The 114123-nt window shown below is 59.3% G+C and carries 111 protein-coding genes and 4 pseudogenes (2 of these 115 running past the window's edge); 69 read left to right on the top strand and 46 right to left on the bottom strand.

The genetic code is table 11. The features are described from left to right. The 3 genes and pseudogenes from carB to BSK43_RS17930 all read left to right on the top strand — a co-directional run. Positions 1 to 141 carry the end of a carbamoyl-phosphate synthase large subunit gene (carB, locus tag BSK43_RS17940; RefSeq protein ID WP_068388194.1) on the top strand. Its footprint begins 3345 nt before the window's first position, so only the last 141 of its 3486 coding nucleotides appear in the window; the start codon falls outside the window, past its left edge; the stop codon is at positions 139 to 141. A gap of 296 nt (positions 142 to 437) precedes the next feature. Further along, the gene (greA, locus tag BSK43_RS17935) at positions 438 to 914 is read left to right on the top strand and encodes a transcription elongation factor GreA (protein WP_034476737.1); all 477 of its coding nucleotides are present in this window, start codon (positions 438 to 440) and stop codon (positions 912 to 914) included. 6 nt (positions 915 to 920) lie between these two features. Then, positions 921 to 1999: pseudogene (locus BSK43_RS17930) on the top strand (glycosyltransferase family 4 protein). A gap of 9 nt (positions 2000 to 2008) precedes the next feature. On the opposite strand, the gene BSK43_RS17925 reads toward BSK43_RS17930, so the two are convergent. Genes BSK43_RS17925 through BSK43_RS17915 form a run of 3 tightly spaced genes read right to left on the bottom strand, consistent with a single transcriptional unit; the run spans position 2009 to position 4303 of the window. Then, positions 2009 to 2923: a glycosyltransferase family 92 protein gene (locus BSK43_RS17925; protein ID WP_077469290.1), complete on the bottom strand. Its 915-nt coding sequence runs from the start codon at positions 2921 to 2923 to the stop codon at positions 2009 to 2011. A 5-nt stretch (positions 2924 to 2928) separates the two neighbouring features. Then, a complete protein-coding gene (locus BSK43_RS17920) occupies positions 2929 to 3831 on the bottom strand; it encodes a glycosyl transferase (RefSeq protein ID WP_077469292.1) in 903 nt (300 codons plus the stop codon). A 4-nt stretch (positions 3832 to 3835) separates the two neighbouring features. Beyond that, positions 3836 to 4303 carry an Lrp/AsnC family transcriptional regulator gene (locus BSK43_RS17915; protein WP_034476732.1) on the bottom strand — a complete coding sequence of 156 codons (468 nt, stop codon included), beginning with the start codon at positions 4301 to 4303 and terminating at the stop codon, positions 3836 to 3838. A gap of 238 nt (positions 4304 to 4541) precedes the next feature. Between BSK43_RS17915 and trxB the strand changes: the two genes are divergently transcribed. The 6 genes from trxB to BSK43_RS17885 all read left to right on the top strand — a co-directional run bounded on the left by trxB (position 4542) and on the right by BSK43_RS17885 (position 10622). After that, positions 4542 to 5516 carry a thioredoxin-disulfide reductase gene (gene trxB / locus BSK43_RS17910; protein WP_077469294.1) on the top strand — a complete coding sequence of 325 codons (975 nt, stop codon included), beginning with the start codon at positions 4542 to 4544 and terminating at the stop codon, positions 5514 to 5516. 23 nt (positions 5517 to 5539) lie between these two features. Continuing rightward, positions 5540 to 6436, top strand: coding sequence for a LysR family transcriptional regulator VtlR (locus BSK43_RS17905; protein ID WP_034504110.1), 897 nt, complete (start codon positions 5540 to 5542; stop codon positions 6434 to 6436). Positions 6437 to 7001: 565 nt separating this feature from the next. After that, complete coding sequence (locus BSK43_RS17900; RefSeq protein WP_068388206.1) at positions 7002 to 7295, top strand: metalloregulator ArsR/SmtB family transcription factor; 294 nt, start codon at positions 7002 to 7004, stop codon at positions 7293 to 7295. 2 nt (positions 7296 to 7297) lie between these two features. Continuing rightward, entirely contained in the window at positions 7298 to 8464 is a 1167-nt protein-coding gene (locus BSK43_RS17895) for an MFS transporter (RefSeq protein ID WP_077469296.1), read from the top strand. Positions 8465 to 8507: 43 nt separating this feature from the next. Continuing rightward, positions 8508 to 9620 (top strand): alkene reductase, encoded by a 1113-nt coding sequence (locus BSK43_RS17890; RefSeq protein WP_077469298.1) that lies wholly within the window; start codon positions 8508 to 8510, stop codon positions 9618 to 9620. Positions 9621 to 9818: 198 nt separating this feature from the next. After that, positions 9819 to 10622: an aminoglycoside phosphotransferase family protein gene (locus tag BSK43_RS17885; protein WP_136687084.1), complete on the top strand. Its 804-nt coding sequence runs from the start codon at positions 9819 to 9821 to the stop codon at positions 10620 to 10622. An 8-nt stretch (positions 10623 to 10630) separates the two neighbouring features. Here BSK43_RS17885 and BSK43_RS17880 read toward each other — a convergent pair whose 3' ends face one another. After that, a complete protein-coding gene (locus BSK43_RS17880) occupies positions 10631 to 11608 on the bottom strand; it encodes an NAD-dependent epimerase/dehydratase family protein (RefSeq protein ID WP_169055428.1) in 978 nt (325 codons plus the stop codon). Between the two features lie 92 nt (positions 11609 to 11700). Between BSK43_RS17880 and BSK43_RS17875 the strand changes: the two genes are divergently transcribed. Together BSK43_RS17875 and BSK43_RS17870 are read left to right on the top strand one after the other, a co-directional pair. Further along, entirely contained in the window at positions 11701 to 12612 is a 912-nt protein-coding gene (locus tag BSK43_RS17875; RefSeq protein ID WP_077469302.1) for a LysR family transcriptional regulator, read from the top strand. Further along, a complete protein-coding gene (locus BSK43_RS17870) occupies positions 12609 to 13130 on the top strand; it encodes a GrpB family protein (RefSeq protein WP_077469304.1) in 522 nt (173 codons plus the stop codon). Before BSK43_RS17875 ends, BSK43_RS17870 begins: the two co-directional genes overlap by 4 nt. Here the strand turns inward: BSK43_RS17870 and BSK43_RS17865 are convergent. Further along, entirely contained in the window at positions 13127 to 13408 is a 282-nt protein-coding gene (locus BSK43_RS17865; RefSeq protein ID WP_068388229.1) for a DUF2188 domain-containing protein, read from the bottom strand. The two genes, BSK43_RS17870 and BSK43_RS17865, sit on opposite strands and share 4 nt — an antisense overlap. Before the next feature lie 227 nt (positions 13409 to 13635). Between BSK43_RS17865 and BSK43_RS17860 the strand changes: the two genes are divergently transcribed. Continuing rightward, a complete protein-coding gene (locus BSK43_RS17860) occupies positions 13636 to 14733 on the top strand; it encodes a calcium:proton antiporter (RefSeq protein ID WP_077469388.1) in 1098 nt (365 codons plus the stop codon). A gap of 141 nt (positions 14734 to 14874) precedes the next feature. On the opposite strand, the gene BSK43_RS17855 is transcribed toward BSK43_RS17860, so the two are convergent. Further along, complete coding sequence (locus BSK43_RS17855) at positions 14875 to 16077, bottom strand: pyridoxal phosphate-dependent aminotransferase (RefSeq protein WP_077469305.1); 1203 nt, start codon at positions 16075 to 16077, stop codon at positions 14875 to 14877. Between the two features lie 507 nt (positions 16078 to 16584). Between BSK43_RS17855 and BSK43_RS17850 the strand changes: the two genes are divergently transcribed. The 4 genes from BSK43_RS17850 (at position 16585) to BSK43_RS17835 (ending at position 20019) form a co-directional block, all read left to right on the top strand. Then, positions 16585 to 17730, top strand: coding sequence for a PQQ-dependent sugar dehydrogenase (locus tag BSK43_RS17850; RefSeq protein WP_077469307.1), 1146 nt, complete (start codon positions 16585 to 16587; stop codon positions 17728 to 17730). Positions 17731 to 17829: 99 nt separating this feature from the next. Continuing rightward, complete coding sequence (locus tag BSK43_RS17845; RefSeq protein WP_077469308.1) at positions 17830 to 18720, top strand: DMT family transporter; 891 nt, start codon at positions 17830 to 17832, stop codon at positions 18718 to 18720. A gap of 498 nt (positions 18721 to 19218) precedes the next feature. Continuing rightward, on the top strand, positions 19219 to 19434 hold the full coding sequence (locus BSK43_RS17840; protein WP_004116423.1) for a cold-shock protein: 216 nt from the start codon (positions 19219 to 19221) through the stop codon (positions 19432 to 19434). Between the two features lie 147 nt (positions 19435 to 19581). Beyond that, complete coding sequence (locus BSK43_RS17835; RefSeq protein WP_068388245.1) at positions 19582 to 20019, top strand: BA14K family protein; 438 nt, start codon at positions 19582 to 19584, stop codon at positions 20017 to 20019. 56 nt (positions 20020 to 20075) lie between these two features. Here BSK43_RS17835 and BSK43_RS17830 read toward each other — a convergent pair whose 3' ends face one another. Next, entirely contained in the window at positions 20076 to 20720 is a 645-nt protein-coding gene (locus BSK43_RS17830; RefSeq protein ID WP_077469309.1) for an MBL fold metallo-hydrolase, read from the bottom strand. Positions 20721 to 20967: 247 nt separating this feature from the next. Here BSK43_RS17830 and BSK43_RS17825 point away from each other — a divergent pair, with 247 nt between their 5' ends. The 6 genes from BSK43_RS17825 to BSK43_RS17800 all read left to right on the top strand — a co-directional run bounded on the left by BSK43_RS17825 (position 20968) and on the right by BSK43_RS17800 (position 25858). Next, entirely contained in the window at positions 20968 to 21606 is a 639-nt protein-coding gene (locus tag BSK43_RS17825; RefSeq protein WP_077469310.1) for a DUF1236 domain-containing protein, read from the top strand. Between the two features lie 246 nt (positions 21607 to 21852). Beyond that, positions 21853 to 22116: a hypothetical protein gene (locus tag BSK43_RS17820; protein WP_068388252.1), complete on the top strand. Its 264-nt coding sequence runs from the start codon at positions 21853 to 21855 to the stop codon at positions 22114 to 22116. A 482-nt stretch (positions 22117 to 22598) separates the two neighbouring features. Further along, entirely contained in the window at positions 22599 to 23081 is a 483-nt protein-coding gene (locus tag BSK43_RS17815) for a MarR family transcriptional regulator (RefSeq protein ID WP_077469311.1), read from the top strand. A 73-nt stretch (positions 23082 to 23154) separates the two neighbouring features. After that, on the top strand, positions 23155 to 23856 hold the full coding sequence (locus BSK43_RS17810) for a response regulator (protein WP_077469312.1): 702 nt from the start codon (positions 23155 to 23157) through the stop codon (positions 23854 to 23856). 24 nt (positions 23857 to 23880) lie between these two features. Next, positions 23881 to 25263, top strand: coding sequence for an ATP-binding protein (locus BSK43_RS17805; protein ID WP_077469313.1), 1383 nt, complete (start codon positions 23881 to 23883; stop codon positions 25261 to 25263). 13 nt (positions 25264 to 25276) lie between these two features. After that, positions 25277 to 25858 carry a DUF1349 domain-containing protein gene (locus BSK43_RS17800; RefSeq protein ID WP_077469314.1) on the top strand — a complete coding sequence of 194 codons (582 nt, stop codon included), beginning with the start codon at positions 25277 to 25279 and terminating at the stop codon, positions 25856 to 25858. Between the two features lie 28 nt (positions 25859 to 25886). On the opposite strand, the gene BSK43_RS17795 is transcribed toward BSK43_RS17800, so the two are convergent. The 4 genes from BSK43_RS17795 to BSK43_RS17780 form a co-directional block, all read right to left on the bottom strand. Continuing rightward, positions 25887 to 26228, bottom strand: a complete 342-nt coding sequence (locus BSK43_RS17795; protein WP_068388632.1) for a tRNA-binding protein — start codon at positions 26226 to 26228, stop codon at positions 25887 to 25889. A 22-nt stretch (positions 26229 to 26250) separates the two neighbouring features. Then, positions 26251 to 27090: a pyrroline-5-carboxylate reductase gene (gene proC, locus BSK43_RS17790; protein ID WP_077469315.1), complete on the bottom strand. Its 840-nt coding sequence runs from the start codon at positions 27088 to 27090 to the stop codon at positions 26251 to 26253. Between the two features lies 1 nt (position 27091). After that, positions 27092 to 27592 (bottom strand): YbjN domain-containing protein, encoded by a 501-nt coding sequence (locus BSK43_RS17785; protein ID WP_077469316.1) that lies wholly within the window; start codon positions 27590 to 27592, stop codon positions 27092 to 27094. A 390-nt stretch (positions 27593 to 27982) separates the two neighbouring features. Then, positions 27983 to 28243 carry an accessory factor UbiK family protein gene (locus BSK43_RS17780; protein ID WP_068388635.1) on the bottom strand — a complete coding sequence of 87 codons (261 nt, stop codon included), beginning with the start codon at positions 28241 to 28243 and terminating at the stop codon, positions 27983 to 27985. A gap of 266 nt (positions 28244 to 28509) precedes the next feature. Here BSK43_RS17780 and lgt point away from each other — a divergent pair, with 266 nt between their 5' ends. The 7 genes from lgt to BSK43_RS17750 all read left to right on the top strand — a co-directional run bounded on the left by lgt (position 28510) and on the right by BSK43_RS17750 (position 34605). Then, positions 28510 to 29400, top strand: a complete 891-nt coding sequence (gene lgt / locus BSK43_RS17775) for a prolipoprotein diacylglyceryl transferase (protein ID WP_077469317.1) — start codon at positions 28510 to 28512, stop codon at positions 29398 to 29400. Positions 29401 to 29474: 74 nt separating this feature from the next. Continuing rightward, positions 29475 to 30572, top strand: coding sequence for a class I SAM-dependent methyltransferase (locus BSK43_RS17770; RefSeq protein ID WP_077469318.1), 1098 nt, complete (start codon positions 29475 to 29477; stop codon positions 30570 to 30572). A gap of 131 nt (positions 30573 to 30703) precedes the next feature. Beyond that, positions 30704 to 31486 (top strand): peptidoglycan editing factor PgeF, encoded by a 783-nt coding sequence (gene pgeF / locus BSK43_RS17765; RefSeq protein ID WP_077469319.1) that lies wholly within the window; start codon positions 30704 to 30706, stop codon positions 31484 to 31486. A gap of 1 nt (position 31487) precedes the next feature. Next, entirely contained in the window at positions 31488 to 32639 is a 1152-nt protein-coding gene (locus BSK43_RS17760; protein WP_077469320.1) for a Xaa-Pro peptidase family protein, read from the top strand. A gap of 55 nt (positions 32640 to 32694) precedes the next feature. Further along, complete coding sequence (locus BSK43_RS17755; protein ID WP_348641759.1) at positions 32695 to 33300, top strand: hypothetical protein; 606 nt, start codon at positions 32695 to 32697, stop codon at positions 33298 to 33300. Positions 33301 to 33383: 83 nt separating this feature from the next. Continuing rightward, the gene (locus tag BSK43_RS36140; RefSeq protein ID WP_348641758.1) at positions 33384 to 33566 is read left to right on the top strand and encodes a hypothetical protein; all 183 of its coding nucleotides are present in this window, start codon (positions 33384 to 33386) and stop codon (positions 33564 to 33566) included. A gap of 106 nt (positions 33567 to 33672) precedes the next feature. Then, the gene (locus BSK43_RS17750) at positions 33673 to 34605 is read left to right on the top strand and encodes a ribose-phosphate pyrophosphokinase (RefSeq protein WP_068388287.1); all 933 of its coding nucleotides are present in this window, start codon (positions 33673 to 33675) and stop codon (positions 34603 to 34605) included. Between the two features lie 16 nt (positions 34606 to 34621). Here the strand turns inward: BSK43_RS17750 and BSK43_RS17745 are convergent, their stop codons facing one another. The 3 genes from BSK43_RS17745 to BSK43_RS17735 form a co-directional block, all read right to left on the bottom strand. After that, entirely contained in the window at positions 34622 to 35857 is a 1236-nt protein-coding gene (locus BSK43_RS17745) for an MFS transporter (protein ID WP_077469321.1), read from the bottom strand. Positions 35858 to 35882: 25 nt separating this feature from the next. Continuing rightward, entirely contained in the window at positions 35883 to 37343 is a 1461-nt protein-coding gene (locus BSK43_RS17740) for a hypothetical protein (protein WP_136687082.1), read from the bottom strand. Between the two features lie 111 nt (positions 37344 to 37454). Further along, positions 37455 to 38897, bottom strand: a complete 1443-nt coding sequence (locus BSK43_RS17735) for a hypothetical protein (protein ID WP_077469322.1) — start codon at positions 38895 to 38897, stop codon at positions 37455 to 37457. Between the two features lie 303 nt (positions 38898 to 39200). On the opposite strand from BSK43_RS17735, the gene BSK43_RS17730 reads away from it, so the two are divergent. The 5 genes from BSK43_RS17730 (at position 39201) to BSK43_RS17710 (ending at position 44440) form a co-directional block, all read left to right on the top strand. Next, a complete protein-coding gene (locus BSK43_RS17730) occupies positions 39201 to 39812 on the top strand; it encodes a 50S ribosomal protein L25/general stress protein Ctc (RefSeq protein WP_077469323.1) in 612 nt (203 codons plus the stop codon). 243 nt (positions 39813 to 40055) lie between these two features. Beyond that, positions 40056 to 42422: an EAL domain-containing protein gene (locus BSK43_RS17725; protein WP_077469324.1), complete on the top strand. Its 2367-nt coding sequence runs from the start codon at positions 40056 to 40058 to the stop codon at positions 42420 to 42422. Between the two features lie 2 nt (positions 42423 to 42424). Then, positions 42425 to 43168 (top strand): transporter substrate-binding domain-containing protein, encoded by a 744-nt coding sequence (locus BSK43_RS17720; protein ID WP_169055427.1) that lies wholly within the window; start codon positions 42425 to 42427, stop codon positions 43166 to 43168. Between the two features lie 74 nt (positions 43169 to 43242). After that, complete coding sequence (pth, locus tag BSK43_RS17715) at positions 43243 to 43959, top strand: aminoacyl-tRNA hydrolase (RefSeq protein WP_068388641.1); 717 nt, start codon at positions 43243 to 43245, stop codon at positions 43957 to 43959. Between the two features lies 1 nt (position 43960). Next, positions 43961 to 44440: a GNAT family N-acetyltransferase gene (locus BSK43_RS17710; RefSeq protein ID WP_077469326.1), complete on the top strand. Its 480-nt coding sequence runs from the start codon at positions 43961 to 43963 to the stop codon at positions 44438 to 44440. A 14-nt stretch (positions 44441 to 44454) separates the two neighbouring features. On the opposite strand, the gene clpS is transcribed toward BSK43_RS17710, so the two are convergent. Then, positions 44455 to 44766 (bottom strand): ATP-dependent Clp protease adapter ClpS, encoded by a 312-nt coding sequence (gene clpS, locus BSK43_RS17705; protein ID WP_077469327.1) that lies wholly within the window; start codon positions 44764 to 44766, stop codon positions 44455 to 44457. A 338-nt stretch (positions 44767 to 45104) separates the two neighbouring features. Between clpS and BSK43_RS17700 the strand changes: the two genes are divergently transcribed. From BSK43_RS17700 to ychF, 3 genes are all read left to right on the top strand, one after another. Continuing rightward, complete coding sequence (locus tag BSK43_RS17700; protein WP_077469328.1) at positions 45105 to 46322, top strand: RNA ligase RtcB family protein; 1218 nt, start codon at positions 45105 to 45107, stop codon at positions 46320 to 46322. Beyond that, a complete protein-coding gene (prfH, locus tag BSK43_RS17695; RefSeq protein WP_077469329.1) occupies positions 46315 to 46932 on the top strand; it encodes a peptide chain release factor H in 618 nt (205 codons plus the stop codon). The genes BSK43_RS17700 and prfH overlap by 8 nt, the downstream gene beginning before the upstream one ends. A 154-nt stretch (positions 46933 to 47086) precedes the next feature. After that, positions 47087 to 48190: a redox-regulated ATPase YchF gene (gene ychF, locus BSK43_RS17690; RefSeq protein WP_077469330.1), complete on the top strand. Its 1104-nt coding sequence runs from the start codon at positions 47087 to 47089 to the stop codon at positions 48188 to 48190. Between the two features lie 30 nt (positions 48191 to 48220). Here the strand turns inward: ychF and BSK43_RS17685 are convergent, their stop codons facing one another. Continuing rightward, entirely contained in the window at positions 48221 to 48805 is a 585-nt protein-coding gene (locus tag BSK43_RS17685; protein WP_205910636.1) for a LysE family translocator, read from the bottom strand. Positions 48806 to 48943: 138 nt separating this feature from the next. Here BSK43_RS17685 and gcvA point away from each other — a divergent pair, with 138 nt between their 5' ends. Further along, on the top strand, positions 48944 to 49831 hold the full coding sequence (gene gcvA, locus BSK43_RS17680; RefSeq protein ID WP_077469332.1) for a transcriptional regulator GcvA: 888 nt from the start codon (positions 48944 to 48946) through the stop codon (positions 49829 to 49831). 3 nt (positions 49832 to 49834) lie between these two features. On the opposite strand, the gene BSK43_RS17675 is transcribed toward gcvA, so the two are convergent. After that, complete coding sequence (locus BSK43_RS17675) at positions 49835 to 50959, bottom strand: hypothetical protein (RefSeq protein WP_077469333.1); 1125 nt, start codon at positions 50957 to 50959, stop codon at positions 49835 to 49837. Between the two features lie 172 nt (positions 50960 to 51131). Between BSK43_RS17675 and BSK43_RS17670 the strand changes: the two genes are divergently transcribed. Together BSK43_RS17670 and BSK43_RS17665 are read left to right on the top strand one after the other, a co-directional pair. Then, positions 51132 to 51608, top strand: a complete 477-nt coding sequence (locus tag BSK43_RS17670; RefSeq protein ID WP_205910635.1) for a MaoC family dehydratase — start codon at positions 51132 to 51134, stop codon at positions 51606 to 51608. Then, on the top strand, positions 51605 to 52072 hold the full coding sequence (locus BSK43_RS17665) for a MaoC family dehydratase (RefSeq protein WP_077469335.1): 468 nt from the start codon (positions 51605 to 51607) through the stop codon (positions 52070 to 52072). Before BSK43_RS17670 ends, BSK43_RS17665 begins: the two co-directional genes overlap by 4 nt. 51 nt (positions 52073 to 52123) lie before the next feature. On the opposite strand, the gene BSK43_RS17660 is transcribed toward BSK43_RS17665, so the two are convergent. The 4 genes from BSK43_RS17660 to petA form a co-directional block, all read right to left on the bottom strand. After that, the gene (locus tag BSK43_RS17660; protein ID WP_068388331.1) at positions 52124 to 52666 is read right to left on the bottom strand and encodes an adenine phosphoribosyltransferase; all 543 of its coding nucleotides are present in this window, start codon (positions 52664 to 52666) and stop codon (positions 52124 to 52126) included. A 116-nt stretch (positions 52667 to 52782) separates the two neighbouring features. Next, on the bottom strand, positions 52783 to 53649 hold the full coding sequence (locus BSK43_RS17655) for a cytochrome c1 (RefSeq protein WP_068388334.1): 867 nt from the start codon (positions 53647 to 53649) through the stop codon (positions 52783 to 52785). A gap of 22 nt (positions 53650 to 53671) precedes the next feature. Then, positions 53672 to 54946: a cytochrome b N-terminal domain-containing protein gene (locus BSK43_RS17650; RefSeq protein WP_077469336.1), complete on the bottom strand. Its 1275-nt coding sequence runs from the start codon at positions 54944 to 54946 to the stop codon at positions 53672 to 53674. 14 nt (positions 54947 to 54960) lie between these two features. Further along, a complete protein-coding gene (gene petA, locus BSK43_RS17645; RefSeq protein WP_068388340.1) occupies positions 54961 to 55539 on the bottom strand; it encodes a ubiquinol-cytochrome c reductase iron-sulfur subunit in 579 nt (192 codons plus the stop codon). 466 nt (positions 55540 to 56005) lie between these two features. Between petA and BSK43_RS17640 the strand changes: the two genes are divergently transcribed. Then, positions 56006 to 56947, top strand: coding sequence for an endonuclease/exonuclease/phosphatase family protein (locus BSK43_RS17640; protein ID WP_077469337.1), 942 nt, complete (start codon positions 56006 to 56008; stop codon positions 56945 to 56947). A gap of 45 nt (positions 56948 to 56992) precedes the next feature. On the opposite strand, the gene BSK43_RS17635 is transcribed toward BSK43_RS17640, so the two are convergent. After that, a complete protein-coding gene (locus BSK43_RS17635; RefSeq protein ID WP_077469338.1) occupies positions 56993 to 58855 on the bottom strand; it encodes an ABC transporter ATP-binding protein in 1863 nt (620 codons plus the stop codon). Between the two features lie 271 nt (positions 58856 to 59126). Here BSK43_RS17635 and BSK43_RS17630 point away from each other — a divergent pair, with 271 nt between their 5' ends. Next, a complete protein-coding gene (locus BSK43_RS17630; RefSeq protein WP_077469339.1) occupies positions 59127 to 59738 on the top strand; it encodes a LysE family translocator in 612 nt (203 codons plus the stop codon). Between the two features lie 105 nt (positions 59739 to 59843). Here BSK43_RS17630 and BSK43_RS17625 read toward each other — a convergent pair whose 3' ends face one another. Beyond that, entirely contained in the window at positions 59844 to 61697 is a 1854-nt protein-coding gene (locus BSK43_RS17625; RefSeq protein ID WP_077469340.1) for an ABC transporter ATP-binding protein, read from the bottom strand. Between the two features lie 395 nt (positions 61698 to 62092). On the opposite strand from BSK43_RS17625, the gene BSK43_RS17620 reads away from it, so the two are divergent. The 3 genes and pseudogenes from BSK43_RS17620 (at position 62093) to BSK43_RS17610 (ending at position 65665) form a co-directional block, all read left to right on the top strand. Then, positions 62093 to 62590: a tRNA (cytidine(34)-2'-O)-methyltransferase gene (locus BSK43_RS17620; RefSeq protein WP_077469341.1), complete on the top strand. Its 498-nt coding sequence runs from the start codon at positions 62093 to 62095 to the stop codon at positions 62588 to 62590. Between the two features lie 77 nt (positions 62591 to 62667). Beyond that, positions 62668 to 63819: a hypothetical protein gene (locus BSK43_RS17615; RefSeq protein WP_077469342.1), complete on the top strand. Its 1152-nt coding sequence runs from the start codon at positions 62668 to 62670 to the stop codon at positions 63817 to 63819. A 205-nt stretch (positions 63820 to 64024) separates the two neighbouring features. Beyond that, positions 64025 to 65665: pseudogene (locus tag BSK43_RS17610) on the top strand (Na/Pi cotransporter family protein). A gap of 51 nt (positions 65666 to 65716) precedes the next feature. Here the strand turns inward: BSK43_RS17610 and BSK43_RS17605 are convergent. After that, positions 65717 to 65977 (bottom strand): hypothetical protein, encoded by a 261-nt coding sequence (locus BSK43_RS17605; RefSeq protein ID WP_068388647.1) that lies wholly within the window; start codon positions 65975 to 65977, stop codon positions 65717 to 65719. A 169-nt stretch (positions 65978 to 66146) separates the two neighbouring features. Between BSK43_RS17605 and hemF the strand changes: the two genes are divergently transcribed. The 3 genes from hemF to BSK43_RS17590 all read left to right on the top strand — a co-directional run bounded on the left by hemF (position 66147) and on the right by BSK43_RS17590 (position 67853). Then, positions 66147 to 67058: an oxygen-dependent coproporphyrinogen oxidase gene (gene hemF, locus BSK43_RS17600; RefSeq protein ID WP_077469344.1), complete on the top strand. Its 912-nt coding sequence runs from the start codon at positions 66147 to 66149 to the stop codon at positions 67056 to 67058. A gap of 193 nt (positions 67059 to 67251) precedes the next feature. Beyond that, positions 67252 to 67530, top strand: a complete 279-nt coding sequence (locus BSK43_RS17595) for a hypothetical protein (RefSeq protein WP_077469345.1) — start codon at positions 67252 to 67254, stop codon at positions 67528 to 67530. Positions 67531 to 67667: 137 nt separating this feature from the next. After that, a complete protein-coding gene (locus BSK43_RS17590; protein ID WP_077469346.1) occupies positions 67668 to 67853 on the top strand; it encodes a DUF1059 domain-containing protein in 186 nt (61 codons plus the stop codon). Between the two features lie 14 nt (positions 67854 to 67867). Here BSK43_RS17590 and BSK43_RS17585 read toward each other — a convergent pair whose 3' ends face one another. Genes BSK43_RS17585 through BSK43_RS17575 form a run of 3 tightly spaced genes read right to left on the bottom strand, consistent with a single transcriptional unit; the run spans position 67868 to position 70376 of the window. Then, on the bottom strand, positions 67868 to 69124 hold the full coding sequence (locus BSK43_RS17585; RefSeq protein ID WP_077469347.1) for a CCA tRNA nucleotidyltransferase: 1257 nt from the start codon (positions 69122 to 69124) through the stop codon (positions 67868 to 67870). Continuing rightward, complete coding sequence (locus BSK43_RS17580) at positions 69121 to 69756, bottom strand: CoA pyrophosphatase (RefSeq protein ID WP_068388377.1); 636 nt, start codon at positions 69754 to 69756, stop codon at positions 69121 to 69123. The genes BSK43_RS17585 and BSK43_RS17580 overlap by 4 nt, the downstream gene beginning before the upstream one ends. Next, positions 69753 to 70376, bottom strand: a complete 624-nt coding sequence (locus BSK43_RS17575) for a DUF1285 domain-containing protein (protein ID WP_077469348.1) — start codon at positions 70374 to 70376, stop codon at positions 69753 to 69755. The genes BSK43_RS17580 and BSK43_RS17575 overlap by 4 nt, the downstream gene beginning before the upstream one ends. Before the next feature lie 168 nt (positions 70377 to 70544). On the opposite strand from BSK43_RS17575, the gene BSK43_RS17570 reads away from it, so the two are divergent. Genes BSK43_RS17570 through BSK43_RS17550 form a run of 5 tightly spaced genes read left to right on the top strand, consistent with a single transcriptional unit; the run spans position 70545 to position 77829 of the window. Next, positions 70545 to 71558, top strand: a complete 1014-nt coding sequence (locus BSK43_RS17570; RefSeq protein ID WP_077469349.1) for a MoxR family ATPase — start codon at positions 70545 to 70547, stop codon at positions 71556 to 71558. Positions 71559 to 71585: 27 nt separating this feature from the next. Next, positions 71586 to 72506, top strand: a complete 921-nt coding sequence (locus BSK43_RS17565) for a DUF58 domain-containing protein (RefSeq protein ID WP_068388385.1) — start codon at positions 71586 to 71588, stop codon at positions 72504 to 72506. Beyond that, on the top strand, positions 72503 to 75325 hold the full coding sequence (locus tag BSK43_RS17560) for a DUF4159 domain-containing protein (RefSeq protein ID WP_077469350.1): 2823 nt from the start codon (positions 72503 to 72505) through the stop codon (positions 75323 to 75325). The genes BSK43_RS17565 and BSK43_RS17560 overlap by 4 nt, the downstream gene beginning before the upstream one ends. A 1-nt stretch (position 75326) precedes the next feature. Further along, entirely contained in the window at positions 75327 to 77399 is a 2073-nt protein-coding gene (locus tag BSK43_RS17555) for a hypothetical protein (protein ID WP_077469351.1), read from the top strand. Positions 77400 to 77403: 4 nt separating this feature from the next. Further along, positions 77404 to 77829, top strand: coding sequence for a GNAT family N-acetyltransferase (locus tag BSK43_RS17550; RefSeq protein ID WP_077469389.1), 426 nt, complete (start codon positions 77404 to 77406; stop codon positions 77827 to 77829). A gap of 38 nt (positions 77830 to 77867) precedes the next feature. Here BSK43_RS17550 and BSK43_RS17545 read toward each other — a convergent pair whose 3' ends face one another. Continuing rightward, on the bottom strand, positions 77868 to 78440 hold the full coding sequence (locus BSK43_RS17545) for an N-acetyltransferase (protein ID WP_077469352.1): 573 nt from the start codon (positions 78438 to 78440) through the stop codon (positions 77868 to 77870). Between the two features lie 347 nt (positions 78441 to 78787). Here BSK43_RS17545 and BSK43_RS17540 point away from each other — a divergent pair, with 347 nt between their 5' ends. Beyond that, complete coding sequence (locus tag BSK43_RS17540; RefSeq protein WP_077469390.1) at positions 78788 to 79777, top strand: glutathione S-transferase family protein; 990 nt, start codon at positions 78788 to 78790, stop codon at positions 79775 to 79777. A 45-nt stretch (positions 79778 to 79822) separates the two neighbouring features. Here the strand turns inward: BSK43_RS17540 and BSK43_RS17535 are convergent, their stop codons facing one another. Further along, entirely contained in the window at positions 79823 to 80314 is a 492-nt protein-coding gene (locus BSK43_RS17535) for an NUDIX domain-containing protein (RefSeq protein WP_077469353.1), read from the bottom strand. Between the two features lie 47 nt (positions 80315 to 80361). Between BSK43_RS17535 and BSK43_RS17530 the strand changes: the two genes are divergently transcribed. The 5 genes from BSK43_RS17530 (at position 80362) to BSK43_RS17510 (ending at position 83822) form a co-directional block, all read left to right on the top strand. After that, complete coding sequence (locus BSK43_RS17530) at positions 80362 to 81300, top strand: metallophosphoesterase (RefSeq protein ID WP_077469391.1); 939 nt, start codon at positions 80362 to 80364, stop codon at positions 81298 to 81300. Between the two features lie 91 nt (positions 81301 to 81391). Next, complete coding sequence (locus BSK43_RS17525) at positions 81392 to 81958, top strand: tetratricopeptide repeat protein (RefSeq protein ID WP_077469354.1); 567 nt, start codon at positions 81392 to 81394, stop codon at positions 81956 to 81958. A gap of 201 nt (positions 81959 to 82159) precedes the next feature. Then, a complete protein-coding gene (locus tag BSK43_RS17520; RefSeq protein ID WP_077469355.1) occupies positions 82160 to 82672 on the top strand; it encodes an RNA polymerase sigma factor in 513 nt (170 codons plus the stop codon). Positions 82673 to 82675: 3 nt separating this feature from the next. Next, positions 82676 to 83518 carry an anti-sigma factor gene (locus BSK43_RS17515; protein WP_205910634.1) on the top strand — a complete coding sequence of 281 codons (843 nt, stop codon included), beginning with the start codon at positions 82676 to 82678 and terminating at the stop codon, positions 83516 to 83518. A gap of 100 nt (positions 83519 to 83618) precedes the next feature. Then, the gene (locus tag BSK43_RS17510) at positions 83619 to 83822 is read left to right on the top strand and encodes a hypothetical protein (protein ID WP_077469356.1); all 204 of its coding nucleotides are present in this window, start codon (positions 83619 to 83621) and stop codon (positions 83820 to 83822) included. Positions 83823 to 83952: 130 nt separating this feature from the next. Here the strand turns inward: BSK43_RS17510 and leuA are convergent, their stop codons facing one another. After that, the gene (gene leuA / locus BSK43_RS17505; protein ID WP_077469357.1) at positions 83953 to 85659 is read right to left on the bottom strand and encodes a 2-isopropylmalate synthase; all 1707 of its coding nucleotides are present in this window, start codon (positions 85657 to 85659) and stop codon (positions 83953 to 83955) included. Positions 85660 to 85986: 327 nt separating this feature from the next. Beyond that, entirely contained in the window at positions 85987 to 87171 is a 1185-nt protein-coding gene (locus BSK43_RS17500; protein WP_136687080.1) for a benzoate/H(+) symporter BenE family transporter, read from the bottom strand. A 227-nt stretch (positions 87172 to 87398) separates the two neighbouring features. Here BSK43_RS17500 and BSK43_RS17495 point away from each other — a divergent pair, with 227 nt between their 5' ends. The 3 genes and pseudogenes from BSK43_RS17495 to BSK43_RS17485 all read left to right on the top strand — a co-directional run bounded on the left by BSK43_RS17495 (position 87399) and on the right by BSK43_RS17485 (position 89739). Next, on the top strand, positions 87399 to 88184 hold the full coding sequence (locus tag BSK43_RS17495) for a DeoR/GlpR family DNA-binding transcription regulator (protein WP_077469358.1): 786 nt from the start codon (positions 87399 to 87401) through the stop codon (positions 88182 to 88184). A 22-nt stretch (positions 88185 to 88206) separates the two neighbouring features. Then, positions 88207 to 89390 (top strand): annotated as a pseudogene (locus BSK43_RS17490) (MFS transporter). After that, the gene (locus BSK43_RS17485) at positions 89356 to 89739 is read left to right on the top strand and encodes a VOC family protein (RefSeq protein WP_077469359.1); all 384 of its coding nucleotides are present in this window, start codon (positions 89356 to 89358) and stop codon (positions 89737 to 89739) included. The pseudogene BSK43_RS17490 and the gene BSK43_RS17485 overlap by 35 nt, the downstream one beginning before the upstream one ends. A gap of 157 nt (positions 89740 to 89896) precedes the next feature. Here the strand turns inward: BSK43_RS17485 and BSK43_RS17480 are convergent, their stop codons facing one another. Continuing rightward, the gene (locus BSK43_RS17480) at positions 89897 to 90472 is read right to left on the bottom strand and encodes a TetR/AcrR family transcriptional regulator (protein ID WP_077469360.1); all 576 of its coding nucleotides are present in this window, start codon (positions 90470 to 90472) and stop codon (positions 89897 to 89899) included. 63 nt (positions 90473 to 90535) lie between these two features. Between BSK43_RS17480 and BSK43_RS17475 the strand changes: the two genes are divergently transcribed. Beyond that, a complete protein-coding gene (locus BSK43_RS17475) occupies positions 90536 to 91240 on the top strand; it encodes a DUF4336 domain-containing protein (RefSeq protein WP_136687078.1) in 705 nt (234 codons plus the stop codon). Positions 91241 to 91359: 119 nt separating this feature from the next. On the opposite strand, the pseudogene BSK43_RS17470 reads toward BSK43_RS17475, so the two are convergent. Next, positions 91360 to 91946 (bottom strand): annotated as a pseudogene (locus BSK43_RS17470) (ATP-dependent Clp protease proteolytic subunit). A 233-nt stretch (positions 91947 to 92179) separates the two neighbouring features. Here BSK43_RS17470 and BSK43_RS17465 point away from each other — a divergent pair. Beyond that, positions 92180 to 92986, top strand: a complete 807-nt coding sequence (locus BSK43_RS17465) for a DUF2076 domain-containing protein (protein WP_136687076.1) — start codon at positions 92180 to 92182, stop codon at positions 92984 to 92986. Between the two features lie 59 nt (positions 92987 to 93045). Here BSK43_RS17465 and queF read toward each other — a convergent pair whose 3' ends face one another. Continuing rightward, positions 93046 to 93510, bottom strand: a complete 465-nt coding sequence (queF, locus tag BSK43_RS17460) for a preQ(1) synthase (RefSeq protein ID WP_077471818.1) — start codon at positions 93508 to 93510, stop codon at positions 93046 to 93048. Between the two features lie 377 nt (positions 93511 to 93887). Between queF and bluB the strand changes: the two genes are divergently transcribed. After that, a complete protein-coding gene (bluB, locus tag BSK43_RS17450) occupies positions 93888 to 94625 on the top strand; it encodes a 5,6-dimethylbenzimidazole synthase (protein WP_077471917.1) in 738 nt (245 codons plus the stop codon). Positions 94626 to 94664: 39 nt separating this feature from the next. On the opposite strand, the gene BSK43_RS17445 is transcribed toward bluB, so the two are convergent. The 5 genes from BSK43_RS17445 to BSK43_RS17425 form a co-directional block, all read right to left on the bottom strand. Then, positions 94665 to 95300, bottom strand: a complete 636-nt coding sequence (locus BSK43_RS17445; protein WP_077471820.1) for a glyoxalase superfamily protein — start codon at positions 95298 to 95300, stop codon at positions 94665 to 94667. 120 nt (positions 95301 to 95420) lie between these two features. Next, the gene (locus BSK43_RS17440) at positions 95421 to 96134 is read right to left on the bottom strand and encodes a TIGR02117 family protein (protein WP_246662676.1); all 714 of its coding nucleotides are present in this window, start codon (positions 96132 to 96134) and stop codon (positions 95421 to 95423) included. A 136-nt stretch (positions 96135 to 96270) separates the two neighbouring features. After that, the gene (locus BSK43_RS17435) at positions 96271 to 98460 is read right to left on the bottom strand and encodes an anthranilate synthase (RefSeq protein ID WP_077471821.1); all 2190 of its coding nucleotides are present in this window, start codon (positions 98458 to 98460) and stop codon (positions 96271 to 96273) included. Between the two features lie 254 nt (positions 98461 to 98714). After that, positions 98715 to 100238, bottom strand: coding sequence for an ABC-F family ATP-binding cassette domain-containing protein (locus BSK43_RS17430; RefSeq protein ID WP_077471822.1), 1524 nt, complete (start codon positions 100236 to 100238; stop codon positions 98715 to 98717). Between the two features lie 428 nt (positions 100239 to 100666). Further along, complete coding sequence (locus BSK43_RS17425; RefSeq protein WP_077471823.1) at positions 100667 to 102892, bottom strand: TonB-dependent hemoglobin/transferrin/lactoferrin family receptor; 2226 nt, start codon at positions 102890 to 102892, stop codon at positions 100667 to 100669. A 288-nt stretch (positions 102893 to 103180) separates the two neighbouring features. On the opposite strand from BSK43_RS17425, the gene BSK43_RS17420 reads away from it, so the two are divergent. Then, entirely contained in the window at positions 103181 to 103987 is an 807-nt protein-coding gene (locus tag BSK43_RS17420; protein ID WP_246662625.1) for an extensin family protein, read from the top strand. 127 nt (positions 103988 to 104114) lie between these two features. Here the strand turns inward: BSK43_RS17420 and BSK43_RS17415 are convergent, their stop codons facing one another. Continuing rightward, positions 104115 to 105794, bottom strand: coding sequence for a formate--tetrahydrofolate ligase (locus tag BSK43_RS17415; protein WP_077471825.1), 1680 nt, complete (start codon positions 105792 to 105794; stop codon positions 104115 to 104117). 164 nt (positions 105795 to 105958) lie between these two features. Between BSK43_RS17415 and BSK43_RS17410 the strand changes: the two genes are divergently transcribed. Further along, on the top strand, positions 105959 to 106468 hold the full coding sequence (locus tag BSK43_RS17410; RefSeq protein ID WP_077471826.1) for a TIGR00645 family protein: 510 nt from the start codon (positions 105959 to 105961) through the stop codon (positions 106466 to 106468). A gap of 6 nt (positions 106469 to 106474) precedes the next feature. On the opposite strand, the gene BSK43_RS17405 is transcribed toward BSK43_RS17410, so the two are convergent. Both BSK43_RS17405 and BSK43_RS17400 read right to left on the bottom strand, forming a co-directional pair. Further along, positions 106475 to 107326, bottom strand: coding sequence for a hypothetical protein (locus BSK43_RS17405; protein WP_077471827.1), 852 nt, complete (start codon positions 107324 to 107326; stop codon positions 106475 to 106477). 47 nt (positions 107327 to 107373) lie between these two features. Then, on the bottom strand, positions 107374 to 108357 hold the full coding sequence (locus BSK43_RS17400) for a hypothetical protein (protein ID WP_077471828.1): 984 nt from the start codon (positions 108355 to 108357) through the stop codon (positions 107374 to 107376). Between the two features lie 587 nt (positions 108358 to 108944). On the opposite strand from BSK43_RS17400, the gene BSK43_RS17395 reads away from it, so the two are divergent. Further along, positions 108945 to 109676 (top strand): LuxR family transcriptional regulator, encoded by a 732-nt coding sequence (locus tag BSK43_RS17395; RefSeq protein WP_077471829.1) that lies wholly within the window; start codon positions 108945 to 108947, stop codon positions 109674 to 109676. Positions 109677 to 109765: 89 nt separating this feature from the next. Here the strand turns inward: BSK43_RS17395 and BSK43_RS17390 are convergent, their stop codons facing one another. The 4 genes from BSK43_RS17390 to BSK43_RS17375 form a co-directional block, all read right to left on the bottom strand. Beyond that, positions 109766 to 110869 carry a DUF2333 family protein gene (locus BSK43_RS17390; protein ID WP_246662675.1) on the bottom strand — a complete coding sequence of 368 codons (1104 nt, stop codon included), beginning with the start codon at positions 110867 to 110869 and terminating at the stop codon, positions 109766 to 109768. A 231-nt stretch (positions 110870 to 111100) separates the two neighbouring features. After that, a complete protein-coding gene (locus BSK43_RS17385) occupies positions 111101 to 112075 on the bottom strand; it encodes a hypothetical protein (protein WP_246662624.1) in 975 nt (324 codons plus the stop codon). A 117-nt stretch (positions 112076 to 112192) separates the two neighbouring features. Beyond that, positions 112193 to 112579, bottom strand: coding sequence for a cytochrome c family protein (locus BSK43_RS17380; RefSeq protein ID WP_077471832.1), 387 nt, complete (start codon positions 112577 to 112579; stop codon positions 112193 to 112195). 89 nt (positions 112580 to 112668) lie between these two features. Further along, on the bottom strand, positions 112669 to 113250 hold the full coding sequence (locus BSK43_RS17375) for a thymidine kinase (RefSeq protein ID WP_077471833.1): 582 nt from the start codon (positions 113248 to 113250) through the stop codon (positions 112669 to 112671). Positions 113251 to 113484: 234 nt separating this feature from the next. On the opposite strand from BSK43_RS17375, the gene BSK43_RS17370 reads away from it, so the two are divergent. Then, on the top strand, positions 113485 to 114123 hold the 5' portion of the coding sequence (locus BSK43_RS17370; protein ID WP_077471834.1) for a choline ABC transporter substrate-binding protein. Its footprint extends 318 nt past the window's final position; 639 of the gene's 957 nt are visible here — the first part of the coding sequence; the start codon lies at positions 113485 to 113487; the stop codon falls past the right edge of the window.

Here is a 114123-nt window from a genome sequence, read left to right as displayed (position 1 = left end):
TCGAAATCATTGCGCCGGGCAACGCTGATGCAGAAGGTGCCGTACTACACGACCATGGCCGGCGCTGAAGCGGCTGCCATGGCCATCAAGGCGCTGAAGGCCGGCAGCCTCGAAGTCCGGCCGCTGCAGAGCTATTTCTAAGCGCTAATTTAGGCCGCGACGAATGTCGGCATAATAGTCGGCTCATATTCGTCGCGGCTTCATTCGGTTGGCGTAGCGGTTGTGAATGACAGCTTGCTGAAAACCGCCAGCGATCGGCTTTCAGTCAGCGCGAGCCTTGGGCAGCGTTCCTTAAAGCATCGAATTTTCTGGAAATCGGCGGACGCAATCTGCTATAGATGACAAAATAATGGCTCGACTGGTTCCGAAGTACCGCTTCGGAACCTGTTTTCTTTTGTGTGTGCGGAAGAGCTGCGCAGAGACTAAGGACAAGGAAAATGGTTGAAAAGGTACCGATGACGCAGAACGGGTTCGTCAAGCTGCAGGAAGAACTGCGCTGGCGTCAGCAGGAAGAGCGCCCGAGAATCATCGAGGCAATTGCGGAAGCGCGCGCCCACGGCGACCTGTCCGAAAATGCCGAGTACCATGCTGCCAAGGAAGCACAGAGCCACAATGAAGGCCGCATCGGCGAGCTTGAAGACCTGACGGCGCGCGCTGAAGTCATCGACCTCACCAAGATGTCGGGCTCGAAGATCAAGTTCGGCGCCAAGGTGAAGCTCATCGACGAGGATTCCGAGGAAGAGAAGATCTATCAGATCGTTGGCGACCAGGAAGCCGATGTGAAGGCAGGCCGCATTTCCATCTCTTCGCCGATCGCGCGTGCCCTGATCGGCAAGGAAGTCGGCGACTCGATCGAGGTCAACGCGCCCGGCGGCGCCAAGGGCTACGAAATCCTCTCCATTACCTGGGGCTGATCGCCCGTGCGCGATCGTAATTCAGCGCAGACGAGCGATCTCCGCGAGATCGAGATCATAGCAACGAATTTCAAACGCCGGCTCTCCGGCGTTACCTCAACGATCGTGCAGTTGATCCCGAAGCAGATCGAGCTTGGCTATCATATTGCCACGCTCGTCCCGGCCTGCCGGAAGACCTTCCCAAGCTGGGCTGGCTCAGGCTTCCCGGTCTTTGGACGAGGCCACGTCGGCATCGCGTGCGCGTCTGGCATGCTCGCCGTAACAACGAGATGCTGATCGGCCTCCTTCTTCGCTCCGTGCTGCGCATGCGTCTGAAGCTTGTGTTCACGTCGGCCGCCCAGCGCCGTCACACCGGCTATACGCGCTGGCTCATCCGCCGCATGGATGCGGTCATCGCCACCAGCACGCGCTCGGGCAGCTTTCTGCAGGTGCCGCATACTGTGATCCAGCACGGCGTCGATCTCAATCGCTTTCATCCTCCGGAAACTCGCGACGACCGCATGGCCGCCACGGGCCTGCCCGGCAACTATCTGATCGGCTGCTTCGGCCGCGTGCGGCATCAGAAGGGCACCGATCTCTTCGTCAAGGCGATGATCGAGCTCCTGCCGCACTATCCCGATTGGACCGCCGTTGTCTGCGGCCGCGTGACGGCGGAACATCGCGGTTTCGGCGATGGACTGGTGAAGCTGGTCGCCGATGCCGGTCTTGCCGACCGCATCCGCTTTCTCGGCGAGGTCGACGATATCAAGCCCTGGTACCGCCGCGCGACCCTTTATGTCGCCCCTTCCCGCAACGAAGGTTTCGGCTTGACCCCGCTCGAAGCCATGGCATCCCGCACCGCCGTCGTCGCCTCCGACGCCGGCGCCTATGCGGAAATGATCATTCCGGGCGAGACCGGCACCGTCGTGCCCGCCGGCGATGGCGATGCTTTGACCAAGGCTATCGCCTTCTATCTCGCTGATCCGGAGGAAACGCTCCGCCAGGGCGAGAATGCGGTGCGCCATGTACGCAGCGAATTCGCGCTGGAGAAAGAAGCGATGGCTATCGGTGACATCTATCGCCAGATGCTCGCCACCAACGGCTGAGCGGAGACGTCAGCGGCCGAGATCGATGGCATAGCGTTTGATGAAATCGATCATCGAACGATCCTCCGTCACATCTTCCTCAATGCTTTTGACGACGGACAGAACTTTGTCCCGATACTTGCTCGCGCTGCTGTCGTAGACCCATCCACGCTCGAGCTTCTCCATCAGCTCCTGTCGGGATTTCGTATAGTAGTGATTGAGTTGCAGGAACTGGTTCGAGTAGAACTCCGGCGCCTTTCGCCCGCGCCGTGTAAAGCGCTTGCCGGCATCATTGGCCGTCAGGTCCCCGAAAACGCGTGTCTGGAACTGGTGAACGCTGACCTCGGTCACTTCACATGGGTCGACGATGCACTTGAAATTGCTGACGTTTTCCTTTGAAGTCATCGGATCGGTGCCACGCAGAGTATAGTTCAGCGTCAACGGCCCATCAGGCGGCGTGTGGTGGCCGCTGGTGGCGAACATGTGCCAAGGCAGCGAAACATTCGGAAAATCGCCGACCGCCTTCAATGCCTCCTCTATCGTCCGCCCCTGTTTCGGCAGCAGGAATTCATCGACGTCGATGAAGGCCATCCAGCGATAGTCGCCGCCAAAATTGAGGATCGCATGCGCGAAGATGATGACCTGTCCGTTTAGCAGCGTCGCGGTCGCGGCATCGCGCATTCGCCCGGCCCAGGGGATGATCGTCAGCGTTTCCGCATTCAGAAGGCCACGGAGGATTGTGCAGGTGTCGTCGGTCGAGCCGTTGTCATAGATATAGAAGTGACGAATGCCGACGTTTTGGTGGAAACGCACCCATTCCTCGATGTAGCGAGCCTCGTTCTTGACGCAGGCGGCAATGGCTATGCCGTGGCGCCCTGCCCCCGCCTCAGGCGGCTCAATAGTCAGCTTCTTGGCATCGGAGCCTTTGAGTTTCAGCCAGCGCATGAGCCTCAATCCTGCAATTTAAACCTGTCATCGTAACCGAAATCATATTTCAGCAGCGCCGAAACAGGCGAATAATTGACGAAGGAAACGCCGCGTTCAGCGGCGATTTGCCGAGCGAAGACGAGATGCTCGACAATACGACCCTCGGCCCGCGCAATGCCGGAAAATGCCATGTCTTCATGGGTCTCGTAAAAGCGTGGTTCGCGATCGTTGGAAATATCGATACCGACAAAGCCGATCGTCTGTCGCGCGCAATAGAGAGCAAATTGCAGCGCCGATACCGCCACAGACCCACCGAGGAAAACGCCGCGATCCGGCGAGAGCGAGAAACCTGCCGAACCCTCTGCATCCAGGCGCACATATTGCAGCTTCTTGAGATCATCCAGTGAGCGGCGGCGTGCGCCATAGGGCTTGCGGATGTCGTCGATCAGAATGATCGTCTTGTCCGCCAGCCATCCCTTGTCGATCTCGCAAAGCGCGCGCAACACGGCAACGGAAAACAGACAGAGTGAACCCGGCATGATCTTCTTGCGCATCATCTCGATGTGCCGCCAGACGAAGCGTTCGTCCTCGACCGCAATCGCCAATGGCTCGCTGATCTGTTCACCGATCAGCCCTATGGCGCCGTTCAAAAGAATGGCGCTGTTGGCTTCCATGCCACTAATGTCGCTGTCACGAATCGATGGGCCTGAGCCGACGATATAAATTGTCTCACCGGCTCGCTCACGCAACCGATCCATCCCGGCAAGATTGGCAACTTTGATGCCGCGATAAACCACTTCGCTGATATTCTGGCTGCGAACAATGCTGAGCCCTGGAAACCAGTCCTGCACATGCGCCCGCGAACCGCCTAGCAACAGACGCACCCCGGGCTTGATCAGCGCTCTATGCCAGGGCCGATCCGCCATCCGTCTACAGCTCCACCAGACCGAGCTTCTTGACCTGGCGGATGGTCAGCATCGTGCGCACCGTATCGACATGTTCGTTCGCCGTCAGAACCTCGATAACGAAATCCTGGAATCGGGTGAGATTCTCGGCCACGCAATGCAGCAGGAAGTCACTGTCGCCGGACACCATCCATGCCTGCCGGACGAGCGGCCAGGCCGCCGTTGCGCTGGCGAAAGCCTTGAGATTGGCTTCCGACTGATGCTTGAGGCCGACCATGCAAAAAGCCACGAGATCGAAACCCAACTTCGGACTGTTCAGCATGGCGTGATAGCCTTCGATAACACCAGCCTCTTCCAGCTTGCGTACCCGGCGCAAGCAAGGCGGCGCGGAAATGCCAACGCGATCGGCCAATTCGACATTGGTCATACGTCCGTCTCGCTGCAGTTCCCGCAGAATCTTGATATCGATGGCATCGAGTTCAGCGCGAAGCACTTTTATTGCCTTTCTTTAATTCCCCCTCGCCAGCTTCTATATAAGGCAGGAAAATTCGCAAGAAAGTTTCTCTTGGGTAACCGATTCTTACACAAAGCAGATTTGCCCTGTTAGTAATGCAAGGCTGCCCTTGAATAAATGCATAAGGCAATCATAAATGAAGCGGCGGATCGTGAAATCGCCTGCTTTACGCGTTTAAGCCGCGGTTTTCCCGATCGCTGAATTGAAAGGACTGACTATGCCTGCCCGCCACACGAAGGTGCTCATCATCGGCTCCGGCCCAGCCGGCTATACGGCCGCTGTTTATGCGGCCCGCGCAATGCTGAAGCCGGTTCTGATTGCCGGCCTGGAGCAAGGCGGCCAGCTGATGATCACGACGGATGTCGAAAACTATCCGGGCTTTGCCGATCCGATCCAGGGCCCTTGGCTCATGGAGCAGATGCTGCAGCAGGCCCAGCATGTCGGCGCCGAGATCGTCAACGACCTCGTGACCGAAGTCGACACCAGCAAGCGCCCCTTCGTCGCCCACACCGACAGCGGGGACGTCTGGACCGCCGACGCCCTCATCATTGCGACCGGTGCCAAGGCGAAATGGCTCGGCATCGAGAGCGAGCAGCATTTCCAGGGCTTCGGCGTTTCCGCCTGCGCCACTTGCGACGGCTTTTTCTATCGCAACAAGGATGTGATCGTGGTTGGCGGCGGCAACAGCGCCGTCGAGGAAGCGCTCTATCTTTCCAACATCACCAAGTCTGTGACCGTCGTCCACCGCCGCGATTTCTTCCGCGCCGAAAAGATCCTGCAGGAACGCCTGTTTGCCAAGGCAAATGTCAAAGTTCTTTGGAACACCGAAGTCGCCGAGATCACCGGCACGCCGGCCAAGCCGCCAATGCCGCCGTCTGTCACTGGCGCGCGCCTGCGCGACACGCGCACCGGCGCCATCACCGAAATGGTGATTGACGGCGTCTTCGTCGCCATCGGCCATGCGCCGGCGACCGAACTCTTCAAGGGCAAGCTGAAACTCAAGGACAATGGTTACCTCTGGACCGCGCCGGATTCGACCGCGACCAATGTCGAGGGCATCTATGCCGCCGGCGACGTGACCGACGATACGTTCCGACAGGCGATCACGGCAGCGGGGATGGGCTGCATGGCGGCGCTTGAGGCGGAACGCTACCTGACCGGGCACATGCCCGTCGCCGTGGCTGCGGAGTGAAGCAGCCGATGAGGGGAAACGGCATGCCATTGGATTGGGACAAGCTGCGTATTTTTCACGCGGCTGCCGAAGCGGGTTCGTTCACGCATGCGGCTGATAAATTGCATCTCTCCCAATCCGCCATCAGTCGTCAGGTCAGCGCGCTGGAGCAGGATGTGGGCATCAAGCTCTTCCATCGCCATGCGCGCGGCTTGATCCTGACCGAACAGGGCGAATTGCTCTATCGCACCGCACACGACGTTCTGCTGAAGCTCGAAACGGTCAAGATGCAACTGACCGAAACGACCGACAAGCCGAGCGGCAAGCTGCGCGTGACGACGACGGTCGGCCTCGGCCAGGGTTGGCTGACCGACAAGATTCAGGAGTTCCTACAGCTTTATCCCGATATGCAGATCCAGCTCATCCTCGACAACGAGGAGCTGGATGTGAACATGCGCCATGCGGATTGCGCCATCCGCCTGCGCCAGCCGCAGCAGTCGGATCTGATCCAGCGCAAGCTCTTCACCGTGCACATGCATGTCTATGCAGCCCCCTCCTACATCAACCGTTACGGCGAGCCGCAATCGGTAGAGGATCTGGACGAGCATCGCATCATCAGCTTCGGCGAACCGGCACCGAATTACCTGCTTGATGTGAACTGGCTGGAGATCGCCGGTCGCTCCTCCGACAACAAGCGCATGCCGCATTTGCAGATCAACAGCCAGACGTCGATCAAACGCGCCTGCCTGCTCGGCATCGGCATCGCTGTGCTGCCCGACTATATCGTCGGTCGGGACCCAGGCCTCATCCAGCTCGCCATCAATGCGGACGTACCATCCTTCGATACCTATTTCTGCTATCCTGACGAGATGAAAAACGCGGCTAAGCTTAAGGTTTTCCGCGATTTTGTCGTCGCCAAGGCCCGCAACTGGAATTTCTAGCCTAAGGTAAGCCACTGATAACGAACTCTTTTTATGTCTAATATATCAGCCACGCGTATTACGCATATCTGATATGCACAAATGAGAGTTGAAGCCTGCCCATTTAACTACCATATCGCACATAGCTGATGCACACGGTGGCTTTTCCTCCCAGTTCCACCGCATTGGCTGTTCCCCTCTGGAGGTTTTTGACCTTCATACCTATAGGGCCCTGGTTTACTCCGGCGGCCCTTTTTTTTGCCCTTTTGGCGCTGAGCCCGCAAACGCATAACTGCCATGCACAAAAAAGCATTGCGCACTGCACAAATTAGCATCATAACGCACACAGCTGATGCACATGGTGGCTTTTCCTCCCAGTTCCACCGCATTGGCTGTTCCCCTCTGGAGGTTTTGACCTTCACACCTATAAGGGCCCTGGTTTATACCGGTGGCCCTCTTTTTTTGCCCATTTTCTAAGCAGCCATTCTTGTTGCACTGCAGGAAATAATATCCTGCGCCGGCCTTGATATATCGAAAACCATCGATACATATATCGTCATTATTCGATATTCACGCGGTAAACACCATGGACAAGAGCGAGATACTGAAGGCTTTGGCCCACCCGGCCAGGCTCGAAATCCTCAACCACCTCAAGGATCCGCAGACCCACTTCCCGACACAGGAGCACCCGCTGGAACTCGGCGTTTGCGCCAGCCAGTTCGAGCGCTGTGGCCTGTCGCAATCCACCGTGTCGGCGCATCTCAGCACATTGCACCGCGCCGATCTGGTGACGACACGGCGTCTGGGCCAGTGGATTTTCTACAAGCGCAACGAAGAGACCATCGCGGCCTTCCTCGAAGCCATGCAAAAGGAACTCTGAACATGCCTCTTGCTCTCCTCATTCTGGCGCTCAGCTCTTTCGCCATCGGCACGACCGAGTTCGTCATCATGGGCCTGCTTCCGGAAGTGGCCTCGGATCTCTCAGTCACCATTCCTCAAGCCGGCTGGCTGGTGACCGGCTATGCATTGGCTGTGGCCATCGGCGCGCCGATCATGGCGGTATCCACCGCCCACCTGCGTCGGCGCTCGGCACTCATCATGCTGATGGGCTTCTTCATCCTCGGCAACCTCCTCTGCGCCATCGCCCCAGGCTACTGGGTGCTGATGTTCGCCCGGATCGTCACCGCCCTTTGCCATGGCGCCTTCTTCGGCATCGGCTCGGTGGTTGCGGCAAGCCTGGTCGCGGAAGATCGCAAGGCTCGCGCCGTCGCCCTGATGTTCACGGGCCTGACGCTCGCCAATGTCCTCGGCGTTCCCCTCGGCACGGCGTTCGGCCAGACATTCGGCTGGCGCGCACCGTTCTGGATTGTCTCCCTCCTCGGCGTCGCTTCGATCGTCGGCCTCATCATCGTCCTGCCGAAGGGTGAGGAAGTGCGGGAAGGCAATCTCGGCCGCGAAATCTCCGCGCTGCGCGGCACCGGTCTCTGGCTGTCGCTCTTGACGACCGTGTTCTTCTCCGCCGCCATGTTTGCGCTCTTCACCTATATTGCCCCGATGCTGCGCGACGTCACCGGCGTCTCGCCGAGAACCGTCACCTGGACGCTGCTGTCGATCGGCGTCGGCCTGACGATCGGCAACCTGATCGGCGGCAAGCTTGCGGATTGGCGCCTCGGCACCACGCTTGCCGGTGTCTTCATCGCAATCGCGGTAACATCGGCAATCTTCAGCGTCACCATGCACTCGTTCATCGGCGCCGAGATCACGCTGTTCTTATGGGCAGCAGCGGCCTTTGCAGCCGTCCCGGCTCTCCAGATCAGCGTCGTCACCTTTGGAAAGGATGCTCCAAACCTGGTCTCAACCATCAATATCGGCGCCTTCAATACCGGCAACGCACTCGGTGCCTGGATCGGCGGCGTTGTGATCGATCAAGGCTTTTCGCTCTCGCAAGTACCGCTTGCCGGTTCCGCCATGGCGATCCTCGGCCTCATCACCGTGCTGCTGACTTTCGCAGCCACACGCCCCAAGGGCGAGGCACTCGCCTCCTCCTGACCCCTCTTCTTCTCCCGCCCCCATGATTAAGAAAGGATAACCCATGACAAAATTGTTCGAACCGACGAAGCTTGGCGATATCTCCCTGGCCAACCGCATCGTCATGGCGCCTCTGACGCGCAATCGTTCCCCGAATGCCGTGCCGAACGAACTCAACGTCAAGTACTATGCTCAGCGCGCATCCGCCGGCCTGATCATCACCGAAGCGACGGCCATCACCCATCAGGGTCAGGGCTATGCCAATGTCCCGGGCCTCTACACCAAGGAAGCCCTCGACGGCTGGAAGAAAGTGACCGACGCAGTGCACGCCAATGGCGGCAAGATCGTCGTGCAGATGTGGCATGTCGGCCGCATCTCCCACACCACGCTGCAGCCGAACGACGGCAAGCCGGTCTCCTCCACCTCCAGGCGCGCTGAAACCTCGAAGACCTACCTGGTCAACAGCGATGGCACCGGTGGCTTTGCCGATGTCTCCGAGCCTCGCGCGCTGGAAGCTTCGGAAATCCCCGGCATCCTCAAGGATTATCGCAAGGCCGCCCGGGCTGCGATCGATGCCGGCTTCGATGGTGTCGAAGTCCACGCTGCCAATGGCTACCTGATAGACCAGTTCCTGCGTGGCGATATCAACGACCGTACCGACCAATATGGCGGCTCGATCGAGAATCGCGCCCGCTTCCTTTTCGAGGTGCTTGATGTGGTCACGAAGGAAATCGGCGTCGGCCGCACGGCGATCCGCATTTCCCCGGTAACGCCATCCAACGATGCCAGCGATCCGGCTCCGCAGCCGCTGTTCACCTATGTGGTCGAGGGCCTGGCGAAGTACGGCCTCGCCTATATCCATGTCGTCGAAGGCCAGACCGGCGGCAAGCGCGACTTCCTGCCTTTCGATTACGATGCTCTGCATGCAGCCTATAAGGCCGCAGGTGGCAAGGCCGGCTGGATGGTCAACAATGCCTATACGCGCGAAATGGCGATCGAGGCTGTCGACAGCGGCAAGGCCGATGTCGTCGCCTTCGGCAAGCCGTTCATCTCCAATCCGGACCTGGTCCATCGCCTGAAGGAAAATGCTCCGCTGGCGGCATGGGACCAGGCAACGCTTTATGGCGGCGGCGCCAAGGGCTATGCCGATTATCCGGCGCTGGACGAGGCAGCCTGAGTTCCGATCCATCGCTTCAGGCAGCGCCTTCGCGCATAGCCGAACCTGCCGAACGATACCGGACGCAACACAATACCCTCGCGACGATGCCTCGCGAGGGTTTTTCTATTTTAGCGCTTGAAAACAGGTGGGGCACAACCGAATTAAGCAGGCATACCGCCTCGAAGTCCTAGCACCCACACATAGCAAAGCCGATATATGTTTGATCCTTATATCCATCGTTGGTCGCTGATACCGGACGGCGATCCCATCGTCACCCATTCGAGCCATCTTCTTCCCGTCATCTGGCGGAATAAGCCCGTCATGCTGAAAGTCGCGCAAAATGTCGACGAGAAGTTCGGCAACCGTGTGCTGCGCTGGTGGGACGGCGATGGCGCAGCCTTCGTTTACGAACATGACGACGATGCAGCCCTTATGGAGCGGGCGACCGGGGCAGGCTCCCTGCTTACCATGGCGATGCAGGGAGAAGACGACGAGGCAAGCCGGATCATGTGTCGTACGGCTGCGCGGCTGCATGCACGCAAGGCCAAGCCGCTGCCGTCGGATCTGGTCCCACTGGATCTCTGGTTTAGGGAGCTTGAACCAGCGGCGCGCATCCATGGCGGCATGCTCGCCGCCTGCGCTGAGGTGGCCGCGCGCCTTCTGGCGGATCAACGCGACCAGACCATATTGCACGGCGACATTCACCACGAGAACATTCTCGATGTCGGCCCCCGCGGCTGGCTCGCCATCGATCCCAAGCGGGTCTATGGCGAGCGCGGGTTCGATTTCGCCAATATCTTCTGCAATCCCGAGCTGCCCACCGTCGCCAAGCCGGGCCGCCTGCAACGGCAATTGCCGATCATCTGTGCCGAGGCCGGCCTCGAGCCGAAGCGCCTTCTACAATGGATCATTGCCTATGCGGGGCTTTCGGCAACGTGGTTCCTGAGCGATGGCGACACGAGGAATGCGGATTCGGATTTCACCGTCGCCGGCATCGCCTTCGCCGAGCTCAATGCCTGACGGCCGGCTCATGCCGCCGGCAGGCAGCCGATTGCTGCAAGCGTCGATCTGACGGCCTCGTCGATAGGCGTATGCGGCTCCTCGCCGAGAACAGCGACCAGCTTGTCGTTTCGCATCTGCAGCGGCACCTTCCAGAGATAGCTCATTTCGCGCAGCTCCCGCATGAACGGAACGAAGGGGGCAGCCAGCGGCACGATGATCCAGGGAAACGCCTTGACCTTCACGGCATGCCCGAGCACGCGCCGAACTGCATCGATCATCTGCCTGCCATCGCCATCCCAGTGACCGCGCATGTGATAGACGGCGAAAGCAGGCAGCTCGTCGCCCTTTTCGATCAGCCGGATCATCGTTTCGGCGACGTCAGGCAGGTAGGCCCATTGATGCCCAAGACCGGCCTTGCCGGGATAGGTGATGGAGTTGACCGGCTTGCCCGGCGTGACCATGGCCTGCGAGAACCAGCTGTTGGCACGCGACCCGCCGAAGAAATCGCCGGCGCGAACAATGATGACCGGCGTGTCGCCCTGCTCTGCCGCCGCCCTCAGGCGCCGTTCCATCTGCACGCGGATGGCGCCCTTGCGGGTCTTCGGACGCTGCGCACTGTCCTCACTTACATTCGGAAAGGTATCGGGGCCGAAATTATAGACCGTACCCGGCAGCACGATCCGCGCGCCGACACTCTTTGCCGCCGCAATGGTATTATCGAGCATCGGCAGCACCAGTTGACCCCAGTTGCGATAGCCCGGAGGGTTGACGGCATGCACGATGACTTCGGCTCCAGCCGCGGCCTTCAAGACATCCCCGACCAGCATGGCGTCGCCCTGAATCCAGTCGAAATCCGGACGGCGGCGAGCCGCCTGCGCGACATCGCGGGTCAGCGCCCGGATGCGCCAGCCGCGGGCGGCAAGTCCCTCGGCAACGGCACCGCCGATGCCACCGGTCGCTCCGAGTATCAAAGCGGTCTTCGCATTTTCTATGTGATTGCTCATGGTCGTCTCCATCGGTTTCGATGAGCTGACTATGCCTTCCACCTGGCATAAACAAAATTGCCAAAAAATCTGCATATGATATACATAAATGTATGGCTGAGTCTGAACCGAGCTGGGATTTCTACCGCACCTTTCTTGCCGTGCTGCAGCAAGGCTCGCTGTCGGCCGCCGCCCGTGATCTGGGCCTCACCCAGCCTACGATCGGCCGCCATATCGACGCGCTGGAAGCTGCCGTCGGCGCCGAGCTTTTCACGCGTTCGCAACAGGGCCTCCTGCCAACGGATACGGCTCTCGTCCTGAAACCTTATGCCGAGACACTGGCAAGCACGACGTCCGCATTGCTGCGAGCTGCGTCAGGCTCCCGCGACAAGGTAACCGGAACAGTACGCATCAGCGCCAGCGAAGTCATCGGGACCGAGGTGCTGCCGTCGATCCTTGCCGAACTGCAAGCCCGTTATCCCGAGCTGATCATAGAACTTTCCGCATCCGACGCGGTGGAGGATCTACTGCAGCGCGAGGCGGATATCGCGGTTCGCATGGTCGAGCCGGCGCAGGAAGCTCTGCTCTCCCGTCATATCGGCATCATCCCTCTGGGTTTCTTCGCCCACCGCAAATACCTTGAAAGATATGGCACGCCCGAGAGCATCGATGACCTGCAGCGGCACAAGCTGATCGGGTTCGACCGCCAGACGGCCTATATCAGGATGATGCGCAAGCGCTATCCAATCTTCGACGGCATAACCCTCGCCTTTCGATCCGACCATACCATTGCACAGCACAATGCGCTTCGCGCAGGCCTCGGCATCAGCTTTCTCCATATACCCCTGGCAAGACGCGACCCTGACCTCGTGCGCCTTCTGCCCGAGATCGAACTTCCGCTCGACACCTGGGTCGTCATGCACGAAAACCTGAAAACGTCGCCACGCTGCCGCGTGACCTTCGATGCATTGGTCTCTGGCCTGCTGGATTACGTCAAGGGTGGTACGGATGGGAGACGATCGTGACAAAGGGAACGGCCGTCGAACTGGTGCCTTACGATCCGGGCTGGCCGGCGGCCTTTCAACGCATTCGCGGCAAGCTCGAACGATTACTAGCACCCCATGTGGTGACAATCGAGCACATCGGCAGCACATCCATCCCCGGCCTGGCGGCAAAGCCGCTTGTCGATATCGACATCATTCTTCGTCATTCCGATAATGTAACGCCGGCGACGCAACGGCTTCTGGATCAAAATTACGAACCGCGCGGCAATCGTTACGATGATGATGTCTGGGCATTTATGCTGCGAGGCGGCACGCCGCCGGAACGCATCTATCTCTGCCCGCCCGACAATCAGACGCATCAACGAAGAATGATCTTTCGCGATCATCTCAGATCGCATCCTGACGACATGGCCGCCTATTCCACGCTGAAACAGGGGCTAGCCGAACACTACCGGCACGATGGCGATCGCTATACCGCCGAGAAGCGGCACTTCGTCGATGCAATCATAGAGAAGGCATTGCGCGCATCGCAAGGCTAAGCGCCGGGAGCCGTGTCAATGGGCGGGAAATGCATTTGGCCATCGATGACTTCCGTTTCCGGCCGGTCGCCGCCATCGGCATATTCCTCATGCCATTTGCCGCTTTCGTCCTGCCAGCTGATTTCCGCAGAGTCACCCCCGACCTGCTGCTCGGCCGCAACAATCCTGGCGGCCTCCACCGCCTCCGAATGTGACGGAAACGCTTCCGAATAGACATCCCGGAACCGATACGCCCATCCGCCGTCATGCGGCACGATTTCGTAAACGACCTTGATCATCCAGATCCTCCTGCTCATCTGCCAAGGCTTTGGGGCCGGACATGGCCGGCGGGCCGCATGCATCTCAGACAGATTTCGAGGATGCCGCGACATTTTAGTTGGGCAGACCTATCCCGTTAGTATTTCATTAAACGGCTTCGACTGCAAATTTCACCCCAACATGCGCGCTTGATGTGAAAAATCATTGATTTAGATTGCAACCGGGAATCGGCGCAAAGGTTGGGAACGTGATCACATCAAACTGGTTTAGACAGGAAAAAGCACTCTTGGTGGCGCTGGCGGTCGCCGTCATTGCCTATGCCGTCGAGCACACCGTGCTGGAAATGGGGCAGACCGCGTCCATGATCGCGGCGGCGGCATTGATCGCAACGATTGTGCTGGCATCCATGCGCGTTGCCCACCACGCCGAAAACCTCGCGGCAAAAGTCGGCGACCCCTATGGCACGATGATCCTGACATTGGCAGCCGTTGCCGTCGAAGTCATCATCCTTGCCATCATGATGAGCGGAGAGAGTTCGCCGACACTGGTCCGCGACACCATCTACTCGGCCGTCATGCTCGACATTAACGGCATCCTCGGCCTTGCCGCCCTTCTCGGCGGACTGAAGCATGGCGAACAGCCCTATAATGACGATTCCAGCCGGACCTATGGCGTGATGATCCTGACGGCCATGGGCATTTCGATGATCGTGCCGGAATTCATCCCTGAAGCGAAATGGCATTTCTATTCCGCCTTCACCATCGTTGCGATGATCGCGCTCTACGCGCTGTTCCTGCGCATGCAGGTCGGCAAGCACAGCTATTTCTTCAGCTACAGCTATCCGCGCACCGAGAAGAAGCTCTCGGCGCCCGAAGAGCATCACGAGGACGAATCCACCACCACGTCGATCGTCACGATCCTGATCGGCGTGGTGCTGATCGGTGCGCTTGCAGAATTCATGTCAGGGTTCATGGATATCGGCCTCAAGGGCACCGGCGCACCACCGGCCATCGCCGCCATCGTCGTCGCAGCAATATCGGCAGCGCCGGAAATTCTGACGGCATTGCGTGCGGCCCTTAGAAACCGCATGCAGGCGACGGTCAACATCGCCCTGGGCGCCTCGCTCTCGACGGTCATCCTGACAGTGCCCGTCATGGAGGCGATCGCCCTCTATACGGGCCAGCCCTTCATCATGGCGATGTCACCGGTGCAGACCGTCATGGTCATGATCACCCTCATCGTCGCCGCTATCAACCTCAACGATGGCGAGACCAACGCCATCGAAGGCATGACCCATTTCATCCTCTTCGCCACCTTCATCATGCTGACGACGCTCGGACTTTGACCCTGATTTCAAAGGCTTGAGACGGCAGACGGATTCAAATCGCGAGGTACTTGATTCAGTTGATGAGCCGTTAGCGAAACCGGACAACAAAAAAGCCCGCCATCTCTGGCGGGCTTTTCATTTAACTAGTCTTAGAACTGCTTACTTGCAGGCGCCGCAGAAACGCTGGATACGGCGGCAAGCTTCTTCGAGCAGCTCTTCCGAGGTCGCGTAGGAGATGCGGAAGTTCGGGCCGAGGCCGAAGGCAGAACCGTGCACGACGGCGACGCCTTCCGATTCCAGCAGCTCGGACACGAAGTCTTCGTCCGTCTCGATGACCTTGCCGGTCGGAGCCGTCTTGCCGATCAGGCCGGCGCAGGACGGATAGACGTAGAAAGCGCCTTCCGGAACCGGGCACGAAAGGCCCTTCGCCTGGTTCAGCATGGACACGACAAGATCGCGACGGCCTTCGAAGATCTTCTTGTTGCGCGGAATGAAGTCCTGCGGACCGTTCAGCGCTTCGACGGCAGCCCATTGTGCGATGGAGGTCGCACCCGAAGTCTGCTGACCCTGGATCATGTCCATGGCCTTGATGAGCTGCAGCGGGCCGGCAGCGTAACCGATACGCCAACCGGTCATCGCATAGGCCTTCGAGACGCCGTTCATCGTCAGCGTGCGGTCATAGAGGCTAGACTCGACTTCGACCGGCGTGGCGAACTTGAACTCGCCATAGGTCAGGTGCTCGTACATGTCGTCGGTCAAGATCCAGACATGCGGATGCTTGACCAGCACGTCCGTCAGCGCCTTCAGCTCGTCATGCGAATAGGCAGCGCCCGACGGGTTGGACGGCGAGTTGAACATGAACCACTTGGTCTTCGGCGTGATCGCCTTTTCGAGGTCGGCCGGCTGAAGCTTGAAATTGTTGGCCTGCGTCGTCGCGACGAAAACCGGGGTGCCGCCGCAAAGCGCCACCATTTCCGGATAGGATACCCAGTAAGGCGTCGGGATCACGACTTCGTCGCCGGGGTTCAGCGTCGCCATGAAGGCGTTGAACAGGATCTGCTTGCCGCCCGTGCCGACGATGGTCTGCTCGGGGGCATAATCCAGATTGTTCTCGCGCTTGAACTTGGCGGCGATGGCCTTGCGCAGTTCCGGGATGCCGGCAACCGGCGTATACTTCGTCTCGCCGCGATTGATCGCGTCGATGGCCGCCGTCTTGATATTATCCGGCGTATCGAAATCAGGCTCGCCTGCGCCGAGGCCGATCACGTCGCGTCCTTTTGCTTTCAACTCGCGCGCTTTCTGGGAAACGGCGATGGTGGCAGAAGGCTTTACACGGGAAAGAGCGTCGGCAAGAAAGGCCATGATGATCGGTCCTATTCGGTTGAAATGGGCAGAAAGCCTGTGGACCAGATTTCTGCGCTAAGCTCTATGTCGAATATGGGCCGAGGTTTCAAGCACAAAGGCGTCACAGTGGCTTTATTTCATGGCTTTCCGGCGTTGTCTTTCGCACCATCTTCAGCCGACCTTGAGGTGCCGGCGGAGGGCCGCGCATGACCTCCGCATCGTCATGCGCCATCCCGCCGATCCCTCGACGTTGAATCAATTTGCGAAGCAGCTGATTCAGTTTCTGAAGAGCCTTGAAATTTCCGATAAAAATCAAACAGTTTCCCATATCCGGAACTTCACGCGAGCCTGTCGACACAGATCGGGTCGACGCATCGGCGCCTTGCCCTCAGTCTGGATCGACCGGAGAAACATGGAGACGCCACGTTTACGAACACAATGGCGTTATCGACCACACGCCTCTCCTTGAACGCCGGGTCGGCCGCCCCACGTTGCGAAAGCGGCTATATTGGGGGAGTTGAGAACATGCGCTTTGGTCCAGGAGGATTTGCGATTGCCTTGGTGGCATCAGCTCTGTGGTCGACAGGCGCGGCATCTGCCGAAACCTCTCAGACCATCAAGACGCAGAAAGTAGCGGTCAAAGTCGAAACGATCGCCACCGGGCTCGAACATCCTTGGGCGGTCGCAGTGCTGCCGGATGGCACCTATCTTGTGACCGAACGGCCCGGCCGAATGCGCCTGATCCGCGATGGCAAGGTGTCAGCCCCGATTGCCGGAGTGCCGGAGGTCTATGCCCGCGGACAAGGCGGCCTGCTGGACGTCGAGCTCGACCCGAAATTCAGCAGCAACCGAACTCTGTATTTCACCGCTTCGATAGCAGCCGACGGCGGTAGCGGCACGGCCGTATTCCGCGCCAAACTTTCACAGGACGAGAAGCAACTGACCGAGGTGAAGCGCATTTTCCTGATGAACAAGCTGTCGCGCGGCAATATCCAGTATGGTGCGCGCATTGCCATTGCCGGGGATGGCAGCCTTTTCGTCGGCCTCGGCGATCGCGGCGAGCAGGATCGCGCACAGGATTTCCATGACGATGCAAGCTCCATCATCCATATCGAGGCGGATGGCAGCATTCCCGCCGACAATCCCTTCAAGGATGGCAAGAGCGCTTTGCCGGAAATCTGGTCGAAGGGTCATCGCAATCCGCAGGGCATCACCTTCGATACGGCGACAGGCAAGCTCTATACGGCCGAGCATGGCGCGAAGGGCGGCGACGAGATCAACACGCCCGAAGCCGGCAAGAACTATGGCTGGCCGGTCATCTCCTACGGGGTCAACTACAACGGCACGAAGATCGGCATCGGCACGGCGAAGAAGGGCATGGAACAGCCCCTCTTCTACTGGGATCCGTCGATCGCACCCGGCGCCATTGTCGTCTATCGCGGCAAGATGTTTCCGGAATGGAATGGCGACCTGCTGGTCACGGCGCTGAAATTCCAGCTGCTGTCTCGCCTCGAGCGCGACGCCGGCGGCAAGATCACCGAGCGGGAACGCATGTTCGACGATCAATTCGGTCGCATGCGCGACATTGTTATCGCGCCCGACGGTGCGCTTTTGATTACGACGGACGAGAATGATGGCGCGCTTTTGAGAGTTTCAAGAGCGACGAACTAGGCGCATGTGGCTCACCATCGCCGGTACCTTTCGGCCTTGCTCCGGGCAAATGCAACTGCTAACGGTCATGAAGATCATTCCCCCTCCCGTAGGATGCAAATGTCTCGCATACAGGCGAATTTATTGTTGTTGCTGGCTGCCGCAATCTGGGGCGGAGGCTTCGTCGCGCAATCGACAGCAATGAAGTCGATCGGACCGTTCTGGTTCATCGGTCTGCGATTCGCCGTCGCGACCATCGTCGTCCTCCCCTTCGTGTGGATGGAAAACAGGAAGACGGCGCAGCCGCTGACGCCTCGCAACTGGCTCTCCTTCGTGCTGATCGGCGTCGCGTTGTTCGGCGGCGCCGCAACGCAGCAGCTCGGGCTCCTGACCACGACCGTCACGAACTCCAGCTTCATCACCGGCCTTTACGTCGTCTTCGTACCCTTGATCGCCGTCGTCTTCCTGCGCCGGTCTCCCCATTGGATCATCTGGCCGGCGGCTCTGATGGCGCTCGGCGGCATCTATCTCCTGTCCGGCGGATCTCTGTCGCATCTGACGATCGGCGATTTCCTCACCGTGATTTGTGCGCTGTTCTGGGCCGCGCAGATCACGCTTGCCGGCTCTGCCGTCAACGAAACCGGTCGGCCCCTCGGTATTTCCGCCACGCAATTCGCAGTCACCGCCGTCCTCGCTTTGGCAGTAGCCGCCGCCATAGAGCCGATCAGCATGGCCGCCATCCGCGCAGCACTCGGCGAAATCCTTTATGTCGGCATCTTTTCATCCGGCCTTGCCTTCGCGCTGCAGATTATCGGCCAGCGTTACACGACCGCCCCGCAGGCGGCGATCTTCCTCTCCTCGGAAGCTCTGTTCGGAGCCTCACTTGGCGCTTTGCTGCTCGGCGAGACCATGGGGCCGCTCGGCTATGCCGGCTGCGCCTTGATGTTCACCGCCATGCTCGCGGTGGAACTGGTGCCTGAAATCGTTCGCCGCCGTAGCGCAACGGCATGAAAGCGGCCTGAAATGCACGCTATGGCTGTTTGCGGCTACCCTCTTTGAAATTTTCTCGGACAATCTAAAACGGGCGCTGATCGCGGCCGATTTGGGAAAATTTCGCCAAAATTATATCGCCAACGATGCAAAACCCTTAGAAACTTGTTTCAACGTGGGAAAATTTGCGAATCGCCATAACATCATCGCGTTACAGGACTGTGCTCCTCTCGATACGTTAAAAAACTTTTGCTTGCCAATTCCCAATAAACACAGCACTCTCAACGATGTTCGGGCATTTTTAGAGCATGGGAAGTCCTAATAGAATTGCGCGCCGGAAACGCTAATATTCCGGTCAGCTTGGTCAAGACGCGGGGTGGCAAACATCGCATCGAGGTCAAGCCGAGGTATAGGGGACCTTTTCCTTCAAATTGCGAGAACTGCCTGCAAGCGCCCGCAAGGGCAATACAGTAGTGCTGCCCGTGTGGATGGCGGGCAGAGAGAAAAGGGACCTTAGGCATGGCCGAGACTGGCACTGTAAAGTTTTTCAACACCGATAAGGGCTTTGGCTTCATTAAGCCGGACAAAGGTGGAGCAGACATCTTTGTACATATTTCTGCGGTTCAGGCATCCGGCCTGGCAGGACTGTCTGAAAACCAGAAAGTAAGCTTCGACACGGAACCGGATCGCCGCGGTAAGGGACCGAAGGCCGTCAATCTCCAGATTGCGGGCTGATACGTCTTACGGCTATCATTCGAGTTGAGGCCCGGCAGCGATGCCGGGTTTTTATCATTCAGTCTGCATTCAGTTTATCGCATTTAGTCTGCCTGACGTGAAACAACGGGGATAATAGTTGTCCCGTTTTCGTTGAAGGATAGACCAATGACCATACTCGGCAAATCGCTCGTCATGTCCGCCATGGCTGCAGCATTGACGCTGACGTCCATGAGTGCCGCTTCAGCGGACGAATATTGGCGTCACCGCAACCGGGATGGTTGGGCGCTCGGCGCCGCCGGTCTCGCCACCGGTCTGATCGTCGGCTCGGCGATCGCCAGCCAGCCACGTTATGTGGAGCCGGCACCGGTCTATGTCGAACCTGATTATGACGCCCCTCCTCCGCCCTATTATTATCGCCCGGCGCCGCGCCGCGTCTATGTCGAGCGGGATGTCAGCTACTACGCTCCACCGCCGGTTTCCGGCCTCCGTCCGTGGTCCTCTGCATGGATGCGCTATTGCTACGACCGCTATAGAAGCTTTGACGGCCAAAGCGGCACCTATGTCGGCTTTGACGGCATGCGCCACTTCTGCACGGCAGATTGATCCAGACACATCGGACCAGATCGAGAGAGCGCCGCCCCTGAGCGGCGCTTTCTGATTCAAAGCCCGCGGAGGAAAGGATTGGTGCGACGCTCCTCGCCAATGCGGCTGCCCGGACCATGACCGCAGATGAAGCCGACTTCGTCGCCAAGCGGGAAGACCTTGTCGCGGATTGAATCCAACAGCTGCTGATGGTTGCCGCCGGGCAAATCCGTGCGGCCGATCGAGCCGCTGAAAAGCACGTCGCCGAGATGTGCGAAGCCCTGCTTGCGATTGACGTATATGACGTGGCCGGGCGCATGACCCGGGCAGTGAAACACCTCGAATTCATGTTCGCCGAAGGAAACCTTGTCGCCGTCCTTCAGAAAGCGATCTGGCACCACATTGCGCACGCCATCGATGTTGAACATCTTGCCCTTGGCTTCGATGTCTTCCAGCAGGAACCGGTCATCCTCATGCGGGCCGATCACCTCGATATCGAGCGCTTCGCGCACCTCGTCTGCACCGCCGGCATGATCGATATGGCCATGAGTCAACCAGATGGCCTTCAAGGTCAGACCATTTTCACGCACCGTCTGCAGGATGACGTCGACATCGCCACCGGGATCGACCACCACCCCCTCCTTGGTATCCGGGTCGAACAGGATGGTGCAATTCTGTTCGAAAGGGGTCACCGGAATGATGCCGGCCTGGAGCATGCCCATGAAGCGCCTCGTCTCTTGGATCGTCGTGCTGCCGGTATAGCCGCAAACTCCGGGCAAAACAGCCCCTGGCGCCCTCAAAGTGCCGCGCTCGCGCGAGCTCCACCTTACGGATTCCGGAAATAGGTAAATAATTCTTACGGTTACCTGACCGTCCTCTCAGCAAGCGTCAGGATCGAACCGTGCGGATCGGAACACTGAAGCGTCCGAAGCGTTGAGATACGTCTTTTAAGGCAGAAGGAGAGAACCAATGTCCTTGAAGAGAAATCTGCTGCTGACAGGCCTTGTCCTTGTCGGCAGCGCCGGTCTGGCGCAGGCGGAAATGGCTGCAACCACCGCCAGCGACATCGAAGTCCGTTCAGGCCCCGGTGCCGAGTTTCCAACCGTCGGCGTCGCAACACGTGGCTCCGAAGCGACGCTGGATGGCTGTGTCGAAGGCAGCCGCTGGTGCCGCGTAGATGTTAACGGCATGCGCGGCTGGGTCTATGCCCAGTATCTCAACGTCGAGCAAAACGGCGCCTCTGTCGTCGTTCAGGACCATCGTGACGATCTCGGCATTCCCACGGTTACCTACGAGCAGACTGACCCGGTCAAGACAGGCAGCGTGCAAGCCGCACAGCCAGGACCGAATGACGAACTGCTCGGCCCCGCTGATGAGAGTGGCGACAAGGTCGTTGCCATTACGCCGCCCGGCAATATCCGGGGCTACATCGACGACAATCCCGTCGACACAGTCCAGTTGGACGGCGACGTAGTGGTCGGTTCCACGCTGCCGCAAAGCGTCGAGGTGCACCGCATTCCGGATTATCAATACAGCTATGTCGAGGTGAACCGCCAACCGGTCCTGGTTGATCCAGGCACGCGACGGATCGTTTACGTCTATCGCTGATTCGGCTCGGAACTCGAGCAAGATGGCAAAATTCGCGTGCGGCTAGCCGGCCGCATGCCTAAGGAGCGGATTTCCCCCGCTTTTATTGCGAATTTCTCCCGTTTGAGTTGCCCTTCTATTTCCACCGTCTGGTGCATGATGTAATCCTAATATCAGTGAGGATTATCGCCGCTCCCTGGCACCGATCCAGGACGCGACGAGAGGGCATCCGGAAGCGTCTTCCGGAACTATGGGAGAAGGGCAATCATGGAAAGTCTAGGGCCTATCATCACACAGCTGATAGCCGGTGCGATCGGCGGCAACGCCGCGAGCGCCGTTTTGAAGCAGGACGGCATCAATCTCATCGCCAGAACGATTGCGGGCGCCATTGGCGGCCTTGGCGGCGGGGTCATCCTCAATCTGATCGGCAGTGAAGCCCTCACGGGCCTCGTGGCACAAGGCATATCATCACTGATCGCCGGCGGCGTGCTCTCGGCAATCGTTGGCGCGGTTCTCGGCCGCAAGTCGTAAAATCATACGCAGCAAAAGCCGAGCGACATGCACGCTCGGCTTTTGCGTATCCATATGCAGGTCCTGTTTGAAAAGCTGCGACTTCGATGCTCCCGCAGGCGCTCCTTGCATGAGGCAAGAGGAAGTCCTCCTTGGCTGACGACCGACTGCTTGTCCGGCTTATGATCCCGCATCGATGCAATGCAATTTGCGGGAGATACTGGTTTTTCCGTCACCTGGCCGGCAGGAGCCATGTATAACAGCGGGGCGACTTTACATTATGTCGACCGTTGCTGTTCTCCTTGCGCACCATCCGCGAGGCGCCAGGGAATTCAGCGATGTTGAAGTTTTTGCAAGGCCGCATCTAATTTCCCGCGAACGGCAACCCCGTTCCAGGTATGCGGCATTGTGCGGAAGCAACCGATGGCATAAAAATGTCAATAAAGCTGACATATTTTTGCATAAGTTTCCCAGACAGTCCAAGATAAAAAGGAAATGCTACGGTGGCACGACAGATGAGCCAAAACGCGACAAAGGCGGAGTTGCTGGCAACGCCGATGCAGAACGCGGGAATCATCGATTTCGAGATCATCGAGCTGCTTTTCTTCGCCTACCGTGACTTCGTATCGGATCCGGATCAGATCCTGGTCAAGAGCGGCTTTGGCCGGGCCCATCACCGTGTCGTCCATTTCGTTAACCGCGAACCCGGTATGACCGTTGCGGACCTTCTGGAAACACTGCAGATCACCAAACAGAGTTTGGCGCGGGTTCTAAAACAATTGATCGATTCAGGTTATATTCGGCAGGTCGCCGGTCCCGAGGACCGGCGTCAACGCAAGCTTTATCCCACGCAAGCGGGCCGCGATCTGGCGCTGGCGCTAGCCGAGCCGCAATCGCGCCGTATTGAACGGGCATTCGAAGGCGCATCGGAAGCAACGCGCGAAAGCGTGAAACGTTTCCTGAGGGGAATGCAAACCGAGAAGTGACGACGGTTCCAGCCGCATAAGGCTGGCGCGGAATGGATCATTTCCATCAACGGGCAGGATTGAGACGGATCGAATGACGACGAAGACAGCTATTTCGGACGATGCGGCACATCTTTTGGTTGTGGATGACGACACGCGTATCCGCGCCCTTCTCAATCGCTACCTTATGGAGAAAGGGTTTCGCGTAACGGCGGCGGCGGACGGCGCCGAAGCGCGCCGCAAGCTTGAAGGGCTCGATTTCGATCTCATCATCATGGATGTGATGATGCCCGGCGAATCCGGCATCGAGCTGACGGCAAGCCTGCGGGCCATCAAGAATATCCCGGTCATCATGCTGACGGCGCTTGCGGAAGCCGATTCCCGCATTGCCGGCCTTGAGGCCGGCGCCGACGACTATCTCCCGAAGCCTTTCGATCCGCGCGAGCTGGTGCTGCGCGTCAACAATATCCTTCGCCGCAACACCCCGGCCGATTCCCCGAAAATCGAGCTTGTCATGTTCGGCCCCTATACATTCTCGCTGACCCGCAAGGAGCTGAAAAAGTCGGCGGAACTCATCCGCCTGACCGATCGGGAGCAGGAAATCATGCTGCTCTTTGCCAAGCGCGCCGGTGAGACCATCCCGCGCCATGAGCTGATCGGCGGCGACACCGAGGTCGGCGAGCGCACCATCGATGTGCAGATAAATCGGCTGCGCCGCAAGATTGAAGACGACCCGGCAAACCCTATCTGGTTACAGACGGTACGTGGCATTGGCTACCGTCTGAGCATAGACTGAGTTCGGTTCCAAGGGTCCGCGGCAATGGTGGCATTCGATTCGATCAGACGTGAACAGGATCACACGCCGTCGAATGGGCTGCGGTGGCTTTCGCGCTGGATGCGTCGATATGTGTTGCCGACTGGCCTCTATGCCCGCTCGCTGCTCATCTTCATCCTGCCGATGATTATCCTCCAGGCCGTCGTTACCGTCGTGTTCATGGAACGTCACTGGCAAATGGTGACGCAGCGGCTGTCGATGGCAACCACACGCGATATCGCCGCGATCATCGCCATCATCCAGACCTATCCGCAGGACGCGGACTTCTCCGCCATTACCCAGATCGCGCGCCAGAAGCTCGACCTCAGCATCTCGATAGAGCCGGGCGGCGAATTGCCGCCTCCGCGCGAGAAGCCATTCTTCTCGATCCTTGACGGCATTCTGAGCGACGAGATCCGTGATCAGATCAACCTGCCCTTCTGGATCGACACGGTTGGAAACTCCAGCCTGGTCGAGATCCGGGTCAAGCTGCCCGACAAGGTGCTACGCGTCTTTGCCAAGCGCAGCCAGACCTATGCGTCCAATACGCATATCTTCATTCTCTGGATGGTCGGCACGTCGCTGGTGCTGATCGGTATCGCCGTATTGTTCCTGCGCGGCCAGATCAGGCCGATCCTGGCGCTGGCCCGCGCCGCCGAGAGCTTCGGCAAGGGGCAGCGTCTGGAGAACTACTCTCCGCGCGGCGCCGACGAGGTTCGGCGCGCCGGCCTCGCTTTCATCCTGATGCGCGAGCGCATCGAGCGACAACTCGAGCAGCGCACGGCGATGCTGTCAGGCGTCAGCCACGACCTGCGAACGGTGCTCACCCGCTTCAAGCTCCAGCTCGCTCTTGCCAGCGACAATCCCGATCTTGCCGGCCTCAACGAGGATGTCGAGGATATGCAGAGCATGCTCGAAGGCTATATGGCCTTTGCACGCGGCGAAGCGGAGGAGGATGTCGGCCAGTTCAGGCTCAGCGACATCCTGGAGAGGATTCGGCAGGACTTCACATTGCACGGCAAATCCATGGACTTCACCATCGACGGTGACGACGAGATTTCCGTCCGTGCGAATGCCTTTACCCGACTTGTCACCAATCTTGCCACGAATGCCCGCCGCTACGCAAAAAGCCTGCGTATCGAGGCTAAGCATAGTGCCAAGTGGCTGACGATTATCTTCGACGACGATGGCCCGGGCATCCCCCCCGAGGCGCGAGAGGATGTCTTCAAGCCGTTCTTCCGGCTGGATTCTGCGCGCAATCTCGACAAATCCGGCACCGGCCTCGGCTTGGCCATTGCCCGCGATATCGCCCGCAGCCATGGCGGCAACGTCACGCTTTCCGACAGCCCGCTGGGCGGCCTGCGCGCCACCATCCGCATTCCTGCCTGAAGGAGAAAGCACTATGTCGATCGACATCGATGGCATGCATTGGCTGAACGCGCCGCCGGCATGGGAAATGAACCAGGGTCGGTTATTCGTACGCTCAGGCAACAAGACCGATTTCTGGCAGGAAACCTATTACGGCTTCCATCGCGACGACGGTCATTTTCTCGGAAAGCCGCGCCGGGGTGACTTTACCGCCGAGGTGAGCTTCATCGGGCATTACCGTGAACTCTACGATCAGGCAGGCCTGATGATCCGCCACGATGCCAGGCACTGGATGAAATGCGGGATCGAATATACTGATGGCGCAAGGCATTTCAGCGTCGTCGTCACCAATGGCAATTCCGACTGGTCGGCCTTTCGGCTGGAGCATGAATTCGACGCCATGTCCGCGCGGGTGACACGCAACGGCGACGCACTCTTCATCCAGTATCGCACCGACAGGATGGACGAATGGCGCATGGCAAGGCTCGCCTGGTTCGACCCAACGCTGGAGGAGCTGTCGATCGGCCCTGCCTTTTGCTCGCCACAGCGGGAAGGCTTCGAAGCGGAATTTCTCCACTTCAGCCTGACTGATCCGCTATCAAGGGATATTCATTGAGCCATTCATTCCCGTGGAGGAATGCGTCTCACATCATCTTCTTGCCGTTCGGCACCGGATGCGTCACGGCGGCAAGAACGATCGCGCCTGCCTCATCCTCGAATCCGAGCGTCAGAACTTCTGAACGCACGGGCCCAATCTGGCGCGGCGGGAAATTGACCACGGCAAGCACCTGCCGGCCGACAAGGGTTTCCGGCGTATAATGTACGGTAATCTGCGCGGAGGAACGCTTGATGCCGATCTCCGGCCCGAAATCGATCCGCAGCTTGTATGCGGGCTTGCGGGCTTCCGGAAAGGTCTCCGCCTCGATGATCGTCCCAACGCGAATATCCACGCGTTCGAAATCGCCATAGGTGATCTCTTCCGTCATGCTTCCGCCTTCCCCGTAGAATTCAGCCGGCCAACTCTTGCGCCCGCTTGCGAGCCGCTTCCAGCGCCGCATCGAACAAGGGCTGCATGCCGTCTTCGGCCATCAAAACGCCCAGCGCCGCAGCGGTCGTGCCGCCGGGAGACGTGACGTTCTGGCGCAGACGCGCTGCGTCGTCGGGGGACTGATGGAGCAATTCACCAGCCCCCGCGACAGTCTCCCGTGCGAGCCGCATGGCGAGGTCCGCCTGCAGGCCGAGCTTCCGGCCAGCCTCCGCCATGCATTCGACGAGATAGAAAACATAGGCGGGACCGCTGCCCGAGACAGCGGTTACCGAATCGATATCGGCCTCTCCCGGCACCCACTCGACCGGGCCGGATACTTTAAGGAGATTCTGGACAAGTTGCCTCTGAAATTCGGCAACCCTGTCATTCGCAAAAGCGCCGGTAACGCCGCGCCCGACCATGGCAGGCGTATTGGGCATGGCTCGCACCATGGCTGCTTCACCGAGATGCGCTTCGAGCGCGGCGAGCGTCTTGCCTGCCGCAATCGATACGACCACGGTATTATCACCTACCGTAGCTTTCAATGGCGGCAGCACGGCATCCATCAGCTGAGGCTTGACGGCAATGAAGAGCACACCCGCCGTCACGCCGGCAGGAACGCCCGTGACATGGCTGGCGCCCGCATCCGCAATCATCTTCCGCATCGGTTCGGACGGATTGGGATCGACGACGATGACCGACGATCCCGGCACCCCGTTCTTCAGCCATCCTGTCAGCAGCGCACCGCCCATATTGCCGGCGCCGATCAGCAAGATCGGCCCGGAGGATGCGAAAGCACTGGCGGACTGTTGGCCTGTCATGTCACGCTTCGCCTACCGTTTCGAACAGCACCGCTTCCATGGCGCGATTGGCATCGAGGCCGGACCACACCACGAACTGGAAAGCCTGATAGTATGCCTCACAGGTGTCAAGCGCATTGGAAAGCAGCACTTCCACCTGTCGGTTTGTCGGCTCGGCACCGCCGGACAGCAGCAGCGACTGGCGGAAAATAACGATATTTTCCTGCCGCCAGAGATCGAAGTGACCCATCAGCACTTGCCCGTTGATGCAGGACAGCAGCTTGATCACCTCGTTGACGCGGGGCTCCGAGACCTTCACGTCGAAGGCACAGGCGATATGCAACGCCTCGAATTCTTCCATCCACGAGAAAGACACGTGGTAATCGGTCCACCGCCCTTCGACCGTCATGGCAAGCTCGTCTTCGCCTGATCGTTCAAACGACCAGTCGTTGTTGGCCGCCACGAACTCGATCATGTCCACCGGATTCGATTGTCGTTCGACTTCCATTTCCATAAGGCTCATGCAGCACCTTCTTGACCGGAACGAATGCAGTTTTCCCGTGGTTCAACACTGAAATAACGCAACCCGCTTTACCCCGGAAACATCCTCGGGATGATGTTGAACGGCTGCCAGACTAACGCGTCCACCCTGCCCGGAGCTTACCAAGTCCGTTTCGAATCATCATTTAAAATCAGTGTATAGCGGCATGCCCGGCCTGCCAGCCCCTGAACGGCGATTTTGGAAACGGCGCTGTGGACAGCGGTTGTCGCACCTATTCAGAAGGGAGTCATAACCGACTCTGGCAATTGGCTTTTTTGCCTATGTCCACAGGTGGAAAAACAAATGAAATTTTTCGCATAAAAAAAGCGCGGCAAACGGGTGCCGCGCCGATCCGCAGTGGAAGATTGCAGCTTATTTGCCCTTGGAGGCGAGCTTGGCTTCGAGCGCTTCGATTCTCGCAAGGAGCGCCTCGTTTTCGTCGCGCGCCTTGATCGCCATTTCGCGAACGGCCTCGAATTCCTCGCGCTTGACGATATCCATGCTGTTCAGCCAGCGCTCGGCATGGGCGTTGAAAGCGGTCTCAACCTCGCGGCGCACGCCCTGGGCAGCACCGGCAGCGTCGGTCATCAGCTTGGCGAATTCATCCAGGATACGGTTCGGTCCAGTGCTCATAGCAATCTCCTTGCGGCCGTCAGCCCCTAAAACCAGCAGGCATCGATACGGGGCCAGATAGTGTTGAGGTAGGATTTCCAAGGGGCCGATGCAAGCAAATTGAGATAGGACGGGGACAACCGGACCCACGATAACGGGCATATCAATAATCGACTTGACCGTTTCGACAGCGAGCGCCATGTTCCGCGCACATTTGGACTTAAAATATTCCTGTCCCGAAAAGGCGCAGTGCTTTTGGGAATCACGCTGCAACGGGCCTGACGATCTTGCTGACATCCGCCAATCTCGCCGCCATCCTGCCATTTCCGGATATCGATCCGATTGCCGTTTCACTAGGGCCGCTCTCGATCCACTGGTACGGGCTTGCCTACGTGGCGGGCATCCTGCTTGGCTGGTTCTATGCGCGTCGATTGGTCGACAACGGCAAGCTTTGGCTGAACGACAGCGCTCCGATGACCCGCCAGCATCTGGATGACTTCATCCTCTGGGTGGCGTTCGGCATCGTCCTCGGCGGTCGTATCGGCTACATCCTGTTCTATGATCTCGATCCGGTCCTTGCCAATCCGATCCGCGCTATCGAGGTCTGGAACGGCGGCATGTCCTTCCACGGCGGATTGATCGGCACGACCATCGCCATGTTCCTGTTCGCAAAGCGCAACAATATCCCCGCATGGAGCCTGTTCGATATCGTCGCCGCAGTCGCGCCGATCGGGCTCTTCTTCGGTCGCATCGCCAATTTCATCAACGGCGAGCTTTGGGGCCGGGTCTCGGATGTGCCCTGGGCGATGGTATTCTGCAGCCCGCATGTGATCGCGGCCCATAATGGCGTCTGCCCCGCAGGCCCCGATCCGCGCCATCCAAGCCAGCTTTACGAGGCCGGTATCGAAGGCATCATCCTCTTCCTCGTTCTCTTCATCGTCACGCGTTGGGCCTTCGCGCTTAAGAAGCCCGGCACGGTCAGTGGCATTTTTGTGATTGGCTATGCCTTCTCGCGTATTTTTGTCGAATTCTTCCGTCAACCTGACGAGCAGCTCGGCTATCTCCTCGGCACGAACTGGCTAACGATGGGAATGGTGCTGTCGCTGCCTATGGTCGCTATCGGCCTTTGGGCCGTGATCCGCGCCCGTCGTCAGGCAGTAACCGGACAGACGGCTTGAGACGAAGATTGATATCGCATGATGCTTCGAAAGCCCCCAAGCTTCCCAAGGCCGTGCACTAGCGAAAGCAACGAATGACGACGGCGCTCGGTGAAAAAATCAAAGCCATCATCCGCACCAACGGGCCACTGAGCATTACGGACTATTTTTCGCTATGTCTCGCCGATCCCGTGCATGGCTATTACAAAACGCGTGAGCCCTTCGGCCAGTCCGGCGACTTCGTCACCGCTCCCGAAATCAGCCAGCTCTTCGGCGAGATGATCGGCGTCTTCATGGTGCATGCATGGCAGCGCCACGGAGCGCCATCCGATGTGCGTCTGGTCGAGATCGGCCCAGGTCGCGGCACGATGATGTCGGATATGCTGCGCGTCATCGGCAAGCTGGCACCGCCACTCTATGATGCCATGAGCGTGCATCTGGTGGAAACCAGCATGCGGCTGCAGGAATTCCAGCGGGAAACCCTCGCGGCACATGGCGCGAAGGTTTCCTGGCATACGGATTTCGGCGAAGTGCCGGATGGTTTTACCCTGCTCGCCGCCAACGAACTCTTCGACGCCATCCCGATCCGCCAATTCGTGCGCACCGCCAATGGCTTTCGCGAGCGCGCGGTCGGGCTCGACATTGATGACGAACTAACCTTCACCGCCGGCGTCGCAACTCTCGATCCTGCTCTTCTGCCCGAAGGCGGCCCGCCGCCGATCGGCACCATTTTCGAAATCGCACCTGCCCGCCAGGCTGTCATGACGACGATCTGCGATAGGCTGAAAGCCCAAGGCGGTACGGCGCTCGCCATCGACTACGGTCATATGACGACGGGCTTTGGAGACACGCTGCAGGCGGTACGCATGCATGAATATGATCCGCCACTGGAGCATCCGGGCGAAGCGGACCTCACCAGCCATGTGGATTTCCAACATCTGGCGCAAACGGCGCTGGCATCCGGCACGCATATCAACGGATGTTGTCATCAGGGAGATTTCCTGGTCGGGTTAGGCTTGCTGGAACGAGCGGCAGCGCTCGGCCGTGATCAGGATGCGGCGACACAGGAGAATATCCGCGCCGCTGTGGAACGACTTGCGGGTGCGGGCGAAGGCAAGATGGGAGAGCTCTTCAAGGTGCTGGCCGTCTCAAACCCGGCGATCGACCTCCTGCCCTTTCGTCCTGTCGCCTGACTGACTCTCCATGCCGCGGATTGACAGCCCGCGCCGGGCTGGGCCAACATCGCCGCCAAATCGAACTGCTTCGCCGCGGCTGCGTTATCCATCGCACGACAGGCTAAACCAGACATCAAGGGACGCTCCAGTTGCCGAAACCCATTGCAAGCACGCTGCTGAGCGCCGCAGAAGCTACCGGCATTCGCCACGGTTATTTCACCCGTGCCGGCGGCGTCTCCGAAGGCCTTTATAGAGGCTTGAACGTCGGTCTCGGCTCGCATGACAATCGCGAGCATGTGCAGGAAAACCGCCGCCGCGTCGCCGATTGGTTCGGCTTGCCGTTGCAACGGCTCGCCACCGTCCATCAGGTCCACTCCCCCGATGTCGTCACAGTCGATGAGCACTATAACGGCAATCGCCCCGAGGCCGATGCGATGGTGACGGCCACGCCAGGGATTGCGCTCGGCGTTCTTGCCGCCGATTGCGGCCCCATCCTTTTCGCCGATCCGGAAAACCGGGTCATCGGCGCCGCCCATGCCGGCTGGAAGGGCGCACTGACCGGCGTACTAGAAAACACCATTGATGCGATGGTGGCGCTCGGCGCCAGGCGCGAGGCGATCGTTGCCTGCCTCGGCCCCTCCATCAGTCAGGCAAGCTATGAAGTCGGACCGGAATTCGTCGACCGCTTTCTGGCTCACGACCCCGACTACGCCCGATATTTTGCACCTTCGGAACGGGCTGGCCACGCAATGTTCAATCTGCCGGCACTTACCGTCGACCGGTTGCGCAAGGCTGGCGTCGCGGCAGAGAGCCTTGACCTCTGCACCTATCCGGACCCCGACCGCTTCTTCTCCTATCGCCGCACAACGCATGCGAAGGAGCCGGACTACGGCCGGCAGATCTCAGCCATCGCCATCGGGGAGGCAAGCTAATATGGCCCTGCATTTCGAACGCAGCGAATTCGACGCGCGCCTGGCTCGGCTGCTTGCCAGGATGCAGGAAGAGAAGCTCGATGCCATGCTGCTGTTCGCGCAGGAGAGCATGTACTGGCTGACCGGCTACGATACCTTCGGCTACTGCTTTTTCCAAACGCTGGTGGTCAAGGCCGATGGATCGATGACGCTTCTGACGCGCTCCGCCGACCTGCGTCAGGCTCAACTCACTTCGGTCATCACCGACATTCATATCTGGGTCGATCGCCTCAATGCCGATCCGACGCTGGACCTCAAGGAATTGCTTGCCGATCTGGATCTTCTCGGCACACGCATCGGCGTCGAATACGATACGCATGGCATGACGGGCCGTATCGCCCGCCTGCTCGACCATCAGCTCGCCAGTTTCGGCCAGATCGTCGACGCCTCTTATCTTGTCAGCCGCTTGCGCCTGACCAAGAGCACGGCGGAGATTGCCCATATCGAGCGCGCGGCCGCTCTTGCTGACGATGCGCTCGACGCCGCTCTGTCCCTGATCAAGCCGGGCGTGGATGAGGCGGATATTCTGGCCGCCATGCAGGGCGCTATCTTCTCCGGCGGTGGCGACTACCCCGCCAACGAATTCATCATTGGTTCCGGCGCGGAGGCTTTGCTCTGCCGCTACAAGTCCGGCCGGCGCAAGTTCGATGCTGACGATCAGCTGACGCTCGAATGGGCCGGCGTTGGTGCCCATTATCATGCCGCGATGATGCGAACGGTCGTCATCGGCACCCCCAGCCATCGCCACCGCGAACTCTACAGCGCCTGCCTCGAAACGCTGCAGGCGATCGAAACAATCCTGAAGCCCGGACATACGTTCGGCGATGTTTTCGATATGCATGCGAAAATCATGGATGAGCGCGGCCTTGCCCGCCACCGCCTCAACGCCTGCGGCTATTCGCTCGGCGCACGCTTTTCCCCCTCATGGATGGAGCACGAAATGTTCCACATGGGCAATCCGCAGGAGATCGAGGAGAACATGTCGCTCTTCGTCCATATGATCATCATGGACTCCGACAGCGGCACCGCCATGACCCTCGGGCAAACCTATCTGACGACGTCGCAGGGCCCCAAAGCGCTCTCCCGCCACCCGCTCGAATTTCTTAACCGTTAGTGGCGTAAAATAGCGATCCTGAACGGAGAGACCGTCAAGAGAAGGGATCGCGCAAATGGGACTGGTCAGGACAACTTTGATTGTCGCCGGCTTTTGCCTCGCGCTCTCCGCCTGCAACACGACGGACGCCTTGACGCCACCCGAGGCGATCGGCGATGTCAGCTCCAGCCCGGTCACTCAACGGGATGTCGAGCGGATGGCCACCGCGCCGCAACGCCGGCAGACTTATCCGGGAACACAGGACAGCTACGGCTATCAGCAGCAGACCTCCCAGCAGGCATATCAGTCGCAAAGCTATGGCGGCGGCGGGTCGCTGGACGATCAGGCATCTGCGCTGAAGTCGAACGGCACCAATCCCTATGCTTCGCGCCCGCTTGACGACGCCGCACCGCTTCCATCGCCCCGGCCGATCCACAGACATCGCAATCCGACGAGCAGCGCGAGGCTGACCGCCGGCTCTCGGACGATCCGCAACCACAACAGCAGCAAGCCGCCGCTGATCAGCAGCAGCAACCCGACCAACAGCAGGCATCGCTGCCGCCGGCCGCAGCGGCAACTGGTGGCAACAGCATCCGCTTTCTGCCGATCATCGGCGCCCCCGTCCAAGCCGTTACACCGCTATCGCGTCAACTTGGCGCCGATGCCCGCTCGCTTGGCCTGACAATCAAGAGTTCCAGCGATGCCAGCGCCAGTTATATCCTCAAGGGTTACCTCTCGGCCTTCGAGGACGGACCGCAGATCTCGGTGACCTATGTCTGGGATGTGCTTGATAATGCCGGCAATCGCGTGCACCGGATCCAGGGAGCAGAAAGCGCACCACTGAAGCGCGGCGATCCCTGGACGGCCGTTCCGCCCGCCGTCATGCAGAAAATCGCCACCAAAACCATGTCGGAATTCAATTCCTGGCGCAATTCCAGCGGTGGATAGCCACAAGCTTTTCACAAATATGAAAGGTATCGCACCCTTCCCCCCTTGCATTCGAGAGCAAGGCGGTTAAAAGCGCGGCTATCAGGTTGGTAACAGGCGGGCCAAGATGAAGGTTTTCGCAGGGAATTCGAACAGGCATCTTGCCGAAGCGATCTGCAATTATCTCAACGTTCCCTTAGGCAAGGCCAGTGTCAGGCGTTTTGCGGACCAGGAAATCTTCGTTGAAATCCAGGAGAACGTCCGCGGCGAAGATGTGTTCTTGGTGCAGCCGACATCGTTTCCGACCAACGATCATCTGATGGAACTGCTGATCATGATCGATGCGATGCGCCGCTCCTCGGCGCGCCGCATCACGGCGGTCATCCCCTATTTCGGTTATGCCCGCCAGGATCGCCGCGCTTCCGGGCGCACGCCGATCTCGGCCAAGCTGGTGGCCAATCTCATCACCGAGGCTGGCGCCGACCGCGTTCTCACGCTTGACCTGCATGCGGGCCAGATCCAGGGCTTCTTCGATATCCCCACGGACAATCTCTACGCACTGCCGATCCTGACCCGTGACATCAAGGCCAATTACGATATCAGCAACGTCATGGTCGTTTCGCCCGACGTAGGCGGTGTCGTACGCGCCCGCGCTCTTGCCAAACGCCTCGACTGTCTGTTGGCGATCGTGGACAAGCGCCGCGACCGCCCGGGCGAATCCGAAGTGATGAACATCATTGGTGACGTCGAAGGAAAAGACTGCCTGCTGATCGACGACATCGTGGATTCCGGCGGCACCCTCTGCAACGCGGCCGACGCCCTGCTCGCAAAGGGCGCGGCAAGCGTCACCGCCTATATCACCCACGGCGTACTCTCCGGCGGCGCCGTGACGCGTGTTGCAAATTCAAAGCTGAAGGAACTGGTGATCACCGATTCCATTCAGCCGACGACGGCGGTGCAATCGGCCCCCAATATCCGCGTCATCAGCACGGCCAGCCTCATCGGCGAAGCCATCAACCGCACCAGCCAGGAAGCTTCGGTTTCGAGCCTCTTCGACTGAGATCGCTCACCTCTCGTCAGACGACCCTTGCCCTGGACGGATGCGTCTGTCTCCAGGCCAGCAGGCCAATGCCGATGAGACCGGAGATCACGACAGCAGCCCCTGCCCCCATGATCGAAGGACCGATGCCGAACCAGGCAAACAGGGTCGGCGACATCAGGTAAGCCAGGAAAAGCCCTGTAAAGATCGCGCACATCATCAGACGATAAACCTGCCCGAGACGATGCGGTTCGCTGCGTGTCTGCATCAGATGCAGCATGGCGAGATTCTCGAAAGGTCCGTTGATCGCAGCAAAGCACGCGACGGCCATCAGCCAAATCCGGTCGTGCATCAGCGGCAGCAGGAAAACCCCAGAACCGAAAATGAGCTTGGCGGCGATAATCCAGACAACGGGCCGGCGCGGTTTGATGTTGCTGAGAATAAGATTGGTCGCAACATTGCCAACGCCGTAGGCGGTCATCATCAGGCTGTAATCCGTCAGGGGATCGGCGCTGGTTTCGCGCAGATGCAGGATCATCCCGAGCAGGATTCCCATTGCCCAGGCGATGTTTCCCATCAGGTTGGTGAACAAGCCATAGAGGATGGCCGCGTGGCCCCGCGCCACCCGCCATCCACCGAGAACGCCGTCCACAACGGCAGCCATTCCGGAGAAATCACGCCGCCGCGGCGCAGCGGGAAGCCTTGCCACCGCCAGCCAGACGGCAAGCGCCGACAGCAGGAAGGTGGCCGCCGTCACCGCAAAGAATTGCGATTTCGGCAGGAAGCCGTTGACGATTGCAATCAGGCTCGGGCCGAGGATGCGTGCCATGCGTCGCGTCGCGTCGAACAGGCCGTTGGTTGCGTGACGAACGTCCGGGTCCACGGCAATCGTCGGCAGCGTCGCCTGCAATGATGGATCGAATGTCGATGTCAGCAACGCGATGCATGCCGCAAGCACCATCAGCAGCGGCAAGCTCATCAAATGCAGAAGACCGGCAAGCGACAGCATCAGCAACAGAATGGCGCGCAGCAGATCGGCCATGATCATCGTCGTGCTGTGACGCCACCGATCCGTGACGATGCCGGCAAAGAGACTGCCGAACAAGAGCGTACCGGACTGCAGTGCCGACACATATCCGGCATCCCTGCCGATAAAGTCTGCCGCGATCCAGACGACTGCGACCATGTAGAATTCGGAACCCGTGGCCGCCAGTACCTGACCGGCCCAAAGGAGAGAGATCGAGCGCTGGCTCAACGGCCTCAGGACAAACATGATCGCATTCTGATTTCTGATTGATTTATTTCATGACCTGACCGTTGACCGTCACGCCGCCGGCATCGGAGATCTCGATGTCCCAGCGCGAACGCCCATCCGCATCCGTCTTGGCGAAGCCCTTGGCCATCATCAGGCCGAAGGAGAGCTGGGAAAGATCGGGCTTCGTCTTTGCTGACTCCTGCACGGCGGCAATCGTCTTGTCGAGATCGCGGACAAGTACCGTCATCTTCATGGAGACGCGGTCCTTCTCGTTCAGCCAGCCACGCATGCTGCCGGTAGCCTCAACATCATAAAGACCTGAGACGGCGCTGATCTTCGGAAAGTTGATCGACACAGTGCCATCCGGGAACATGGCCTGCTGCAATTTCTCGTCCAGGGCCGCATCGCTTTCCGGCTTGTTGAAGTCGGTCTGCTGCAGGATCTCCATCAGGGCGGAAAAGTTCAGGTTCGGCACCTGTATCTGGAAATCCGCGGCATCCGGAATGAAAGCAATATAGTCTTCAGGTACGAGACCGGTAGCCAGGGTGAGCTTTTCGGCATTCAAGCCGAAATCGGCGCTCATCGCATTGGCCGGCCCGGCGATCTTGAAGAAGTAACCCAGCTTCTGAAGGCCGCCATCGCCAAATGGCGACGTCACGGAAATGTCCTTTGCGGAAATAGACTCCTCGAAGGAGCCGGCAATCGGCATGGCATTCATCAGCAACGCCTTGAGCGCCAGGCTGTCCGGATCGGAAAGGGTCTTCTGGTCCTTGTGCTCGGAAACGAAGTGCAGCAAGGAATTCACTGCCTTCAACGGCAGCTTGGTCGCACCGGCATTGAAGTCGATCGCCGCGACCTTGATTTCGCCGAGCGTCGTGTCGTCGGACGAGATCTTGTCGTAGAGCGACTGCAGGCTACCGCTCATCTTGACGTCGAGCCTGCCCGGTTCACCGCTATCGGCGGATGAAAGAGTGTAACCGACGCTATCGACCGTGGCGTCGTTTTTCTGAACGCCGCTATTCTCGTCGCTGGTCTTCGTGGCGAAAGTAATACCGTTGCCCTTCATATCCATCGAACGAAGGTAATGAAGCGCCGGGTCGAAGACACCCTGGAAATTCGATGAAGCCAGGGCATAGCGAAATTCCATGTCAGCGGCGCTGCCAGGCTTCGAACGCGCCGTGATATCGAAGGCATTGTTACCTTCGATATTCCAGAGGCCGCTATCCTGCGGCGTTGCCAGCATGGTCAGCGGCTTGAGGCCGCTGATATCGAAACCGCTGACATTCAGCTTGTCGAACAATGCCCGCAGATCATAAGTGACCTCGTAATGCGAACTGACCGGCTTTACCGAAATTCCACCGCTCTTGGCGATATCGTCAGGCAGAAAATAGGTCAGATTGCCAAACAGATCCTTCGCACCCTGTTCACTGACATCCGCCGCCTGCGTGGCGCCGGCCACGCCCGCAGCAAGAACAGCTGCCACGGCAACCGCTTTGAAACGCATAATTCACCCCCAAATACCCTGGAAAAAGAATGTGAAAATTCGAAAGGGCCGATTCGCCTCTCGAATGAAACTCTATCAATGCAGCGGGACATCCCGCGCACTTATGCCGTATCAGGGCTTCTTCATCACCTGCCCGTTAACAGTCACCGTCCGATCCTCATCCATCGTTACGTCCCAGCGCAGGCGGCCATCCGGGTCGGTCTTGGCAAACCCCTTGGCCGCGAGCAGGCTGAAAGAGACGCTGTTAAGACGCGATTCCGTTTTTGCAGCAGCTTGCATGGCCGCGACGGTCTTGTCGAAATCGCGCGCAAGAATCGTTGCCTGCAGCGAATAGGTGGAGTGCGCTTTGGTCGAGCCCTTCAATGTACCGGAAACCTCTAGGTCGTAGACGCCCGAAGTAGCGCTGATCTTCGGAAATTCAAGCGTCCCGTATCCACTTGGAAACATCGTGCGCTTGACCAGTTCCCCGGAGAGTGGTGCCGCCCGCGTCGCCACCGCATCGAGGGCCGTATCGATAAGACCGGAGAAATTGATATTGGGCACGCCGAGTTGCACATCAAGCGTTTCAGGCAAGAAGGGCGCGTATGCTGCCGGAATAAGGTCCGCATCCGGAGTGAAATGTTCGGCGCGCAGCTCGAGATTGACATTGGAGGACTTGGTCAGGCCATCCATCTTGAAGCTATAGTCGACTTGCTTGACGCCGACCTTGCCCTTGTCCGTCGCCACAACGGCATTGCTCAAAGTCACCGTCTTGCTGAGGGAGCCGAAGGCCGGCAAAGCCCGATGCACGAGCTGCTCGAATTTTTCGCTGCCGCTTTCCGAAAGTTGCTTGGCCTTGACGTGCTGGACGAAGAAACGAAAGAGTTCGCGCAGCTCCTTTGCCGGCAGGCTCGTCGCCGTCACCCGCGTACTGACACTATCGGCGCTGAAGCTCACGGGCGAGCCATGTGGCCGCAAGGTAAGCTGCTCGTTCAAACGCTGCAGCGTGCCCTGCACCTGCAGATCGACCTTACCCGCTTCGCTACTGTCGGTAACCGTATGGGCGAAAGAGATGCCGTCGATGGTGGCGTCGATCTTGCGGCCACTCTTGGCACCGCTGCCGACGCTGGAAAACTTCACGCTGCCGCTCTTTATGCCCATCGAGCGCATCATCTCGATCGTCGGATCGAAAATGCCATCGAAGGAGCTGGAAGCGATCGAATAGGCAATATCCGATGACGGCGAATGTACAGCAATATCAAGGCTGTTGTTCCCCGTCAGGTGCCAGCGGCCTTGATCGACAGGCTGAGCAAACAGGGAAAGCGGCTTGAACCCGGTGACCGAGAACCCACTGGAGTTGACCTTGTCGAAGAACTTCGCAAGGTCGTAGGTGATCTCATACTGGTCACCCGCGGGCTTGACCGTAACGAAATCGCTGCGCGCAAGATCGCGCGAAAGCGAATGCGTCAGGATATCCCGGAGATCGTTGGCGCCCTGCTCGTTGATGTCGGCAGCCTGTGACGCGCCGGCGAGACCCATGGAAAAAACCGCAGCGGCGATAGACCTTGAGCGCATGCCCGACCTCTCTTTCTGACCCTGATCGATTGAATTCGACTGTTGAAGAGGCCGAGGGTATATGTCAAGGCGTTGATGGAAATGGCCAGCGGCCACGAAGGCAAGCGTGGCAATGTCATCACAAACCCTCCCATTCCGGAGGTGCTTGCGCCTGCGGCCACTTTGTATTATACGCCACGCGTCCGCGCAGACACCCTTGGAGGCAATGCGGATGAGGCAGGGCACGCCCTTCCTCCAGTTCAACCGATACGGCATATGACCGACCGGCTGAGCTCTCCAGATAACACCTCGAAAGGAATAGCTATGAGCCACGAAAGCTACGAGCTAAAGGCCGAGGCGCGCGAACGGGTTGGTAAGGGGTCCGCCCGTGAACTTCGCCGCAATGGTTTGATTCCCGCTGTCATCTATGGTGACAAGCAGGCCCCCATTTCTATCGCTCTCAACACCAATGAGGTGACGAAGCGCATTCATGCCGGCGGCTTCCTGACGACGATCGCAACGATCGATGTTGGTGGCAAGAAGATCAAGGTTCTGCCGAAGGACTACCAGCTCGATCCGGTCCGTGACTTCACGGTTCACGTCGATTTCCTGCGCGTTTCCGGCAACACCGAAGTCACCGTCGAAATCCCGGTTCACTTCGAAAACCATGAGAAGTCACCGGGCCTCAAGGCTGGCGGCGTGCTGAACATCGTTCGCCACGAAGTCGAAGTCCATTGCCCGGCCGATGCCATCCCGGAATTCTTCACCGTTGACCTCAGCGGCCTGAAGAGCGGCGACAGCATCCACATCTCCGCCGTCAAGCTGCCGAAGAACGTCACGCCGGTTATCGCCGACCGCGACTTCACGATCGCAACGATCGTTGCCCCGGCAGCCGGTCTTGCAGAAGAAGAAGGCGGCGAAGAAGCCTCTGCCTAATCGGCATCTTCATCGCAGTCATCAGAACCCGCCCTCCCCATGGGATGGCGGGTTTTTTCATGCCCAGCATCGCAATATTAGAGAAAGTAAAAGTAATAATTTCTTGAATCTATACTTTCACTAATTTCCATTAACCCCAGAGTTTCAGCAACATTTAACAGATTCATGAAAATCTACGCGAAAGAGTTGTAGGGATCGGTGCCCCAGTATCCGCTGGCCTATAACTGGGGAGCTAACGGAACGATGAACCATTCGGTCGAAAACAGGTTTTTCGCGATCGTCTGCGGTGCGCTGCTGGTCTTCGTAGCGCCGCTCTTCATCCTATTCCTTTTCCTGTCATCGGAGCGCGCCGAAAAGGAAATCAAGGACCATATAACCGTTCTGCTCGTCGCCAATGCCCAGGCTCTGGCAAAGCCGCTGTGGGACCTGGACGAAGACAGCGTCACCCAGATCAGCGCAACGACGGTCGCCGAGGGCGCAATCGTCCGGGTCAACGTCCGCGATCTCTCCGGCCAGCTCGATGTCACGCAGTCGACCATACCGAAGTCCTACAAGGGCAATCTGGAGTCCGTCTCCCGCTCCATCATCTATAATGGCGTTGATGGTGCCAAGAAACTCGGCACCATCACCGTCTACTACCCGCAGCTCGGTCTGTTTGACGGCCTGAAGAATGAAGAGATCGTCTTCATCTCCATCTTCATCTTCGCCGTACTGACGGTCTTCGGAGCGGCGCTGATCGGCAACCGCATTTTCGTCATCCAGCCATTGATGCGGCTCACGCATGCCGTCGAGGCGACGCGCCGGCTCGGCTCGCGCCATCATGTCGACTGGCAATCGAACGACGAAATGGGCCGGCTCGCCAGCAGCTTCAACGACATGCAAAGCAAGCTGCAACGTGAGGAGACCGAGCTGAAGCTTGCCCATCGCAGGGCTACCGACACCTATAATCTCACGCCCGCCATGCTTTTCTCCCTCGATAAGGACGATTGCATCGCCGCTGTCAGCGACTATTGGCTCGCCGCCACGGGTTATGATCGAAAAGAAGTGCTTGGGCGCGAGTTTGCCAGCCTCGTCCTGCCGGAATCGCGTACGCAATATTCCGAGCGCAAGCGCAGCAATCCCGACACTGCTGCCCGGCTTGCTGTCACCGTGAAATTCCTTTGCCGGAACGAGCAGGTCATGGATGTCCTGATCCTCGAGACCACCGCGATCCAGGACGGCCTCTCGCTTTCGGTCATGACCGATGTCACCGAGCTTAAGCAGTCCGAGGACCGGAACCTGCGTCAGGCGATCACCGATCATCTGACTGGCCTGCTGAACCGCCAGGGCTTCGAGACCGCGCTGGACGCCAAGATTAACGAGGCCGATCTGCGCGGGCGCGAGCTTGCCTGCCTTTTCATCGACCTCGACCGCTTCAAGTGGATCAACGACAATATGGGCCATGCCGCCGGCGATGCGGCGCTGCGTGAACTCGTATCGCGCCTGCAGAAGCGCATGAGGCCGGGCGATATTGCCGCTCGCCTGGGCGGCGACGAATTTGCGATCCTGCTGCTGGCTGAAGATGCGGAAGCAAGAGCGTTGGACATGTCTGCCCGCATTGCCGAGGTTTTCGAGGCGCCCTTCTATGGCGATGCCCGCCTTAGCGCCAGCGTCGGTATCGCCATCTACCCGCGCCACGCCGCCAATGCAGCCGAACTGCTGCTGAAATCCGATATCGCCATGTACGCCAAGAAGCGCGACGGCAAGAACGGCGCGCAGATCTTCGACAACGGCATGCTCGACGACTCCCGCCGCCGTGCGGAGCTGGAAAGCCATATCGAAAGCGGTCTCAGCGAAGACTGGTTCGAAGCCCATCTGCAGCCGGTCGTGAATATCGACGATCGCTCGATCGCCGGCTTCGAAGCCCTGATGCGGCTCCACCATCCGCAAAAGGGGATCCTGCCACCGGCCCGCATCATCGAGGTCGCGGAGGAAACCGGCTCCATCATCCGCATCGGCAACCGCATCATGGAAAAGGCTGTCGCGCACTTTGCGCGCCTGTCACAGCTCGATGGCATGCAGGATACCTACCTCGCCATCAACTTCTCGCCCCTTCAATTCGAGCCCGAGCTGCCGGTACGCATGGCCGCCCTGCTTTCACGCTACGATATCTCCCCGCGCCGCATCGTCGTCGAGATCACCGAAGCCGTGCTCATGGATGACAATCCGGAGACGCGCATGGTCATCAACGAGATCTGCCGCTATGGCTGCCGCATCGCCTTGGATGACTTTGGTACGGGATATTCGTCACTAAGCTACATCAACCGCTTCCCGGTGGACATCATCAAGATCGATCAGTCCTTCGTGCGGGCAATCAACGACACGGCGTCGGATGTCAGCGCCAAGAGCCGCATGCTGGTCGAAAGCATCACGACGCTTTCGCACAAGATGAGTTGCACGGTCATTGCCGAGGGTGTCGAAACCGAAGAGGAATGCGCGACCCTGCGCACCATGGGCATCGACTATGGCCAAGGCTATCTCTTCTATCGCCCGCAGCATCCGGATATCCTGATGACCACGCTGTCCTGCCTGGAATTGAATGGCCAATCCCGTATAGCGCAGGCGTCATAGCAATGGAGAGCCGGGTGGGGAAGCTGTTGCTCATCATCGCTGCAAACCTGTTTTCACTCTCTCTTATTGCTTCGGCCCACGCGGAAACCGTCCATTTCACCACGGAAGACTACCCGCCTTTCAACTATCGTGACGGCAAGACCCCCGTCGGCGCGACTGTCGAGCAGGTGCAGAAGGTGATGGCGGATATCGGCGTGGACTATACGATCGATGTCATGCCTTGGGCCCGAGCCTACAGCCAGGCATTGACAGAGCCGCTGACCTGCGTTTTCGCCACGGCGCATAGCGAAGAGCGTGACAAGCTCTTCACCTGGGTGCAGCCATTATTTATCGATCGCAATGTGCTGATCAAGCATAATGGCTCGAAAGTCACTGCCGCCACGATCGACGAGGCAAGGAAATATCTCGTCGGCACGTGGCGTGAGGATTACACCGAGACAATCCTGCGTAGAAATAATTTTCCGCGCATCGATGTCGGCAGCGACTTCAAGGCGACATTGAAGAAGCTGATGAGCGACCGCATCGATCTGATGCCGATCTCGGAATTCTACTTCGACAAGCTGAAGAAGGAAGGTCATGCCGTGCAGAAGGTGACCATCCTCTCTCAGCAGGCCATGGGAATTGCCTGCCAGAAGGATTTCCCCAACGACTTACAAAACAAGATGCAAACCGCGCTCGATGCCTTGATCGCCGACGGCACGCAAAAGCGGATTTTCCTGAAGTACGGCCTGCGCCTCGGCGACTGATCACATCCCGCCTTGACTTTGCCGTCAATTCGCTGTCGTGAAGGGCATCGGCATTTTCCAGGGGGGTGAAGCGCATGCTTCTCATCGCGGGTCTCGGCAATCCCGGCGCCAAATATCAAGGCAACCGCCACAATATCGGCTTCATGGCCGTGGATGCGATCCATCGCCGCCATAGCTTTTCGCCATGGACGAAGAAGTTTAAGGCGGAGATTTCCGAGGGCGAACTCGGCGGCCAGAAAGTGCTGCTCATAAAGCCGCAGACCTTTATGAACCTCTCGGGCGAATCCGTCGGCGAAGCCATGCGCTTCTACAAGCTCGAACCATCCGACCTCGTGGTCATCTACGACGAGCTCGACCTGCCGGCCGCCAAGGCGCGGCTGAAGACCGGCGGCGGCCATGGCGGCCACAACGGCATCAAGTCGATCGACGCCCATTCCGGCCGCGAATATCGGCGTCTGCGCCTCGGCATCGGTCATCCCGGCGCCAAGGAACTCGTGCACAATCACGTCCTCGGCGATTTCGCCAAGGTGGACAGGGACTGGCTCGACCCCTTGTTCGATACGCTTGCCGACAATGCCGACATGCTGGTGCGCGGCGAGGACTCGCAGCTGATGAACAAGATCGCGCTCGCCTTGGGCGGCAAGGCGGAGGAAGAGGCTCCGAAGCCTGAGAAGAAAGCGACCGCCAAATCGCATATCCATCAGGCACGGAACCATAACCAGCCGAGAATACCCGAAACAGGTCCGATGGCGGAGATGCTGAAAAGGATGTTCGGCAAGAAGGATAATTGACATGTCGCAAGCAGCCGTAGAAAGCGCCGCCGATATCGTCATCCGGCCGATAGAGATTGCCGATCTGCCGACGCTTCTTGCACTTTACCAGCATCTCAATGCTGAAGACCCAATGCTGGACCTGCCATTCGCGGAGCGCCGCTTCGCTGAAATCCTGGCCCATTCCGGCATGACGATCTTCGCGGCCTTTGCCGGCGATAAGGCCGTGTCCTCCGTGACACTGGTGGTCATTCCGAACCTGACGCGCGGCGGCGCTTCCTATGCCTTGCTCGAGAATGTCGTCACGCATTCGGATTATCGCAAGCGCGGCCTTGCCGGGATGGTGATCCAGAAGGCCGTCACAACAGCCTGGGGCAAAAACTGCTACAAGGCCATGCTGCTGACCGGCTCGAAAGACCCGGCAACACTGCGCTTCTACGCCAATTGCGGCTTCGTGCAGGACAAGACCGGCTTCCAGATCCGTCGCCCCGCCATCGCCTGACCGGCTGCAGGCCCCTACTCTTCCGGCTCCGTGGTGAACATCAACGGGAAATCGGCGCTTTTTGCCAGGTCGATCGCCTCCTGGGCCTTTGTCTCGGCGATATCCCGCGCGCAAACCATCACAACCGAGGTGCCGAGCCTGTGCGCCGTCATCATGACGCGATAGCCGTTCTCCTCGCTCATGCGGAAGACAGCCTTCAGCACCATGATGACGAATTCACGTGGAGTGTAATCGTCATTGACGAGAATGATTTTGTAAAGCTTCGGTCTGTCGACCTTCGGCTTCGTCTTGGTCTTTGGTTTCAGGACAATATCATTGTCACTCATCGGCATCACCGTTGACGACAGAGAAAAAGGCTTTGGAGTAATAGCGCTATTATAGTGCAGCGCACTACGCCATTCAAGGAGGGTGAGCTCCGGCAACAGTTGGCAGATCGGGGGATTGCAAGCAACCGCTAGTCAGGATCTCAAAACAGATCTTGCAATCCATTCTGCTTCGCTTATACAGCCGGCATAACTTTTTCAGGACTGGGAGCACAAATGATGCACGTCATTTCATCGCGCCCCTTAGGGGCAAAAGCTTAAGTCAGCGTCGATGCGCTGCCGTGAGCTCCTTTGATCGGCCTTGAGGCCGAAAATATTTATCCTGTCCTGGGATCATATTCATGGGCAATTCCATAGGGGCCTCCGGTCCCGTCACTATGCGCTGCAGCCGCCCTGCCGCGATAGCACACTATTTTACGGCAAAATCCTGGATCGAAGGATTGGCGCTGGAGCAGCTTGCGGAGCTCACAAGGCTTCCAGGCATGCTGTCCGTCGCCGGTTTCCCTGACCTTCATCCGGGAAAATACGGCCCGGTCGGCATGGCCGCCTTGTCGTCGCGCCTCTATCCGCAATTGATCGGCAACGATATCGGCTGCGGCATGGCGTTCTTCGAGCTCGACATGCCGCAACGCAAATTCAGGATCGACAAGGCTGCCACCGCCTTGCGCGAACTTGAGAATATTGGCTTCGATGCACCCGACATCGCAAAATTCGCACCGCTGGCCGATCTTGAGGCCGATGTCGAATCGCTTGGTACGATCGGCGGCGGCAACCACTTCTGCGAGATCCAGTCCGTGGAAGAGCTGCTTCAACCTGATGCGGCCGAACTTCTGGATAGGCAGAAGCTCTATCTGCTTGTCCACACAGGTTCGCGCAACCTGGGAGCCAGCGTATTCGACCGGACGATCGACGAGAATGGCGCAATGACGGATGGCCTGGATCCGGCATCCGAGGCCGGCATGACATGGCTGACCCGCCATGATCTCTGCGTCGAGTGGGCAGTGCTCAATCGACAGATGATTGCGCAACGAGTGGCCGAGGTACTTCGCACGGACGTGCGCTTGATCGCGGATGTCCCGCACAATCTCGTGCGTCGGCATACCGATGGATATGTCCACTACAAGGGGGCAGCTGCTGTTCAGAGTGGCGGCGTTGCGCCCATTGCCGGCTCCCGAGCCAGCCTGAGCTACATTGTCCAGGTTCTCTCCGCCGCCGCAAAATCGCATTGGGCCATTTCGCACGGAGCCGGGCGCAAATACGACCGCCGCAACATGCATGGCCGCATTGGCGTTACCCGCTCGGAACGGGAGGCGTTGTTGCGAAACCAATGGGGCGGCATCGCCATTTGCGACGACCGCAAACTTGCCGTCGAAGAGGCGGCCAGTGCCTACAAGAATGCAGGGCAAGTCCTTGAAGATCTTGCAGGCCATGGCCTTGTGCGACCACTCGCCTCGATGAAGCCGCTCATTACCTACAAGAAGACGAGCGTCGATCACGACGAGCTCAAGCGGGACCGCGTGCGTGATCGCAGGATGAGTGGGAGGCGCAAGAATGGCTGATATCCATCTCCTTGCTACCTCGGGCAACGGCCCGGCTGAATGCCGTGTCGCACTCAAATCGCTGCTCTCCATTCTCGAAAGGGAGGCGCAGGCCAGAGACTGCGAAATCGAGATAGCAGCCTCGCAGCAACCGGACCGGCATGGCCCGGTTTCAGCAATCGTCACGCTGCGTGGCAGGGATGCCAAGACCCTGGCGGCGGATTATTGCGGCTCGATCCGCTTCATCTTCAAGAGCAAACTGAGGCCTGGGCACAAGCGGCAGAACTGGTTCATCGGCGTCAAGCGCATCGAACTGGCCGATACAGCGAATGCAACAACGACCATCAACATGAACCACATTCGCTTCGAAACGCTGCGCGCCGGAGGTCCCGGCGGGCAGCATCAAAACACGACAGACAGCGCGGTCAGGGCAGTCCATGTCCCGACCGGCATCACCGTCATGTGCCGCGATGAACGCTCTCAACACCGCAACAAGGCGCTCGCCATCCGGCGGCTGCAGGCCATCTTGCTGCTGCTGGCCGAGCGGGAAAGCCAGAATGCGAAAACCGCGCTCTTCCTGGCCAATAAGGAACTTGAACGCGGCAACGAAGTGAAGGTGTTCCGACTTTGATAATTGAGCCGCCCGAAATCTCTCGGGCGGCTTCTGCACCACCAAAGTGGCCTTTCTGCTGCGAAAACCGGCCCGCTTTCCGCTCAAGACTTGACCCGCACCGGCCGTTCCCTCATACGCACTGCAAAGATTTTCAAGATATGGACAAGGTGCCATGGGTTTCAAATGCGGTATCGTCGGACTCCCGAATGTCGGCAAGTCTACTCTGTTCAACGCGCTGACCAAGACGGCGGCGGCGCAGGCGGCGAATTATCCGTTCTGCACGATCGAGCCGAACACGGGTGAAGTCGCGGTTCCGGATCCGCGCATGCGCAAGCTTGCCGACATCGCCAAGTCGAAGGAACTGATCCCGACGCGCATCTCCTTCGTCGATATCGCCGGCCTCGTGCGCGGCGCTTCAAAGGGTGAAGGTCTGGGCAACCAGTTCCTCGCCAATATCCGCGAAGTCGACGCCATCGTGCACGTGCTGCGTTGCTTCGAAGACAGCGACATCACCCATGTCGAAGGCCGTATCAATCCGGTCGCCGACGCCGAGACGATCGAGACCGAGCTGATGCTCTCTGATCTTGAGAGCCTGGAACGCCGCACCGAGCAGATGCGCAAGCGCGCCACCAGCAAGGACAAGGAATCCATGGCGATGCTGCCGATCATGGAAGCCTCGCTCAGCCTGCTGAACGAAGGCAAGCCGGTGCGCGCGCTGCTGTCGAAGCTCGATGCCGAAGAACTCCGCATCCTCAAGAGCCTCAACCTTCTGACTTCGCATCCGGTTCTCTATGTCTGCAACGTCGCCGAGGCCGATGCCGTGACCGGCAACGAGCACACGGCTGCCGTTGCCGCCATGGCCAAGGAGCAGAATTCGGAAGTTGTCATCATCTCCGCCGCCATCGAGGCGGAAGTGGCACAGCTGCCCGAAGACGAATCCATCGAATTCCTCTCGGCGCTCGGTCTCGATGAAGCCGGCCTCGACCGGTTGATCCGCGCCGGCTACAAGCTGCTGCACCTCATCACCTACTTCACCGTCGGGCCGAAGGAAACGCGCGCCTGGACGATCGAGCGCGGCACCAAGGCTCCGCAGGCAGCGGGCGTCATCCATTCGGATTTCGAGCGCGGCTTCATTCGCGCCAATACCATCGCCTATGAAGACTACATCGCCTTCAATGGCGAAGTCGGCGCCAAGGAAGCAGGCAAGGCGCGCGACGAAGGCAAGGAATATGTCGTCCAGGACGGCGACGTCATCCACTTCCGTTTCAACACGTAATCCTCAAAAGCATCTGCTCATGGTGCGCGTTTACCCGCGCACCGTGAAACCTGCCACGACGATCATGCACAGCGCGAACGCCCAGCCCTGTATCCGTTGCTCCTTTTCAGAGCGGAGGCCGCCGAGAACGGTTGCGCCGAGATAGATCCACAAAAAATGGCAGATGATGGAGACAACCAGAAATGCCAGGGTCAATTGGGTGACCTGCCCGACAAGATGGCCACTGTCGAGGAATTGCGTGAACATCGCCAATACCATCGAATGAATTTTCGGATTGAGCAGAACTGACACGAAGCCATCGGCAAGACCCAATCGTCCGTGGCCCTTTTCACCGTATCTGGATGGCTTTGTCGTCGATCTGATGAAGGTCCACGCCAGATAGAGCAGATAGACGATACCGGCCCACTTCAATGCCGCACCAAACAGCGGATAGGCATGCGCCAGTTGTCCAAGCCCGAAGCCATAGATCAGACACAGGGCCACATTGCCCGCCTCAAATCCGAGCCAGAACGGCCCTGAGCCCTTCACGCCGAAGCGCGCGCCCATGCTTGTCAGGATCGTATTGCCCGGACCGGGGCTGATCACCAGCGGCACGGTGTAGCCTAGAAAAAGCAACCAAATTTCCAAACTGATCATCACGTCCTCGGTTCCGAAACGGGCGGAAACAGCGCCTTGCGGATGCCAGAAACACGACTTTCATCACGAAGAAAAATGATCTATTTTCATGGCCTCGATAAACAGGGGTAATCGAGCATGCGCCGCTTGCCACCACTCGGGGCTGTCCGCGCTTTTGAAGCCGGTGCGAGGCATCTGAACTTCACCCGCGCCGCCGACGAGCTTTGTGTCACGCAGGCGGCCATCAGCCATCAGGTTCACCTGCTCGAAGACTGGCTTGGCGTAAAACTCTTTGAGCGCGCCGGGCATTCTCTCCGCCTGACGGACAAGGGCAGCACCTTCCTGATGGAGGTGAGCGAGATATTGGACCGACTGGCGGCGGCCTCATCCACCGTCGGCAGTCGCCAGAACGGCCCTCTGCGCCTGACGGTTCTTCCGTCCTTTGCCTCTTCCTGGCTGGTGCCGCGTCTGAAAACATTTCGGGAGCGCCATGCCGATATCGATCTGCGGCTGAGCAGTTCGCCCGAAAGCTGGGACTTTTCGAGCGATGGCTTCGACATTGCCATTCGCTCCGGGCTGGGGCGGTGGCGCGGCCTCAAGACATATCTCATTGCCCATGAGGCATTGAGTCCCGTCTGCACGCCTTCCCTGGCGGCCACGCTGGACCTGAAGACGCCCGACCAGTTGCTTCGAGCCAGCCTGCTGCATGATACGCCTCGTGACGCTTGGTCGCGCTGGCTCAATCAGGCCGGCGTTTCTCATCGCGAACCCTTGCCCGGCATGATTTTCAACGACCATGCACAGATGCTGCAAGCCGCAATGGACGGCCAGGGCGTGGCACTCGGCAGGCTGTTTCTCGCGGGAACGGCGCTGCGGGACGGACGCCTTGTCCAGCCATTTGACATGACCTTGCCGAATGATTTCAGCTACTGGTTTGTCTGCCCCGGAGCCGTCGCCGACCGGCCGGATGTCATCGCCTTCAGAACATGGCTGTTGTCAGAGGCACAGGCCTCCGGCCGCGACTGACCGTCAACGAAGGATCGGTAATTTTCCCTGTATCGACAACGGCAACCGCCGCACGACAATGCGGCGCAGATCCGCCCAGCCGATACCGATGACAAGCACCACCAGACCGACAATCATCAACACCAGGAAACCGATCTTGTCGAGACCGGCCTCGTTGTGCCTGAGAATGGCGCCGGTCGCGAGGCCGAGCGATACGAGGCCGGCGGTGACGAAGGCGCGGCGATCGATGATAAGGCCGATGAGCATCATCACCAGGACAACCGCCAACACCGTAAACGCCTGCAGATAGCCGCCGAAGAAGACATTCGTGAGATTAGTGAACACGACGCCGCTATTGGCAAGCTGCAAGCGCAGAACCAGCAGGATCGTTGAATAGAGCAAAGCCGGCGCGGTCACGAGATGCAGCCAGAATGCCACGTCGGAACGGCGCGTCCGCCGCTGCGGATCGCTCAGATCGAAGCGCATCGCCAGGGCAAAGCTGCCAAGCGCCGCCGCAAACAATATGACAAGCGTCAGGAGCGGATAGTCGGTCAGCACGTCCGAGGAGCCGAGCACCGAGCCAACGGCGTAGAAGACTGCCGCGAGCAGCAAACCGAACAGTGAGAAGAGCAGCAATGCCAGCGACAGCGGCACGCGGTAACGCCAATAGAACAAGGCCAGCATGATCGGGAATGGCGCGACCAGCACGATCGCACCATGGGTGAAATCGGCGAACAGCGACGGCATTGTGCCGATATAGCCTATCATCGTCTGAATAAGCCAGTTTACAAGTGCAATGGTCAGGACCACAGCCGGCAGTGCCAGCCGTTGGCGCCGCACCAGGATTTCCGCCAGTATACCGATCGCCAGCAGCGATACGGAGTGGTTCGCCACTCCCCACAGGCCGACAAGCAGGACGACGATGCCGATAGTGATGAGCACATCATGGAAGCCTCGGACAAAGCGTGGCGCTTCCGTTTCTTCCAATGGATTGGGCGCATCCGTCGAACGCAGCTCCGAAAGAGCGCCCGTCACCGCCAGCGCCCCGATATTCCTGTCGCTCAGGTAAGGCAGCAGCCGTGCGGCCTGATCGGAGGAAATAATCCCCTCGCCGGCAGCCTCGTCCAATGCGATTTTAAGATCGCTCATTCATATCCCCATGTCATCTCGCCACCACCAAGCCTCAACATATCGCCCGCACACAATCAAGAGCAGCCGGGGACCAATCGCCGTTCGGCAACAGTCCTCGTCTCCCTAAGCCATGAAAATACTTGCGCCATTGCCACCGGCTATGCCATTGCCGACGAAAGCGATGCGGAGGATGGCGGCAGACATGACGAAACTGGCCTATGAAGACTTCCAGCAAGGGCAGGAATTTCCGCTCGGCCCCAAACATGTGACAGCGGCTGAAATTATCGAATTTGCTGGGGAATTCGACCCGCAGCCGATGCATCTGGATGAGGCAGCGGGCCGCGCCAGCATCCTTGGCGGTCTTGCCGCCTCCGGCTGGCATACCTCGGCAATGTTCATGCGCATGATGTGCGATTCCTATCTCCTTAAAGCCGATGCACAGGGTGCGCCCGGCATCGATTTCATGGAGTGGAAGAAGCCGGTTCTGGCGGATGATACGCTATCCGGCCGGTCCATCGTGCTGGAAGCGCGGCCCATGCGCTCACGCCCCGGCATCGGCATCGTCAAGTTCCGCCACGAGATCGAAAATCAGAATGGCGAGCTCGTGTGCCTCGGGGAAAACTCGACGATGATCCGCATGCGTGCAGGCACGGAGGTATCGGCATGAAGATGAGCGAGCTCTATAAAATCGGCGAGCGCGTCGAGATCGGCAGCCATACGTTCACCCCCGAAAGCATCGTCCGGTTTGCATCGCGCTTCGATCCGCAGATCTTCCATATGGATGCCGAAGCAGCCAAGGAAACCCTGTTCGGTGGCCTTTGCGCTTCCGGTTGGCATAGCTGTTCAATGTGGATGCGCAGCTTCGTCGATTACTGGAAATCCGAGATGGCCCGGCTGATCGCGGAGGGTAAGACGCCACCCACTCTCGGACCCTCGCCGGGTTTCAAGACGCTGCAATGGCTGCGCCCGGTCTTTGCAGGCGACACCATCACCTATGGCATCACGATCCTCGGCAGCCGCCCGTTGGCCTCACGGCCCGGCTGGGCGCTCTATACGCTTGCGTGTGACGGAGTGAACCAGCACGGCGCACCAGCCCTGCGCTTCGAAAGCACCGTGTTGGCCTTTGAATAGAACCTTGCGGGGCGCGATCACGCTGCCCCACAAGCCATTCGAACATCCCGGTCAGTGACCGGAGAATTCCACCAGCGTGTGAACCGGCACGTCCAGTTCCTCAAGCTTCTTGCGCCCGCCGAGGTCAGGCAGATCGATGACGAAGCAGGCGGCAACGACTTCGGCGCCGATCTGGCGCAGTAGCTTCGTTGCGCCGACGGCCGTTCCGCCCGTGGCGATCAGATCGTCGACCAGAATAACCCTTTCGCCGGGATTGACCGCATCGCGATGCATCTCCATTTCGTCGACGCCGTATTCGAGGCTGTAGGCGATCCGGACGATATCGTGCGGCAGCTTGCCCTTCTTGCGGATCGGTACGAAGCCGGCCGACAACTGATGCGCAACCGCTCCCCCGAGAATGAAGCCGCGCGCTTCCATGCCGGCGACCTTGTCGACCTTCGAGCCGGCATAGGGCTGCACCAGCGCATCGACAGCGCGGCGGAACGCCCTGGCATCGCCGAGCATGGTCGTGATGTCGCGAAAGATAATGCCGGGCTTGGGATAGTCCGGAATGGAGCGAATGCTGGCAGCGAGCTCCGAAGCAATAGTGTTCATGAAATATGTACTCTCAGGCTGTGATAGGGCCGGCGGCACCCTATCAAGAGCCGGGCGCTATACCAACAAAAAAGGCGGCCTCGACCGGCCGCCTCTTCGTTCAATCATCGCAATACTTAGTGAGCGCCAGCCTTGGCATAGACGGAACGCTTGGTGAGATAGATCAGGATCGAGAAGATCAGCAGGAATATGATCACCATGAAGCCGAGATGCTTGCGATCCTCAAGATGCGGCTCGGAAGTCCACATCAGGAAAGCAGACACGTCGCGCGCATACTGGTCCACCGTCTGCGGCGAGCCATCGTCATAGGTCACCTGCCCGTCGGAAAGCGGCTTCGGCATCGCAAACGTCGCGGCCGCATCGAAATACGGATTGTAGTGCGAGTTCTGCGGCACCTTGAAACCGGCCGGTGCATCTTCGTAGCCGGTCAGCAGCGAGTAGATATAGTCCGGGCCGCCTTCCTGGTATTGGGTGAAGATGTCGAAGATGAACTGCGGGAAGCCGCGTTCGATTTCACGCGCCTTGGCCAGCAGCGACATGTCAGGCGGCACCGCCCCGTTGTTGGAAGCAGCAGCGGCCTCGTCGTTCGGGAACGGCGAATTGAAATGATCCGATGGAAGCGCCTTGCGGGTGAACATCTCACCCTGAGGGTTCGGCCCGTCCTGCACTTCGTAGTTGGCAGCGAAGGCCTTCACCTGCGCCTCGGAATAGCCGAGGTCGCCCAGTGTGCGGTAAGCCACCAGCTTCATCGAATGGCAGGCGGAACAGACTTCGGTATAGACCTTGAGGCCACGCTGAAGCTGGGCTTTGTCATAATAGCCGAACGGGCCGGAGAAGCTCCAGTGCTGTTCGCGCGGCTCCTTCAGCGGATAATGCGGCGTTTCGCTCTCCGCCGCAGGCTTCGTTTCTGCGGCCACTGCAACGGCGGTAGCAGCACCGCCGATGAGTGTGAGCGACAGAAGGCCGACAATAAGTTTTTTCATCGTTTTCTTCCTCTATCGCCGGTTATGCTTGCGCCGGAGCGGCAACTTTGCCGTTCTGCTTTTCAAGAACCGCTTCCGTAATCGAGTTTGGAACCCGCCTCGGTGTCTCGACGAGGCCGAGAACCGGCATGGCGACGAGGAAGAACAGGAAGTAGAACAGCGTCGCGAACTGCGCTGCCGTGGTGTAGATGCCTTCCGCCGGCTGCGAGCCGAGCCAGCCGAGCAAGATGGCGTCGGCGATGAACAGCCAGAAGAACAGCTTGTACCAGGGACGATAGACGGCCGAACGGATCTTCGACGTATCGAGCCATGGCAGGAAGAACAGCACGATGATCGCACCGAACATCGTCAGAACGCCGCCGAGCTTGGAGTCGATCGGTCCGATGTTGAAGGTGATCGAGCGCAGCATCGCGTAGAACGGCAGGAAGTACCATTCCGGAACGATGTGGGCCGGCGTCTTCAGCGGATTGGCCGGGATGTAGTTGTCGGCGTGGCCGAGGAAGTTCGGCAGGTAGAAGACGAAATAGGCGAACACCAGCAGGAACACGGAAACGCCAAGCGCATCCTTCAGCGTCGCATAGGGCGTGAAGGCCACGGTATCGGTCTTCAGCTTGACTTCGACGCCGGTCGGGTTCGTCTGGCCGGTCACATGCAGCGCCCAGATGTGCAGGATAACAACGCCTGCGATCATGAACGGCAGCAGATAGTGCAGCGAGAAGAAGCGGTTGAGCGTCGGATCGTCGACGGCAAAGCCGCCGAGCAGGAACGTCTGGATCCAGTCACCCACCCATGGGAAGGCCGAGAAGAAGCCGGTGATGACGGTCGCGCCCCAGAAGGACATCTGACCCCAGGGCAGAACGTAGCCCATGAAGGCCGTCGCCATCATCAGCAGATAGATGATAACGCCGAGGATCCAGAGGATTTCGCGCGGCGCCTTATACGAGCCGTAGTAGAGGCCGCGGGCGATGTGCAGATAGACGGCGACGAAGAAGAACGACGCTCCGTTGGCATGCATGTAGCGCAGCAGCCAGCCGTGATTGACGTCACGCACGATCTTTTCGACCGAGTTGAAGGCGACCGTCGTATCCGCCGCATAATGCATGGCAAGCACGACGCCGGTCAGGATCTGCAGAACCAGCATGACGGCCAGCATGGCGCCGAACGTATAGGCATAGTTCAGGTTGCGCGGGACAGGATAGGCGATGAAACTATCGTAGACCATACGCGGCAGTGGAAGCCGCGCGTCTACCCATTTTTCGAGCCCTGTGGATGGCTCGTAAGACGAATGACCACTCATGATTCAGCTCCCCCTCAACCGACCTTGATCTTCTTTTCAGACGTGAACGCATATTGCGGTATGAAGAGGTTTTGCGGCGCAGGCCCATGGCGGATGCGACCGGCGGTATCATAGACGGAACCATGACAGGGACAGAACCACCCGCCGTATTCCCCTGCCTGACCGAGCGGGATGCAACCGAGATGGGTGCACACACCGATCATCACGAGCCAGTTTTCCTTGCCGTCGCCAGCTGAGCGGGCGACATCGGTCGCCTGCGCATCGGCAGGAAGGTTGGCATTGCGGGCGATGGGATCTTTCAGTTCGGAAATCTGGGTGCCCTTGGCATCGTCGATTTCCTTTTGCGTCCGGTTGCGGATGAAGACGGGCTTGCCGCGCCATTTCACCGTCAGGGACATGCCAGGCTCCAGGCTCGACACGTCGACTTCAATGGAAGCAAGAGCGAGTGTCGATGCGTCCGGCCGCATCTGATCGATAAACGGCCAAGCGACGGCAACCGCGCCGACCGCACCGGCCATCCCGGTCGTCAAATAAAGGAAATCGCGACGAGTTGGCTCGCCGGTGGATTCACTTGTCGTACTATGCTCGCTCAACGCTGCACATCCTCTTCCCGCAAACCACGGCAAAACCGCGGTACCCCTCACCAACAGCGAATCGTGGCGACCATAATTCCGCCATAGATTCCTCCGTAACCCGCTGCGTTCTAAGCTTCATCGCAAATTATGTCCAGTCTTGGCAAGGGGAGAGGGCACAATGTCGCGGCAAAACTGCGCTATTGCGTCGCAAGGGCCGAGCCTCAGATCTTCCTTGCCCGCGCCAAGACGTTAAGATCATGAAAAAGCAAGCAATTCGCATGACAGTTTTTTATGTTGCAGAGCGAAATAAACAATGATTTTCATGCCGCATCGCAGCACATATAAATAGAATTCACCAGCAGGCTTGGACAACCCTCGCCTTTCCGCCTCCGAAAGCCGCATGCACTTCATGCACGATTTATCAGCCGACGCGATAATCGCGCAGCGCCGCCATAGCACTGCAAATTGAGACTCGAGACGCTTGATGAAACATACGGCCCACTGCGTATTCTCGGTCCTTTCCACTCTTGCGGTCGGCATTCTGGCGGCTCGTTATGCCGTCCATTTGTGGATACTGGCCTTCTTTGAAAGCCTGCAGACCCATTTCAGCCTGGTGGCGATCGCCCTTGCCCTGATCGCGCTCATCTTCAAGCGGCACTGGTACGCGGCGCTCATCCTCGCAGCGGGCATAGCGCTCTGCGTCCATTCCGTCGTGATGCTGCGGGAATTCGCCGCCCCGGCGATCGCGGAGACGCCCTCGGCGCAAGCCAAACGCTACAAGCTTCTCTCGTTCAACATTGAGAACGATAATTTCGAGAATGGCGCACGCATTGCCGACTTCATCCTCGCCTCGCAGGCTGATGTCGTTGAAGTTTTCGAGGCGGAGCCGATCCTGTCACAGATGGACCGCATCACGCAGCTTTATCCTTATCGCATCGGCTGCGGCGCGATGACGCCGGACTGCGATTCCCTGCTGCTATCGAAGAGACCGTTCCGCACACAGGAAATCCGCAGCATCGGCGGCCTCTGGAACAATCGCTTCATCCTGTCGAATATTGACATGGATGGGCAGCCGGTCAATTTCGTCACCACCCATTTGAGCAAGCCCTATTTCGACGACTTCCATGAAAACGAACTTGATCTCCTCGCTCGGCGCGTCAATGGCATGAGCGACCCGCTGATTCTGGCCGGGGATTTCAATGCTTCCGTTATTGCGCCCGACATGCGTGAGTTTTTGGCCGCGACCGGCCTGCGCCATGTGTTTCCCGAACCGGCGACCTGGCCGATCGAAGCCGGCGCCCTTGGTATCGCCATCGATCATGTCTTTGCCCGCGCACCGCTGCGGCTGATATCCGTCAAGCAGATTCCGGATGCCATAGGCTCTAACCATTTCGGCCTGATGACGGAGTTCGACATTCCGCGATAAGACGTTGATATCGAAGGACCTTCATCGTCAGTATATCGATTCTGGTTAGTCGGCCTCCGCCGCGATGAAGCCGCCGGACTGACGCGCCCACAACTCGGAATAGAGGCCGCCACGGGTAATCAGCTCGTCATGGGTCCCCATCTCGATGATCTCGCCCCTGTCGATGACAACAAGCCGGTCGAGCTTGGCAATGGTCGAGAGCCGATGCGCGATCGCCAGAACGGTCTTGCCCTTCATTAGCGTATCGAGATTGGCCTGCAGGACCGCCTCGGCCTCCGAGTCCAATGCCGATGTCGCCTCGTCGAGTACAAGAATCGGCGCGTCTTTCAGCATGACTCGGGCGATGGCGATGCGCTGACGTTGGCCGCCCGAAAGCTTGACGCCGCGCTCGCCGACATGGGCGGCATAGGCAGCCCGCCCCTTCTGATCCTCCAGGGTGGTGATGAACTTGTCCGCCTCGGCCTGCCGCGCCGCTTCCACCATCTGCTCGTCGCTGGCATCCGGCCGACCGAAGAGGATGTTGTCGCGAATGGATCGATTGAGAAGTGCCGTATCCTGCGTCACCATGCCGATAGCACCGCGCAGCGACTCCTGCCGCACATCGGCAATATTCTGGCGGTCGATCAGGATGCGGCCGCCTTCAAGGTCGTAGAAGCGTAGCAACAGATTGACGAGCGTCGTCTTGCCCGCCCCTGAACGGCCGACGATACCGACCTTCTCTCCCGCACGCACGGTGAGAGAGAAATTATCGATGATGCCGCCGCCGCGCCCATAATGAAAAGTCACATTCTCGAAGCGGATTTCCGGGCCTGTTGTTGCCAGATCCTTGGCATCGGCCCGATCGACCAGCCCAATGGGCTCGGAAATCATCTCGGCCGAATTCTGGATCGTGCCGAGATTGCGCATGATGGCGTTGAACTGCGACATCATGCGGCCGAAGAGCATGTTGAGCCGCAGCACCATGCTGAGCGTGAAGGCAACGCCACCGGTCGAGATCTCGCCCGACAGCCAGAGGTGCACGGCGAGCGCCCCGATGGTGGTGATCATCACGCCTGACAGCAGCGCCAGCGACGAACGCACGCCGGTCAGCAGCCGCGTAAAGGGCATAACGGCGGCCTGGAAGCGGTCGAAGCCTCTGCGGATATAATCGTCGTTCTGCTCTTCCCGTCCGAAGAGCTTCAGCGTCTGGATATTGGCATAGGCGTCGACCATGCGGCCGTTCAGCATCGAGGATGCCTCGGCGGCATTGCGCGCATGCTGCCGGATGCGCGGCACGAAATGGCGGGCCAATAGCGAAAAGACGCCGATCCAGATCGTGATCACCAGTGCCAGCCGCCAGTCGAGGCCGCCGACCAAGGCAATCGTCGAAGCGGCATAGATGATAATGAACCAGACCACTTGCAGCAACGACACGACAAGATCACCCGTCGCCTGCCCTGCCGACCAGACCTTGGTGACGACACGGCCGGAAAAATCGTTCTGGAAGAATTCGACCGATTGCCGGGCCACATGCCGATACGCCTGCCAGCGCACAAGATTGAGGAAGCCGGGAACGACCACCTGTTCCTCGACGAGCGCACCGAGGCTGACGATCACAAAGCGCACCACGAGCACGACGAAGACCATGCCGAGAAGCGCCGCGCCGTGGCCGGCGAGCAGCCCACTCCAGCCTTCGCCCGGCTTCACCTTGTCGAGAATGTCGACCAGATGGCCGACGAACCAGAAGAGCGCCGCCTCCAGCATCGCCACCGCCCCGCCAAGCGCCGCCATAGCCAGGAACGGCCCCTTGGCCTGTCCAACATAATACCAGATGAAGGCTCCAAGCGACCGCGGCGGCCTGAGATCGCCGCTGCGGTAGTAGGGATCAATCCAGGTCTCGAACAGGCGATACACGGAACGGATAAGCATAACAGCGATATAGGGAATTTCCGGAGGTTCGGAAAGTAAAGGCAGCCCGTGGCGAAGGTTACATTTTCGTTAGAATGCCGCGTCCGTGCGTTATGATTGAACGGCGAGCAGCGCGCAATTTCGTTCAAGACCGGAGTGCACGGCACCTCGATATTGCTTCAAGCCATCATCGAGAGAGATTCATGCCCCCAATTCCCTCACACATCGACCTGATACATCCACGGCATCCGTCATCAGTGCGCGCCTTTCCCTTAACAAACCGGGCAATCGCATGAGCTGGGAGTTTCTGATAACCACCCTCATCATCGTTGCCTCTCCAGGCACCGGAGCAATCTATACGCTCGCAGCCGGATTATCGGGCGGTGCGAGGGCAAGTGTGGTCGCCGCCTTCGGCTGCACGCTCGGCATCATCCCGCATCTGCTGGCCGCAATAAGCGGCCTTGCCGCGCTGCTGCACACCAGCGCCATGGCGTTCCAAAGCCTCAAATGGCTCGGGGTCGCCTATCTGCTTTACATGGCCTGGTCGATGTTTCGGGAGCGGGGCATTCTGCGCATTGACGGCGTACCGACCGACAAGAGCACACGGCAGGTGGTTGCCTCGGCAATCCTGATCAATCTGCTTAATCCAAAATTGTCGATCTTTTTCTTCGCCTTCCTGCCGCAATTCGTGACGCCGGGTCAGCCAAACGCGATCGCGCTGATGTTGAAGCTAAGCATGATCTTCATGGCACTCACCTTCATCATTTTCGCAGGATATGGTGTGTTCGCAGCCTATCTGCGCCGCCATATCGTCTCAAATCCGACTGTTCAGTCATGGATGCGCCGAAGCTTCGCGACCGCCTTCGGAGCGCTCGCGATACAGCTTGCTCTTGCAAGCCGTTAGCGCGCATCGTCTCCCGGATTTCTCTGTTGCGTTTTGGATCTTGGGAAAATGGTCTTTAGAGAAAAACAGCAACCGGGCGCCACAGCGCCCCGGTTGCCTGATCAATTACTCTGCTGCCGCCTCAGCCTCTTCATGGTCGGCGAGGAAACCGCCGGACTGGCGGCTCCAGAGCTCGGCGTAGATGCCGCGGTTCTCGACCAGCTCCTGATGCGTGCCAGTTTCGATGATCCGGCCCTTGTCGAGAATGATAAGGCGGTCCATCTCGGTCAGCGTCGACAGGCGATGCGCGATGGCGATCACCGTCTTGCCGTGCATCAGCGCGAAGAGGTTTTCCTGGATAGCCGCTTCCACTTCGGAATCGAGCGCCGAGGTAGCCTCGTCGAGCACCAGGATCGGCGCGTCCTTCAGGAAGACGCGGGCGATCGCGATGCGCTGCCGCTGCCCGCCGGAGAGCTTGACGCCACGCTCGCCGACCTGGGCATCGAGCCCGGCACGGCCCTGCAAGTCGACCAGACCTTCGATAAATTCCCAGGCATTGGCGCGCTTGGCCGCCTGGATCACCTCTTCGTCGGTCGCGTCCGGACGGCCATAGGCGATGTTGTCGCGGATCGAGCGGTGCAGCAGCGAGGTATCCTGCGTCACCACGCCGATCAGCGAACGCAGGCTGTCCTGCGTCGTCTCGGCAATATCGTGACCGTCGATGGTGATGCGTCCACTCTCCAGATTGTAGAACCGCAGCAGCAGGTTCATCAGCGTCGTCTTGCCGGCGCCTGAGCGACCGACGAGACCCACTTTTTCACCGGCACGGATATCCAGGCTCAGATCCTCGATGACACCCTTCGCCTTGCCGTAGTGGAAGCGAATGTGGTCGAAGCGGATGGCGCCCTGCTTGGCCGTGATCGGTGCGGCCGCCGGCTGGTCGACGATGTCATGCGGCTTGGTCATCATTTCCATACCGTCATAGACGGTGCCGATGTTTTCGAAGAGCGCCGAGACTTCCCACATCACCCATTGCGACATGCCGTTGATGCGCATGGCAAGGCCGATGGCGATGGCGATCGAACCGACTGCGATCGAGCCGTTGAGCCAGAACCAGATCGACAGTGCCGAAACGATGAACAGCGCCGCGCAATTGTTGGTGTAAACAGCAGCGTTGAACAGCGTGATCTTGCGCATCTGCTTGTGCACGGTGTCGAGGAATTCCTCCATGCCGGCCCGGGCGTAGCTCTCCTCGCGGCCCGCATGCGAAAACAGCTTCACCGTCGCAATGTTGGTGTAGCTGTCGACGACACGTCCCGTCATCGTCGAACGCGCATCGGCCTGCTGCGCGGCGATCTTGCGCAGTTTCGGCACGAAGTAGGAGACGATGCCGATGTAGATGCCGAGCCAGATCACGATCGGAATCACCAGTCGCCAGTCCGCCATTGCAATGACGAAGATCATCGACAGGAAGTACGTGACCACATAGACGAAAACGTCGAGGAGCTTCATGACGGTTTCGCGCACGGCAAGCGAGGTCTGCATCACCTTGGTGGCGACACGGCCCGCGAACTCATTGGCAAAAAAGGTCATGCTGTGACGCAGCAGGAAGCGATGCATCTGCCAGCGTGCGATCATCGGATAGTTGCCGATCAGTACCTGGTGCATGATGAAGCTGTCGAGCGCCGCCGCAAGCGGCAGGCCGACAAGCACCATCGCTCCCATCCAGAACAGCTTGGTCCATTCCGTTTGCAGGAAGGTCGCCCTATCGGCCTTCGTCAGCCAATCGACGATATCGCCGAGGAACTGGAACAGCGCCACCTCGCCGATCGCGATCGACATGGTGAGGACGCTCATGGCAATCAGCCAGGGCGCGGCCGGCTTGGTGTAGTGCCAGCAGAAGGCAACAAGACCGCGCGGCGGAGCGTCCGGTATCTCGCTCGGAAATGGATTTAGTCGGCGTTCAAACCAGCCAAACATTGCAATGCTCCAGAGACTCGACCTTTTGACCACCTGCTGCGCCTAAAGGTCGCAGACTGATATGGTGGCCGGGCGATGAAAGAACGAGGCCATGCTGGCCGCGAAATGGATCAAAAGGGGGTTTTTTACTGCGAAAGTGCGCCCGGGAGCGCCTTGATCAGAGCCGTGGGTCTACGGCACGGAGGCGCATCATCACAAACGAGATATCCATCTGAGCCTCCTCTTTCGCAAGTTGTAGAGCGCCCGTCTTCTAGCGCTTATTCTCGGCTTTGAAAAGCGAAATATGCCTTAAAAATGGGCTGAAATCTTCAATTCTGCTGATGGAAGGCATCACAAAAGTCGAAACCTCATCGAAAATCGAAGACAAATCCTGGCGATTTCGCTAGTTGCAACCAATGACCATGCTTCGTATCGCCCTCTATCAGCCCGACATTCCCGGCAACACCGGCACGATCCTGCGCCTGGCCGCCTGCCTCGGCCTCGGTGTCGATATCATCGAGCCGGCAGGCTTCGACATATCGGACCGCAACCTGAAGCGCGCCGGCATGGATTACCTTGCAGCCGTCAGCCTTACCAGACACGTCAACTGGGAGCGCTTCGAGGCATGGCGCCTGGAAAGCGGGCGGCGGCTGGTGCTGGCCTCCACCAAGGCGGCGGATCGCTATACCGATTTCGCCTTCCGCGGCGACGATATTCTTCTCTTCGGCCGTGAGAGCGCCGGTGTGCCGGAGCATGTCCACGACAAGGCCGACGGCCGCATTCTGATCCCGATGGTCGAGGGCCAACGCTCCATCAACGTCGCCATGTCGACCGCCATGATCTCAGGCGAAGCCCTGCGGCAGACGCAATGGTCGCCGATGTCGGTACCGAGCCCGAATGTCGCACCCCGATAGGCGTTGGCACGCCTAATAAAGTGTGAGAAGCTTCTCCCTGGAATGCTCTAACTCAGGCAGCCTTGGCGAGGTGACCCATGTTCCAGACGGCATTCACACTCTCTCTCACGCAGTTCGCGCGCAGCTTGAGCCTCCCCGAGCGGCTACAGCACTCGCCCGGCCGCAATCTCGCGCTCGAAGGTCTCCGCCAGCGGAATCTCGCGCTCGACGCAATGTTCTACGACATCAAGGTGATCACGCCGGAAGAAGCCTTCTACATCAGCGACTCTCTGGCCGCCGAAGGCGCCATCATGATCGTCCCGCCAAGCGGCGGGGCTGCGATAAGCCTTTGCGAGACCGTAGATGAATTCGTGTTGCGCGGTGGCGCCAGGATGCAGGCCCTTGCCGTCGCTGGCATCGGTGGTTCAGCATTGGGCGCCGCGGCCTTTGCCCGCAATGTCGCCGACGCAATCCAGGCGCCTGTCGCCGTTGTCGTCTCCGGCTACGGCATCGCGGATATCATCACCGAGACGTTTGGCGGCCTGTTCTTTTTCTCCCATCTGAAGGGACTACGTCCGTTCCTGGAAACATTGGACGATCTTGCCGGCCGCCCCAAGGTCGGGGCACAAGGCGGAGAATCAGCTGCCCGCACCAGCCTCGATACCCGAACGGTGCAGGCTCTGCTTGGCGATCCCCGCCTCTCCTTCCACCTGCTGGCCGGCCATTCCAAGGGCAATCTCGTGCTCTCCGCCGCGCTGCACGAGCTGTGCAAACAGGATGAGCCACGGATTGAGGAACTGGCCCGAAACATGAAGATCATCACGATAGGCGCGCGCATCGCCATGCCGCCAGCCTTCACCGATGTCGTCGATGTCATGGGTGAATGGGACTGGTTCGGCGAGATGAACTCACGAGCCTTTATCCACGCAGATAGACGCGTTCCGCATGCATGGCATCACACAAACACGGATTTGAACGGGCATTTACCCGTGACATCGGCGCTCAGGGACATCCTGGCAGCCGCTCCGAGAGCGGCGCATATCCCGGCAGAGGAACGCGACCTCGAATCCCCGGAGAAGACATCATCGACCGCGATGGAAATGGGGGGGCCTCTGCCTGCGGCAAACCCGGAACCGAGATCCGCAACGATTGAAGAGGTCAAGAAGGCCTTCGCCACCGGCACGTTGCCCAACCCACCGCAGATTGAACCCGGCTCACCGGATGAATTGCAGCCGCCCAAGCCACATTGAATTGGGCCATGCGCAATTACTGACCAAATATGTCGCAAGCGACGGTGGACTAAGGTTTCGGCAAGCGTATAATGCTTAGCCGGCGATCAAAATTGCCATTTCTCATCCAACACGATTACATGCTGAAACTCATGCCTTTTCAGTAGGTTATTATCGCTTTCGGATTCATTGACGACATGCCGGCATGAGAAAGAATTAGAAAAAAATGGAATCAACCATTGTCATGATCAACCTGTTCGGCGCCGTCGGCCTTCTGCTGTTCGGCCTTGCACAGGTAAAGGATGGCGTGTCCCGCGCCTTCGGCGCCCGTCTCAGAACCGGCCTTGCCAAGGGCACCCGCAGCGGCGCGCGATCCTTCGCTTCCGGCTTCGTGGCGACCATTGCTTTACAGAGCTCAACGGCAACGGCTCTGATGATCGCCTCCTTCGTCGAACGCGATCTCGTGCTGCCGAGCATGGCGCAGATCGTGCTGCTCGGCGCCAATGTCGGCACGGCAGTCACGGCATGGATCGTCGCAACCGGTATCGAATGGCTATCCCCGCTCATCATTCTCGTCGGCATCGTGTTCTACCGCCGATCGTCGACCACCCAGCAGGGTGCCGGCGCGGCGCTGATCGGCATCGGGCTCATGCTGCTGTCGCTGCAGCTGCTGAGCATGGCGACCGCGCCGATGCGGCAATCGGCGGCGCTCGGCGCCTTCATCGGCCTGCTTGACGGCGCATTGCCCGTCGCGCTGATCTTTTCGGCGGTGCTGGCCTTCGTGTCCTCCTCAAGCCTTGCCGTGTCGTCCTGATCCTGTCGCTGGCATCCACGGGCATCCTCTCTCCGGCCTTGACCGTCGTGCTCGTGCTCGGCGCCAACCTCGGCGGTGCGGTTCCGCCCGTCATGGCGCACTCTCAGGCCCGGCGACTGCGCGGCGCGTCACGCTAGGCAATCTGATCGTCCGCGCCATCGGCTGCCTCATCGTTCTGCCGCTCGCGGGCTATATCGGTGACTGGATGCAGAGCCTGCATTTCTCGCCGGCCAAGCTGCCCGTGGATGTCCACCTGCTCTTCAACATCGCCCTTGCCATCTGCGCATGGCCCTTCTCAAGCCTGCTCTCCAGAACCATGCTGCGGGTTGTGCATGACGATCCGAAAGCCGATGATGGCCCCAAATTTCTTGATCAGCAGGCGCTGAATACGCCTATCGTGCACTTGCAAGCGCCACACGCGAGGTATTGGCCGTCGGTGATCTCATCGAACGCATGCTCATCCGCACCGAAAACGCCTTCAACGACAATGACCTGTCGCCCTTGAAGGAAATTCCTATTCTGGAAAAGCGCGTCGACCGGATCCAGCAGGAGGTGAAGATCTATTTGTCGAAGCTCGGGCGCGATGGGCTTGATCCCGAGAACGGGCGCCGCTCCATCGTCATCATCGATTATGCCATCAACCTCGAACACATCGGCGATATCGTGGAAAAGGGTCTGGCCGAACAGGTGGCGAAGAAGATCGGCAAGGGCCTCACCTTCTCAGACGACGGCTATCGTGAACTGCGAAGCCTCTTCAGCTTGACGATCGACAATCTGCGCATCGCACAGACCATCCTCGTGACGCGCGATTCCAATCTCGCCAAGCAATTGATGGAAGTGAAGGTGGACGTGCGTCGGCTCGAAAAGCAATCGTCCGAGCGTCATCTTGAGAGATTGCGTGATGGCCGCATCGACAGCCTGCAGACCAGCTCGTTGCATCTCGACATGCTGCGCGACCTGAAGCGCATCAACGCGCACATCGTCTCGGTGGCCCATCCGATTTTGGACGAGAGCGGATTGCTGATCGAAAGCCGGTTGCGGAGCACGCAGTAACAACGACGGCAGGCTGGTCGCCTGCCGCTGCAAGCTTCTGTTCCGTCCGGTTCAATCCGCCGACGGCAAACGCCTCATGGTGAACTCGATACGATCGCCGTCGATCTGACGCCAGCTTTCGACCTCGGTCCAATAGGCTGCCTTCGGGAATTCATCGAACCACTCGCGCGCCTTGGCGCGCGCATCGGGCCGACTGAGACAAAAAGTCTCGCGAACGAACTCGCTCTTTCCGCCGGCGGGATGTTCCTGCCGATAGCGGAATATTCTGCTTCTCAGCCCATCAAGGGGCGGCGGTCCGGGTATCTTCATGATAAAACCTCGCCAATGTGAGGGAACATAATACCGCATCGAGAAATTTGCGAGTCGATTCTCCTCGCATGCCGCCGCACTGGTTGCGCCGCAGTGTTGCTGCTATTCAAAATCACGATACATACGGTGCGAATCGCGGGCCGCCGGCTGCTCGCACTGTCGGAGAGCATGCATGGAACGACCCAACCTTCCCAAAGGACTACCCGAGGATATTGAAGCAAAGAAAGAGGCGGCGCGAAGCTGGTTCGAGAGCCTGCGCGACGCGATCTGCGCCGAGTTCGAGCAGTTGGAAAACGAGCTTGCCGGCCCCCTTTCCGACCAGGAGCCGGGACGCTTCGTCGCCAAGGACTGGCAGCGGGAAAAAGGCCAGGGCGGTGGCGGGCGCATGTCGATGATGGAAGGCCGCGTCTTCGAGAAAGTCGGCGTCCATACCTCGACCGTCTACGGCGAATTTTCTCCCGATTTTCGTAGCCAGATACCAGGCGCCGAGGAAGATCCCCGCTTCTGGGCGTCTGGCTTGTCTCTGATCGCACACCCCGTCAATCCAAACGTGCCCGCCGTGCACATGAATACGCGTATGGTCGTCACCACGAGCCATTGGTTCGGCGGCGGCGCCGACCTGACCCCCGTTCTCGATCGTCGCCGCACCCAGGAAGACCCGGACAGCACCCTTTTCCATCGCGCCATGCAGATCGTCTGCGACCGGCACGCTGTCGCCGATTATCAGCGCTACAAAAGTTGGTGCGACGAATATTTCTTCCTGAAGCACAGGAACGAAGCACGTGGCATCGGCGGCATCTTCTTCGACTGGCTGCATTCGGAAGAGGAAGCCGGCGGCTGGAATGCCGATTTCGCCTTCACACGCGACGTCGGCCGGGCCTTTTCGATGGTCTATCCGCGCATCGTCCGCTCGAATTTCAACGAGACTTGGACCGAAGAGGATCGCGACGAGCAATTAATCCGCCGCGGACGCTATGTGGAGTTCAATTTGCTCTACGATCGCGGTACAATATTCGGACTGAAGACAGGCGGCAACGTCGAGTCGATACTGTCGTCTATGCCCCCAGTGGTGCGTTGGCCCTGAAAGCAGTAGCGCAAGGGCGTGAAGCTGTTTTACGACGGCGACACGCGGCGAAGAAGACCTAAAGTGCAGAGAGCGAACCTTGGAGGTCGCGATGTACTTTAGGCGTTCAAAATAAAATGATCAGATAGGCCCTGAAATCGACGGGAGAAGACCCTAGGTTACGTAATGCTCGTTTCAATCGGAGGAGGTTGCAATGGCAGTACTGAATCAAGCCACGGAAGTTTCGAAGGAAGAGAAGCTTTCGCGGACAGTCGACAGTCCGGAATTCGTCATCCGGCTGGCAGAGGATATGCGGGTCCGCAGTGGATCCGATCTGCCGCTCTCCTGCTTTATCGAGCAGGTGAGAATGCAGCTTGCAGGTAAGTCGCCAAGCGATGTCGCCCGCTTGGCGGCCGATCGTCCCGCAAAACAGGCGCCCATGACCAGATATCAGTCATCGGACTGCTTCAAATCCTGGGCGATGCCGGATTGAAATCCGCAAGAGCGCGTCCGGCAGGTACAGAGCCTTGCCGGACGGGGAAACCTTTTCCTACCCGTCGCGTTTTAACCTTCATGTCCTTCGGCATGAAGGATTGTCACGGCGTTTAAATTGAATATGAGGAGGAAGATATGCGACTGTTCGAATGTGGTACGCTTGTACCCGGCTGCACATGGCATACCCGCGCCAAGGACGATGCCGAAGTGGTTCGTCGCGCCGTCGAACACCTGCGTGATGCGCATGGCGAAACAATCGTCCGGGAAAACATGGTCGACAACATCAAGTCTCGCATTCGCGATGAGGCGCATGCAGCCTGACCGGGTTGCTGCCGTCAGGCGTTCGCCAGATCCTTCAACCGGGCGAGAAGCTTCGCCCGGTCAGCAGCGAAATTACCCTCCACCCATTCCTGCTCGAGCGTGCCCAGAAGCTCCCCGATACGAGGCCCCGCGCTGACGCCGGCGGCAAGCGCATCCGTTCCACCAAGCGGAAAGGCGGGCTTTTTCCATTTTTCGGTTCGCTGCAGCAATTTGCCGATCCGCGCGCTACGCGCCATTTCCTCGAAATCGCCCTCCGCCTTGCCGCGCGCGACCGCCAAAGCCAGTCTCAGCCGCGCCGCGACGCCTACGGGATCATGGCGATAAAGCAGGCGATCGAAGCCAGCTTCCGACATATCGTCCTTGACCACAGGCGCCGTCGCCCAGGCCTGCAGATAGGCAGCCTCCGCTTTCGAAAGCCGCAACCGCTCCGCCAGCTTGGCAAGTCTTGCAGCATCCGGCGGCACGATGGCGGCAAGCCGCAACAGGGGATCGGCCGACCAGCCGAGAGCCTGTTCGGCGGCCACCAGAGCCGGAACGGCATCAATGCCCCATTTTTCCGTTTCCGGCAGAACCTCGGTCAATATCCCGACCTGGCGCATCCAGAGCAGAGCCCGGCCGGGATCATTGGCCGAAAGCAGCTTCTTCATCTCGGACCAGACACGCTCGGCCGACAGCGTCGCGATCTTCGATCGCGCGCCGGCGCAGGCGCGCAGCCCATCCGCATCCGGCCGGCCGCTGCCGTAATGCGCAAAGAAACGGAAGAAGCGCAATATGCGCAGATAGTCCTCCGCGATCCGGGTCGCAGCGTCGCCGATAAAGCGGATATTCCGACGCTCCAGATCGGCAAGCCCGCCAACAAGATCGACCACTTTGCCATCAGCCGACGCATAAAGCGCATTGATCGTCAGGTCACGGCGTTCCGCATCCGCCTGCCAGTCCTCGCTGAAGGCAACACGGGCGCGTCGTCCATCCGTCTCCACATCCCGACGCAAGGTGGTGATTTCGAACGGCTTTCCGTCAATGACCAGAGTAACGGTTCCATGCGCGATACCTGTTGGCACCGCCTTGATATCCGCTGCATTTGCTCTCTCAACGACAGCCTCCGGCAGCAACGTCGTTGCAATATCGATATCGGCGACCGGCAGGCCCATAAGGCTGTTACGCACGGCACCACCGACGACGCGGGCCTCGCCGCCATCGGCATTGAGCAAGGATAGAACCCGCCCGAGCGCCTCATCCCGGAACCATGTCTCGCCGGCAACGGACGTCATGTGTAAAGCCTTTCATAAAGCGTGCGGACGATGCCCGCGGTAATGCCCCAGATCATCCGCTGCCCATAGGGCATGCGATAGAAGTGGCGCTCGGTGCCCTGCCAGAGCATGGTGTCGGTCGCATGATGTCCCGGGTCCATCAGAAAGGACAGCGGCACCTCGAAGGCATCCTCCACCTCGGTCGGATTAAGGGCCAAGTCGAAGCCGGGCTTTACGACGGCCAGGATTGGCGTGATGCGAAAGCCGGTGGCCGCCAGATAATGCGGGAGCCGCGCAACGGGCTCTATGAAAATATCCGCAAGCCCGATTTCCTCGCCCGCCTCGCGCACGGCAGCCATTTCCGGTGAAGCGTCCTCGGGATCGATAGCACCACCAGGAAAAGCGATCTGGCCTGAATGCTTGCGCAAGGTCGATGTCCTGAGCGTGAAAATCACCTTGGCATCGTCGCCGCTGTCGACGACCGGCACGAGCACGGCGGCATCTTTCAGCTTCAGACCTTCGACTTGCGATATTGTCTCGGGATTGAGAATGTGATCGCCATGATCTCGCCAGGCAAATTCGACGGGACCACCGCTTTGATGCAGGGCACGACGGCGAAATTCATCCGCAGAATAGAGGGGGAATTCGCTCATCGCGTCAGGGCATCCAGCTCGGCAACCGGCATGACGGGAAAGATGGAGCTGCCGGAGCGTATGCAGAAGATTTCCCGCCCGGCAATCTCCACGGACTCGCCGAGTTCGACGAGATCATACATCACCGCACGCGTCACCAGAGCTTCCAGGCGCCCGCGAACATGCAGATAGGGCTTCAACTCATCGTTTTCGCCACGGATGACGAAACGGATCGGATGCTCCCTGCCCGCCTCGACGACATCGCCGACATTGGTGCGAAACGTCAGCACACGCCGGCCGTCGCGCTCCGTCACACTCATCTCGACGGCAACGAAGGGTGCATCGACGACGCGGATCCCGACCTTTTCCACAGGCGTGACGAGATAGGTTTTCTCATCTGCATCCTTGCGCAGGACGGTGGAAAACAGCCGCACCAGCGGCGCGCGGCCGATCGGCGTGCCCAGATAGTACCAGGTGCCGTCGGCGCGAATTTCCATGTCGATATCGCCGCAAAACGGCGGATCCCAACGATCGACGGGCGGCAGGCCCTTCTTTCGACCGCCGCTATCGCCCGCAGCACGGGAAATCAGCGCTGCAAGGCTCGCTGCATCACCTGTCGTCCTGATGTCTTCGGTTGCCATTCTTCCGTCCCGGTTTGCCGTTAGTCACGAATACGACAGTTTCTCACGAGATAGTCATTCGAAACGTGCTTGTCAGCCATGTTCGTGGCGATAAGTTGTATTGATTATGAGGCAAATGTGTAAGGTCTGCGAATCGCGCGCACCGTTTTTCTGCCATTGGAGACGCAAATGGGCATGATCAAATCGACCGATACGAGCCTCGACGAGCAGGCCATCATCGCATCCGCCGAAAAGGCGTTGAGCGATATCGCCCTCATCCGCGAAGAGGTCTCGAAGGTCATTTTCGGTCAGGAAAGCGTCGTGGAAAACACGTTGCTTGCCGTGCTCGCCGGCGGCCACGCCCTGCTTGTGGGCGTGCCCGGCCTCGCCAAGACCAAGCTCGTGACCACGCTCGGCTCGGTCCTCGGCCTTGCTTCCAGCCGCGTGCAGTTCACGCCCGACCTGATGCCGTCGGACATTCTCGGTTCCGAAGTGATGGATCAGGATGAAAGCGGCCGTCGTTCGTTCCGTTTCGTCAAGGGACCGGTGTTCGCGCAGTTGCTGATGGCCGACGAAATCAACCGCGCCTCGCCGCGCACGCAGTCGGCACTGCTGCAGTCCATGCAGGAATATCACGTGACGATTGCCGGCCAGCGCTATGACCTTCCCGCGCCCTTCCACGTTCTCGCCACGCAGAACCCGCTGGAGCAGGAAGGCACCTACCCCTTGCCGGAAGCGCAGCTCGACCGCTTCCTGCTGCAGGTCGATGTCGATTATCCCGAGCTGGCCGACGAGCGCCGTATTCTTCTTGAAACTACCGGTCTCAGTGAAGCAACGCCGCAGGCCGTCATCACAGCCGAACGCCTGCTGGAAATCCAGCAACTGATCCGCCAGATGCCGGTCAGCGACGGGGTGGTCGACGCGATCCTGTCTTTGGTCCGCTCCGCCCGTCCCGGTCAGGGCAATGCCTCGACCGACAAGCACGTTGCCTGGGGCCCGGGTCCGCGCGCCGGCCAGGCGATGATGCTCTGCGCCCGTGCCCGTGCGCTCTACGAAGGCCGGCTCGCGCCATCGATCGACGACGTGCATGCGCTCGCCGAACCCGTGCTTGAGCACCGCATGGCGCTCACCTTTGCCGCCCGCGCCGAAGGCATGTCCGTGCGCGATGTCATTGCAGGGCTGGTAAAGCAGTCGAGACCATAAGCCTGAGGTCGAGGAGAATTTAAACGCGTGGCATCCATCGGACAGATCGTCAGACCGACTTCAGGCAATGATGCGCTCTCCCGTGCCCGCAGTCGCGCCGCCCTCGTGCCGGATTGCCTCGTGGAAGCCAAGCGCATCGCCAACACTGTCATTGCCGGATGGCACGGCCGGCGCAAGCGCGGCATCGGCGAGAACTTCTGGCAGTTCCGTCCCTATAGCGAGGGCGAAAGCCTCTCGCGCATCGATTGGCGCCGCTCGGCCCGCGACGATCACACCTATATCCGCGATCACGAGTGGGAAGCCGCCCACACGATCTGGCTCTGGGCCGACCTCTCGCCCTCGATGATGTATAAATCGACCTACGGCCACGTTTCCAAGGAGGGCCGCGCGCTGGTGCTGATGCTGGCGCTTGCGGAAATCCTGTCCCGGTCCGGCGAGCGCATCGGTTGCCCCGGCATCATGGAGCCGGTCTCGACCCGCAATGCCGCCGAACGGCTGGCGGCCGCCCTGATGCATACGCCGCTCGAAGGCGGATTGCCGCAGACGGCGATGATCCGCGGCTGGAGCGATATCGTGCTCATCGGCGATTTTCTGGATGACGCCGACAGCGTGATGAGCCGCATCGGACCTCTGGCGCGACGCGGGTTGCGCGGTCATGTCGTCGAAGTTGCCGATCCCGCCGAGGAAATCTTTCCCTATAGCGGTCGTACCGAGTTCAGCGATCCGGAAACCGGCTCGAAGCTGATCGCCGGCCGCGCGGAAAATCTGCGAGATGATTATCAGCGCGCCTATCTCGCCCGTCGCGAAAACCTTGGTCAATCGCTACGTCATCTCGGCTGGACCTTCGTCAACCATCGCACCGACCGGCTGGCATCGGAAGCGCTGGTGGCCGTCCACATGTACCTCTCCGGCATGCCTTCCAGGGTCGCGCCAGGAGGACAACCATGACCGGTCTTTCCTTCGCGTTCGCCTCGCCGGCGATCCTCGCAGCCCTGGTCCTGCTTCCGGTGATCTGGTGGCTCCTGCGCCTGACGCCGCCGCAGCCCCGCGCGGAAGTCTTCCCGCCGCTGCGTATTCTGGCAACGATCCTCAAGCGCGAGGAAACGCCGGCCCGCAGCCCATGGTGGCTGACGCTGCTGCGCATGCTGCTCGCCGCACTCGTCATCCTCGCCATCGCCAATCCGATGTTCAATCCGCGCACCAACACCCTGTCGAGCGGCGGTCCGCTGGTGTTGATGATCGACAATAGCTGGGCTAGCGCCTCGGATTGGGAGCGCCGCGTCCGAACAGCCGATGCGCTCATCGACGATGCCGACGCCAAGGGCATTCCGGTCTCGATCGCCTTCACAGCCGAACAAGGCAATGACGCGACGCCGGGTGCCGCGACCGCAGCCCGCGACAAGCTGCATGCGATGAACCCGCGACCGCTGGTGCCCGACCGCCAGCGCGCCGCCGACGCCGTGAAGGCCGCGCTCAACGGCAGCAAGCCGGGTACGGTCGCCTTCATTTCCGACGGCATCGAGAGCAAGGACAAGGACGACATCGTCAATCGGCTTTCCGCCCTTCAGCCGAGCGAACTGCGCCTGATTGAAGGTGACGGCAGCGATGTTCTCGCAATCACCGGCGCAGCCAATAACGCCAGTGACATGACCGTTACGGCAACACGGCTGAACGGCACCAGCCCGCTGCGCCTCGGACTGACGGCGCAGGACAATCAGGGCCGGCCCATCGCCGCCGGTTCGCTCGATTTCGCGGGCGGCCAAACGGTTGCCAGCGGCTCGATCGCCGCTCCATTCGAGATGCGCAATGATTTCGCCCGCATCAGCGTCGACCGCAATGCCAGCGCCGGCTCCGTGCACCTTCTCGACGACGGCTTCCGCCGTCGCCGCGTGGCGCTTCTTTCCGGACAGGCAGCCGACGAATTCCAGCCGATCCTGTCGCCGCTCTATTATATCCAGCGCGCCCTTCAGCCTTACGCGGACCTCATCCAGCCCAACAGTGCCGATCTGGCAAAATCGATCCCTGAATTGCTCGCAGGCAATCCGTCGGTCATGATCATGGCCGATGTCGGCCGCCTGCCGCAGGAAAGCTACGCGCCGTTGCAGCGCTGGATTCAAAATGGCGGCACGCTCGTTCGCTTCGCCGGTCCTCGCCTCGCCGCAGCGCCGACCGATGACCCGCTAGTGCCCGTGACCCTGCGGCAGGGCGAGCGCACGTTCGGTGGCGCGCTCTCCTGGGCCGAGCCGCAGCCATTGGCTGACTTCCCCGCCTTCGGCCCCTTCGCGGGCATGCAGAAGCCGACCAATGTGCTGGTCAAGCGGCAGGTTCTGGCCGAGCCGACGCCTGATCTTGCCGAACGCACCTGGGCAAGCCTTGCCGACGGAACGCCGCTGGTCACCGAAAAGCAGATGCAGGCTGGTCGCATCGTTCTTTTCCATGTCAGCGCCGAACCGCAATGGTCGGACCTGCCGATCTCGGGCGATTTCGTTGAAATGCTGCGCCGGCTCGTGCAGCTGTCGCGCTCCGGCGGCGTCGCATCGACGGAAGGCGCAGCCAAGACGGCCGAGGCAATGCCACCTTACCGGCTTCTCACCGCCAAAGGCGTGCTGACAAGCGAGATCGGCAGTGCCCGTCCGCTGGAGCCAGGCATCAAGGGCACGGCCGTTGCCAGTTTCGACAATCCACCGGGCCTCTACGGCTCCGAAGAGGGCTTTTCCGCGTTGAACATCCTGCCCGCCGGCGCCACGCTCAAGCCACTCGATGCCTCGGCGACGGGCACGGTGACAAGGGATGGCCTTATCGGCGGCGAGGCATGGTCGGCCAAACCGATCCTCTTCATCCTCGCCTTCCTCGTCCTGCTTGCCGACAGCCTGATCGTCCTCTTCATGAACGGCGCCTTTCCCCGTCTTGGCAGAGCGACGAAAACCGTGGCCGGCGGCGCGGCAATGCTGCTGCTGGCGATCTCGGTCGCCGCCTTCCTGCATCCTGCGACCGCTCTCGCCAATGATTCCAAGCCCGGCGACGACACCATATATTCGCGGCTGGACAAGACGCATCTTGCCTATGTCGTGACGGGTGAATCCGAGGTGGATCATCTGTCCGAGCGCGGTCTTGCCGGCCTCTCCGATTACCTGACATATCGAACGACCCTGGAGCCCGGCCCACCGGTGGGACTGGATCCGGCAAAGGATGAACTCGCCTTTTATCCGCTGATCTACTGGCCGATATCGGCGACAGCACCGATGCCGTCCAATGACGCAATCAACCGCATCGATGCCTATATGCGCAACGGCGGCACCGTGCTCTTCGACACCCGCGATGCCATCGATACGATGGGCGATACGTCGTCGCCGAGCCCGAACGGCCAGCGGCTGCAACAGATTCTCGCCAATCTCGACATCCCGCCTCTCGAGCCCGTGCCGTCAGGGCACGTGCTGACCAAGTCCTTCTATCTGCTGTCGAGCTTTCCCGGCCGCTATGCCGACAGCCCATTGTGGGTCGAGGCACGCCAGGACACGCACCGGGACGGCAATGCCGTGGCATCCTCCGATGGCGTGACGCCGATCATGATCACGGGCAATGACTTCGCCGGCGCCTGGGCGGTGGACGACAACGGCACGCCTTTGCTGCCGACCGTGCCTCCGGACGAAGCTCAGCGTGAATATGCCTACCGCACCGGCGTCAACATCATGATGTACATGCTGACCGGAAACTATAAGGCCGATCAGGTACACATCCCGGATATCCTGCAACGGTTGGGGCAATAAGATGAATATCGGTTTTGCCCCATTCCTGCCCTGGCCAATACTGGCTGCTCTTGTGGTGCTGACCCTTGCCATCGCTGCGCTTGCGATCTACCGGCGCCTGCGCGGCGGCTGGATCCGCGCGCTGGCCGGCGCCGCGCTGCTGCTCGCACTTGCCAATCCCGTGCTGATGCAGGAAGACCGCGATCAGCTCACCACCATCGTTCCCGTCGTCGTCGACCGCAGCCTGAGCCAGGACACGCCGGAACGCACCAAGATGACAGACGATGCCCTGGCGATGCTCAAGGACCGGCTGGCGCAATTCCCGCGCATCGAGCCTCGCATCGTCGAGGCGCGCGACCCGGCGGAATCGGACTCGCCCTCGACACGGCTTTTCGCCGCCCTCTCCTCGGCGATCGCGGACGTGCCACCTGCCCGGATCGGTGCCGCGATCTTCCTGACCGATGGCCAGATCCACGACATTCCCGGCGTGAACCAGCAGCTCGGCTTCGACGCGCCCATCCATGGGCTGATCACCGGCAAGCCGGACGAGTTTGATCGTCGCATCGAGATCGTGCGTGCCCCTCGCTTCGGTCTCGTCAACGAGGAGCAGCAGCTGGTCTTTCATGTCGTCGACGACGGCAAGAGCCACGGCGGCCTCGCGGACGTGACCGTGAAGATGAATGGCGACGAGATTGCCACGCTGCAGGCGACGCCGGGCCAGGATACGCCCTTCAGCTTCAAGGTGCCGCGTGCTGGCAACAATGTTCTCGAATTCTCCGTGGCCGAAGTGCCGGGCGAAGTGACACCCGTCAACAATCAGACAGTCCAGCTGATCGAAGGCATTCGTCAGAACATGCGTGTCCTGCTCGTCTCGGGCGAGCCGCATGCTGGCGAGCGCGCCTGGCGCAACCTGTTGAAATCCGACGCCTCCGTCGATCTCGTGCACTTCACCATTCTTCGCCCACCGGACAAGCAGGACGGCACGCCGATCAACGAACTGTCGCTGATCGCCTTCCCGACGCGCGAACTCTTCGTCGACAAGATCAGCTCTTTCGATCTGATCATCTTCGACCGTTACCAGGACCGTCAGAACGTCCTGCCGACGATCTATTATGATTACATGGCGCAATACGTCGAAAACGGCGGTGCATTGCTCGTGGCCGCTGGCCCCGAACATTCCGGCGGCAATTCGATTGCTCTGACGCCACTCGCCTCGGTTCTGCCGGCCGAGCCGACCGGACAGATGATCGAGAAGCCGTTCTATCCGCGCCTCTCGGATCAGGGTCGCAAGCATCCCGTCACGCGCGGGCTCGATGGCTCCGACACGGAGCCGCCGCATTGGGGCCGCTGGTTCCGCAGCGTCGATGTCGAAAAGCCGCAGGGTCAGACCGTGATGGTTGGCGCCGACAACAGTCCGTTGCTGGTGTTGAACCGCGTCGGCCAGGGCCGCGTCGCCATGCTGCTTTCCGATGAAGGCTGGCTCTGGGCGCGTGGTTTCGAAGGCGGCGGCCCGCATGTGTCGCTCTATCGACGCATTGCCCACTGGCTGCTGAAGGAGCCGGCGCTGGAAGAAGAGGCACTGACGGCAAATGCCGCCGGCCGCACGGTGCAGGTGACGCGTCAGACCGTAGGTGACGATCCTGGCCCTGCCACGATCAAATCGCCCTCCGGCAAGACCCAGACTTTGCCGCTGAAGCAGACACAGCCGGGACTTTACCAAGCCGAGAAACATATGGACGAGATCGGGCTCTACCAGGTCGCCAACGGCAACCTGTCGACGCTTGTCCATATCGGTGCCATTGATGCTCCGGAGTTCAAGGCGATGATCTCGACCACCGAGACGCTGAAGCCGCTAGCCCAGAAGACCAAGGGTCTCGTCACCCGTGTCGCCGGCGCCAATGGCGGCGTCACGGTCCCACAGGTCTTGCCGGTTCGGGGCGCGGTTCGCGTCGCCGACGGCCAGCGCCTGACCATCCGCATGACCGATGAAACCGTGCTGAAGGGGATCAATACGCTACCCCTGTTCGCGGGCTTTGCCGGTCTGGCCGCCCTGCTCTTTGCCTTCTCCGCCACCTGGTGGCGCGAAGGACGGTGATATGATGACAAAAATCGATGTAACCGATAGCCCTTCCGAAAGCGATCTGGCTACGATCACCAGCGGCCTGGTCGCCTTCAATGCCGCCGATATCGGCCCATCCGAACGCCGGCCGCTGGGGGTGCTGATCCGCGACGAGAGCGGCGAGACTATTGGCGGAATCTCCGGCTATACCGGCTGGGGATGGTTGTTCACGCAATTGCTGTTCGTGCCGGAAACCCTGCGTGGCCAGGGCATGGCGAGCAAACTGCTCGATGCGGCGGAAACGGAAGCGATAGCCCGCGGCTGTTTCGCAGCCTGGATCGATACGTTCAATCCGCAGGCGCTACGCGCCTATCAGCGGCAAGGCTATGAGATCTTCGGCGAGTTGCCGGATTTCCCGGTTGGCCGCAGCCGCCTCTTCCTCCAGAAAAAACTATCGCCCCGTTAATCGAATGGGGCGACGTTTTCTGCATCCGGTGTAAAGGCCTAGACGGCAATCGCCGTCAGCGGCATGACTTCATCAAAATCCTCGTCTTCGACCTCGACGATCGAAGCGGAATCATCCCGCCAAATGATAGAGCCATGCAGCCGCTCATGCGTGTCGGCGGCAATCGGCACGACGAGAACCCGGTTGGGATCGACAGGCCCCGGGAAGGCCAAGGCGTTGTAGGCGACCTTTTCGAAGCCGAGCGGGCCATAATAGGGTGGGTCGCCGACAAGAATGACGCATTCCGACCCCTTGCGTTTCGCCGCTTCGACGGCGATCCGCACGAGCTCGCGGCCGATGCCCTTGTTCTTGTGTGAGGGCCTGACGGCAAGCGGCCCGAGCAAATGTCCCTTGACCGAGCCGGCCAGGACCGGTGTCATGCGCACCGAGGCGATCGTCTCGCCATCGTCAGCGCAGATGAAGGACAGCGTGCGATCATGCGGCCCCTGCTCGCGAATCCGCGCAGCAGCACGGGTAAACCGGCCAGGACCGAATGCTTCTTCATTGATGAGTTCGATAACGGCGTCGTGCGACGCATCCTCAGTGAGGTAGACCAGATCGTGCTTGTACATGAGCCAAAGAAACCAGATAGACAGACGGAATTGTTCTCGAAGGCGCTCGTGGAGCGTTCGGGATCATCGGCGTCGTCGCAGGCTTCTGATGGCTTTCATGAGAGCTGTTCCTCAAAGTTTGACAAGCCCGATAGCAGGAAATATTCGGCACGTCCAACGTAAAATGTGTGCTGCCGTTTGTTGATGCAAGATCGTGTCCGCATGATGACATCCCTCGATGAAATCTCGCGCCCATGCCTGCCGATCATGCCCGATACGCAGTGTTCATCGTTTATCGCCTCGAAATTCGGCCGGCATGCCGTATGTTCAAAACAGGTTTTAAGCAGCATTTCGGGAAGGACAAATCAATGGGCATGTTGGTTGACGGCATCTGGCACGATGTCTGGTACAACACCAAGGAGACGAAGGGCCATTTCCAGCGCGCTGCGTCGCAGTTCCGCAACTGGATCACCCCTGACGGTGCAGCCGGCCCAACCGGAGCCGGCGGCTTCAAGGCCGAGGCCGGACGTTACCATCTCTACGTTTCGCTCGCCTGCCCCTGGGCGCATCGCACCCTCATATTCCGCAAGCTGAAGAAGCTCGAAGATCTCATTTCCGTCTCGATCGTCAACCCGCTGATGTTGGAAAATGGTTGGGAATTCAAAGGGAAAGACGGTGGGACGACCGACCCGCTCTTTGGTGCCAAGGCGCTCTGGGAAATCTACATCAAGGCCGATCCACACTATTCCGGCCGGGTCACTGTTCCTGTTCTCTGGGACAAGCAGACCGGCACGATCGTCAACAACGAGTCAGCTGAAATCATCCGCATGTTCAACAGCGCCTTTGACGGATTGACCGGATCCAAGGACGATTTTTATCCCGAGAATCTGCGCGCAGATATCGATACCTTGAACACGCTGGTCTACGACACGGTCAACAACGGCGTCTACAAGGCCGGCTTTGCAACGACGCAGGACGCCTATGAAGAGAATGCCCGCCGCATCTTCGAAACGCTCGACACCCTCGAAAAGCGACTATCGACAAAACGCTATCTGTTCGGAGAGCATCTGACTGAGGCCGACTGGCGGTTGTTCACCACGCTCGTCCGTTTCGATGCCGTCTATGTCGGCCATTTCAAATGCAACATCCGCCGCATCGCCGATTACCGAAATCTCTCCGCATATCTGCGGGATCTTTACCAGGTTGCCGGCGTGGCGGAGACCGTGAACATCGAGCACATCAAGAATCACTATTACCGGAGCCACAGGACGATCAACCCGACGGGCATCGTTCCCATCGGCCCAGAACTTGATCTCGATCGTCCGCATGGTCGCGAGCAATTGTCGAAAGCTGCTTGATCCCGAAACGAAGCAGCCTTGCTGCTGTCCCCGACGGCGGCAGGGCTACCAATAATTCGAAGGGAGTTCGGACCCGCTCAACTCTTCCAACCGGCGGTAGGTCGACTTCGTGGTACCCGGCGGCAGGGCGTCGAGCGCAAAGAAGCCACTCTCGACGATTTCGAGATCAGGCTTGCGCGGCGCAGTCTGCGTTACCTCGACGCGATAGAAGACGACATGGTCACGTTTGCTCGTGCGATTGTTGAAATAGACGTGAAAGAGCTGCGGCCTCCCCGATATCACCAGATTGCCCTCCTCCCGCAACTCCTTCTCGAGCGCCTGCTCCATCGTTTCATGACGTTCGACACCGCCGCCCGGCATGTGCCACCCCGGAATATAGGAATGCCGCACCAGGAAAATGCGCCCATCGGCATCGAAACAGGCAGCCCGCACGCCAAGCGTCATGCTGCGGGTGAGCACGAAATACACATGCAGTGCACGACCGAACAACCAAGCCCGCAGACCACGCCCTTCGCCCTTCGGAGCCTCGTCACTCATCCCTGAGCTCCGGAGTGCTGATCCTTGAGGCAAGGCATGTATTTGTTTTGACAATCGAATGGGCTATGTCTGATCCCATGTTCAAGCTCGCGCATATTTCCGATGTTCACCTGGGTCCCCTGCCACGCCTTTCGATCAGAGAGCTCGCCTCCAAACGCATCACAGGATTTGTGAACTGGCACAGGAACCGGCGCAAGCACCTTTTTGGCGATACGCTCGATCTGCTTCTTGACGATATCAAGTCGAAACAGGCCGATCATCTCGCGGTGACTGGCGATCTCGTCAACCTTGCAAGCGGCATCGAGATCCAGACCGCCGCCGCTTGGCTGAAGACAGTTGGCGACCCTCAGCACACCTCCGTCGTGCCCGGCAATCACGATGCCTATGTGCCTGGGTCTTATGAGAAGGCCATGCGCGCTTGGTATCCCTATGTCAAAGGCGATCGCGCGCCTGTCGAATGGCCGCAGGATCAGCATGTCTTCCCCTATCTGCGCATTCGCGACCAGGTCGCGCTGATCGGCTGCTCGACCGCCGTGGCAACGCCGCCGTTTGCTGCCAGCGGCTTTTACTCTGCCCGTCAGGCGCGCGAGACGGTGAACATGCTCCGCGCCGCCGGCGATGCCGGCCTTTTTCGCGTCGTCATGATCCACCATCCCCCCATTCGCGGCGCGACCAGCTTCTATAAGCGGATGATCGGTATTCGCCGCTTTGCCGCTGCCATCTCCACGGGCGGCGCCGAGCTTGTTCTTCATGGCCACACGCACCTCAATACTCTTCACTGGCTCCGCAGCCAGACAGGCCCGGTGCCAGTTGTCGGGATCGCTTCGGCGTCTCAGGGCGTCGGCGGGTTGAAGCCGCGGGCCGCCTATAATCTCTTCACGATTGCCGGCAGACCAGGCGCCTGGGAGCTGAAGGCCGAGCGCTACAGCCTCGATGCAAAAGGCGACAAGGTCGATCCAGAAGGTGTCGATATTTTAGCCCCGTGATCGCCGCTTTGCGGCTTCCGACAGCATCGTTTCGGTAGCGTATTCGAAGATACCGAGATACAATCGGCATCTGGGAATCTCGGAGGATGGAATGGGTTTCAAGGTCGTGACGAAGAGAGCCGTAATGCTGGCACTGGCCAGCGGATTTTTGCTCGCTGCCAGCCTGCAGGCCTTCGCTGCCGGTTCGGAAGACGACGAAACCGCCCCACCGCCGAAGAGCAAGACCACCACCGAATGCACCGACGGCAAGGTATGGGACAAGGACAAGAAGGAATGCGTGAAGCCGACGCAAAGCGGCTTCAATGACGATCAATTGTTCCAGGCCGCGCGCGAATTCGCCTATGCCGGCCAGTATGACAACGCCATCACGGTCTTGAAACTCGCCAGAAACCAGGACGATCCCCGCATTCTGAACTACCTCGGCTATTCCAACCGCAAGGCCGGCCGCATGGAACTCGGCATGAGCTACTACCGCAAGGCCCTGCAACGCGACGAGAACTACATCCTTGCCCGCTCCTACATGGGGCAGGCCCTGCTTGAGCAGGGCGACGTTCAGGGCGCACGGGTGCAGCTGGTCGAAATCCGAGATCGCGGCGGTGAAAATACCTGGGCTTACCGATCGCTGATGCAGTCGCTCAAGGGTCAGGTTACCTACTGAGTAGGCGATGGTGGGGCATCCGACTGGATTAAAGACAGACAAACACGCGGGTATTTTTGAAGACTTGCGAAACGGCACAGAAATGGTTCATACCAGCACAGAACGATCATCCCGTTCGCATCGCCCTTCCCCGGGTAAGGGCCGTCATTTGCGGGAAGACATCGTCATTGTCACAACCTCCAACGCCTCACTGGAAAGACCATGCCCACGCCGGTAGCTGCCATCGATATCAGACGCGATCTGGTCGGCCTTCTCCCGAAGTTGCGCCGCTTCGCGGTGACTCTGACCGGCGATCTGGCCGATGCGGATGAGCTGGTGCAGAACGTCTGTCAACGCGGCATAGCCAAGTTCCATCTCTGGAACGGCATCGGAAAGCTGGAAAGCTGGCTCTATACGATGGCGCGGCATCAATGGATCGATGAAGCGCGGCGCCATAGGCTGCGGCCCACCGCCAAGGGCAATGCGCTTGAACAAGGCGAGCCGGCATCCGGGGTGCACCCCAATCCGGTGGAAGCCGGAGAAGCGCACCGCTTGGTCACATCTTTGCCCGAAGGACTTGCCAGTGTCTTCCTGCTGGTCGATGTCGAAGGGCATAATTACAAGCAGGCGGCCGATATTCTCGGCATCCCCTTGTCGGCAGTGGCATCGCGGCTCTCCAGCGCCCGACTGCATCTTGCCGCACAGGGTCACAGCCGCTCGCCTCGAAGGTTTTAAGCATTGCAGGACATGAAGAAATTGCCGCTCGAAGTTCGCCTTTCCGCCTTTTTGGACGGCGAGATGAGCCGCGAAGAAAAGGAAGAGCTGGAAAGGCTGATAGCCTCCGATCCGGATGCACGCCGCATTTTCGACGAACTGCGGCATGGCTCCGATGTCGGCCGCAAGGCTTTCGATGAAGTCCTGAAGGAACCGGTTCCTCTCGCACTCGTGCGCTCCATCAAGAGCGCGCAGCCTCCGAAAACACGGGATCCCTCCCCCCGCCTGGCTCGGCCGTCCTTCAAGCTTGCCCCCTCTGGCAAGCAGTCGCTCGCGGCCGCTCTCCTCCTGTTCGTGCTTGGCGGCGGCATCGGCTATCTCTTTGGCGTGCAGCCGGCCCAGGTGCCCGCAGCGGCATCCCCTACCCCGGCTCAAGCGGCAGCACGCAGCTGGCTGGATGATATAGCCGCCTACCACCGCATCTATTCGCGGCAACCGCGCCACATGGTCGAACTGCAGGCAAGCGAGCTGGACGAAATCAGCAAGTGGCTGTCGAGCACGGTCGGCGTCAAATTCAACTTTCCGGATCTTGCTGCAGACGGTCTCGTCTTCCAGGGCGCGCGCATGTTCATTGCCGGCGGCAAGCCAGTGGGCCAGCTGATCTATAAAAACCTCGACGGCGAAGTCATCGCCATCTCTTTCACCAAGACCGAAGGCGCTCCGGACGACGGCGATTTCGACGAAACCATCAAGGACGATGTCAGTATCGTCTCCTGGCATCGCAATGGCGCGACCTATGCCGTCGTCGGCCCGTCCTCAGATGCCATGCTCGACCAGATCGCCAACAGGGTATCCTCTGAAATCTAATAGAGCCGCTCTTGCTTTGCAGCTTGCGGTGGCCAGCCAGCCGATGGATAATGCCCAACGGTAAACCGTACCGGGTTGATATTCTCGCTGGAGTTTCAATATGTCCGACGTTCTGCTGACCATTCCGGAAATCGACAGGCGCATCGCCGTGATAAGGGAAAACCTTCGCGAACTGATCGAACAGGCCACGGCCTTTTCCGGTGCAGCGGACGAAGAGCGCACCTCCGACCGGATCGCCGAGCAAGAGGAAGAGCTTGAGCGACTGACGAAGCAGCGCGACGAGCTTGCCCAGCAAAAATCCTAGGTGCTGTTTCGTTTTGCGCGAAAAGGACTGCGCCACCCACCGCACCATTCCTGCCCGGCAGAACGAAAAATCCCCTCGACGATAGCGAGGGGATCTGATTTCGCCAAACCTCAAAAGCTGAAATCCAGCTTTACTTCGCCTTGATATCGAGCACGCGGTTTGCCGCCGACACGATCGCCTCGAGCGATGCGGCAACGATGTTCGTGTTTATGCCGGCGCCGAACAGCTTGCCGCCTGGATGGGAAATCTCGACATAGGAGATTGCCGCGGCGTTGGAGCCGTGCTGCAGCGAGTGCTCGGAATAGTCCTCGACCGACATGGAAACGCCGAGATAAATCGAGAGGGCGTTGATGAAACCGTCGATCGGACCGTTGCCGCGGCCTTCGATGCGCTTCACCTCGCCATTGTCGGTAATCTCGGCTGCGACGATGCGCTGACCCTTATGCTCGGGATCGGCGAAGGTGTGGTGATCGACGAAGCGGATGCGGGCGCCAGGCTGCGTCACGTAGCGCTCGATAAAGTGCTCGTAGATGCGCTTGGAGGGTAGCTCCTTGCCTTCTTCGTCGGTGATGCGCTGGATCTCTTCGCGATATTCCACCTGCAGATTGCGCGGCAGGTTCAAGCCGTAATCCTGCTGCATGATATAGGCGATACCGCCCTTGCCGGACTGCGAGTTGATGCGGATGATCGCCTCATAGGTGCGACCGACATCCTGCGGGTCGATTGGCAGGTAAGGCACTTCCCAGACGGGATCGTTGGCAACCTTGGCGGCCTTCATGCCCTTGTTGATCGCATCCTGGTGCGAGCCGGAGAAAGCCGTGTAGACCAGTTCGCCGACGTAAGGGTGACGCTCGCCGATCGCCATCTGGTTGGAATATTCGAAGACTTCCTTCATGCGTTCGATGTTGGAGCAATCCAGCTCCGGATCGACACCCTGCGTGAACATGTTCAGCGCCATGGTGACGACATCGACATTGCCGGTGCGCTCGCCATTGCCGAACAGTGTGCCCTCGACGCGGTCGGCGCCGGCCATCAAGGCCAGCTCGGCAGCGGCAATGCCGGTGCCGCGGTCATTATGCGGGTGCAGCGAGATGATCAGGTTTTCGCGATTATCGAGATTACGGCACATCCATTCGATTTGGTCGGCATAGATGTTCGGCGTCGCCATCTCGACTGTCGACGGCAGGTTGATGATCAGCTTGTTGTCAGGTGTCGGCTTCATGACGCCGATGACGGCGTTGCAGATTTCCAGCGCCACATCCAGCTCAGTGCCGGTGAAGCTTTCCGGCGAATATTCGAAACGATAGCCGCCGCCGGCCTTGGCCGCCATGTCGCTGATCATCTTGGCCGCATCGACGGCGATCTGCTTGATGCCCTGCACATCCTTGGCAAACACCACGCGGCGCTGCAATTCGCTGGTGGAATTGTAGAAATGGACGATCGGCTTGTTGGCGCCTTCCAGAGCCTCAAAGGTCCGAGTGATCAATTCCGGGCGGCATTGCACCAGAACCTGCAGCGACACGTCGGCGGGCACATTGCCCTCTTCGATGCACCAGCGGGCAAAATCGAAGTCGGTCTGGGAGGCCGACGGGAAACCAATCTCGATTTCCTTGAAGCCCATATCCAGCAGCAGCTGGAACATGCGGGCCTTGCGATCATGGCCCATCGGATCGACAAGCGCCTGGTTGCCGTCGCGCAGATCGACCGAACACCAAATTGGCGCCTTGGTGATGATCTTGGACGGCCAGGTCCGGTCGGAAATGTTGATCTGGGGATAGGCGCGGTATTTTACCGTCGCTTCGGGCATGCCTTTGGGGGAATGGCTGTTCGCGTCCATGGTCTCGTCTCTTCCTTTCCCGTCATTTTATCCCGCGTCTTAGCCGATCGGATGCGGCTTGGCGATGACAAATGCGGATCCCTTGCGGGTGTGCTGTCGATTTTAGGGTAAGTCGCGAGGAGCGATGGCCAGCGGGCTTTTCGGCCGCCGGGCGTCCTCAAAGGACCCGGCAACCGCGCGTAAGGCCGAGGAGGAGAAGCGAGGTAAGGGCGCGCGTATTGTCACGCAGGGCAATGCGCCCACGTGCAATCTGCTCAGAAATCTTTGCGCCAGTCGTCTTCATGGCCGCGCTTATAGCCGCGCCGCCAAAAAGAAGCAACCCCCTGCTCATTTCTTCAGCGCTCGCACGCCGCGCGACAGCGCCATCATCAATCCGCCGGCAATCAGGCCCCAAAAGGCGCCGGAAACACCGCCGAAGGAAACGCCCGAAGCCGTTACGAGAAAGGTAATGGCGGCGGCTTCCCGCGATTCCGCCGGCTGGAACGCATTGAGTGCCGAATTGGACAGTGCTCCCACAAGCGCCAGGCCGGCGACCGCCTCGATCAGGATTGGCGGCGCCAACGCCACGAAAGCGGTGACGGCACTCGCGAGCAAGCCGAGGATGACATAGCCGGCGCCGGCGATGATCGCCGCCCAATAGCGCCGCTTCGGATCGGGATGCGCATCCTGCCCGGCGCACATTGCGGCGGTGATGGCGGCCAGATTGACGGCATGGCCGCCGAAGGGGACGGCCAGCAGCGAAAACACGCCGGTGACCGCAAATAGCGGGCCAGGCTTGGGATCGTAGTTATGGACCTTGAGCACGGCGATACCAGGAATATTCTGGGACGCCATTGTCACGACAAACAATGGCAGTGCGATCGAGACAAGGCCGGCGACGGTGAAGACCGGCTTCACCAGTTCGACTGTCGGCAGCAGTGAATTCCCCAATGAGGCGAGAGCGCCGTCCGGTATCTTGACGCCGAAAGCCAGCACAAGCGCGAAAGCGGCAAGGGCCGCCGGCACCGCCCAGAGCCGCTTGAAGGAGCCAACGACGATCCAGGCGAGAATGATCGGCAGGCCGAATGCGGGATTGAAGGCGATCGCCTTGACCGGTGCGAAGCAAAGGCCGAGCAGCACGCCCGAAAGCATGGCATTGGCAAGCGGCGCCGGGATCAAGGCCACCGCCCGGCCGAATGGCCGAAACAAGCCGGCGATGACGATCAACAGGCCGCAGATGAAGAAAGCCCCCACTGCCGCCGGAAAGCCGCCGTCGATCGCTCCGGCACTGGCGAGCAAGGCCGCCCCCGGCGTCGACCAGGCGGTACTGATGGGCGATCTGGTAACGGCACTCAGTACGATCGCGCAAAGGCCCATCGCAACGGAAAGCGCCATCAGTCCAGACGCTGCCTGCGCATCGGTCGCGCCGACCACCTGCAGGCCGTGGAAGACGACGGCAAAGGAACTGGCAAAGCCGACAAATGCCGTAAGGCATCCCATAAACAGGCTTTGGATGGAGAAATCTTTGAGCATGGGGCGAGACTCGGACGATAAGACGATTGCGTCGCATGGAGCATTACAAGCTGCGGACGTGCAAGTGCAGTTTCCGGCCAAAATGACTGCTAGAATCGCACAAAGGCTCAATCGGCAAACAGCGCCGACGAGTTGAGATCACTCGCCGATCGCGGCGCCCACATCAATTAACAACAAGTACAAACGCGCACATTGACTCTCCAATTTATGCACGTTAATGCATGATTATGAGCACTTCACTTCCGTTATCCCGCAGGGACGTCATCGAAACACGGCTTGCAGAGGGACAAGAGATCGTCGCCGCATCGCTTGCGGCCGAGTTCAATGTTTCCGAGGATGCCGTGCGCCGCGACCTCAGAGCGCTGGCCGCCGAGGGCAAATGCCGGCGTGTCTATGGCGGCGCGCTTCCTCTTCTTAGCCTCTCGCGACCCATCTCTGCCCGCATCGGGCAGGCGTCCGATCGAAAGCAGGCACTGGCGCGTGCAGCCGTCAGCCTGATCGAACCCGGCGCTTTCGTGTTTCTCGACAGCGGCAGCACCAATCTTGCAATGGTGGACCTGCTGCCGAAGAACAGCGAGCTGACGATATCAACGAACTCCATCGACATCGCGTCTGCCGTCATGAAACGCGGCGATATCCCGCTTATCGTGATCGGCGGCGCGGTCAATGCCATCGTCGGCGGCAGCGTCGATGCGGCCGCAGTGGCAGCCATCGAAAACATGAACATCGATCGTTGCTTCGTGGGCGCCTGTGCAGTCTCGGCGAGAAACGGCATCAGCGTGCATGAACATGCAGACGCGATTTTCAAACGGATGCTCATCAAACGAAGCACCATACGGATCGCCATGGCGACCTCCGAAAAATTTCACGAGCAAGCGCCTCATCGCATCGGCGATGCCGCCGATATCGACTGGCTGATTGTCGAAGACGATCTGCCCGATGATGACGAGGAGGCCGCTATACGCGCTGGTTTTACTCTCATGAAGCCGAGCGCCATCACCACATCATCCTGATCTCGAAAGACGGGGAGTCATCATGCAATCCGCCGATCGGCCGGAAACCCGGCTGGCAACACGACTGGCCTTTCTCATTGCGGGATTCGGTATCGCCTGCTGGGCGCCCCTCGTCCCCTTCGCCAAGACCCGGCTTGGGGTCGATGATGGCGTACTTGGCATATTGCTGCTCTGCCTCGGCCTCGGCTCGGTCGCCGCAATGCTTGCGACCGGCATGCTGAGCGCGCGCTACGGCAGCAAGCCGATCATCATTGCCGGCGGGCTCGGTCTCGCATTCACCTTGCCGATCCTCACCATAGCCAGCACGCCATTCACGCTGGGCATCACCCTCGCCGTGTTTGGCGCTGCTTTGGGATCACTCGACGTTGCGATGAACATCCATGCCGTCGAGGTGGAAAAAGGCGCGGATAGACCTCTGATGTCCGGCTTTCACGCGCTTTTCAGCATCGGCGGCTTTATCGGCTCGCTGCTGGTGACGCTGCTGCTGTCAGTCGATGCCGGCCCTCTCGTCGCAACGCTGCTATCGTCTGCCCTGATGCTGATCGCCCTGATCGTCGCCTGGCCCCGGCTGCTGAGGACCGTCCCATCGGAAGATGCGCCGCTTTTCGCCATTCCCCGCAGCTTCGTTCTGTTGCTTGCCGTGCTTGCCGCCATCACCTTCCTCGTCGAAGGCGCAATTCTCGACTGGAGCGCGCTGCTTCTCACCACGCAAGGTCGGGTCGAAGCGAGCCATGGCGCCTTGGCTACATGCTGTTTGCAATTGCCATGACGATAGGACGCCTGGCTGGCGACAGGATCACGGCAAAGCTCGGAGACAGAGCCATGATGTTGTGGGGCGGGCTCATCGCGGTAGCTGGTTTCCTTGTTCTCCTGTTGAGCCCCATCGCAATCCTCGCCATGAGCGGCTTTCTGCTGATCGGGCTTGGCGCTTCCAACATCGTGCCGGTGCTCTTCCGCAAGGGAGGAACGCAGACCGTCATGCCGGCGGGGCTCGCCGTCGCCGCGATTACCATGTGCGGATATGCCGGCGTACTGATCGGGCCTGCCAGTGTCGGCTTCGTCGCCAATCATATCGGCCTGCCCGGCTCCTTCTGGATGCTCGCCATCCTGCTTTGTGCCGCACCTCTATGTGCCGGGATCGTCACCCGCACGCAGGATAAGGAGGAGACGAATGCGCATCGCTCATACCGCTCTGTGGACACGTGATATCGATGCCGCCGCAGCGTTCTGGATGAAGTATTTCGGAGCGACCGTCGGCGAACCCTATCGCAGCCAGCGCCGCCCCGGCTTCATCTCCCGCTTCGTGCACCTGCCTACCGGCCCCGATCAGATCGAACTGATGACCGGCCCCTGGCTTCCAGTCGACGCACAGGACGAACGTGTCGGCTGGGACCACATCGCCATCTCCCTGGGTGACCAGGCAGCCGTCGATGCACTAGCCGAACGATGCAAGGCGGATGGCTGCCTCAAATCTGGGCCCCGAACGACAGGCGACGGTTTCTACGAGGCGGTCATTGCCATGCCGGACGGAACCCCGGTCGAGATCACCACGTAGAAAGCGCCCCAGACCGCGACACCCTTACCCGATCTTTCGAATTCGCCGCCCTCGGAAACGTTGCAAATCTCCCTAGCGGCGAAAGCTGGCGGCGGTCCATCCCGCCGCCAGCACCTTCCTTCCGGGTAGCCAAAGCTCGGTAATCTGGTCAGGGGAATCAGCGCCGCTCGCCAATGCCCTCGACGACAATGCGGATGAGATGCCTGATCTCGTCCTCGCTAAATCGGCCGCTCGAAAGAGCGGTCAGCATTGCCTGCCCATAAATGCCAAGCAGAACCAGCGACATGAAATTCGGGTCGTCGTCCTTGCGAATGACGCCCTGCTGTTGACCAAGCACCAGAAGGTCCCTGACGAGCCGTTGGAAAGACGGACGGTCAGGCCTCGGCTCAAGCGATGGTCTCTCGGCTGGAGCCAGCGCCAGCTTGGCGAGCGAAGGGTTTGCCAGGCACCAGCCGGCACTGTCGAGAAAGACCCGCTCCAGCAACACGAAGACGTCCTCATTTGCCTCCATCCGGGCACGATAGATTGCGTCACCTGCTTCCACCCGCGCGATGAGCTGCAGGGCGATCTCCTCTTTCGAGCCGAACAGATTATAGACCGTCTTGCGCGTGAGGCCGGCGCGCATCGCGATTTCCTCCACAGAGGTCTCGGCGAAACCGGCCTCGCGAAAGGCCAGCACGGCGGCATCCAGGATGAGTGTTCGTGATCGCTCAGTTCGCTTTGGTATTGCCATTTTTATACTTTAGTGTAAATTTACACTCATGTAAACTTTTTTCGCGTGGGAACGCTTTGAAGAATGGTTGCCACCCTCAAAGAATTCGGCCCCGATATCTGGATCGCCGATGGCCCCATCATCACGGCGGCCGCCGGTTTCCATTACTCGACGCGCATGGCCGTCATCCGATTGTCCAATGGCAGCCTGTTCCTGTGGTCGCCGACGCAAATCTCGGATGCCCTTCGCACAGAGATCGACGCCTTGGGGGATGTAGCTTATCTGATACCACCCAATTCGCTTCACCATGTATTTCTGGGTGACTGGCAGCGCGCCTACCCCAATGCCAAGGTCTACGCCCCGCGCGGTCTGGCGCAGAAGCGCAGGGACATCAGATTCGACGGCAACCTCGATGGAGCCATGGACAGCGATTGGGTCGATAACATCGATCTCGCCGTCATACGCGGCAACCTGATCACGACGGAGATCGTCTTCTTTCATCGCCAAAGCAGAACGGTGCTTTTCACCGACCTTGTCCAGCATTTCCATCCGGGATGGTTCAAGGGCTGGCGGGCATTCGTAGCCCGTCTCGACCTTATGGTCGCCGCGGAGCCGTCCGTGCCTCGAAAGTTTCGCGCCGCATTTACCGATCGCAGTGCTGCGCGCGCATCGATCCGGCAAGTTCTTGAGTGGCCAGCCGAGAAAGTACTGATGGCTCACGGAGATCCCGTCACCGAAAACGGGCAGGCCTTCATTCGCAGCACTTTTCGCTGGCTCACCGGCGGATGATGGCCTCTGAATGCCGGTCACCGGACGATGGAGCAGTGAGGCAAATCATCGCCAACATATGAAAACCCCCGCCTGCCTTCCGGCAAGCGAGGGTTTTCGTTCAAGCAAAATCGGCTAGATCAAATCTCTGCCTGCGAGGTCACGATGCGCGAGACCAGGCCATAAGCCTTGGCTCCTCGGCGGAAAGCCAGTAGTCGCGGTCCGTGTCCTTGGCGATCTTTTCGATCGGCTGACCGGTGGCTTCCGAGAAGATCTTGTTCAGGCGCTCGTTCATCTTGATGATTTCGCGTGCCTGGATCTCGATATCGGACGCCATGCCGCGCGTGCCACCGGACGGTTGGTGCAGCAGGAAGCGCGTGTTCGGCAGGCAAATACGGCGTTCCTTGGGAACCGAGACGTAAATCAGCGCACCGGCGGAAGCGACCCAGCCTGTGCCGATCACCCAAACCTTCGGCTTGATGAACTTGATCATGTCGTGGATGGAATCGCCTGATTCGACGTGGCCGCCGGGCGAGTTCACATAGATGCGAATGTCTTCGTCGCTGGCTGCAGCAAGTGCCACGAGCTGCGAGCAGACCTTCTGGGCCAGTTCCTGCGTGATGCCGCCATAGATGAAGATCGAGCGCGACTTGAAAAGATTCGCCTCCGCGTCCTTGCCCAACGGCTGTTCGTTCTTCTTGTCTTCCTGTTCGTCTTCGTCGTTCATTCGCAAGTCTCCAGCATGATGCGTCGTACACCGCACATAGTGCGACTCAATGCGTAAAACAATGCAGGAAAAAGACAAGGCGGGAATAGCGCCTGACAACATGGCGTTATGGTTGCGGATTACCGAAATGTAACTTGAATGGCTTTGAAAAGCCGAGATTGGATCCTACGTCAGGTCAGCGCGATTGAAGTCGCGCCCCGAATTTACAGCAGCAGATAGCCAAGGAGGCCATCATGTCGCCTGAAGAACGTCAGTTACTCGCTTCTCTCTTCGATCGCGTGCGCACCGCCGGCAGCGCCCAGCGCGACGCCGATGCGGAAACCTTCATCAACCAGTCGGTTCGCGACCAGCCCTATGCGCCATATTTTCTGGCGCAGGCCGTCATCATGCAGGAACAGGGCATGAAGGCCGCAGCCGATCGCATCCAACAACTCGAGGCTCGTGTCCACGAGCTCGAGCAGCAGGGCGCGGATAATCATCAACAAGGCCAGAGCGGCGGTTTCCTCGGCGGAATCGGCTCTCTCTTCGGCGGTGGCCAGCAGCAGCGCGCTCCGGCACCCCAGCCCCAAGCTGGATATCCGCAGCAGCAGGGCCGCCTCTATGAGGACTATGCCCGCAACGCGCCGCAGCCCGGTCCCTGGAGCGGCCAGCCGCAGCAGCAACCATCAGGCCCGTGGAGCCAGCAGGCAGCAGCCCCTCGCCGGCGGCAGCTCCTGCGCGGCGCGCTCGGCACGGCAGCCGGCGTCGCCGGCGGCGTGATGCTGGCGGAATCGCTCTCCAGCCTGTTCAGCCCGCATCTGGGCGGCACTGGCGGCGGTCTCTTCGGCGGAAATTCCGGCAGCGGCCTCTTCGGCGGGGCAGCGGCTAATGCTGCGGAACAGCCCATTCAGGAAACCGTCATCAACAACAACTATTTCGGCAACGACGATAATAGCGATCAGAGCGCGGCCGATTACGCCCAGGATGCTGCCCAAGACGCTCAGGACGACGCCAATGACGATTCGTTCGACAATAGCGACGACGACAGCTCGTTTGCCTGAAATCAGGCAGACATAAGCTCCAGGAAAAAGCCGCCATCTCCGGATGGCGGCTCTTTTGTTCAGCCTCGGCCACGATAGGGCTGCACGCCCTGATCCGGCAGCCAGACGCCCTCCGGCGGTTTGCCCGTCTGCCAGAAGACATCGATCGGGATGCCGCCGCGCGGATACCAATAGGCACCGATGCGCAGCCATTTCGGATCCAGCAGCTCCACCAGGCGCTTGGCGATATAGATCGAGCAATCCTCATGGAATGCGCCGTGATTGCGGAAGGAATGCAGGAAAAGCTTCAGCGACTTCGATTCCACCAGCCATTCGTTTGGCACGTAGTCGATGACGATATGGGCGAAATCCGGCTGGCCCGTCATCGGGCAGAGCGACGTGAATTCCGGCGCGGTGAAGCGCACGACATAATCCGTGCCGGCATGGCCGGCCGGCACTTTTTCGAGAACGGCCGCCTCGGGATTTGCGGCGGTCTCGGTTTGGCTGCCGAGCATCGACAGGCCGGAAACATCGGTGTTGGGCATCTCAGATCTCCTTGACGCGGATACAGCGGGCCTGTTCGCCCTCCGGTTCCACATGAATAGCTATTTCGGCGCTCGCATGGATCGCCCTTGTGGCGTCTTCAAGGCGAATACCGGCCAAGACAGGCTTGCGAACTGGCATAACGCCCCTCGCAATCATTTGGAAGTGGACTTGGGTCGCCACGTCGTCCAGCAAAAACTACAGCGAGACTTTGCAAACCATCGCTTCGCGACAGTGGAAGCCGGTTATGCACTCGTCTGTGAAAAACCGAGCTGTTAGTTTCGCTTGCAATCGCGCGCTAAGCTGTGCTTCAGCCCCGCATGCAAGGGTGGCCGGCATCGGCCGACAAATCGCCGCTCTCTATAAACCATGGTTGAATATGCCCACTCCTGACAATGCCCCTATTGCCGCAACTGCTATCGACGTCCCAGCGGGAGCGCCTGATCATCTGGTTGCGGCCGGCGCTTTTTCGGAAGAGGAGCGCAATGCCGTCTATCGCGCAATCGAGACGCGCCGCGACGTGCGTGATCAATTCAAGTCCGATCCCCTACCCGATGATCTTGTCCGGCGCCTGCTCGAAGCGGCTCATGCTGCCCCCTCGGTCGGCTTCATGCAGCCATGGAACTTCATCCTGATCCGTCAGCCGGAAACACGCGAACGCGTCTGGCATGCATTCCATCAGGCAAATGAGGAAGCCTGCACGATGTTCGCAGGTGATCGCCGCGCCCAATATCAGCGGCTGAAGCTCGAAGGCATCCGCAAGGCGCCGCTCAGCATCTGCATTACCTGCGACACCAAGCGCGGCGGCCCTGTCGTGCTCGGCCGCACCCACAACCCGGCGACCGACGTCTACTCCACAGTCTGCGCCGTGCAGAACCTCTGGCTGGCCGCCCGCGCCGAAGGCGTCGGCGTCGGCTGGGTCAGCATCTTCCACGAAGAGGCCATCAAGACGATTCTTGGCATACCCAAGCACGTCAAGATCGTCGCCTGGCTCTGCGTCGGCTATGTCGACGAACTCTATGACATGCCCGAGCTTGCCGTGAAGGGATGGCGCGACCGCCTGCCGCTTGAGAAGCTCGTCTTCGAGGAAGGCTGGCAGGATTGCGAGGATCTGTGAGGTCCATCGCTCTGCGGCAACCCTCTAGGGATCAAGGCGTTACGATCTGAACGTGACAAACGAGAACACGTTGCCATCCGGGTCGCGCACGTGAAAATCGGTGCCGCCCCACGCCTGTTTGGTCAGCGGTTGCGCGAACTCGACGCCTCTGGCCTTGAACTCCTCGAACAAGCCCTGGACATTCGACACCTCGATCGAAGCCAGAATGAGCGACCCCTCCTTTGCCGCAGCGGCGGCAAAATAGGGCTCATAGACGAGCCGCAAGTGGATCCAGATGCCGTCCCGCGACACCGCCCCATAGAATGGCGGTGCGCCATGCAAGAACTCCGCCACAAAACCGAGCTTTTCCCTGAAGAAGGCCGCACTCGTCGTCACATCCCGCACGAAAAGGATGGGAATGACACTCTTGAAAACCGGCGGTTCGGGTGAAGCCGGTGGCGTCTTCGGCGCACCCGCGGCCACGGCCTTCAACTCGGCCCAACTCTTGTGGCCCGCTTCGACCGCAACGATCTCCTGCGCCAGCGCCAAAGGGAATTTCATCGCCAGGATCTCACGATCCGTCAGGGCGCTGAAACGGTCGAGGACTCGAACTCTCCCGCCAATGGAATAGTCACGATCACGGTGCCAGCGCATCAGCAGCTTGGCTTGTTTGCGATAGGTATCGAGGGTTGGCATGGACAGACTCCTGCTGAGTGATATCAGCGGGCGGGCCTAGCCCTTTCGGCCTCCATGCCGATGTGCCCCACAGGAACGCCGGAAGATTAATTTACAACCCTTGGCAAGTCAAACCGGTGGCTACAGCCCTTTGACGGACGAACGATCTGCGGCGAAACGATCGCGATCATTGTGCAGATCAAGCGATTGCCGCAGCATCCAAGGCAGAGCAGTCCATAGGCCGGTGGTCAATCCTGCCTGCCTCAATGCGGCGGCCGTCCACGTATTGCAGCCCATGAAGGCATTGAAATAACCCCTCGCCTCGAAGAATGCGTCATTCGGGCCGTAATTGCTGCCCGGCAGGGATATCGGCCCTCCATCCCCCTGAACGAGGCTGTCCAGAATGAATTGCTTCAGCCGCTCAAGCCCACCGGCATCGATATTGAGCACGGTCACCGCCGGTGCGTCCTCGGGGATATTACCGGCAAGTTCGGCGTGGATGACGGACCGATCCAAGGTGAAGCTCTTCAGTACCGGACCAGGCTTCAGATCCGCCCATGTCGGTGTCTCGATATAGAAACTGCGGCCTCCCCAGCCGAAGACGAGGTAGCGCAGGTTGGGATTATCGAGATCAAGCCCGGCCGTCCGCAGGAATGCAAAGCGAGCCAAGAGATCGCCATCAACAGGTATGGCGATATCTGTATGGATGGGGTTGCTGAGCATCAGGATGCGATGGGTTTGCTCCGCCAGCACCGGCTCATCGTGCCAGAGCGGACGCGGCACCACGATGCCGAGAGCGGCGATCGCGACGAGCGCCAGCACGGCGATCAGAACGCCCTTGAATGTCCTTGTAATCACTGACCGGAAGCCCCTACCCGACACGAGATGTCTTCAGGTGTTTGTTGGCTCTTTCAAGGCAAAAAACATCCCCATGCACTTTTTCCGAGTGCATGGGGATGCTCTATTTAAATCCACAGCGTCGGAGCTAGGATCAGGCCGCCTTCGTCTTCGCACGGCGAGCCAGATGCGCGACCACGTTCTCGATCATCCGCATGCCGGCATCGCCGCCGAGCGTCATGATCGATTCCGGATGGAACTGCACCGCCGCGATCGGCTCCTTCACATGCTCGATACCCATGATCGTGCCATCTTCGCTTTCGGCCGTGATCATGAAATCGCGCGGCAGTGTCGAGGGATCGGCAAAGATGGAATGGTAGCGGCCGACGGTGACTTCGCGGCCAAGGCCGGAGAAGACAAGACCCGGTTCCAGCACGCGGATGCGCGACGGCTTGCCATGCATCGGCAGTGCGAGATGGCGCAGCTCGCCGCCATAGGCTTCGGCCAGTGCCTGCAGACCCAGGCAGACGCCGAAGATCGGCAGGTTGCGCGCCCGCGCCTTCTTGATCGTCGCCTTGCAGTCGAAATCCTTCGGATTGCCCGGTCCCGGCGATAGAACGACCAGATCGGGATCCAGCCGGTCGAACACCTCCTCCGGCACCGGCGTACGCACGGTCGAAACCGTCGCGCCCGTCTGGCGGAAGTAGTTCGCCAGCGTGTGGACGAAGCTGTCCTCGTGGTCGATCAGCAGGATCTTCACGCCCTTGCCGACGGAGGCAACGTCGCGCTGCTGCTTGCCGGAATTCGCAGCCTTGGCATCACGGATGGCAGACAGCATGGCGGAGGCCTTCAATTCGGTTTCGGCTTCTTCTTCCTCGGGGATCGAGTCGTTGAGCAGCGTTGCGCCTGCCCGCACTTCGGCAATGCCGTCCTTGATGCGCACGGTGCGCAGCGTCAGGCCGGTGTTCATGTCGCCGTTGAAGCCGACCATGCCGATCGCGCCACCATACCATGCACGCGGGCTCTTTTCATGGCTCTCGATGAAGCGCATGGCCCAAAGCTTCGGCGCGCCGGTGACGGTGACGGCCCAGGCGTGGCTGAGGAAACCGTCAAAGGCGTCCATGTCGTCGCGCAGACGGCCCTCGATGTGGTCGACCGTGTGAATGAGGCGCGAATACATCTCGATCTGGCGGCGGCCGATGACCTTGACCGAGCCCGGCTCGCAGACGCGGCTCTTGTCGTTGCGATCGACGTCGGAGCACATGGTCAGCTCGGATTCGTCCTTCTTGGAGTTCAGCAGCTTCAGGATCTGCTCGCTATCGGCGATCGGATCGTCACCGCGCTTGATCGTACCCGAGATCGGGCAGGTCTCGATGCGGCGGCCGGAAACGCGCACGAACATTTCGGGCGATGCGCCCACCAGATATTCCTGATTGCCGAGATTGATGAAGAAAGAATAGGGCGAAGGGTTGATGGCCTTCAACCGCTTGGAAATATCGGAAGGCTTGCTCTCGCAGCGCTCCATGAATTTCTGGCCGGGGACCACTTCGAAGAGATCGCCCTTGCGGAAGCTTTCCTTCGCCTTGACCACCAGCTCGGCATATTCGCCGGGACGATGATCGCTCTTCGGCGGGATCGTATCGGTGTGACGGAAGGGCTCAGCGGCGATCTCGCCGGATTTACCCTCGGTGGAAATGCCATCCTTGGCGAAATCGTAACGGTCGATCCAGGCCTTGGCCGAGTAGTTGTCGACCACCAGGATCTCGTCCGGCAGATACAGCACCATGTCGCGCTGGTCGTCGGGGCGCTTGAGCTTCAGGTTGATGGCGTCGAACTGGAAAGCCAGATCGTAGCCGAAGGCGCCGTAGAAGCCGATGCTGGCATCCGCCTGCGAATAGAACAGCTCCGTCACCGCGCGCAGCACGGTAAACACCGTCGGCATCTTCGAGCGTTCTTCCTCGGTGAAGATCCGGTCCGGCGCCTTCACCGTCAGGTCGAGCCGGCGCGGCGTCGAGGCGCCAAGCGTCAGCTCGGAAACCGTCTTCAGCTTTTCGGCGATGAAGCCGAGAATGACTTCGCCACGCTCGTTATAGGCTTCGATCCAGACATCGCGGCCTGAGCAGGAAAGGCCGAGCGGCGGATCGACGACGGCGGTATCCCAACGGGTATAGCGGCCAGGATATTCGTAGTTCGACGAGAACACCGCACCGCGACGCTCGTCGAGCTTGTCGATATAGGACGAAACCGCATCCGCATAAGGAGTCGGCCGACGTTGTCGGGTGACGGTGATCCCGCCCTTCGTCTCGTAGACTTCCGCACCATCATCCCGAAGGATCGTTACCATTATTCCCACTCCGTTATCGGGCCCGGATGACAGGCGGCCTTTATAACAAAAAAGCCGCCTCGAAATCTCGGGCGGCTCACTCGTGGTCTTTGAACACGATTGGTCGAGGCCGCCTCAGCGAGCCCACCACCAAACTGCAATGTTGTTCAAGGACATGTTCATGGCGGGAATTGTTAGCGTGAGATGACGGGATGCGCAAGCCGCAATCTCGGCGAATGGGCAGAAACGATGTTCCGTCTCTGCCCACCCTTTTGCTAGTCCTGCGTTCGGGCCGCTTCGAAGAACTCTTCCGACCCGTCGACTTCGATCAGTCGTTTCCGGTCGATCAGCCAGAAGCGGTTGCCTATGCTGCGCACGAAGCTGCGATCGTGGGAAACGAGCAGGCAACTTGCCTCGTTCGCCGTCAGTTCGTCTTCCAGAGCCTCCTGGCCATCGATATCCAGATGGTTGGTCGGCTCGTCCAGCAGATAGAAGTTGGGGTTGGTGAGCCTCAGCACCAGCATCGCCAACCGCGCCTTCTGTCCTCCGGAAAGCCTGCCGATGGCACGCCCCTGCATCTCGATGTTCATGCCGGCGCCGGCAAGCAAAGTACGGGCGCGTTGCTCGCCAAGCTCGAACAGCCGTGTGATGACGCCTAACGGCGTATCGTCCTGACCAAGATTGGAGAGGGCCTGATCGCTATAGCCCAGCACCAACGACGGCGTCGGCTTGATTGCTGCGGCATTCGCCGGATCGTCGATGGCCTTGCGGATCATCTCGACAAGCCGGGTCTTGCCGGCGCCGTTGGCGCCGAGCAGGACGATGCGGTCCCCCTGGCAGATCCAGCGTTTGCCGGTCTTGAACAGCAGCGTGCCGTCAGGTGTCTCGACAGAGGCATCGTCGAGCGTCACCAGTATCTTCGCCTGAGTGCCGCGATTGACGAGCTTGATCGCACCGGCCGAACGCTCCTGATAGCTCGGTCGAGCGGCGTCCTCCAGTTTCTCGGCTCTTGCCCTCAGCTGTTTCGTCTTCACGGTCAGCAGATCGCTGCCGGAGTTGACGCCGATATTGTGGAGCTTGGCCGCCTGCTTGCGCAGCTGCTGCGCCGTCTTCATCTCCTTCTGGTAGCGCCGCTCTTCCGAAGCATCGGCCTCGTCCAGCGCCGCCCGCGCCCGGCTATAGGGCAGCGCATAGATCTGCGACTGCTCCTGCCGCAGGAACAGCGTCCGGTTGCTCACAGCATCGAGAAAGGCGCGGTCGTGGCTGGCAATCAGCACGGCGACATCGCGCGGCAGTGCATTCAGCCAGTCCTCCAGCAACGCGATCTTGGCGAGATCGAGATGGTTGGTCGGTTCGTCCAGCATCATGACGTCGGGCTCGGTCACCCAGACGCGGGCAAGCATGGCAAGTCTTTGCCAGCCGCCGCTGAGCTGGGCGAGCGTCCTCTCCCGCATCACCGCGGGCACATCGAGCGAATCGAGAGTGACATCCACGCGCCAGCTCTCGCTTGCGGCCTGCTCCTTCGGCAGGGCGCGGAGAACGGCATCATAGAAGGAGACATCAAGCAGATCGGCGGGTACGTTCTGCTCGACATACCCGACCCGCAGACCGCGCGCGCGCGTCATCTCGCCCGTCGTCGGCTCAAGCCTGCCGGCTATGGTGTTGAGCAGTGAAGTCTTTCCGCGCCCGTTCGCGGCGACGATCCCGATGCGGTCACCGGCATCGACGGTCAGATTGAGATTGGAAAACAACGGCGCACCCAGGGTAACGCCGAAATTGCGGAGATTGATCAGAGTCATGGTCTTTTCCGGTCTTGCTCGAGCATTTCCGAGACACCGCCTGCGGCTCCTTTCGCCGCGCTACGCCGATGTCGCTGGCCATGGACAGGCCAATGCTCGAAAACATGTCATGACGCGGCCACACAGGCATAAATGCACGAAGCCACGCCGCCCAAAGGGCAGACCAGAAGAATGAGTGAGTTACAGCCTCTGATCAGCCCTGCAAACGCATCCGCAGGGCACGAGTCGGACCGAACTGGCGAATATGCCAGACTATCTTGGTCATAAGGTCCTCCTCTCTTTTCTCAACAGGTTTGAAGACTGGGCGCTTCCATTAGCATCGAATGTTGCGATTTACAATTGCGCAAACCTCACGATACCGCCTCATGAGGGCAAAAAAAGAGGCGATGCCGAAGCATCGCCTGAGTTTGCTGCGTCGGTGAGACCGCTTAGAACCTCTGCGTCAGCGTCAGCTTGAAGGTTCTGCCGGGCTCGGAATAGTAGGCCGAAGGCTGTGTGAGACCCGTGGACGCGACGTTAAGCGAGTCGTAGTAGGTCTTATTGAAGATGTTGTAGACACCGGCACGAAGCGACAGCCCCTTTACCTGCTCCGGCTCCCACCAGCCCGTCAGATCGAAGATGCCGTAGCCGGGAGTACGGAAGTTATCGCCCGTCTTCTTCGGTTCGCTCGTCGCGGTGACGAAGGTCAGGTCCGTTCCCCAGATTTCGGTCGCATAGCCGACGGTGAGGGCGGCCTTGGCCGGAGCCACGGAATTGATCCACTCGCCGCTATCCGAGTCCTTGCCGTTGACGTAGGCAAGGGCGCCCTTGATGTGAATGCCGTTGTCAAACCTCTTATGCGCGTTCACTTCGACGCCGAACATGCGGACATTGGCGCGATTGAAGTATTCGGTGATCCCGAGTGGATAGGTACGCGTCGGATCGGGTACAGATGCTGAGTCGATGAAGTTCTTGTATTTGTTGTAGAAGCCGCCGATGTGGCCGCCGAAATCGTCATCGCCAAGATTGGTGCCGATTTCGATGCCGTTGCTGGTCTCCGGCTTCAGGTCGGGGTTGCCGTAGCTGACATAGCCGCCGGGCACGCCGTAATTGACATAGAGCTCGCTGACGTTAGGCGCACGGAAGGCCATGGCCCATTGTGCATAGATCTCGACATTGTCCTGCGGCTGATAGGAGGCGCGTAGCTTCGGCGAGAAGCGGCTGTCGGACTGGCCGGATGGCAGGCCCTGATAGTTGGCGCTGTCGCGGAAAGCAGTCGTGTTCTTCGGCGAGTAATCATACCAGTCGAAGCGAAGGCCAGGTGTCAGAGAGAAATTGCTGGAGCCAAACTCGATCTTGTCGTCGATGAAGGCACCGACACGCTTGCCGTCGACATCGGGCATATCAGACTGATTGGTGTGCAGGAATGCGCAAGTCGCACGCCAACGGGGAAGAGCGCAACTATCTACGCCAGCAGAGTACTGATGTACCTTGTCGAAAGCGGTGTCGAGACCGAATGTAACTTTGTGATGCAGACTACCGGTGTCGAAGGACTTCGACGCGTTACCGTTAAAGCCAATGCTGCGGTCTTCCATTTCGTTGCTGCGCGAGTAGTCGCCGATGACGGAGGTATAGCGATAACCCTCAAGACCTTCTTCGCGCAGGAGGTTCTGCCAATAGAAGACGGCATTGGCCGTATCGAGCAGGGAGTCAGCGCTTTCAGCGTCATATTTGTAGTCGAGCGAAACGCGATTGCGTTCGGTATTGTCGTTCGTATCGTAATTGCCCGGGCGGAGGTTTCCGGTTGGGCTTTGTGAGTGCATCGCATCGATGTCTTTATCTTTATTGTAGTGCTCAGCCGTGACCCCGAAGGTGCCGATATCGGTATATTGGCGGATCTTGAAGAGGCCGCTTCTCTGATTGTAGTCGGCCGGATCCGCCTTGGTGCGCTTGGTCGAGTAGCCGCCGACATCGCCGTTGTTTTGAAGCTCATGACCGCGCGTATAGCCACCTTCGAAAAGAACGGCCGTATTGTCGATGCGCTTGGCAACCGCCGCCGAACCGCCGACACTCCGGTCATCGCCATTGTAGCCGAATTTGAAGACGCCGCCCCATGTCGAGCCGGGCGCGATCAGATCTTCCGGTTCCAGCGTGCGCAATACGAAGGCACCGCCGAGAGCGCCCGAGCCGGCACGGCTGGAATCGGCGCCACGCACGACATCGACGCTCGAAAGCCCGTTGAAATCAAAACTGTTGACGCCGCCATCGGCGCCGCGAGAGACATCAAGCAGAAAGGGGATCTGGATGCCATCGATCGTCGTCAAGACGCGGTCGTCGCCGAGGCCGCGAATGTTGATCCCTCCGGTGGTGCGGTTGAAGCCGACGCCGACTTCAGTGCTGCGACCGAGATCCTCGATGCGGCTGATCTGGTTGTCATCGATGTCCTTTGCCGTCGTCTGGCTGGCGGTCGGAGAATCGGCAAGCACGTCCTTCGTCGCCTTGCCCTTCCCCTTGACCACGATCGGCTTCAGGCTCGTGACACCCTCACTCTTGGCCGTATCGCCAGTCGCCTGATCATTCTGGGTTGCTGTTTGGGCAAAAGACGGCGTCGCCAGCCCAAGAGCCAGAAACGCAGTGCATGCCAAGAGAGCCGAGCGGGAGCGCCGGACAACCATAACCATTCCTTTCGAACTGCTTTACCGGGCTGGCTGGTTGCTGCGTCAAAAGCAGACAAGGGGCTGGCTGGGCTGTTTTTGTTAACAAGGCAGAAATATTCCGCCCTCTTTCTGCCGCATAAAAAACATGAGTATTATTGTCAATATATCAGTCGCCAATAATCATGAATAAAATGATCATGTTTAAAGGCAAAGACAAAAAGTTGCTGAATTGCAACGAAATGGTCGGCTCAAGCGTTCTATCGGCATCATCATTAGAATTGGCTGAATTACTTGATGCTGTTTAGAATGATTTCACTAATCTCTACTGTTGTCGTGCTCACGGCCGCTGCACTTCCGCAAACCGGGCCAATACCAGAGCAAAAGCCGGACAAGGCACAGACACAGCCAGCCGATGCTCCACCGATTCCGGCGGAGAAGCCTGTAATACCCGAGGAAAAACCAGTCGCTCCCTCCGAGAAGCCGCCGACTGCGACGGATGAGCCGGCGCCGGATCAGACGCAGGCTCCGCCCGCCCCGCCGCTGACGATCGCCTCGGAATCAAGCGAAGAGCATGAGACATGCCTCAAGGATCTCACAGCCATGGGCGCAACCTTCAAAGAGATTCCCCGCATCGATGATGGCAATGGCTGCGGCATCGACAAACCGATTGCGCTGTCCTCACCGCTGCCGGGCATAGCATTCAAGCCCGAAGGCAAGATGCGGTGCGAGGCGGCGCTGGCGCTGGCCCAATGGATGAAGGAAAGTGTGATCCCTTCGGCTGCGGCGCTGGAGAACGGCAAGATCGTCACAATCAACCAGGCCTCGACCTATATTTGCCGCCTGCGCAACAATGCTTCCACCGGCAAGATCTCTGAGCACGCCCGCGGCAATGCCATCGATGTCGCGAGCTTCACCTTCGAAAACGGCAAGACCATCGGCATCGAGCCCCGGCGCGAGGATCCGACCCTGACCGGCGCATTCCAGCGCGCCACGAGCGCCTCGGCCTGCCTCTATTTCACGACCGTGCTCGATCCGGAAAGCGATGCCGCCCACGAAACGCATTTCCATCTCGATGTAATCGAGAGGAACGGCGGCTTCCGGTACTGCCACTAAAGCAATTCCAGGAAAAGTGCGCAGCGGTTTTCCGTCCGGAATTGCGTGAGAACAAAGAGATAGAGCGGTTCAGAGATTCCGTGAAAAGCTGAACCGCTCCAGCAGGCAGTTCCACCAGAATCAGAACTTAAAACAATCCCTCGATGTAGCCCTGATCATTGAGGAAAATTCGCTCCGCCGCCGGTGACTTCGGCAGACCGGGCATGGTCATGATCTCGCCGGTGATGACGACAACGAAGCCGGCACCTGCCGAGAGCCGAACCTCGCGAACCTGGACCACATGCCCCTCGGGCGCACCGCGAACGTTTGGATCGGTCGAGAACGAATATTGGGTCTTGGCCATGCAAACGGGCAGATGCCCGTAGCCCTGATCTTCCCATGAGCGCAGCTGGTCGCGCACGGCCTTATCAGCCGTAACCTCGCCCGCATGATAGATCTTGGAGGCGACGATCTCGATCTTTTCCAGCAGGGAAAGATTGTCGGGATAAAGCGGCTGGAATTTCGCCTGACCGGATTCGGCAAGCTCCACCACCTTATGCGCGAGGTCTTCGATCCCGGCCGAGCCTTCGGCCCAGTGGCGGCAGAGGATCGCCTCGGCACCAAGCCTTGCGACATAGTCCTTCAATGCCGCGACCTCGGCTTCCGTATCCGAGACGAAATGATTGATGGCTACGACAACAGGCACACCGAACTTGCGGACATTGGCAACATGACGGCCAAGATTGGCGCAGCCTTTTACCAGCGCCTCGACATTCTCCTTGCCGAGATCGTCCTTCTTGATGCCGCCGTTCATCTTCAGTGCGCGCACCGTCGCAACGATGACGGCCGCGTCCGGCGAGAGGCCGGCCTTCCGGCACTTGATATCAAAAAACTTCTCAGCGCCCAGATCGGCGCCAAAGCCGGCTTCGGTCACGACGTAATCGGCAAGTTTCAGCGCCGTGCGCGTGGCAATCACCGAATTGCAGCCATGGGCGATATTGGCAAAGGGGCCGCCATGTACCAATGCCGGATTGTTTTCCAGCGTCTGCACGAGGTTCGGCTGCATCGCATCTTTCAGCAGCACCGCCATGGCGCCATCAGCCTTCAGATCGCGGGCATAAACGGGCGTGCGGTCGCGGCGATAGCCGATGATGATGTTGCCGAGCCGCTTTTCCAGATCCTTAAGGTCGGATGCGAGACATAGGATCGCCATGACCTCGGATGCAACCGTGATGTCGAAGCCGCCTTCGCGCGGAAAACCATTGGCAACGCCGCCAAGGGAGGCGACGATATCGCGCAATGCCCGGTCGTTCATGTCCATCGCGCGGCGCCAGGTGATGCGGCGGATATCGATGTTCTGCTCGTTGCCCCAGTAGATGTGGTTGTCGATCAGCGCCGCAAGCAGATTATGGGCCGAGGTGACGGCGTGGAAATCGCCGGTAAAATGCAGGTTGATATCTTCCATCGGCACGACCTGCGCATATCCGCCGCCGGCCGCCCCACCCTTGACCCCGAAGCAGGGACCAAGCGAAGCCTCGCGCACGCAGACCACAGCCTTCTTGCCGATGCGGTTCAAGCCGTCGCCGAGGCCGACTGTCGTGGTGGTCTTCCCCTCGCCCGCGGGCGTCGGATTGATCGCCGTCACCAGGATCAGCTTGCCATCCCTCTTGCCGGACTGCGCGGTGATGAAGCTCGCGCTGATCTTCGCCTTGTCATAGCCATAGGGAGCAAGATCTTCCGCCGGAATGCCGAGCTTGGCGCCGATCTCGATGATCGGCAGCTTCTTTGCGGCTCGAGCAATTTCTATGTCGGATGCCACCGTTGCCATAAGACCTATCCCCAACATGCAGTCATTTCCCTGTCGGGATAACCCAATACGTATCCAGTGTGAATAGCCGCGCTTCACTGTCCCGCGCGAAACACACTGCCTTGTTGCCAAACCAAGGCGGGCTTATTATTCCCAGGCAAATACAGGATAGAAAAGGAAAATACATGAAGTCCCTGGAACTACTGGTCGAGCGCATTATCCTCTCCAGCCGCTGGCTCCTGGTCGTCTTCTATCTCGGCCTCGCTGCCTCGCTCGCCGTCTACGCGGTCTCATTCGCCTTCAAATTCTACAAGGTGACGATCAACGTCTTCCAGTATGACGAAGCGGACATGATCCTCGCTATCCTCGGCCTGATCGACGCCGCGCTGGTGGCAAGCCTGATCGTGATGGTGATGATTTCAGGCTATGAGAATTTCGTGAGCCGCTTTGACGAAGCCGAAGGTGAGGTTTCCTTCCTCGGCAAGCTCGATTCAGGCAGCCTCAAGATCAAGGTTGCATCCTCGATCGTGGCGATTTCCTCAATCCATCTGCTGCAGATCTTCCTGAACGCCACTCAATATGACAACGCCAAGCTGATGTGGTTCACCATCATCCATCTTGCCTTCGTCGTTTCGGCAGTGCTGCTTGGATTTCTGGAGCAGATCATGGCAAAAGCCAAAGGCAAAGATAGCTGAAGACCGTTATCTTCTGGGTGGTATGCGCGCTCTTGCAGCGCAAACCACGAGAGATTCATTGTCTTGACAATTACGTGCCGCCACCAGGTCCTCAACAGCCGCCAGCTCTGTTGTAAGATTCAGCGATCGCGCCTCCATTTGCGGCACGTTGCGCATCTGGTTCGGTTTGGCTTCGAGTGAGATATCGAAAAGGTGTTTATCGACGCCCATTTCCTCAATAAAATGAATAACCTTCTTTTCCCATTGAGGTGAAAGCCCTGCCCTTTCAATTTGAGCACCGCTATCAAATGATTTCGCCTGATGGACGCCGAGCCAAGCCCATTGGCCACAAACACGTTTGATACCCCCTGAAAAAAATAGAGTGCAGGCGGAGTTGCAAAAAGCGCCGCCCGAATATGTTTCACCCTTCATTGTCCTATCTGGCATGTGCGCTTTGGCGCACATCGGGTCGGCCACCGGGCAAGTCCTCCACCGTGTCCGCCCAACGGCAATCATAAGATTATGCTTGCGGATAACTCTTGCCATTTCCAGCGCCGCGCCGATATCGCCTCCCGGCGAACTGACGACAATGGGCACCCTGTCGTCACCGAGACGATTGAGAATTTTCCGCAGCTTCGTCGGAGTGTCTGGCGTGATGTCCCCCTCGGCGGAAATCCAATCCGGACATCGGTTGTCGCTTCGGCACCAAACCATGTCACCATGCACCAGCACAAATTCCATCGGCTTGCCTGCAGCTGTAGCGGCAATAACAGGCTGAACCGTCATGGCCATGAAAATTGCAACGGCAATAGCCGCTAGCAGCAGAAAGGCATTTCGGTAGCTTTGGAACAACGGCCATGGAGAGAAACGAAACATCATGGAGAACGAACTCGGCAACGATTGCTGCTATCAATTTTTAATGGGAATTACTTTTCATCACCGCGAGATCGTTCGTTGCTCCGAAATGCGGAACTGACGACGGTAGACGAGGCATGCTTGTCATACTCAATACAACCAGCGTCTGCTCTGTGAGAACTGCAAACATCCGCAGCCACAAGCGTCACGGCATCCGCAAGCTCGGTCGTCAGTTTCAGCTTGAGAGCATCCATCTGCGAAATCAAATGGATGCCGCTGGGGTCCGTTCCGAGCATCAGATCGACGAGCGATTTGTCGATGCCCATCTTGTCGAGAAACCCGACCAGCCTTGCCCTTTGCGCCTTGTCGAGCTTGGTCGTATCGTACTTGCCGACGAACTTGCGTCCAATCTCCTTCTTAGACAGGACCTTGCGCTTGCCATCCACCATTTCATATTCGGTGCGATACTGGACGCGTACCTCGCTATAGGTCGTCGTGATCTGATGAACACCCAGAAGCGCGAAGGGGCTGGAGACGCGCTGGACGCCGCCGGAGAAAAACAGCGGGCAGGCAGAAAAGCAGATCGCGCCCGCAGAAAATGGCTCGCCCTTGATCGAACCATCCTTGGCGATCGCAGCCGAGCATATCGGTTCGGCATAGGGACACGCCCGCGAACGGGTACGGCCAACCGCAACAGAAAGCTTCTGCTTCCGGATCGCATAGGCCATCTCCATGGCCGCCCGCACATCGCCACCCGGCGAACTGACCACGATCGGCAGTTTGCGATCACCGAGCCGTTTCAGAAACTTCTGCAGCTTCCTTGGCGAATCCGGCATGATCTGCCCTTCCGCCGAGATCCAGTCCGGGCAGCTGTTGTCGGCGCGGCATTGACCCATATCGCCATGCACCAGCAGGAACTGCATCGGCGAGCCGCCGGCGACCTCTGCCGCCTGCGAAGGCACGGACGAAAACACCAGAAGCGAAATGGCCGTCAGAAACCACAGTGCCGTTTGACAACACCGCACTGCAACATGCGGCCGGAAGCGAAAATTCATGAGATATACGCCTGGAAGCGATTACTTTGGCAAGACCGATAGCAACCGCTTTGGGCCTTCGCAAGGCAGACCTATAGCCCGCCGCATCATTTACCGAAAGACAACTCGCTTCTGCGCTGCAGGCGGATAAATCCTGGGTCGCAGTAAGACTTCGGAACCATCGGATTTAGCTGAAGCGAGCCACGGCAAATCTTGGGGTACTCATCATACCATTCTAAGCCAAAATCGGAGGAAGATAATCACAAGACAGACTTCCATCAAGCCCCAAAACCATATTTCAGATCGCACGACGACGCCGGAAAGGGCGCCTCGAATATGCTCGGAGAGCCGATCCGTCATTGTCGGTTTCCATTCCGCAGGCATCCGATCGACGTGAAATGTATGCCCCTGTCGCAATCCGGGGTGCTGGAGACGAAATTTTCATCAACAAGGCCTATTTTGGCAAAAAGTCATACAAATCCGCATGTTGGAATATTAAAATATATGAAAATGAAATTATTTCTGGTCCTGTGGTATTTTTGCGTCTAGCATTCACTCATAAATCGGGTATTTGATTGCGACAACACGCTGTGGGCGCTTCTACTCATATGTCCTATATCATCACTGCTGAGAGACAATTGCTGCTTTCCGCCGAGCTGGCTTCTGCTCGGACTCAAGCAGCGTTTGCCAAGGCGCTGGAGCGAACGGGAACGGCCTTTGGCTTCAGCCATGTGGCTTTCATGAACGCCCCGGTCCCGGATGATTCGATGATGACGCCGCTGCTGATCGAAGGATCGGTGCCCGTCCAATTCGTACGGGAGTTCGATCGTCAGCAGCTGGTTCGCCGCTGTCCGATGCTGCTGTGCACACGCGATTCAGTCATGCCGCGATCCTGGCACCTGCTTGAAAGGGATGGCGCGCCGGACATCGACTTGCCGCGTGAGCTCTATATGTTGCTCATCAACTACAATTGCCCGATGAGCGTGATCATTCCGATCAACTCCTCGAACGGACAGCGCCTTCTGTTCTGGTTCATGGGCAATCGCAACAGTCTCGGCCAGAGCGAGTTCAACGAACTCACCATGATCATGCTGCAGGCACTCGACGCTTATAATGGCTTGAAGCGTAACGATGGTGCGATGCCAAACACGCTTTCAGCGCGCGAACTCGAAGTCGTGCGCTGGACGGCACAGGGCAAGACCTCTGTCGAAATCGGCCAGATCCTTTCCCTCTCCGACCATACGGTCAACGCCTACATGATGAACGCCATCAAGAAGCTCGATTGCGTCAACCGCACGCAGCTCGTTGCGAAAGCCATCCGGCTCAAGCTGATCAGCTAACCGCGACGAACTTCGCCGCAGTCTTTTCCCATCATCGCTCGACAATGCCTGTGCGACCCGCTCCGCCGAGGGCGTGATCGGCTTCGCTTTTAGCGGCCGCCCAATACCGTGCGGATTTCCACCAGGTTCGAGCGCACGCGCAAGATATGGAAGCCCATTGTCGCCAGATGGCTCGGCATGAATGAGCTGTCTTCAGGCCCGTTGGAGATGATGAAGGGCTGGATGCGCAGCGCCACTTGCAACTGCGTTATCGTGTCAGCCCAAAGCGTGCCGACGCTGCGCTCGGCTATGACCTGTTGGAAATCCGCGCCGGCGGCGCTCAGAATGCCGTAGCTGGCATAAAGCTGGCCGTAAGCGAACCAGAAACGATCGTCCGCGCGCGTGTCCAGCCAACCATAGCTGTGATCCGCGGCACGCTTGGCCAATATGTCTGCCGTACTGCCAAGATCGTTGGCAATGTGATCGACAAATTGCAGGAGATTGTCGGCACGTCCGTCGAAAATAGCCTTGCAGCTGCCAAGGTCGGTATTGAAGCTGCGCAAATTGGCAATTGCCGCGCGATAGTAGCTCGGCGTCGGCGTCTTCGGGCCGAACGGATGCAGGCCGAAATACCAGCTCGACTCGTCGAACTGCAAGTTGCCGCGCGCTTTCTGCAGGTCGCTGTTGATGCCGGAGGTTCCGCGCACGCGGCCGATCGTGTCGACCAGCTCCGCCGAGGTGCGGCGGACGACCGAATTTATGCCTCGCTGGAAAGACGCCTTGTTGTCGAGAAAAGGTGTGTCATCCCATGACATCCCGAACAGCCCGAGCTTGTAAAGCAGCATCGAGGATATCCAGGCGTTCTGGTTGACGTTGAAATCGGTAAGATCTGCGGCAACATCGACGACAGCCGATGTTTGGCAGGTCTTTGACGCCACGGCGGCGGCCTGTTGCCCGCTTGCTGGCAATTCCTGTCCGGCGGAAAACTTGCGGTCGGAAAACTTGTAGACATCCGGATAGGCGGTATTGAACCCGCTCCAGATCTGCGTCTGCCAGACGAAATAGATATAGAGCAAGGCGAGCAGGGTCACGAAGCCGACGACCGGCAGCTTGATCAGCCAGTTTCGCTGCCGATACCAGCCATGCGCCGCCAGAAACGGCCAGGAAATACCGACGAAGACCAATCCCAGCCACCGTGCAATGGCGCTGCCCATCCGCCTCAAAACCGCTGTGATCGAGTCAAGCATGGACACGCCTCCTAAACCGTAACGCGCATCCCGCCGATATGCGAAGGACGCACTACACTGAACCTGCGCATTGGCCTTCACGAAAATCTCGTTCGATTTCCGTGCCGTAAGACCCAGTCGTCATTCGCGCTCAAGCAGATATGTGTTCTTGAGAGAAACAACAACCGTCTGCACCGAACTTTCGACGCTGGAAAGCTATCACTCCTCCCGTTGCGCATCGCCTGAAATTCCCTCTGCCTCTGCAGGCACGGGCAGCAGATGCGGCTCCAGCCGCCGCGTGAACACCCTGTCGACATGCGCCTTGCGTGCCGCCAGATCATGCCCGGCCAGCACATTCGATTCGAAGGCCTCGATCAGGCTCTGGGCCGCTTCAGGTCGAACTGTCGTCAGTGACAGCGGATCGACCTCCAGCTCCAATGCCTTCAACAAAGCGATCCGCTGCTCGATGTCGATGGTGAGCTTGCCTGCCATGGCCCCGACGGCGGCGATCTGCCTGTTCAAAACCCCCGCCAATCCTTCATACATATCGATGAGACGCTGTCGCACCGTTCGGCCTGCCTGCAACTCCCTCTCGCGCTTGCGAATTTCGTCCTGCTCAGCCAGCAGAACGCGATAGTCCTCCTCAAGCTCCGCATGTATATCGACCTGGCGTATCGAAGGCAGACTACGCCGGTGATCGACAATCCTCGCCGTCATCGCATCGGCACCGCGTTGCACCTCCTCAATCTCGAAATCGAGCTTCTGCCGCCGCTCGATCACGCCCTCTAGCTGGAGCTCACATTCGTGAAAGCACTGCGCGAATGCGGGACGAGCCTGTTTTAACAGGAGGTCGAGCGTGGCTGAGGCATTCAGGGCTGCATCGAGATCGGCAATGATTGCCTCGGGTTTTGCGGGGCCGCTTGCCAACTTCCTGCGCAGCACGCCCGCATTCTCGAGGCCTGCCTTTTCGTCAAACAGCCGCCGGTGCTGCAAATCGGCCTGCGCGGTCACGCCGTCGAGTTCCTTGACCAGCGACAGTGCAAGGGACTTCCATCGGTCCAGCAATTCGATGGCCTCGCGCACCAGTGCTTCCTCCACCGGGAAATTGACGGTGTCGAGGCCTTCGCCCCTGGTATGCCCGCCCAGCATCGCCACCGCCGCGCTCGCGCTGCCGATGGCGTCGTCGAGCGTCACATGTGCCTTGTCGAGCGTACCATCGAAGGAATGAGGTATGGCCATAAAAGCAACTCTCCCCTGCCTCTCGAGGCGAGACTAGCTGCTTCCGCGCGACATGAAAATGGCAGGGCCATATTATTGGGCGGCGGTCGGATTCCTCAGATAGGCAATCAGATTGTCGAGATCCTTGTCGCTCTTCAGGCCGGGAAATGTCATTCTGGTGCCCTTCACCAGGAATTGCGGCCCCGGGAGATATTTCCGCAGGAGAGCTTCGTCCCAAACCTTGCCGCCAGCCCCGAAGGCTTTCATCGCGGTTGAGTAATTGTAATCCGGAAAGGTGGCGACCGGGCGACCGACAATGCCCACAAGCGATGGCCCAACGCGGTTCTCTCGTTCGGTCGCGGTATGACAGGCGGCGCATTTCTTGAAAACGGCAGCGCCTGCCGCCGCATCTCCATCCGCAAAAGCGGCAGAACCGAAAGCGAGCATAGCGGCCACAAACGTCAGACAGAACAGTTTCATCATGCCTCCCGATCAGCTCAGTCTTGGCTAATCCCGGTTACCTTGGAACACCGAAACCATCCGCCGGAAAACGAAAGCGATACGGAGCCTCACTCCTCCGATATCGCCGCTTCCCAATGGCGGCGGCAAAGCGAGACATATTTGTCGCTGCCGCCGATCTCGATCTGCGCACCCTCGCGCACAACCTGGCCAGCACCATCCAGTCGCACAACCATCGTCGCCTTGCGGCCGCAATGGCAGATCGTCCGCACTTCTCGAAGCTCATCCGCGATGGTCAGCAACTCCTGCGATCCGGGAAACAGCCTTCCATGAAAATCCGTGCGCAGCCCATAGGCCATGACGGGCAGTCCAAGTCGATCGACGATATGTGCGAGTTGCCACACCTGTTCACGCGTCAGGAATTGCGCCTCATCGAGGAAAACGCAATTCAGCGGTTCGTCCGCGTGCATTCCTTCGATCAATGCATAAAGATCGTCGGTCGGCTCGAACGGTGTGGCATCCATCGTTAGACCGATACGCGAAGCAATCTTGCCGCGACCCGCACGATCATCCAGAGCGGCTATGAGGGCGGCGGTGCGCATGCCGCGTTCCTGGTAGTTGTAGGCAGCCTGCAGCAGCATGGTCGATTTGCCGGCGTTCATCGTCGAATAATGGAAGTAAAGCTTGGCCATGACATTCTCCTTAGATGCTTCATGGGTGCTCCGGGACGATAAGAAAAGATATTCTCGGCGAAAACCACAGGAAACAGGATCGATTCGGTTGCGTAACGCCCACCTTCGCAACCTTCAGCCCGAAAAATGGAGGCGTCGCAATCAGCCCCCTCAAACCGGCGCAAATACACTGTGATCGGTTGAAAATGTCAGTTATTGATGGTTGCTTGGGAACGTTAAACTGGGAGTCACCTAATGATAAAAATGACCCTTACCGCAGTCGCTTTCGCTTCAGCTCTTTCGGCCCTGACATTTGGCGCAACGGCGGTTTCCGCTGCTGAGCCGGCGAGCTGTAGCACCGTTCATTTCGCTGATGTCGGCTGGACGGACATCACCTCCACCACCGCAACCGCCTCGATCCTCCTGAAGGCACTCGGCTACGACACCGACGTCAAGGTCCTCGCCGTGCCGGTGACCTATCAGTCCCTCAAGAACAAGGACATCGATGTCTTCCTCGGCAACTGGATGCCCTCCATGGCCGAGAACATCAAGCCGTTCGCCGAGGACAAGTCGGTTGAAACCGTGCGCGCCAACCTGGAAGGCGCCAAGTACACGCTGGCGACGAACGAAAAGGGTGCCGCACTCGGCATCAAGGACTTCAAGGATATCGCCGCCCACAAGGATGACCTTGACGGCAAGATCTACGGCATCGAGCCCGGCAATGACGGCAATCGCCTGATCATCGACATGGTCGACAAGAATACCTTCAACCTGAAGGGCTTCGAAGTGGTCGAATCCTCCGAGCAAGGCATGCTCGCCCAGGTTTCCCGCGCCGACAAGGAAGGCAAGCCGATCATCTTCCTCGGCTGGGCCCCGCATCCGATGAACACCACC

The organism is Rhizobium sp. P44RR-XXIV, assembly GCF_001999485.2.
Lineage (GTDB): Bacteria > Pseudomonadota > Alphaproteobacteria > Rhizobiales > Rhizobiaceae > Rhizobium.
This window is presented reverse-complemented; position numbering and strand designations above follow the sequence as displayed.

Bases quoted from the DNA above. Each gene is read 5' to 3' on its own strand.
- greA (WP_034476737.1), top strand. From the start codon at position 438: ATGGTTGAAAAGGTACCGATGACGCAGAACGGGTTCGTCAAGCTGCAG.
- BSK43_RS17925 (WP_077469290.1), bottom strand. From the start codon at position 2,923: ATGCGCTGGCTGAAACTCAAAGGCTCCGATGCCAAGAAGCTGACTATT.
- BSK43_RS17920 (WP_077469292.1), bottom strand. From the start codon at position 3,831: ATGGCGGATCGGCCCTGGCATAGAGCGCTGATCAAGCCCGGGGTGCGT.
- trxB (WP_077469294.1), top strand. From the start codon at position 4,542: ATGCCTGCCCGCCACACGAAGGTGCTCATCATCGGCTCCGGCCCAGCC.
- BSK43_RS17905 (WP_034504110.1), top strand. From the start codon at position 5,540: ATGCCATTGGATTGGGACAAGCTGCGTATTTTTCACGCGGCTGCCGAA.
- BSK43_RS17900 (WP_068388206.1), top strand. From the start codon at position 7,002: ATGGACAAGAGCGAGATACTGAAGGCTTTGGCCCACCCGGCCAGGCTC.
- BSK43_RS17895 (WP_077469296.1), top strand. From the start codon at position 7,298: ATGCCTCTTGCTCTCCTCATTCTGGCGCTCAGCTCTTTCGCCATCGGC.
- BSK43_RS17890 (WP_077469298.1), top strand. From the start codon at position 8,508: ATGACAAAATTGTTCGAACCGACGAAGCTTGGCGATATCTCCCTGGCC.
- BSK43_RS17885 (WP_136687084.1), top strand. From the start codon at position 9,819: ATGTTTGATCCTTATATCCATCGTTGGTCGCTGATACCGGACGGCGAT.
- BSK43_RS17880 (WP_169055428.1), bottom strand. From the start codon at position 11,608: ATGAGCAATCACATAGAAAATGCGAAGACCGCTTTGATACTCGGAGCG.
- BSK43_RS17875 (WP_077469302.1), top strand. From the start codon at position 11,701: ATGGCTGAGTCTGAACCGAGCTGGGATTTCTACCGCACCTTTCTTGCC.
- BSK43_RS17865 (WP_068388229.1), bottom strand. From the start codon at position 13,408: ATGATCAAGGTCGTTTACGAAATCGTGCCGCATGACGGCGGATGGGCG.
- BSK43_RS17855 (WP_077469305.1), bottom strand. From the start codon at position 16,077: ATGGCCTTTCTTGCCGACGCTCTTTCCCGTGTAAAGCCTTCTGCCACC.
- BSK43_RS17850 (WP_077469307.1), top strand. From the start codon at position 16,585: ATGCGCTTTGGTCCAGGAGGATTTGCGATTGCCTTGGTGGCATCAGCT.
- BSK43_RS17845 (WP_077469308.1), top strand. From the start codon at position 17,830: ATGTCTCGCATACAGGCGAATTTATTGTTGTTGCTGGCTGCCGCAATC.
- BSK43_RS17840 (WP_004116423.1), top strand. From the start codon at position 19,219: ATGGCCGAGACTGGCACTGTAAAGTTTTTCAACACCGATAAGGGCTTT.
- BSK43_RS17835 (WP_068388245.1), top strand. From the start codon at position 19,582: ATGACCATACTCGGCAAATCGCTCGTCATGTCCGCCATGGCTGCAGCA.
- BSK43_RS17830 (WP_077469309.1), bottom strand. From the start codon at position 20,720: ATGGGCATGCTCCAGGCCGGCATCATTCCGGTGACCCCTTTCGAACAG.
- BSK43_RS17825 (WP_077469310.1), top strand. From the start codon at position 20,968: ATGTCCTTGAAGAGAAATCTGCTGCTGACAGGCCTTGTCCTTGTCGGC.
- BSK43_RS17820 (WP_068388252.1), top strand. From the start codon at position 21,853: ATGGAAAGTCTAGGGCCTATCATCACACAGCTGATAGCCGGTGCGATC.
- BSK43_RS17810 (WP_077469312.1), top strand. From the start codon at position 23,155: ATGACGACGAAGACAGCTATTTCGGACGATGCGGCACATCTTTTGGTT.
- BSK43_RS17805 (WP_077469313.1), top strand. From the start codon at position 23,881: ATGGTGGCATTCGATTCGATCAGACGTGAACAGGATCACACGCCGTCG.
- BSK43_RS17800 (WP_077469314.1), top strand. From the start codon at position 25,277: ATGTCGATCGACATCGATGGCATGCATTGGCTGAACGCGCCGCCGGCA.
- BSK43_RS17795 (WP_068388632.1), bottom strand. From the start codon at position 26,228: ATGACGGAAGAGATCACCTATGGCGATTTCGAACGCGTGGATATTCGC.
- proC (WP_077469315.1), bottom strand. From the start codon at position 27,090: ATGACAGGCCAACAGTCCGCCAGTGCTTTCGCATCCTCCGGGCCGATC.
- BSK43_RS17785 (WP_077469316.1), bottom strand. From the start codon at position 27,592: ATGAGCCTTATGGAAATGGAAGTCGAACGACAATCGAATCCGGTGGAC.
- BSK43_RS17780 (WP_068388635.1), bottom strand. From the start codon at position 28,243: ATGAGCACTGGACCGAACCGTATCCTGGATGAATTCGCCAAGCTGATG.
- BSK43_RS17770 (WP_077469318.1), top strand. From the start codon at position 29,475: ATGACGACGGCGCTCGGTGAAAAAATCAAAGCCATCATCCGCACCAAC.
- BSK43_RS17760 (WP_077469320.1), top strand. From the start codon at position 31,488: ATGGCCCTGCATTTCGAACGCAGCGAATTCGACGCGCGCCTGGCTCGG.
- BSK43_RS17755 (WP_348641759.1), top strand. From the start codon at position 32,695: ATGGGACTGGTCAGGACAACTTTGATTGTCGCCGGCTTTTGCCTCGCG.
- BSK43_RS17750 (WP_068388287.1), top strand. From the start codon at position 33,673: ATGAAGGTTTTCGCAGGGAATTCGAACAGGCATCTTGCCGAAGCGATC.
- BSK43_RS17745 (WP_077469321.1), bottom strand. From the start codon at position 35,857: ATGTTTGTCCTGAGGCCGTTGAGCCAGCGCTCGATCTCTCTCCTTTGG.
- BSK43_RS17740 (WP_136687082.1), bottom strand. From the start codon at position 37,343: ATGCGTTTCAAAGCGGTTGCCGTGGCAGCTGTTCTTGCTGCGGGCGTG.
- BSK43_RS17735 (WP_077469322.1), bottom strand. From the start codon at position 38,897: ATGCGCTCAAGGTCTATCGCCGCTGCGGTTTTTTCCATGGGTCTCGCC.
- BSK43_RS17730 (WP_077469323.1), top strand. From the start codon at position 39,201: ATGAGCCACGAAAGCTACGAGCTAAAGGCCGAGGCGCGCGAACGGGTT.
- BSK43_RS17725 (WP_077469324.1), top strand. From the start codon at position 40,056: ATGAACCATTCGGTCGAAAACAGGTTTTTCGCGATCGTCTGCGGTGCG.
- BSK43_RS17720 (WP_169055427.1), top strand. From the start codon at position 42,425: ATGGAGAGCCGGGTGGGGAAGCTGTTGCTCATCATCGCTGCAAACCTG.
- pth (WP_068388641.1), top strand. From the start codon at position 43,243: ATGCTTCTCATCGCGGGTCTCGGCAATCCCGGCGCCAAATATCAAGGC.
- BSK43_RS17710 (WP_077469326.1), top strand. From the start codon at position 43,961: ATGTCGCAAGCAGCCGTAGAAAGCGCCGCCGATATCGTCATCCGGCCG.
- clpS (WP_077469327.1), bottom strand. From the start codon at position 44,766: ATGAGTGACAATGATATTGTCCTGAAACCAAAGACCAAGACGAAGCCG.
- BSK43_RS17700 (WP_077469328.1), top strand. From the start codon at position 45,105: ATGGGCAATTCCATAGGGGCCTCCGGTCCCGTCACTATGCGCTGCAGC.
- prfH (WP_077469329.1), top strand. From the start codon at position 46,315: ATGGCTGATATCCATCTCCTTGCTACCTCGGGCAACGGCCCGGCTGAA.
- ychF (WP_077469330.1), top strand. From the start codon at position 47,087: ATGGGTTTCAAATGCGGTATCGTCGGACTCCCGAATGTCGGCAAGTCT.
- gcvA (WP_077469332.1), top strand. From the start codon at position 48,944: ATGCGCCGCTTGCCACCACTCGGGGCTGTCCGCGCTTTTGAAGCCGGT.
- BSK43_RS17675 (WP_077469333.1), bottom strand. From the start codon at position 50,959: ATGAGCGATCTTAAAATCGCATTGGACGAGGCTGCCGGCGAGGGGATT.
- BSK43_RS17670 (WP_205910635.1), top strand. From the start codon at position 51,132: ATGGCGGCAGACATGACGAAACTGGCCTATGAAGACTTCCAGCAAGGG.
- BSK43_RS17665 (WP_077469335.1), top strand. From the start codon at position 51,605: ATGAAGATGAGCGAGCTCTATAAAATCGGCGAGCGCGTCGAGATCGGC.
- BSK43_RS17660 (WP_068388331.1), bottom strand. From the start codon at position 52,666: ATGAACACTATTGCTTCGGAGCTCGCTGCCAGCATTCGCTCCATTCCG.
- BSK43_RS17655 (WP_068388334.1), bottom strand. From the start codon at position 53,649: ATGAAAAAACTTATTGTCGGCCTTCTGTCGCTCACACTCATCGGCGGT.
- BSK43_RS17650 (WP_077469336.1), bottom strand. From the start codon at position 54,946: ATGAGTGGTCATTCGTCTTACGAGCCATCCACAGGGCTCGAAAAATGG.
- BSK43_RS17640 (WP_077469337.1), top strand. From the start codon at position 56,006: ATGAAACATACGGCCCACTGCGTATTCTCGGTCCTTTCCACTCTTGCG.
- BSK43_RS17635 (WP_077469338.1), bottom strand. From the start codon at position 58,855: ATGCTTATCCGTTCCGTGTATCGCCTGTTCGAGACCTGGATTGATCCC.
- BSK43_RS17630 (WP_077469339.1), top strand. From the start codon at position 59,127: ATGAGCTGGGAGTTTCTGATAACCACCCTCATCATCGTTGCCTCTCCA.
- BSK43_RS17625 (WP_077469340.1), bottom strand. From the start codon at position 61,697: ATGTTTGGCTGGTTTGAACGCCGACTAAATCCATTTCCGAGCGAGATA.
- BSK43_RS17620 (WP_077469341.1), top strand. From the start codon at position 62,093: ATGACCATGCTTCGTATCGCCCTCTATCAGCCCGACATTCCCGGCAAC.
- BSK43_RS17615 (WP_077469342.1), top strand. From the start codon at position 62,668: ATGTTCCAGACGGCATTCACACTCTCTCTCACGCAGTTCGCGCGCAGC.
- hemF (WP_077469344.1), top strand. From the start codon at position 66,147: ATGGAACGACCCAACCTTCCCAAAGGACTACCCGAGGATATTGAAGCA.
- BSK43_RS17595 (WP_077469345.1), top strand. From the start codon at position 67,252: ATGGCAGTACTGAATCAAGCCACGGAAGTTTCGAAGGAAGAGAAGCTT.
- BSK43_RS17590 (WP_077469346.1), top strand. From the start codon at position 67,668: ATGCGACTGTTCGAATGTGGTACGCTTGTACCCGGCTGCACATGGCAT.
- BSK43_RS17585 (WP_077469347.1), bottom strand. From the start codon at position 69,124: ATGACGTCCGTTGCCGGCGAGACATGGTTCCGGGATGAGGCGCTCGGG.
- BSK43_RS17580 (WP_068388377.1), bottom strand. From the start codon at position 69,756: ATGAGCGAATTCCCCCTCTATTCTGCGGATGAATTTCGCCGTCGTGCC.
- BSK43_RS17575 (WP_077469348.1), bottom strand. From the start codon at position 70,376: ATGGCAACCGAAGACATCAGGACGACAGGTGATGCAGCGAGCCTTGCA.
- BSK43_RS17570 (WP_077469349.1), top strand. From the start codon at position 70,545: ATGGGCATGATCAAATCGACCGATACGAGCCTCGACGAGCAGGCCATC.
- BSK43_RS17560 (WP_077469350.1), top strand. From the start codon at position 72,503: ATGACCGGTCTTTCCTTCGCGTTCGCCTCGCCGGCGATCCTCGCAGCC.
- BSK43_RS17555 (WP_077469351.1), top strand. From the start codon at position 75,327: ATGAATATCGGTTTTGCCCCATTCCTGCCCTGGCCAATACTGGCTGCT.
- BSK43_RS17550 (WP_077469389.1), top strand. From the start codon at position 77,404: ATGACAAAAATCGATGTAACCGATAGCCCTTCCGAAAGCGATCTGGCT.
- BSK43_RS17545 (WP_077469352.1), bottom strand. From the start codon at position 78,440: ATGTACAAGCACGATCTGGTCTACCTCACTGAGGATGCGTCGCACGAC.
- BSK43_RS17540 (WP_077469390.1), top strand. From the start codon at position 78,788: ATGGGCATGTTGGTTGACGGCATCTGGCACGATGTCTGGTACAACACC.
- BSK43_RS17535 (WP_077469353.1), bottom strand. From the start codon at position 80,314: ATGAGTGACGAGGCTCCGAAGGGCGAAGGGCGTGGTCTGCGGGCTTGG.
- BSK43_RS17525 (WP_077469354.1), top strand. From the start codon at position 81,392: ATGGGTTTCAAGGTCGTGACGAAGAGAGCCGTAATGCTGGCACTGGCC.
- BSK43_RS17520 (WP_077469355.1), top strand. From the start codon at position 82,160: ATGCCCACGCCGGTAGCTGCCATCGATATCAGACGCGATCTGGTCGGC.
- BSK43_RS17510 (WP_077469356.1), top strand. From the start codon at position 83,619: ATGTCCGACGTTCTGCTGACCATTCCGGAAATCGACAGGCGCATCGCC.
- leuA (WP_077469357.1), bottom strand. From the start codon at position 85,659: ATGGACGCGAACAGCCATTCCCCCAAAGGCATGCCCGAAGCGACGGTA.
- BSK43_RS17500 (WP_136687080.1), bottom strand. From the start codon at position 87,171: ATGCTCAAAGATTTCTCCATCCAAAGCCTGTTTATGGGATGCCTTACG.
- BSK43_RS17495 (WP_077469358.1), top strand. From the start codon at position 87,399: ATGAGCACTTCACTTCCGTTATCCCGCAGGGACGTCATCGAAACACGG.
- BSK43_RS17485 (WP_077469359.1), top strand. From the start codon at position 89,356: ATGCGCATCGCTCATACCGCTCTGTGGACACGTGATATCGATGCCGCC.
- BSK43_RS17480 (WP_077469360.1), bottom strand. From the start codon at position 90,472: ATGGCAATACCAAAGCGAACTGAGCGATCACGAACACTCATCCTGGAT.
- BSK43_RS17475 (WP_136687078.1), top strand. From the start codon at position 90,536: ATGGTTGCCACCCTCAAAGAATTCGGCCCCGATATCTGGATCGCCGAT.
- BSK43_RS17465 (WP_136687076.1), top strand. From the start codon at position 92,180: ATGTCGCCTGAAGAACGTCAGTTACTCGCTTCTCTCTTCGATCGCGTG.
- queF (WP_077471818.1), bottom strand. From the start codon at position 93,510: ATGCCCAACACCGATGTTTCCGGCCTGTCGATGCTCGGCAGCCAAACC.
- bluB (WP_077471917.1), top strand. From the start codon at position 93,888: ATGCCCACTCCTGACAATGCCCCTATTGCCGCAACTGCTATCGACGTC.
- BSK43_RS17445 (WP_077471820.1), bottom strand. From the start codon at position 95,300: ATGCCAACCCTCGATACCTATCGCAAACAAGCCAAGCTGCTGATGCGC.
- BSK43_RS17435 (WP_077471821.1), bottom strand. From the start codon at position 98,460: ATGGTAACGATCCTTCGGGATGATGGTGCGGAAGTCTACGAGACGAAG.
- BSK43_RS17430 (WP_077471822.1), bottom strand. From the start codon at position 100,238: ATGACTCTGATCAATCTCCGCAATTTCGGCGTTACCCTGGGTGCGCCG.
- BSK43_RS17425 (WP_077471823.1), bottom strand. From the start codon at position 102,892: ATGGTTGTCCGGCGCTCCCGCTCGGCTCTCTTGGCATGCACTGCGTTT.
- BSK43_RS17420 (WP_246662625.1), top strand. From the start codon at position 103,181: ATGATTTCACTAATCTCTACTGTTGTCGTGCTCACGGCCGCTGCACTT.
- BSK43_RS17415 (WP_077471825.1), bottom strand. From the start codon at position 105,794: ATGGCAACGGTGGCATCCGACATAGAAATTGCTCGAGCCGCAAAGAAG.
- BSK43_RS17410 (WP_077471826.1), top strand. From the start codon at position 105,959: ATGAAGTCCCTGGAACTACTGGTCGAGCGCATTATCCTCTCCAGCCGC.
- BSK43_RS17405 (WP_077471827.1), bottom strand. From the start codon at position 107,326: ATGATGTTTCGTTTCTCTCCATGGCCGTTGTTCCAAAGCTACCGAAAT.
- BSK43_RS17400 (WP_077471828.1), bottom strand. From the start codon at position 108,357: ATGAATTTTCGCTTCCGGCCGCATGTTGCAGTGCGGTGTTGTCAAACG.
- BSK43_RS17395 (WP_077471829.1), top strand. From the start codon at position 108,945: ATGTCCTATATCATCACTGCTGAGAGACAATTGCTGCTTTCCGCCGAG.
- BSK43_RS17390 (WP_246662675.1), bottom strand. From the start codon at position 110,869: ATGGGCAGCGCCATTGCACGGTGGCTGGGATTGGTCTTCGTCGGTATT.
- BSK43_RS17380 (WP_077471832.1), bottom strand. From the start codon at position 112,579: ATGAAACTGTTCTGTCTGACGTTTGTGGCCGCTATGCTCGCTTTCGGT.
- BSK43_RS17375 (WP_077471833.1), bottom strand. From the start codon at position 113,250: ATGGCCAAGCTTTACTTCCATTATTCGACGATGAACGCCGGCAAATCG.